This window comes from Pseudomonas thivervalensis, assembly GCF_001269655.1.
GTDB lineage: Bacteria > Pseudomonadota > Gammaproteobacteria > Pseudomonadales > Pseudomonadaceae > Aquipseudomonas > Aquipseudomonas thivervalensis.
This window is the reverse complement of record NZ_LHVE01000001.1, coordinates 403701-519043: the sequence shown is the minus strand read 5'-3', so window position 1 is coordinate 519043 and position 115343 is coordinate 403701. Positions and strand designations below refer to the sequence as shown.

The window sequence follows — 115343 nt, the reverse complement described above, 5'->3', positions numbered from 1 at the left end:
GCCAGGCATTGCGGCGCCGTTTCGCCCAGCTCGATCCGCCCGCCGGGCAGCTCCCATTCATCGCGCTCGTTGAGCATCAGCACAACCAAGCCTTCGGGGGACTGCAGCACACCTTTGATGGAAACCGGGAACATAACGGGTCTCGCTGTTAATGAGTGTTTCCTGTGGCGAGGGAGCTTGCTCCCGCTGGGCCGCGTAGCGGCCCCCAGGTATTTGAGCGGTTGCTGCGCAACCGAGCGGGAGCAAGCTCCCTCGCCACAGGTATTTCACTGGGCAATTGATTCATGACTCCAGCGGCATCACCGTCACCCGCACTTCGGGATCATGGGCACCGCCCCCCAGGATCACCCCGCGCAACGGCGACACATCGGAAAAGTCCCGGCCCCAGGCCAGGGTGATGTGTTCCAGGGCCGGCTGCACGTTGTTGGTCGGGTCGAAGTCCACCCAACCCAACACCGGGCAATACACCGAAACCCAGGCATGGGACGCATCGGCGCCAATCAACCGTGGCTGGCCGGGCGGGGGCTGGGTCAGCAGGTAGCCGCTGACGTAACGCGCCGCCAAACCACGTGAGCGCACGCAAGCCAGCATCAAGTGGGCGAAGTCCTGGCAAACACCTCGCCGCCGTTCCAGCACTTCCACCAGCGGCGTCGCCACTTGGGTCGCCTCGGCATCGAAGGTGAACTCCTCGAAAATCTTCTCCATCAGCGCTCGAACGCCCACCATCAGCGGTCGCCCTGGCGGAAAGCAGCTTTCGGAAAATTCGACGAAGCTGCGCTTGAGATGCACATAGGGTGACTCGAAACGATAGCGGCACGCCTCCAGCAATGGCGCCGCCAGTGGCCGTCCCGTGTAGGTCAGCGCGTTGCAGGTCGACTCCCAGGCCGGGGACAGGTTGAAGTCCAGCTCGGGACGGGCCAGCACCTCGACGCTCAGGCGGGCATTGACCAGCAGCTCGTCGTGGGGCCGTTCAAAGGCCAGGCGGGTCAGCGGGTTGCCGAACACATCCAGCTCGTCACGACGGGTCGTCGGTTCCGGGCTGATCAGCAGTTGCTGTTCGGTGCAACGCTGCCAGTCACAGGCCCGTGGCCACAGGTGAGCAAGCTGCTGGGCCAGGGACACCGGGCTGTCGTAGTGGTAATGGGTATCGTGGAGAATCTGGTAATGCGCGTTCATCAGACGGACACCGTACGTTGGCTGACGTCATCGACATGGGCGAAATGACGCAAGGCCAGGCGATCGGACACCTGGCCGCTGACATCGGCCACTTCCTGCAACAGGTCGGCCAGCCCATCGAGTGCGGCGCGCAGGCTGGCTTCACCGAACAAAGGGTTTTCCAGGCAACGCAGGTCAAAGCGTGACAGGCGTACGACCAGCTCTGGCAAGGCGGTTTCCTTGGGCGCAGCAAAATCATCGTTCAAGCGCTTGAGGGTGCGGGCCACCAGTTTCAACTGGAAGAGCACCGCGTGGGGGTTCTGTTCGTCCAGCAGCAGCAAGTCCAGCACCGGGATCAACTGCGCCACCGCCAAATAACGCGAACGGTAGGTGATGCTGCTGTTGCCCAGTTCCAGCAACCACTCCAGCCCAGCCTGATCGAACACTGCATCACTGCGCAAAAACGCCGCGAGGCTGCTGCTGAGAAACTGCAGGCGCTCCAGGCGCCGGCCGATCATCAGGAAGCGCCAGCCTTCGTCACGCGTCATGTCGTCCAGGGCGAAGCCGGACAACGCTGCCAGGGACATCACCAGCCGATTGAGGAAGTCCAGCAACTCGCCGAAATCCGCCTCCTCGGTTTCCAGCTCCATGGCTTCGCGCTGCAATTCCACCAGCGCCTGCCAGTTCTCCCGGGACAGCTTGCCGCGCACCTGCGAGGCGGCCCACTGCAAGCGCTGCAGGTTGGAACGCAGGCTGAACGACCAGTCGTCCCCCAGCAGCGCCGCCAGCAAACGCTCGGGCAATTCGCCCTCTTCCGGCAGCAGCATCAGACTTTCGCCCAGGGCCACCGCCGATTGCAGGGCCTGCGGATCATCGCCATCGACATAACGCGCCAGCATGATCCGCAGCAACCGCGCACTGCCATCACAACGCTCGCAGTAGCGGCCGAACCAGAACAGGTTTTCCACCACCCGCGAAGGCAGGTACGGATCGCGTCGAACCAGGTCATGGACGCCCACGGTTCGCTGGGCCTTCCATTGTTCACCGCCGGGGGCCTGCTCACTCAGCACCCAGGTGTCCTTGCTCGCGCCACCGCGCTGCATCGACACCACTTCCGCGTCGGCCTCGGCGGCCACGCGGGTCAGGCCACCCGGCAGCACCCGATAATCGTCCTTGCCGGACACCGCATACATGCGCATGCCAATCGCCCGGGGCTGGATTTGCCCATCTTCGGCCTGCCAGACCGGTGCCTGGGACAGCTGCGCCAGTTCCTGGGCGACATAGGCATAGGGCCGTGCCTGCATGCGCGCCGCCAGTTGGCCGCGCTGCGCCTCGCTCAGGTCGCGACCGAACACCGGGCTGAAACTCTGGGAAGGAAACGCCGGCTTGATCAACAACTGCGGCAATTTTTCCAAGGCCTGGGCCAGCACCGGCGGCTCACCGCACCACCAGGTGGCGATGGACGGCAGCAACAGTTCTTCGCCGAACAGGTACTGGTTGATCTTCGGCAGGAACCCCAGGAGGCCCGGCGATTCCAGCACGCCACTGCCCAGGGCATTGGCCACCAGCACCCGGCCCTGGCGCACCGCTTCGAGCAAGCCCGGCACGCCGAGGGCCGAGTCGGTACGCAGCTCCAGAGGGTCGCAGAAATCGTCGTCGAGCCGGCGCATGATGGCGTGGACCCGGCGCAGGCCGCTGAGGGTCTTCAGGTAGACCGTGGCGTCCCGTACAGTCAGGTCGCCGCCTTCCACCAGCGGATAGCCCAGTTGGCGCGCCAGGTAAAGATGTTCGAAATAGCTTTCGTTGAATCGCCCCGGTGTCAGCAGCACCACCAACGGTGACTCGCCATCGCTGGGCGCCTGTCGCGCCAGGGTTTCCTGCAAGGTGCGGAAAAACCCGGACAGGTGCCGCACCTTGAGGTCGCGATACAGGTCGGGGAAGGCGCGGGAAACAATCATGCGATTTTCCAACGCGTACCCAGCCCCTGAAGGCGCCTGGGTCCGGTCCGCCGTGACCCACCACCGACCATCGGGCGCGCGCGCCAGATCCACCGCATACAGGTGCAGGAAACTGCCGTCCGGTGGAGCGATGCCCTGGCAGGGCCAGAGGAAGTTGTTGTGCCCGAATACCAACTCTGCCGGCAACAGCCCTTCGCTGATCAGCCGCTGCGGCCCGTACAGGTCAGCCAGCACTGCATTGAGCAGTCGCGCTCGCTGGGCGATCCCGGCGGACAGATGCTTCCATTCCTGCGGTTCGATCACATGGGGCAGCAGGTCCAGTTCCCACGGCCGATCGGCGCCTTTCGGATCGGCGTAGACGTTGTAGGTCACGCCGTTTTCCTGGATCTGCCGGGCCAGCAAGGACTGGCGCTGGAGCAACTGGGCCGGCGTGCTGCGCTGCAATTGGTCGAACAGCCGCCGCCAGTGCGTACGCACCGCTCCGCTGTCGTCCAGCAATTCGTGATAGGTGCCCGTCGTCAGCGGGTAACGGTCAAGCAGGTCAGGCATGGAAAGCTCGGCAGACGGCAATGAAAGGTGAGACTAGCGCAAGCGCATGATGCCCGGATAGGTGTGTTTGTGTTGGATCCGACCTGGGTTTTAAGGCTGCAATCATTGTGGCGAGGGAGCTTGCTCCCGCTGGGTTGCGCAGCAGCCCCAAAATTTTTATGGTCGCTGCGCAACCGAGCGGGAGCAAGCTCCCTCGCCACAGGGTCCACCTAGCGCGTTAACGTCCTGGGAAACGCCGCAGATCGAGCGTGAGTGGAAACTCGTCATCCGTTACCAAGTCGGGTATCGGCAGTTTCCCCGGCGTGTGTCCAAGACGGAAGAAACGCGCCATGCGCCGGCTCTCGGCCTCGTTGGCATTCACCGGCAGGCTGTCGTAGTTGCGCCCACCCGGATGGGCCACATGATACTGGCAGCCGCCCACGGAACGTTGCATCCAGGTATCGAGCAAATCGAAAACCAACGGCGCATGCACCGGGATGGTCGGTTGCAGGCAGTTGGCCGGTTGCCAGGCGCGGAACCGCACCCCGGCGACGAACTCGCCGACCCGACCGGTCGGTTGCAGCGGCACCGGTACGCCATTGCAAGTCAGCAGATAGCGTTGTGGCGCCAGGCCGCTGAGCTTGACCTGCAGACGCTCCAGGGAAGAATCCACATAACGCACGGTGCCCCCTACCGCGCCCTCCTCCCCCAGCACATGCCAAGGCTCGAGGGCTTGGCGCAATTGCAGCTCGATACCGCTGACGGCGTAGTCGCCCACCTTGGGGAAACGGAACTCCAGGTGCGCGGCGAACCACTCGGCCCGCAACGGGTAGCCGGCGGCGTTCAGCTCGTGGATGACGTCGGCAAAGTCCTGCTCGATAAAGTGCGGCAACAGGAAACGGTCATGCAGCTCTGTGCCCCAACGCGCGAGTTTCGCCGGCGCATACGGCTCGCGCCAGAACCGCGCCACCAGCGCCCGCAGCAGTAATTGCTGGGCCAGGCTCATGCGGGCGTGGGGCGGCATCTCGAACGCACGCAACTCCAGCAGGCCGAGACGCCCGGTGGCGCCGTCCGGTGAATAGAGCTTGTCGACGCAGAATTCGGCACGGTGCGTATTGCCCGTCACGTCGATCAACAGGTTGCGCAACAAGCGGTCGACCAACCACGGTGGGCATTCTTCGCCGGGCTGCGGCATTTGTGCGAAAGCGATTTCCAGCTCGTACAACGCGTCGTTACGGGCCTCGTCCACGCGGGGCGCCTGGGAGGTCGGGCCGATGAACAATCCGGAAAACAGGTAGGACAAGGATGGGTGATTATGCCAATAGCTGATCAGGCTGCGCAGCAGATCGGGACGTCGCAGAAACGGCGAGTCAGCCGGTGTCGCGCCACCCAGTACGAAATGGTTACCGCCACCCGTGCCGGTGTGCCGGCCATCGATCATGAATTTCTCGGTGGTCAGTCGGGTCTGTCGCGCTTCTTCGTACAAAAATTCAGTGCGTTCGACCAACTCATCCCAGGTCGCCGAGGGCTGCACGTTGACCTCGATCACGCCGGGGTCGGGGGTGATGCGGAAATTGCCCAGGCGTGGGTCGCTTGGTGGCTCGTAGCCTTCCAGCAGCACCGGACAGTGCAGTTCCTCAGCCGTGGCCTCGATGGCACTGACCAACTCCAGGTAGTCCTCGACCCGCTCCAGCGGCGGCATGAACAGGTACAGCCGGCCTTCACGGGCCTCGGCACAGAAGGCGGTGCGGGTCAGCCAGTCGGCGGACTGGTCGATCTCCGGAACTCGCTCCTGCTCGGTGGCCGACTCGCCGTGACGCGCCAATTGCTCGGTGCCGGGCAGCTCGGGCAAGTCCTGGTTCGGGTCGGTGGGGTGGATGAACGGGTACTCGGCCGCCGTCACCCAAGGCTGGGACGCCAGCGGCAAGCGATAACCCAGGGGCGAATCCCCCGGCACCAGGCGGCAGTGACTGTCGCGCAGATACCAACGCCCGCTTTGCCATTGATCGCCCTTGGCGGTGCGGGCCAATGGCAGGACCTGGCCAATCACTTTATCCAGTCCCTGGCTGAAGACCTTGCGCAACCGCGTACGCTCCAAGGCATCCTCCAGGCGCGGATCTTCGGCCGTGACATTCGAAGGCAATGCCCCTTCGCGCCAGAGGTAATAGAAATTGTCTTCGTAGGCCGGAAACACGAACCGCGCAGGAATCTTCAAGCGCTCGGCGACACTCGCCAGGAAGCGTCCAGCCAGCTCGCCATCGGCGCCGTAGTCTTCCTGCTCATCAGCGATCAACGCGCTGTTGTGCCAGATCGGCACCCCGTCGCGCCGCCAATAGCAGTTCAGCGACCAGCGCGGCAGTTGTTCGCCGGGGTACCACTTGCCCTGGCCGAAATGCACCAGCCCCTTGGGCGCATAGTGGTTGCGCATGCGTTGGAACAGCTCGGCGGAGAGACGGCGCTTGTCCGGCCCGAGGGCTGCGGTGTTCCACTCGGCGCCGTCCGGGTCATCGATGGAGACAAAGGTCGGTTCGCCGCCCATGGTCAGGCGCACGTCGCCCTCCAGCAGGTCGGCATCGATCTGCCGCCCCAGCGCCTGGATCGCCAGCCATTGCGCGTCGGTGTAAGGCTTGGTCACCCGCGGTGCTTCCCAGACCCGCTCGACGGACATTTCGTGGCTGAACTCGCATTCGCAAGGCTCCACCAAGCCACTGATCGGTGCCGCCGAGGACGGATCGGGACTACAGGCCAACGGGATATGGCCTTCACCGGCGAACAGCCCGGACGTCGCATCCAGGCCGATCCAGCCGGCACCGGGCAGGTAGACCTCGCACCAGGCATGCAGGTCGGTGAAGTCCACGTCGGTGCCGGAAGGGCCATCGAGGCTTTTCACGTCGGCGGTCAATTGGATCAGGTAACCGGAGACAAACCGCGCGGCCAGACCGAGATTTCGCAACAACTGCACCAACAGCCAGGCGGAATCGCGGCAGGAACCGGATGCGTGCTCAAGGGTGTGCTCCGGGGTCTGGACGCCGGGCTCCATGCGGATCAGGTAGTTGATGTCTTCGCTCAGGCGCTGGTTGAGCGCCACCAGGAAATCCACCGCCGGCAACGGCGTGCGGTCGATACCGTCCAGGTACGCCTGGAACTTCGGCGTCAACGGGAGCTTTTCCAGGTAGGGCATCAGCTCATGTTTTTCGTCGGCCGCGTAGGCGAACGGAATTTTCTCGGCGTAAGGCTCGAGGAAAAAATCAAACGGATTGAACACCGCCATCTCGGCGACCAGATCGACTTCGACCCGCAGCTCATCGGTCTTTTCCGGGAACACCAGCCGCGCCAGGTAGTTACCCTGGGGGTCCTGTTGCCAGTTGATGAAATGCTGCTCCGGCGAAACCTTCAGCGCGTAGGAAAGAATGCGCGTGCGGCTGTGGGGCGCCGGGCGCAGGCGAACAATCTGCGGACCGAGCTCGACAGCGCGTTCGTAGCGATAGTGCGTGACATGGTGCAATGCGACATGGATCGACACGACGTGCCTCCTGCGAGCCTGGGCGGTAACGAAAGCGGCGCAAGACTTATGCCATGCAGGCAGGCCGGACACTTTCTTTGTCTACTCAAGGCAGTAGAGCACTAAAAACGCGCGATGCCCGTATTCATCTGCAAAGGAACGCACATAAATGCGGCGCAGACAGCGCCAATCGACTCAGCGGCGCGGACGCGAGGCCTTGGCGGATTGGATGATGAGCTCGCGTTGGCGGCGGATGTCGACGAGTTTGCTGCGCATTTCCCGGTGACGCTTGCTGTTGAGCAACAGCAGCCCCAGCAACGGCAATAGCAACGCGAACAGGTAGACCCCCATGTGCGGCCGGTAGGTAAACATCGGCAGCACCACTGCCAGGCATGCCAGGAAATAACCCGCCACACACCAGACGGCCCAGGCACGCCCACGGGCAATCAGCAGGTTGCCCAAGACCAGGACGAGCACCAGGGCCAAGGTGCCAAGCCCGACATAGTCGACCCTGGCCGACGACTCCAAGGCACGCCAGTATGTGGTGCCCGCCAGGACGAGCAGCGTTGATCCTGAAAAGCACCCCAGCAAGATGGTGCCCATGAACACCGGGAAATAACGGGCGAGGAATGGCTTCAGCGCTCCACCCCCGATCATTCCGTGAACTCCTCATACAGGCCGACGGCCACGGTCTTCACATGGCCGCCGCCGGTATAACTGCCGATGACGCCCAGGGCGCCGCCCAACGAGTCCTTGATTTGCGTCAGGGTCGCGTGGCGGATTTCAGCGGAGGAGTAACGTTTGGGCATGGCCCCCGCGCGTTGCTGCAGCTTGAGCAGCTTCGCGGTCAGGCTCGGGTCCTTCAGCGTCAACAACTCCTTGGTCAGTTTGCTGCGCTCTTGCCGATTCAGGCCCTTGAGCAACTGATACCAACTCTTTCCAGTGCCGGCCGCTTTGTTGGCCTTGAGCAACCGGACAGTCGTCAGGGCCGAGCCACCGACACCGACCAGGGAAACCCCGTCAAGGATCGGCGACACGATGTTGTACCAATCGGCGTCGTTCATCTCATCGTTGCCGGTCGGGTTGGTCAGCTCATTGGCCACCCGCATCCCGCCAATGACACATTGCGCGGTACTGGCCGTCGCGGCAGCGGCGCCCAGGGCAACGACAAAAGCACTTGCCCCTGCCGTAAAGGGCACCGCGACGCTGCCACTGAACACCACCACCCAACCAATCACCGCGGCGACACAGGACAGGCCGGCGTTGGTCGCTTCAAGCCCGAGCTTGGACTCGCGGGGGCTGCTTTTGACCTGATCGATGAACTGCTGCGGCGCGATGTATTTTTTCGCCTCGCGCAGAACGATGCGCTTGGGCGCAATGCTGCAAATCGGCTTGAATTCGCGCAGGGTCACGACGTTGTAGTCGGAGTCGACATACACCACACCGGCGCCGGCGATGCCAGGGTCGGCATCGATGGCCGCGAACAGGCGCGGCAGGTTGACCTGGCTTTCGATGCGTTGGCGGGCCATGAACTGGGAGAAGCTCAGGTCCATGCCAATGCCGGTTGAAGCGCTGCTCATACGAATCGTCCTTGAGAATCGGAAGTGAATCTTTATCCACACACAATACTGTGGCGAGGGAGCTTGCTCCCGCTCGGCGGCGAAGCCGTCGTAAACCGGCCGGCACGGTCTGTCCGGGAACATTGCATGGGATTGTTTGGGGCCGCTTCGCAGCCCAGCGGGAGCAAGCTCCCTCGCCACAAAGGCAACGCATCCGCCGTCGTGCCATAAGGTGGGCGCCACGATAACAAACGGCCAGCACCCTCGCTAGAAAGCAAAACGCCAGCACTTAGGCTGGCGTTTTGCGAGGCGGCTGGGCGATCAGCGCGGCACGACAGGCTTGCGCGCCGGTTTCGGTCCTTTGCCCTTGGCGGCGTCCTTGCGTTCCTTGGCGGCCTGCTGGTTGCGGGCGAATGCCGCGGCCTTGGCCTGCTCGCGCTTGTCCCATGGGTTGCCACCGTCGCTGGCCCGCGGCGGCAGGCCGGTGTGCTGGGTCAGAATCTTGGTGGTTTCCTTGGCCACCTTGTGGCTGCCGGCGGGCGTCGAGTTCTTGCGACGGGCGCTCTGGTAGCTGTCGGTGGCCGGCTGGTGCAATGGAATCAACTGGTTCTTGCCCGGCCCGATCAGGTCGGCGCGGCCCATGCGGGTCAGCGCTTCGCGCAGCATCGGCCAGCCTTTCGGGTCGTGATAGCGCAGGAACGCCTTGTGCAGGCGGCGCTGCTCCTCGCTCTTGACGATGGTCACCCCATCGCTCTTGTAGGTGACCTTGCGCAGCGGGTTCTTGCCCGAGTGGTACATCGCGGTGGCGGTGGCCATCGGCGACGGATAGAACGCCTGCACCTGGTCGGCCCGGAAACCGTTGCCCTTGAGCCACAGCGCCAGGTTCATCATGTCTTCGTCGGTAGTGCCCGGGTGAGCCGCGATGAAGTACGGAATCAGGTACTGCTCTTTCCCCGCTTCCTTGGTGTACTTCTCGAACATCCGCTTGAATTTGTCGTAGCTACCGATGCCCGGCTTCATCATCTGGTTGAGCGGGCCTTCCTCGGTGTGCTCCGGGGCGATCTTCAGGTAACCGCCGACGTGGTGGGTCACCAGCTCCTTGACGTATTCCGGCGATTCGACCGCCAGGTCGTAACGCAGGCCGGAGGCAATCAGGATCTTCTTCACCCCAGGCAAGGCCCGGGCGCTGCGGTACAGCTGGATCAGCGAAGAATGGTCGGTGTTCAGGTTCGGGCAGATACCGGGGAACACGCACGATGGCTTGCGGCACGCGGATTCGATTTCCGGACTCTTGCAGGCAATGCGGTACATGTTCGCGGTCGGGCCGCCGAGGTCGGAAATGACCCCGGTGAAACCCGGGACCTTGTCGCGGATCTCTTCGATCTCGCGAATGATCGACTCTTCGGAACGGTTCTGGATGATCCGGCCTTCGTGCTCGGTGATCGAGCAGAAGGTGCAGCCACCAAAGCAGCCACGCATGATGTTCACCGAGAAACGGATCATTTCGTAGGCCGGAATCTTCTCCTTGCCGTACGCCGGATGGGGAACACGTGCGTAAGGCATGCCAAACACGTAGTCCATTTCTTCAGTAGTCATTGGAATGGGCGGCGGGTTGAACCAGACGTCGACTTCACCGTGCTTCTGCACCAGGGCGCGGGCGTTGCCCGGGTTGGTTTCCAGGTGAAGTACGCGGTTGGCGTGGGCGTAGAGCACAGCATCGCCACGGACCTTTTCCACCGACGGCAGGCGGATCACGGTCTTGTCGCGGGTCATTTTCGGGCTCGCCAGGATCTGCACGACCTTGGCTTCGCTCGGGTCTTCAACCGGACCTTTTTCCTGCTCGATGGCGCAGGCTGCGGTGTCCTGGGTATTCACGTACGGGTTGATGATCTTGTCGATCTTGCCCGGACGGTCGATGCGCGTGGAATCGACCTCGTACCAGCCTTGCGGCGTGTCGCGGCGAATGAACGCGGTGCCGCGCACATCGGTGATGTCTTCGATCTTGTGGCCGTAGGACAGGCGCTGGGCGACTTCGACAATCGCCCGCTCGGCGTTGCCGTAGAGCAGGATGTCGGCGCACGCGTCGATCAGGATCGAGTTGCGCACCCGGTCCTGCCAGTAATCGTAGTGAGCGATACGGCGCAGGGAGGCTTCGATACCACCGAGCACGATCGGCACGTGCTTGTAGGCTTCCTTGCAGCGCTGGCTATAGACCAGGCTCGCACGGTCCGGCCGTTTGCCCGCCATGCCACCCGGGGTGTAGGCGTCATCGGAGCGGATTTTCTTGTCGGCGGTGTAGCGGTTGATCATCGAGTCCATGTTGCCGGCCGCGACACCGAAAAACAGGTTGGGCTCGCCCAGCTTCATGAAGTCGTCTTTGGACTGCCAGTTCGGCTGGGCAATGATCCCGACACGAAAGCCCTGGGCTTCCAGCAAACGGCCGATGATCGCCATGCCGAACGACGGGTGATCGACGTAGGCATCACCGGTGACGATGATGATGTCGCACGAATCCCAGCCGAGCTGATCCATCTCCTCCCTGCTCATGGGCAGGAACGGCGCCGGGCCGAAACATTCGGCCCAGTACTTGGGATAGTCAAATAACGGCTTGGCTGCTTGCATGTCGATGACCGGTATAAAGGATGAAAAATCGCGGGCGCGGAATATAGCACAAAAATTAACCAATTGTGGCGAGGGAGCTTGCTCCCGTCCGGCTGCGCAGCAGCCGGATATCCCACGCACCTTGATTACAAGTGCAACCGGGGTCTGCTGCGCAGCCCAGCGGGAGCAAGCTCCCTCGCCACAAAGGCGAATTAAGCGAACAGATTATTCGTCGTCATCAAAATTGTAGCTACCCGGCGCCAGGTTTTCGAAGCGCGTGTATTTGCCGATGAACGCCAGGCGGATGAAGCCGATCGGGCCGTTCCGCTGCTTGCCGATGATGATTTCGGCGATGCCCTTGTGTTCCGTCTCGGGGTGGTACACCTCGTCGCGGTACACGAACATGATGACGTCGGCGTCCTGCTCGATCGCTCCGGATTCCCGCAAGTCGGAGTTCACCGGACGCTTGTTGGGGCGCTGTTCCAGGGAACGGTTCAACTGGGAAAGCGCCACCACCGGGCAGTTGAATTCCTTGGCCAGGGCCTTGAGGGAACGGGATATCTCGGAAATCTCGTTGGTCCGGTTGTCGCCGCTGGAACCAGGGATCTGCATCAACTGCAGGTAGTCGATCATGATCAACCCGATATCGCCATGCTCACGCACCAGACGACGGGTCCGGGCACGCATTTCCGACGGGCTGATACCGGCCGTATCGTCGATGAACAGCTTGCGGTCGTTGAGCAGGTTGACCGCCGAGGTGAGGCGCGGCCAGTCGTCGTCTTCCAGTTGGCCGGAACGGACCTTGGTCTGGTCGATACGCCCCAGGGACGAGAGCATACGCATGATCAGCGATTCGCCTGGCATCTCGAGGGAGTACACCAGGACCGCCTTGTCGCTGCGCAGCACCGCGTTTTCCACCAGGTTCATTGCAAAGGTGGTTTTACCCATGGACGGACGGCCGGCGACGATGATCAGGTCGGACGGTTGCAGGCCGCTGGTCTTCTCGTCGAGGTCGGTGTAGCCGGTGGACAGGCCGGTGATGGCGTTGTCGGTGTTGAACAAGGTGTCGATGCGGTCGATGGCCTTGGTCAGCAGGTCGTTGACGCTCACCGGGCCGCCGGTTTTCGGCCGGGCCTCGGCGATCTGGAAGATCTGCCGCTCGGCTTCGTCAAGGATCTCGGCGGCGGTACGACCTTCCGGGTTGAAGGCGCTGTCGGCGATCTCGGTGCTGATGCCGATCAACTGGCGCAAGGTCGCCCGCTCGCGGACGATCTGTGCATAAGCCTTGATGTTGGCGACCGACGGCGTGTTTTTCGCCAGCTCACCCAGGTAACCCAGGCCGCCGACCTGGGACGTCTGGCCTTCCTTGTCCAATTGCTCGGCCAGGGTGACGACGTCGATCGGCATGTTCTGATCGGCCAGACGGGCGATCGCACGGAAAATCAGGCGGTGGTCATGCCGGTAGAAATCGCCATCGGAGACTTGATCGAGCACACGTTCCCAGGCGTTGTTGTCCAGCATCAGGCCACCCAGCACGGCCTGTTCGGCCTCGATGGAATGCGGAGGCACCTTCAGGGCAGCGGTTTGCAGATCGTATTGCTCGGGGGCGGTGATTTCGTTCATGGCCACGTCTGGTTATGAAAATCAGGAATTGCAGAAAGACAAAGGGCACGACCTGTAAACAGGATCGTGCCCGATGTTACCGGCAAGCACCCGAGGGTGCCAGCCGACAGGTGTTGCTTAGGCTGCTACCACGACAACGCGTACGGTGGCTTCAACTTCGGCGTGCAGGTGCACGGCTACGTCGAATTCGCCTACGTTGCGGATGGTGCCGTTCGGCAGACGAACTTCGCTTTTCGCTACTTCAACGCCGGAGGCGGTCAGTGCGTCAGCGATGTCGTGAGTACCGATCGAACCGAACAGCTTGCCTTCGTCGCCAGCGGTGGCAGTGATGGTCACTTCCAGCTCGGCCAGTTGGGCAGCACGGCTTTCAGCCGATGCTTTACGGTCTGCGGCGGCTTTTTCCAGCTCAGCGCGACGCTCTTCGAACGCAGCCAGGTTGGCAGCGGTCGCAGCGGTGGCTTTGCCGAAAGGCAGCAGGTAGTTACGACCGTAGCCGGCCTTAACGTTTACTTTGTCGCCCAGGTTGCCCAGGTTGGCGATTTTTTCCAGAAGGATCAGTTGCATGTGAAAATCCTCTAACTTTTAACCTTCACCGTTCGCGTTGTCGGCGTCTTTCGGCGCCATACGACCGCGAAAATCAATCAGGCTGTCGACGATGGCCAAGACCACGAGCAACGGACCGAGCAAGTGCATGAAAGGCAGCAACGTCACGTATATCCCCACCAGCCAGAACGTGGCCAGTCGCTTCTGCGCCACCAGCCCGTGAATCAGGGCCAGGCCGGCGAAGACCAGCGCAACACTGCACAACGGCAACAGGATCAGTGCATGCAGCCCGAAAAACGGAGCCACACACATGACGGCCAGCAGTGACAGCGCCACGCTCTTGGGGAATCGGATGGCGCGAAACTCGCGACCGAAACCACCGGGGTTATACAACGACGCCTGCCAATAGCGCCCAAGAATCAGGCACAGCACGCTAAAGATCTGCAGCGAAGACGCTATCGAAATGATCATCAGCGGAGCGCTCAGGGCGGTGAGAAACGCCTTCTGGTCTGCCGAGAAAGTCTCGTAGACCTCACCCATCGCCAGCGGCAGGACGTGTTCGAACGTCTGCGCCAGTGACTCGATGAAGGAACTGAAGACAGTTCCCAGGCTCACCGCACACAACAACCCCACGGCCACGCTGCACAGCAGCACGCGGTTCCAGGTATGGCCGGCGCGCAAAACCAACGCCAGGCCACTCGCCCCGAGCAACACCAGGAGTGTTGTCGGGTCCTTCAGGAAGTACCAGCTCACCAACGCTGACAGCAACCCGATACCCAGGACGCTCAAGGCGTCCGAACCGCGCCGCAGGAGCACAAGGCACCCAGCGGCGGCACTCAACCAGAACAACAGCGGCAATGCCGCGGATCCGGCCACAACCAACGTGGCCTGCACACGTCCCCGCATGATGAAGTCAGCTAAGGCGCGCATGCATTCAATCCCTTACTACTCGTCGACTGCCCGGTCTCAGCGGCCGTGGCTGTCGGTGTAGGCCAGCAGGGCCAGGAAGCGGGCGCGCTTGATAGCGGTGGCCAGCTGACGCTGATAACGAGCTTTGGTACCGGTGATACGGCTTGGAACGATTTTGCCGGTCTCGGATACGTAGGCTTTCAGAGTGTTGAGATCTTTGTAATCGATCTCTTTCACGTCTTCAGCGGTGAAGCGGCAGAATTTACGACGACGGAAGAAACGTGCCATGTGATTGGCTCCTTAAAAGGTCCGTGGATTACTCGTCAGCGTTATCGCTGTTGTCGCTGTCGCTATCGCTGTCATCGCCATCGGCGCTGTCAGAGTGCTCAGGACGGTCGCGACGCTCACGGCGCTCACTGCGGTTTTCTTCAGCCTTGAGCATCTCGGATTGGCCGGTGACGGCTTCTTCGCGACGGATGACCAGGTTACGGATCACTGCATCGTTGTAGCGGAAGTTGTCTTCCAGCTCGGCCAGGGCCTTGCCAGTGCACTCAACGTTCAGCATCACGTAGTGAGCCTTGTGAACATTGTTGATTGCGTAGGCCAGTTGACGACGGCCCCAATCTTCCAGACGGTGGATTTTGCCGCCGTCTTCTTCGATCAGCTTGGTGTAACGCTCAACCATGCCGCCGACTTGCTCGCTTTGATCCGGGTGGACCAAAAAGATGATTTCGTAATGACGCATGAATGCTCCTTACGGGTTGTAGCCTGCCGCTCAAAAACGGTCAGACAAGGAGTGAATGACACTTATGGACTTGAGGACGCTAGACACATAAGTGCCTGCCATCACAGCAAGGGGCGCAATTGTAGAGAAGGGCCGAGGGCGGCGCAAGGCAATTGGCGATTATTTGAACAACCACTGACGATTGCGAGGCTGAAAAATGTAGGAGCTGCCGAAGGCTGCGATCTTTTGATCTTGATCTTTCGCTTGAGACTCAACTGTCAGGGACAAGATCGCAGCCTCGTTGCACTCGTCAGCTCCTACATGGGTATGTCAGGGCTTTTTGGTAGCAGGCTTGACGCTACGCTGGCGCAGCGCCTCGAACAGGCACACGCCGGTGGCTACCGAAACGTTGAGGCTGCTGACGCTGCCGGCCATCGGCAACTTGACCAGGTAGTCGCAATGCTCGCGGGTCAGGCGGCGCATGCCCTTGCCTTCGGCGCCCATGATCAGGATCGTCGGGCCCGTCAGGTCCTGGTCATAGATGCTGACCTCGGCCTCGCCCGCCGTGCCGACGACCCACAGGCCGCGCTGCTGGAGTTTTTCCAGGGTACGCGCCAGGTTGGTCACCGCCACCAACGGAATCACTTCCGCCGCGCCGCAAGCGACCTTGCGTACCGCCGGCGTCAACGTCGCCGATTTGTCCTTGGGCACGATCACCGCCAACGCACCGGCGGCGTCCGCCGAACGCAGGCAGGCGCCGAGGTTGTGCGGATCGGTCACGCCGTCCAGCACCAGCAGCAGGGGCGCGCCTTCGGTGCGATCGAGAAGCTCGTCGAGCATGGCTTCGCCCCAGACCTGGCTCGGACTGACGTCCGCTACCACACCCTGGTGAACGCCTTCGACCCACACGTCCATTTCACGACGCTCGGCCTGGCCGATGGCAACCTTGTTTTGGGTGGCCAGTTCGACCAGCGCTTGCACACGTGGCTCGCTGCGACCTTCCGCCAACCACACTTGCTTGACGCGCTTAGGGTGGTGACGCAGCAGTGCTTCCACAGCGTGCACGCCGTAGATTTTTTCCAGACTCATGACTTGGCCTTAGGTTTACGCGACCCACCGCTTTTCGCGGGAGCCGAACCCGCTTTTGGCGGGCCTTTACGGTGCTTACTTGGTTTGCTCGACGGTTTTTCCGCCCCGTGGGACTTTCCCCCAGACGCCGCTTTACCACCGCTCTTGGCTTCGTTGAGCAACTGCTGCTTCAACTCGCGACTCTTGCGCAGCTCGGCGTTTTTCGCCGCTGCGTCGCTGGGGCGGTAGGCTTCGGGAGCCTTGTCCTTGGTAGACGAACGGCGACCGGCCTTGGCTGGCTCGGGCGCTGCGGTTTTTGCCGGAGCACCTTTGCCCTTGGTCGCAGGCGCCGCGGTCTCGCTGCCGCGCTTTTTACGACCCGTCGGTGCTTCGGCAGGCTTGTCGGACATTCCGAAGTCGATCTTGCGCTCATCGAGGTCGACGCGCATGACCTGCACTTCCACGGTGTCGCCCAGACGGAAGCTGCGACCGGTGCGCTCGCCCGCCAGGCGGTGGTGCACAGGATCGAAGTGGTAGTAATCACCCGGCAAAGCGGTGACGTGCACCAGGCCCTCGACGTAGATGTCGGTCAGCTCGACAAACAAACCAAAGCCGGTCACAGCCGTAATCACGCCTGGGAACGACTCGCCCACGCGGTCTTTCATGAACTCGCACTTGAGCCAGTTCACCACGTCGCGGGTGGCTTCGTCGGCGCGGCGCTCGCTCATGGAGCACTGCTCGCCCAACTGCTCCAGGGCCGCTTCGTCGTACGGATAGATCCGTGCCTTCGGAATGGTCATGGCACCGGCGCGCTTGACGTGCGGAGTGTTCTGCTTGGAATGGATCACGCTGCGGATCGCGCGGTGCGTGAGCAGGTCCGGGTAACGGCGGATCGGCGAGGTGAAGTGGGTGTACGCCTCGTAATTCAGACCGAAGTGGCCCTGGTTGTCGGCGCTGTACACCGCCTGGCTCAGGGAGCGCAGCATTACGGTCTGGATCACATGGTAATCCGGACGGTCCTTGATGCTCGCCAGCAGTGCCTGGTAGTCCTTCGGCGTCGGACCGTCCTTGCCTTTGTGCAGGGACAGGCCGAGCTCGCCGAGGAAGGCGCGCAGCTTTTCCAGGCGCTCCGGCGGCGGGCCGTCGTGCACGCGGTACAACGCAGGAATCTCGTGCTTCTTGAGGAACTCCGCGGTGGCCACGTTGGCCGCCAGCATGCATTCTTCGATCAGTTTGTGCGCATCGTTACGGGTGGTCGGGGTGATTGCGGCGATCTTGCGCTCGGAACCGAAGACAATCCGGGTTTCCTGGGTCTCGAAATCGATCGCGCCACGCACGTGACGGGCACCCAGCAACACCTTGTACAGCGAGTACAGTTGCTTGAGGTGCGGCACCACGCCAGCGTATTCGGTACGCAGGGCCTTGGCTTCACTGGTCTTCGGCGTTTCCAGGATGGTGCTGACCTTGTTGTAGGTCAGGCGCGCCTGGGAGTGGATCACCGCTTCATAGAACTGGTAGTCGGTCATTTCGCCGGTCTTGGAGATGGTCATCTCGCACACCATGGCCAAACGGTCGACTTTCGGGTTCAGCGAGCACAGGCCGTTGGACAGCTGCTCAGGCAGCATCGGAATCACGCGCTCAGGGAAATACACGGAGTTGCCGCGCACCTGGGCTTCGTTATCCAGGGCCGAACCGATCTTCACGTAGCTGGACACGTCGGCAATCGCAACGAACAACTTCCAGCCGCCGGAGAACAGGCGCAGCTTGCCGAGCTTGGCTTCGCAGTAGACCGCATCGTCGAAGTCGCGGGCATCTTCGCCGTCGATGGTGACGAACGGCAGATGGCGCAGGTCGATGCGTTTCTCTTTATCTTTCTCTTCGACTTCCGGCTTGAGCTTGGCGGCTTCCTTGAGCACAGCCTCGGGCCAGACGTGAGGAATGTCGTAGGTGCGCAGCGCAACGTCGATTTCCATGCCCGGCGCCATGTAGTTGCCGACCACTTCAACGATATCGCCCTGTGGCTGGAAGCGCGCAGTGGGCCAGTGGGTGATTTTCACCTCGACGAACTGACCCACCTTGGCGGCGCCATTGCGGCCCGGGGTAATCAGCACTTCCTGCTGGACCTTCGGGTTATCCGGCACGACGAAACCGATGCCGCCTTCTTCGAAATAACGGCCGACGATGGACTCGTGGGCACGGGACACCACTTCGACGATCACACCTTCGCGGCGACCGCGGCGGTCCAGGCCGGACACACGGGCCAGGGCCCGGTCGCCGTCGAACACCAGGCGCATTTGCGCCGGACTCATGAACAGGTCGTCGCTGCCGTCGTCCGGAATCAGGAAACCGAAGCCGTCGCGGTGACCGGCGATGCGGCCCAGGATCAGGTCGAGCTTGTCCACCGGCGCATAGGTGCCGCGTCGGGTGTAGATCAGTTGAGCGTCGCGCTCCATGGCGCGCAGACGGCGGCGCAGGGCTTCGAGTTGGTCCTCGGTGGTCAGACCGAACTCTTCGACCAACTGCTCGCGGCTAGCAGGCGAACCCCGATCGGCGAGATGCGCCAGGATCAGTTCGCGGCTAGGAATAGGGTTTTCATATTTTTCCGCTTCACGAGCGGCCTCGGGATCGAGGGACTGCCAATCGGCCATTAGAGAGTTTTCACCTTGTCTATATGCGGGTTAGTTTGGCATAGGCTTAATGAAACGGGAAATTTCAAGCATCCGATAGCGCTTCCAAGGTCATTTGACCAGCCTTTGAAGCCCGGGAAAGCACCACTCGTGAAATTTAGCGGTTTTTTTCTCCGCAGGGGTTTACAGTTAAAAACACGCTCCGTATAGTGCGCGCCATCGACGACGTACACACGTTGCCGATACTGCCCAGATGGTGAAATTGGTAGACACGCCAGCTTCAGGTGCTGGTGACCGCAAGGTCGTGGAAGTTCGAGTCTTCTTCTGGGCACCAATTTCGAGCAACAGGTCAACGACTTGTCAGCTCAACAAAAACCCGCGAAAGCGGGTTTTTGCATTTCTGCCCCCTGTATTTGCACTGGGCAATTACTAAAACAAAAACAGGGGTTTACAGATCAAAACGCGCTCCGTATAGTGCGCCACATCAACAGCGGCAACGCTGAAGATGCTGCCCAGATGGTGAAATTGGTAGACACGCCAGCTTCAGGTGCTGGTGACCGCAAGGTCGTGGAAGTTCGAGTCTTCTTCTGGGCACCAATTCAAGCTCAAGGTCATGACCTTGAACCTCACAGAAACCCGCGAAAGCGGGTTTTTGCGTTTCTGCCCCCTTTACCTCCTCCCTCCCGCCAAACACGAACCGTAGGAGCTGCCGAGTGCAACGAGGCTGCGATCTTTCCCCAGACAATTGAATCGCGAGCGAAAGATCAAAAGATCGCAGGCTTCGCCAGCTCCTACAGACCTCATCACAGACCTGCTCGCGATTACGCCAGCCCAAACAACGCTAAGCCCTGAACTGCCCTAAACTTGCCTTCAACTGCGCCGCCAAGCCGTCCAGCACCTTACCGCTGGCCGTGGTCTCAACCACAGCCTGAGCCGCCCTCTCAGCCTGGGCATGGATGGTCTCCACCCGTCCACGCACCGCTTGCGCACCCTGAGCCTGATGGGCCGCCGCCTGAGTCGCCAGACCAATAGCCGCGTGCACCTGCTCCACAGAGGCCTGCACCGACTGCTGCAATCGCGCGCTGTCACGCAATACCAGCAAGCCTTCACTGGCCTGACGCCCCGCCTGGCCGATGGCGGCCACCGCCTCGCGAGCGCCCTGCTGCAAGGCCACAATGTGCGCCTGGATATCACCCGTGGAGCTTTGGGTCTTGCTCGCCAACGCCCGCACCTCGTCCGCCACCACGGCAAAGCCGCGACCGGTTTCCCCGGCCCGCGCCGCCTCGATGGCCGCGTTCAAGGCCAGCAAGTTGGTCTGCTCGGCGATGCCATGAATCACCGTCAGCACCACTTCAATCTGTTCGCTCTGCTGCGCCAGCCGCTCGATCACTTTCGCCCCGGTGTCTACCTGACCGGCCAATGCCTCGATCAAGCCGCCGACCTTGGCCGAAGTCCGCGTGTTTTCATCAGTGGCCTGGCGGATTTCCACCACTTGCTGCAGCGCCGCCTGCATGGCCTGACTTTCCGATTGCGCTTCATCAGCCATTTGCGACAGCGCACGCAGGCTCTCGGCCACTTCATCTCGTTGCATCCCAGCCGCCGCGTCGGCTCCGGAATTGCGCAAGGTCATCGCGCCGATTTCCACACCAGTACGCTGGGCCACGTCACCCGCCTCACGCACGATGGGCTGCAACTTATCCACAAAGCGATTGACCGCCGAGGCCATGTCGCCGATTTCGTCCTTGCTGCTGATTTGCACACGCTTGGTCAGGTCACCCTCGCCTGCCGCCAGGTCGTTCATGGCCGCGATCAACAGTTTCAAGCGATTGACCACTCGACGCCCCAGCACCACGGCCAGCAGCGCCAGTACGCCGAAGCCCACCAGCGCAAGGCCCAGGCCGATGCGCCAGCGCAAAGTGCCTGCGGCCTCTTGAACAGTGGAGGCGGTATTGGTTTGCATCTGCGTAGCCGTAGCCTGGGCCGACTCCAGGCGACCGCGCATGGCGGTGGCACTGTCAGCCGCCGCCCCTTTGAGGCTGTCGCCGACCAATTGGTCGCTGCTGGCGATCAAGGCCGAGAAGCGCTGGTCCAGCGCCTTCAGGTCGGTTTCAACGGAAGCCGTGGAAACCCCCATCAAGACTTTGCCGATCTCTACGCCATTGGGGTTGATCGAGGCCTCGAGGTAATACACCGACGGATCGTTCTTCGCCGCGTCCAACACCTTGTCCAACGCCCGCTCACCTTTGCCTTTTTCCAGCAGCGCCTTGTTGATCGGGTTTTCCCGGTTCAGGTAGCGCGTCAGGTGCTCACCCGCGGCGTCGTCATAGATGACAAACAGCACATTGGGATTGCGCTGGGCTCGACGGGCGAATTCAGAGAGGGTGGGCACGTCGTTGTCCCACATGGCGCGCGGTGCGACGGAAGCCAGGAGTTGCGCCATATCATTGGCGGAATCCCTCAAGTCTTTCTCCAATGTCCCACGCAACTGTGCCTGCTCGTCCTTCAGGCGAGCGGACAGACCGGCATTCAGCCGCTGGCGGGTATTGGCGGACAGGCTGTCCAGGCTCGACGTGACTTCGCGCCCGGCCTGCTCCAGCTCGGCGGAAAGCTTCTGGCTGTCCGCCCCCAAGCGCGCACCGAGGTCGGCTTCCAGCGCCGTGACGGTGCTTCGAGTCAGCGCAACGGCCACCAGCACCTGCACCAAAAGGGCGATACCCAGGGTAACGAACACAGGCCGCAATAAACGGCTTTGTAACAGTGAGAGAACGGCCGACACGTGAAATCCCTCTACCAAACGCCATTAATTTGATGGCACTCGTGAAAGCGGTGCCTTAATGGAGTTGCATAGCAAGTGTCGTGCCGCCCGACAGGCAGAAACGACAAAGGGCCCCAACGAGGGCCCTTTGTGTTTTACATCAACGGCTTATCAGGCAAACGGATGACGCAGAACGATGGTTTCGTTGCGGTCCGGCCCCGTCGAAATAATGTCGATCGGCGCACCGACCAACTCTTCGACGCGCTTGATGTAGTTGCGCGCAGCCATCGGCAGCTCTTCCAGGGTCTTGGCGCCCACGGTCGATTCGGTCCAGCCTGGCATCTGCTCGTACACCGGCTCCAGGCCGATGTAGCTGTCGGCGTCGGTCGGTGCGTCGATGACGGCGCCGTCCTGGTTCTTGTAGCCCACGCAGATGTTGATGGTTTCCAGGCCGTCCAGCACGTCCAGCTTGGTCAGGCACAGGCCCGAGATGCTGTTGACGTCGATGGCGCGACGCAGGATGACCGCATCGAACCAGCCGCAACGGCGGGCACGACCGGTGGTGGCACCGAACTCGTGGCCACGCTTGGCCAGGAAGGCACCGACGTCATCGAACAGCTCAGTCGGGAACGGACCCGAACCGACGCGGGTGGTGTAGGCCTTGGTGATGCCCAGGATGTAGTCCAGGTACATCGGGCCGAAACCCGAACCGGTGGCGATGCCGCCGGCGGTGGTGTTGGAGCTGGTGACGTACGGGTAGGTACCGTGGTCGATGTCCAGCAGCGAACCCTGGGCACCTTCGAACATGATGTCCTTGCCGGCGCGACGCAGCTCGTGCAGCTCGGCGGTGACGTCGAGCATCATCGGCTTGAGCAGCTCGGCGTATTCCATGCACTCGTCCAGGGTCTTCTGGAAGTCGATGGCCGGTTCTTTGTAGTAATTGACCAGGACGAAGTTGTGGTAGTCCAGCAACTCGCCCAGCTTGGCGGCGAAACGCTCACGGTGGAACAGGTCACCGATGCGCAGGCCACGACGGGCCACCTTGTCTTCGTAGGCCGGGCCGATGCCGCGACCGGTGGTGCCGATCTTCAGCTCGCCACGAGCCTTTTCACGGGCCTGGTCCAGCGCAACGTGGTAGGACAGGATCAGCGGGCAGGACGGGCTGATACGCAGGCGCTCACGCACCGGTACGCCTTTTTCTTCCAGCTTGATGATTTCCCGCAGCAAGGCGTCGGGCGCAACCACCACACCGTTGCCGATCAGGCACTGGACGCCTTCGCGCAGCACGCCCGAAGGAATCAGGTGCAGGACGGTTTTCTCACCGTCGATCACCAAGGTGTGGCCTGCGTTGTGGCCACCCTGGTAGCGCACTACGGCGGCAGCATGTTCGGTCAGCAGATCAACGATCTTGCCTTTGCCCTCATCACCCCATTGGGTGCCCAGGACTACGACATTCTTACCCATAACACTTGTCCTCATTCGCGCAAACTTGGTGCCGGCTTCAGCCGGCAGGAAAACTCAAGAAGCCAGCGGCAATACTTGCCAAAGCCCGTTCTGCTGAATCAATTGCCGGTCGCAGTCCGCTTCACGGGCGGCGGCCAAAGGCTGCCCAGGCAAGGCCTGGACGACACGCTGACCCTCACTGCGCAACTGGCAGACCGCCTGCCAGAGTGCCGCATCCGTACTGTCAGGCATCCAGATACCGCCAGACGGTAGCTCGACTTCAGCACGCCCCAGGGTCACCAGGGTTTTCAAATCGGTAGAGAAACCGGTCGCCGGACGGGCGCGACCGAAGTCGGCGCCGATGTCATCGTAACGGCCGCCCTGGGCGATGGACTGGCCCACGCCCGGCACGAACACGGCAAACACGACACCGGTGTGATAGTGATAACCGCGCAACTCGCCCAGGTCGAAATACAGCGGCAACTCGGGAAAGCGCACCGACAGACGCTCGGCAATCGCCAGCAAATCGTCCAGCGCCGCCAATACCGGCGCCGGTGCCTGAGCCAGGCGTTCACGGGCAGCGGCCAATACTTCACGCCCGCCGCACAGGTCCACCAGCGCCCGCAGCATGCCCGACAGATCGGCCGGCAGGCCTTCGGTCAGGCTGATGACTTCATCAATGGCCTTGCGCTGCAGGGCATCGAACAGCTGCTGCTCCACTTCGCCGGACAAACCGGCCGCACGGGCCAGGCCGCGATAGATGCCGACATGCCCCAGGTCCATGTGGACATCCGGCACGTCAGCCAGTTGCAGCATGGCCAACATCAGGCTGATGACTTCCACGTCGCTGCTCGGGCTGGCATCGCCATACAACTCGGCGCCCAGCTGGATCGGGCTGCGCGAGGATGACAAGGCCCGCGGCTGGGCATGCAGTACGCTGCCGGCGTAGCACAGCCGGCTCGGACCTTCGCGGCGCAGGGTGTGGGCGTCGATGCGCGCCACTTGCGGCGTGATGTCGGCACGAAAGCCCATCTGCCGGCCCGACTGCGGATCGATAACCTTGAAGGTGCGCAGATCCAGGTCCTGGCCCGCGCCGGTGAGCAGGGATTCCAGGTACTCGATATGCGGGGTGACGACGAACTCGTAACCCCAGCTCTGGAACAGATCCAACACCTGCCGACGCGCTACTTCGATACGCGCAGCTTCCGGTGGCAGTACTTCTTCGATGCCATCTGGCAGCAGCCAGCGGTCTACCGTTGCCATTACGCCATTCCCCTATGGTCCGGGCGGCCAGCTTTCGGGCTGGCCTTGAGTGAAGCAGAAAATGCCTGCGCCAGGCGCGCAACTTAGGCAAAAAACGCGCAAGAGCGACGTGACGAATGGCGTCATGCCGTTCACCTAAAGCGGCTGAATCACTGTGGCGAGGGAGCTTGCTCCCGCTCGGCCGCGAAGCGGTCCCATTCCTGTGAGTGCTTCGCACTCAAGCGGGAGCAAGCTCCCTCGCCACAGACTCCAACGCTTTAAATGAGCAGCACTCCAGCCTCGCCCGGCACTTCCCTCGAAAAACCTGTCGAGTCGTTCAACCCGACGCCTGCACCTATAAACCGCAATCGAACGTGCAGACGCAAAAAAGCCGGGAATTTCCCGGCTGCCGCATCATACACACGTTTTCCCAAAGGATCACCCCGCCCGACGCTTTAGCCGCCGGGCGGAGTGTTTCAGGTCAACGTCGCATCAAGGCTTGGACTTTTCCAGGTAGTGGAAGAAGTCGCTGCTTGGGTCCAGGACCAGGACGTCGGATTTGTTCGCGAAGCTTTCACGGTAGGCACGCAGGCTACGGTAGAACGCGTAGAACTCCTGGTCCTGACCATAGGCCTTGGCGTAGATCGAAGCGGCCTGGGCATCACCATCACCCCGGACCTCTTCCGATTCACGATAGGCTTCGGCCAGCAACACGCGTCGTTGGCGATCGGCGTCGGCACGGATGCCTTCGGCCAGCTCGTTACCCTTGGCGCGGTGCTCGCGAGCTTCACGCTCACGCTCGGTGCTCATGCGCTCGAACACGCTGCGGTTCACTTCCTTCGGCAGGTCGATGGCCTTGACCCGGACATCGACCACTTCGATACCCAGCTCTTTTTCCGCCATCGCATTCAGCGAACGGGTGATGTCGGCCATGAGCGCATCACGCTCACCGGACACGACTTCATGCAACGTGCGCTTACCGAACTGGTCACGCAAGCCCGATTCCAGACGACGGGACAGACGCTCGTCGGCGATCTGCTTGAGACCAGAAGTCGCGGTGTAGAAGCGCTCGGCATCCTTCACGCGCCACTTGGCGTAGGCGTCCACCATCACGGCTTTCTTTTCCAGTGTCAGGAAGCGTTGCGTCGGCGCATCCAACGTCATCAGGCGAGCGTCGAACTTGCGCACCTTGTTGACGTACGGCACCTTCACGTGCAGCCCCGGCTGGACATCAGCCTGGACCACGCGACCGAATTGCAGCAACACCGCGCGCTCGGTCTGAGCCACGATGTAGAAGCAGTTCCAGGCAGCGATCGCCACGACGACACCGACAATAAGGGCGATCAGCGATTTATTGCTCATCAGCGACTCTCCCTGGTACGTGCTTGCTGTTGTTGCAGGTCCGCCGCCGCACGGGTGCTGGCCTCATTGCTGGCCGCCGACGAACTGGCCGGTGGCGTACTGGTGTTGCGACCGCTCTCGACCATCTTGTCCAGCGGCAGGTACAGCAGATTGCTCTGGCCGTTCTTGTTGCCGGTCACGAGGACCTTGCTGGTGTTGCTGAAGACTTCCTGCATGGTGTCCAGGTACAGACGCTGGCGGGTCACTTCAGGGGCCTTGCGATACTCGGCCACCAGCTTGGTGAAGCGATCGGCCTCACCCTTGGCGCGGGAGACCACTTCATCACGGTAACCGTTGGCGTCCTCGATGATGCGCTGGGCCTGGCCACGGGCTTCCGGCACGACGCCGTTGGCATAGGTTTCGGCCTGGTTGCGCGAACGCTGCTCGTCTTCACGGGCACGGATCACGTCGTCGAAGGCTTCCTGGACCTCACGCGGTGCCGCTGCGCTCTGGACGTTGACTTGGGTGACGGTGATACCGGTGCGATAGGTATCGAGGAACCGCTGCAGGCGCTCCTTGATTTCGCTGGCCATCAGTTCACGACCTTCGGTCAGCACCTGGTCCATGGCGGTGGAACCCACCACATGGCGCAAGGCACTTTCGGTCGCGTGCTGCAGGCTGATTTCCGGCTGGTCGACGTTCAGCACGAAGTCCTGCAGGTTGGTGATCTTGTATTGCACGGTCAGCGGCACCTCGACGATGTTCTCGTCTTCGGTCAGCATCTGGCCCTGCTTGGTGTACGCCCGCTCACGCGTGACGTTCTCCATGTACTTCTGGTCGATCGGCGGGAAATAGATGTTCAGGCCCGGACCAACCGTCTCGTAGTACTTGCCGAAACGCAGCACGACGGCCTGCTCCTGCTCGTCCACGACATAGACCGCACTGTACAGCCAGACAGCCGCCAACACGAAGAGACCGATGCCGAGCAGGCCGAACCCGCCGCCCTTGCCCGGGCGACCGCCGCCCTCGTCACCGCGTTTTTTACCACCACCGAACAAACCGTTCAGGCTTTCCTGCAGCTTTCGGAAGGCCTCGTCGAGATCCGGTGGCCCCTTGCGGTCGCCGTTGTTACGACGCTTGCCACCCCAAGGATCCTGATTATTCGAGTTGCCACCCGGCTCATTCCAAGCCATAGCGCTCTCCATCTGATAAAGCAAAGACGCACCCACGGCGCGCCGACCAATGCTACAGAATGCCTGACACCGCTTTCTCAGGCTTTTATTGCAAAGTGTGTTGCTCGATGAATTCCATCGGTTGCAGCCCTTCGCGGCTGACCAGCCGATTGAGCTCCGACCGAGGCAGGCGAACAGCCAGCAGGCAGACACCTTCTTCGTCGTGTTCTTCTTTTTGCACGGCCCCCAACTCGAAAAACTGCGCTCGCAGCCGGGCGAAACGTTGCGGCAACTTCAGTGTGCCGACAAACAGATCGTTGCCCAACAGCTCGGCCACGGCCTGCTTGAGCAGGTCCAGGCCAGTGCCATCGCGGGCCGACAGCCAGACCCGTTGCGGCTTGCCATCGGCATCGCGCTGGATCTGCGGCTCCACGCCTTCGAGCAAATCGAGTTTGTTGTATACCTCGAGGATCGGCAAGTCCTGGGCTCCGATCTCGCCCAGCACCACCATCACCTGCTCGATCTGCAGCATCCGGTCCGGCTCGGCGGCATCGATCACGTGCAGCAGCAGGTCGGAGTTGCTCGACTCTTCGAGCGTAGCCCGGAAAGCCTCGACCAGTTTATGCGGCAAGTGGCGGATGAAACCCACGGTGTCGGCCAGCACGATCGGACCGAGGTCGTCCAGGTCGAGCCGGCGCAGGGTCGGGTCGAGCGTGGCGAACAACTGGTCGGCGGCGTAGACGTCGGATTGGGTGACGTTGTTGAACAGGGTCGATTTGCCGGCGTTGGTATAGCCCACCAGAGAAACCGTCGGGATATCCGCGCGCTTGCGGCCACGTCGCGACTGCTCGCGCTGGCTGCGGACCTTTTCCAACCGCCCCTTGATCTGGCGCAGGCGAACCCGCAACAGGCGCCGGTCGGTTTCCAGCTGGGTTTCACCCGGGCCGCGCAGGCCGATACCGCCTTTCTGCCGCTCAAGGTGAGTCCAGCCGCGAACCAACCGCGTACTCATGTGCTCAAGCTGGGCCAGTTCGACCTGGAGCTTGCCTTCATGGGTGCGGGCGCGCTGGGCGAAGATATCGAGGATCAGCCCCGTGCGATCGATCACGCGGCACTCGAAGACGCGTTCGAGGTTACGTTCCTGACTGGGCGTGAGGATGTGATTGAAAATCACCAGATCAACCTGTTCGGCCTTGACCAGGTCGCGCAACTCCTCGACCTTGCCACTGCCGATCAGGAACTTGGCGGTTGGCCGATGACGCGGCACGTTGAAAAACGCGACGGTCTCGGCGCCGGCCGAAAGTGCCAATTCCTGAAACTCCTGCGGATCTTCGCGCGCCTCAGGGTCCTGTCCATCCAAGTGAACGAGAATGGCCCGTTCACCACCACCGTGGCGCTCAAAGAACAAAGGAGGCTCCTATCAGGCGTTACCCGGTTCAGCGTCGCCGCCTTCGGATTCGGTTGCGCTAGGCAGACGAATTGTACGAACGGGCACCACTGTCGAGATCGCGTGTTTGTAGACCATCTGGCTGACGGTGTTCTTCAGAAGGATGACAAACTGGTCGAAAGACTCGATTTGGCCTTGCAGCTTGATCCCGTTGACCAGATAGATGGACACCCCAACTTTCTCTTTACGTAAAGTGTTCAAGTAAGGGTCTTGTAGCGAATGCCCTTTTGACATGTGCCGCACTCCTTTAAGGATCAATAATAAAATTCGGATCAGATGGCTTGGGCCGTCACACCCCCAAGGATAGACGGCAATTGCAAGGACTCAGCTCAATATGGAGATGGTCCCGAGGTATTTCAAGGCGCGTGGCAGATTGTCGCAATCGAGACTGTCGAGCCAATGCAGATCAGTCCAGCTGCGCAGCCAGGTGAACTGGCGTTTCGCCAATTGGCGCGTGGCAATGATCCCACGCTCCCGCATCTCGGCTGACGTCAGCTTGCCGTCCAGGTAATCCCAGACCTGTCGATAACCTACCGCACGTATAGACGGCAACCCGGCATGCAGGTCACTTCGCTCACGCAGGGCTACGACCTCGTCTATGAACCCCTGTTCCAACATTAATGTGAATCTTTGTTCAATTCGCCGATGCAGCACTTGCCGGTCCGCCGGAGCGATGGCCAGATTCGCGACAGTATAGGGCAATTGTTGCATTCCCGAAGCGGCTGCTTCAGTACTTTGCGCAGATTGTCGCTGGCGCAGGGCGGTCATGCTCTGGCCGCTGACCCGATAAACCTCCAGGGCTCGGCTGAGTCGCTGCGGGTCATTAGGGTGAATACGCGCCGCCGATTCCGGGTCGATGACCGCCAATTGTTCGTGCAGGGCCTGCCAGCCAAGGCGTGCAGCCTCTTCTTCGATTTGCGCGCGCACGTCTGGATCGGCCGCTGGCATGTCCGCCAGCCCGTCGACCAGAGCCTTGTAGTACAGCATCGTGCCGCCCACCAGCAGCGGAATCTTGCCCCGCGCGGTGATCTCGGCCATGGCCTGGAGCGCGTCCCGGCGGAACTCGGCGGCCGAATAAGCCTCGGCCGGGTCGAGGATATCGATCAGGCGATGGGGAAATTCGGCCAACAGTTCTTTTGACGGCTTGGCGGTACCGATGTCCATGCCCCGGTAGACCAAAGCCGAATCGACGCTGATCAACTCGCAGGGCAGGACCTTGGTCAATTCGATCGCCAGGTCGGTCTTGCCGGCGGCGGTCGGGCCCATCAGGAAAATCGCGGGGGGCAACTGGCTCATCAACGACCGCGCAGGAACAGTTTGTCCAGGTCGTCCAGGCCCAGTTGGGTCCAGGTCGGCCGGCCATGGTTGCATTGACCGCTGCGCTCGGTGTTTTCCATGTCCCGCAGCAGGCCGTTCATTTCCGCCAGGGCCAGGCGCCGGTTGGCGCGGATCGCGCCATGGCAGGCCATGGTGCCGAGCAGTTCGTTCAGGTGCGCCTGGATCCGGTCGCTGGTGCCATATTCCATCAAGTCTGCCAGCACATCGCTGACCAGGCGATTGGCCTCGGCCTGCTTCAACAAGGCTGGGATCTGGCGGATCGCCAGGGTTTCCGGGCCCAGGCGTTGCAGCTCGAAGCCCAGCCGCTGGAACCAGGCCACGTGTTCTTCGGCGCAATCGGCTTCGCGCTGGCTGACCGCCAGGGATTCGGGCACCAGCAACGGCTGGCCGCTCAGGCCTTCGCTGGCCATGGCGATTTTCAGCCGCTCGTACATGATCCGCTCATGGGCGGCGTGCATGTCCACCAGGACCAGGCCCTGGGCGTTTTCCGAGAGGATATAAATGCCCTTGAGCTGCGCCAGGGCATAGCCCAGCGGCGGGATATCGCCCTGGCCGTCGGGCATGGCCGCCGCGCCAGCTTCCGGCAGCGGCTTGAAGAATTCGCGATAGGCCGCCTGAGCCTCGGCTGCCGGCACGTTGGATTGTGGGCGCGGGGTGTATTGATACTGATAGCCACTGCCGGCGCCGCTGCCTGCCGTGTTGTAGCTCGGCTGGGGCTGGGGTTGCTCCAGCAGTGCGTTGGCCGCCAGGCGCATTTCGCCCTGGGGGCCGAATTCGCCCGCTTCCAGCCCCGTTGGCCGGACCATGCCGGCCACTGCCGCCGGAGCCGCCAGCTGGTCTTCCGGGCGCACATCGCCCAGGGCGCGGTGCAAGGTGCCGTAGAGGAAATCATGCACCATGCGCCCATCACGGAAACGCACCTCATGCTTGGTCGGGTGCACGTTGACGTCTACCACCGCCGGATCGACTTCAAAAAACAGCACGAAGGTCGGATGCCGGCCATTGAACAGTACATCGCGGTAGGCCTGGCGCACCGCGTGGGCCACCAGCTTGTCGCGCACCGCCCGACCGTTCACGTAGAAATACTGCAAATCCGCCTGGCTGCGAGAGAACGTTGGCAAACCGACCCAGCCCCACAGGTGCAGGCCATTGCGCTCCACCTCGATAGGCAAGGCCTGCTCCAGGAAACCCGCACCGCACACCGCGCCCACGCGTCGGGCGCGGGCGGCATCGTCGTGGGCCTCGTGCAGGCTGAGGATGGTTTTGCCGTTGTGGCGCAAATGGAACGCCACGTCAAAACGCGCCAAGGCCAGGCGCTTGATGACTTCTTGCAGGTGATCGAATTCAGTCTTCTCGGCCTTGAGAAACTTGCGCCGGGCCGGGGTGTTGAAGAACAAATCGCGCACTTCCACCGAGGTGCCCACCGGATGGGCCGCAGGCTGGACGCGAGAGGCCATGTCACGGCCTTCGGTCTCGACCTGCCAGGCCTGCTCGGCGTCGCGGGTGCGAGAGGTGAGGGTCAGGCGCGACACCGAACTGATGGACGCCAGCGCCTCGCCACGGAAGCCCAGGCTCATGACCCGTTCGAGGTCTTCCAGGTCACGGATCTTGCTGGTGGCGTGACGCGCCAGGGCCAGCGGCAAGTCATCGGAAGAAATACCGCCACCGTCGTCGCGCACCCGCAGCAGCTTGACGCCACCCTGCTCGACATCCACATCGATGCGCCGGGCCCCGGAGTCGAGGCTGTTCTCCAGCAGTTCTTTGATGACCGACGCCGGACGCTCGACCACTTCACCGGCGGCGATCTGGTTCGCCAGCCGGGGGCTGAGCAGTTCGATGCGGGCGGTGCTGCCGATCACTTCGTCACTCATTGCTTGGCCGCCACTTCGTTGCCCGGAATGGTCAGGGTCTGGCCGATCTTGAGCTCGTCGCTCTTGAGATTGTTGGCGCTGCGCAAGGTGGCGGGCGACACCTGGTAGCGCACGGCAATCATCGCCAGGGTTTCGCCAGGGTTGACTCGGTGATCCCGCGGCCCCTGGGCGATCTTGCCGGAGTCCCGCAACCAGGCGATGTAGGTGCCCGGTGGTGGGTTCTGCTGGAAGAACTGCCGCACACCGCTGCTGATGGAGCGGGCCAGGGCCTGCTGGTGGCTCGATGTCGACAGCTTCGAGGCTTCGTTGGCATTGGAAATGAACCCGGTTTCCACCAGGATCGACGGGATGTCCGGCGACTTGAGCACCATGAACCCGGCCTGCTCGACGCGTTGCTTGTGCAGCGGCGTGACGCGGCCGATGTTGCTCAAGACTTTCTGGCCGACGTTCAGGCTGGAGGTCAACGAGGCGGTCATCGACAAATCCAGCAACACACCGGCGAGCATCCGGTCCTTGTCGTCGAGGCTGACATTGCCGGCACCGCCGATCAGGTCGGAACGGTTTTCGGTGTCGGCCAGCCAGCGTGCGGTCTCGGACGTCGCACCACGGTCGGACAGGGCAAACACCGAGGCCCCGAACGCCGCTGCCGAAGGGGCGGCGTCGGCGTGGATGGAGACGAACAGGTCGGCGCCTTTCTTGCGGGCGATTTCGGTGCGACCGCGCAAAGGAATGAAGTAGTCGCCGGTGCGGGTCAGTTCGGCGCGGAAGCCTTTCATGCCGTTGACCTGGCGCTGCAATTCACGAGCGATGGACAGCACCACGTCCTTTTCACGTTGCCCGCGCGAGCCCGAGGCTCCCGGGTCTTCGCCGCCATGACCGGCGTCGATCACCACGATGATGTCGCGCTTGCCGGCCGGTGCCGGTGGCAGCTTGAGCGCAGGCTCGGTCGGAGTCACCGGCACCGCGGGCACCGTGGCGACATTGGTCGGCGGCGGGGGCGGTGGCTCGGCATCGGCCGGGTTGTCGAACAGGTCCACCACCAGCCGGTTGCCGTACTGGGCGTTGGGGGCCAGGGTGAAGCTTTTCGGGGTCACCGCCTTCTTCAAGTCGATGACCACCCGCAGGTCGGTCGGCGTACGCTGGGCCGAGCGCATCGCGGTGATCGGCGTGTTGGCGGTGGCGACGTTCAGCGGCGCGCCCAGGGATGCACCGTTGATGTCGATCACCAGGCGATCCGGGGCGGTCAGGGTGAATACGCTGTGCTGCACCGGCCCCGTCAAGTCGAACACCAGCCGTGTGTTGTCCGGCGCCCGCCAGAGGCGAACGCTGTTGACCTTTGTCTCGGCCACAGCATCGACGGCCAGTGCCGTAAGCAACAGTCCTACGACAGCAACCACCGCGCGAAAGCGCATACCAAACCCCATCATCAATTAGTTTTCCAATGCCAATGCGGCACACCACGACTCGCCACGGGAGCCCTGCGGCGTCAGTTTCAGCGAACGCCCGCCGTTCTGCGCGCCAATGGTAATGGTCAGGTCGGGCTTTGGCAAAAAGCCTGCACCCTTCTGGGGCCATTCGATCAGGCACAAGGCGTCATCTTCGAAATAATCGCGGATGCCGAGGAATTCCAGCTCCTCAGGATCCACCAGTCGATACAGGTCGAAATGGAAGGCACGGATGTCGCCGATCTCATACGGCTCGACCAGGGTGAACGTGGGACTCTTGACCGAGCCGACGTGCCCGAGGCCACGGATGATGCCACGGGACAAGGTGGTTTTCCCCGCGCCAAGGTCGCCTTCGAGAAAAATCAGGCCGTGACCGGCGGTGATCTGCGCGACGCGGGCACCAAATTGTGTCATGGCTTGTTCGTCCGCCACGTACAGGGTTACTTCAGACACGGTGAATGCTCCTCCAACAACTGACGAATGGCCGGGATCAGATCGGTCGCCGCCAATCCCCGACCTGAGCGACCCACCTGGGCACCGGCATTGGCATGCAGCCAGACCGCCAGGCACGCGGCCTCGAAGCTTTCCATGCCCTGGGCCAGCAACGCACCGACCACACCGGCCAGCACATCCCCCAGGCCCGCGGTGGCCATGGCCGGGTGGCCCTCGCTGCAAACCGCCAGGCGACCGTCCGGGCTGGCGATCAGGCTGCCGGCGCCCTTGAGGATCACCGTGGCGGTGTATTTCTGGCTCAAGGCATGGGCCGCCGCCGGACGATCGGCCTGCACCTGGACGGTGGATATGTCCAGCAGGCGCGCCGCCTCGCCCGGGTGCGGGGTGATGACGCAATGCTCAGGCAGACGGACATCGCCGGCGCTCAGCAGGTTCAGCGCATCGGCATCCCACACGTGCGGCAGTGGCGCATTGGCCGCCGCCGACAGCAGGCTGCGCCCCCAGGCGGCCTGGCCCAGGCCCGGTCCGACCACCAGCACGCTGGCCTGTTGGAGCAAGCCCATCAATTGGTTCGCCGAGTGGGTGCCCTGCACCATCACCTCCGGCAAACGCATCAGCGCGGCCGACACATGCTCGCTGCGGGTCGCCATCGAAACCATGCCCGCGCCACAACGCAGGGCGCTTTCGGCACTCATCTGGATCGCACCGCCGAAGCCTCGGTCGCCGCCGATCAACAGCACATGACCGAACTTGCCTTTGTGGGAAGTGGGCGCGCGAGGCGTCAGACGCGGCAGATTATGAGGTAGGAGCAATCGGGCATTGGCCGGCGCCGCTTCAACAAGGTCAGGATCGGCGTGCAGGTCGTTGAACAATAACTCCCCCACCCGATCCGCCGCATCGCCGGTGAACAGGCCAAGTTTCAGGCCGATGAAGGTCACCGTCAGGTCAGCCGTCACGGCGGTCCCCAGCACCCGACCGGTGTCGGCACACAACCCTGAAGGGATATCCACCGCGACGACCGGCAGGCCACTGACATTAATGGTATCGATCGCCTGGACATAAGGCTCACGTACTTCGCCACTCATCCCCGTGCCGAGCAGCGCGTCGAGCAACACGCCGCGCAATTCACAATCGTCCGCCCAGGGTTCCACCGGTACACCGACGGCCACGGCCTCGGCATGGGCATTGGCGGCGTCTCCCTGCAATCGCCGGGGCTCGCCCACCGCCAGCACCCGCACCGACCAGCCAGCGCGCCGGGCCAGGGTCGCGACCAGGTAGCCATCGCCGGCGTTGTTGCCATGGCCAGCCAGCACGGTCAATTCAGTGGCTTGCGGCCAGCGTCGGGCGATCGCTCGCCAGGTGGCGCGGGCAGCGCGCTGCATCAATTCGAAGCCGGCAGTACCTGCGGCGATCAGTTGCGCGTCGAGGGCCCGGACCTGCGCGGCGCTGTACAGCGCGTCGGGAAAATCATCTTTAGTGTGCGGCATGCGTCTTCGGGCTCCGATGTCTGGCAGAATTATACGCATCTCAGCTCCGGTTTCTCTCGCCTCATGCCTGCCATTCCCACAGACCTCCCCGCCCTCGCCCAATCCATCAAGGAATGGGGCCGCGAGCTGGGTTTCCAGCAGGTCGGCATCAGCGGCCTGGACCTCGCCGAGCATGAGCAACACCTGCAACGCTGGCTCGAGGCCGGCTACCACGGCGAAATGGACTACATGGGTGCCCATGGCAGCAAACGCTCGCACCCTGAGGAACTGGTGCCGGGCACGCTGCGGGTGGTGTCCCTGCGCATGGACTACCTGCCGGGCGACACCCAGATGGCGCAAATGCTCGGCCAATCGGAGAAAGCCTACGTCTCGCGTTATGCGTTGGGCCGCGATTACCACAAATTGATCCGTAAACGCGTGCAGCAACTGGCGGAAAAAATCCAGGCGGTCATCGGCCCCTTTGGCTACCGCGCCTTCGTCGACAGCGCGCCGGTACTGGAAAAAGCCATCGCCGAACAGGCCGGCCTCGGTTGGATCGGAAAAAACACCCTGGTACTGAACCGCAAGGCCGGCAGCTATTTCTTCCTGAGCGAGCTGTTTGTCGACCTGCCGCTGCCCATCGACCCGCCCCACGGCACCGAACATTGCGGAAAATGTACCGCCTGCCTGGACATTTGCCCGACGAATGCCTTCGTCGGGCCCTACGTGCTCGATGCCCGCCGCTGCATTTCCTACCTGACCATCGAGCTGAAAAGCGCCATTCCCGAAGAGCTGCGACCACTGATCGGCAACCGGGTGTTCGGCTGCGACGATTGCCAGATCGTCTGCCCATGGAACCGCTTCGCCCGACCGTCCGGTGAAAGCGACTTCAAGCCACGGCACAACCTGGACAACGCCGGCCTGGCCGAGCTGTTCATGTGGGACGAGGACAAATTCCTCAGCAGCACCGAAGGTTCACCACTGCGCCGTGCCGGTTATGAGCGCTGGCTGCGCAACCTGGCGGTGGGCCTGGGCAACGCGCCATCAACGATTCCCGTGCTGCAAGCGTTGGAAGCGCGGCGAGATTACCCGTCGGAATTGGTGCGCGAGCATGTGGAATGGGCGTTACGCCAACATGCCGAGCGTCAGACCTCGTCGTTATAGACGAACTTCGGCATTTCCCAGTGAAAGCGAATCGCCAGGAGCCGCAGCAGGAACCCGCCAAACAAGGTGATGAGGATCGCCTGTTCGTTCGGCAGTTGCAGAAAGACACACAGTAGATAACACCACGCCGCGGCAAACGAGACGCTGGCGTAGAGTTCGCGACGGAAGATCAGCGGAATATCGTTGCAGAAGATGTCCCGCAGGATGCCACCGAACACCCCGGTGATCACCCCGCTGACCGACGCCACCAGCATGCCATGGCCCATTTCCAGGGCGGTCATGCAACCGATCAGGGTGAACGCCACCAGGCCGACGGCGTCGAGCACCAGGAACAACGAGCGCAGATGGCGCATCCAGCGTGCCAGGAACACCGTCAGCATCGCCGCCGCGGTGGTCAGCACCAGATATTCAGGGTGTTTGACCCAGGTGAGCGGGTAATGACCGAGCAGCACGTCGCGCACCGAGCCGCCACCCAGCGCGGTGACACAAGCGATCAGCACCACGCCGAACCAGTCCATGCCACGCCGCCCGGCAGACAAGGCGCCGGTCATGGCTTCAGCGGTGATGGCGATCAGATAAAGCATCAGCAACATGATGGCGGTCCATACGGGAAGGCGCGCAGTCTAGCCAGTTTGGGCTGGCACCAAAAGAGGGCGCGTCCCCGCCTTCTGCCTGAACACCATGCCGCCAAGTCCAAACTGCCCTCTGTGGCGAGGGAGCTTGCTCCCGCTGGCCTGCGAAGCAGGCCCCAACAGTCCTTCAGGTAGACCGGATTGTCCGGTTTCGCGACTGCTGCGCAGCCGAGCGGGAGCAAGCTCCCTCGCCACAAAAGCAATCTCGCCAGCCGCTGGAGTGCCGGTTAGAACTTGATGAAGTGCTTGCGGTAGTGCTGCAACTCGGCAATGGATTCACGAATGTCATCCAGGGCCAGGTGGGTGCTGCCCTTCTGGAAGCTGTCGCGCACTTCAGGTGCCCAGCGGGCGGCCAGTTCCTTGAGGGTGGAGACGTCCAGGTTGCGGTAGTGGAAATAGCTTTCCAGGGATTTCATGTGGGTATAAAGGAAGCGACGGTCCTGGCAGATGCTGTTGCCGCAGATCGGCGACTTGCCCTTGGGCACCCACTGCTCCAGGAACGCGAGGGTCTGGGCTTCGGCTTCGGCCATGCTGATCGTGCTCTCGCGCACCCGCTGGGTCAGGCCCGAGCCGCCGTGCTGGCGAGTGTTCCATTCGTCCATCCCGGCCAGGATCTCATCGCTGTGGTGGATCGCGATCACCGGGCCTTCGGCCAGGGTGTTGAGATCGCTGTCGGTGACGATGGTGGCCATTTCGATGATGACGTCGGTATCCGGGTTCAGACCGGTCATTTCCAGGTCGATCCAGATCAGGTTCTGCGGGTTTTGCATAGGGAAGCTCCTCGGCGTAGCCACGCAGTTTAGCTTAGGCAGGCCCTTGGGCGTGCTAAACTCGCCGCCGTTTTACCCTATTCGCTGCATTTCTTCATACGGAACACCCATGGCCAAACGCCAACTCAATCGTCGTCAGAACTGGCGCATCGAAAAGATCCAGGGCGAGCGCGCCGCCCGCGCCGCCAAACGCGAATCCAGTGCTGTCGAAGCCCTGGAGGGTGGCGACCTGGGTCCTGAACAGACTGGCCTGGTGATCGCCCACTTCGGCGTGCAGGTCGAGGTCGAGGCCCAGGAAGGCGAACTGGCCGGCCAGGTGTTCCGCTGCCACTTGCGCGCCAACCTGCCGGCGCTGGTGACGGGCGACCAAGTGGTCTGGCGTGCCGGCAACCAGGGCATCGGCGTGATTGTCGCGCAACTGCCACGCCACACCGAGCTGTGCCGTCCGGACAGCCGAGGCCAGCTCAAGCCCGTGGCCGCCAACGTCGACATGATCGTCATCGTGTTCGCCCCGCTGCCCGAACCCCACGCCAACCTGATCGACCGTTACCTGGTGGCCGCCGAGCACGCCGGCATCCGTCCGTTGCTGCTGCTCAACAAGTTCGACCTGATCGACGAACACAACGCCCCGGCATTGAATGCCCTGCTGTCGGTCTATCGGGACCTGGGTTATCCGGTGCTGGAAGTCTCGGCCCATCACGGCAATGGCATGGAACAATTGCAACGGCAACTGGACGGGCGCATCAGCGTGTTCGTCGGCCAGTCCGGCGTTGGCAAGTCTTCGCTGGTCAACAGCCTGCTGCCGGAAGTCGAGACGCGCGTCGGGCCGTTGTCCGAGCTGTCGGGCCAGGGCACCCACACCACCACCACCGCGCGGCTGTTCCACTTTCCTGGCGGCGGTGAACTGATCGACTCGCCAGGCATCCGCGAATTCGGCCTGGGCCACGTGAGCCGGGCCGATGTCGAAGCCGGGTTCATCGAGTTCAACGAACTGATCGGCACCTGCCGCTTCCGCGATTGCAAGCACGACCGCGAACCCGGTTGCGCCTTGCTCAAGGCCCTGGAAGAAGGTCGCGTGCACCAGCAGCGGATGAACAGCTATCGCTCGATCATCGCCAGCCTGCCGGAAAGCAGTTACTGACCCGGCCGGACACCTTTGTGGCGAGGGAGCTTGCTCCCGCTGGACTGTAGGAGCTGTCGAGCGAAGCGAGGCTGCGATCTTTTCAGACCCCATTGAGTCTTAGGCGAAAGATCAAGATCAAAAGATCGCAGCCTTCGGCAGCTCCTACCGCAGCCGAGCGGGAGCAAGCTCCCTCGCCACAAAAAGCAAGCCAGCCTCAAGCGAACAGTACCCCAATAAAAAGCCGACAATGCTGTCGGCTTTTTATTGGGTCACTGCGCCGGCGGCGCGGGCTGTTTCGGCGCAGCGTCGTCGAACAGGTTCAGACGTTCGCGCAGCTCATGGGCCGGTACGGATTGCTGGTCCGCCGGCAACGCGTTCGGATCGGCCGCCGCGCCAGGCGTGGCGGGCGACGCAGGCGCTTCACCCGGTGCGCCCTCGCCCTGGGCCGGGTCGGGCGGCAGGTCGTTGGTTTGCGAACCTTCAATGGCCTGCTGGGCCTTCTTGGTCAACACCACGATATCGATACGCCGGTTGACCGGGTTGAACGGGTCCTTGCGGTCGAACAGCGCCGAAGACGCATAACCGACCACCCGGGCCACCTGCTCGTCCGGATAACTGCCCGCCACCAAGGCACGACGTGCCGCGTTGGCGCGGTTGGCCGACAACTCCCAGTTACCGAAATCGCCTTTGCCCACGTAAGGCTTGGCATCGGTGTGGCCGCTGATACTGATCTTGTTCGGCACCGCCTTGATGGTGTCGGCCATGGCCAGCAGGATGTCCTCGAAATACGGTTTCAACCGGGCGCTGCCAGAGTCGAACATCGGTCGGTTATCGGCGTCCATGATCTGGATGCGCAGGCCGTTCGGGGTGATCTCGAACAGAATCTGATCCTTGAATTTCTGCAGTTGCGGGTTCTCTTCGACCTTGTTCTGTAATTCCTGCAGGAGCAACTCCAGGCGCTCGCGCTCGATCTGCTCGGCCATGCCCTCGGCCTCATTGGCGTCAACGGTCGACTTGTCGGGCTGGGGCTGGGACTTGACTTCGGGGTTGAGGGTATTTTCCGGCGCCAGGACGGGCGAGCCGCCCAAATCGATGATGTACGGCGTACCGCTTTCGGAAAAGCCGACCGGGTCTTTGAAGTAACCGGCGATGGCGATCTTCTGTTCCGGGGTCGCGGTGGACAGCAGCCACAGCACCAGGAAGAACGCCATCATCGCCGTGGCGAAGTCGGCGAAGGCGATTTTCCAGGCGCCGCCGTGATGCCCCCCGGCAATGCGCTTGACGCGCTTTACAATAATCGGTTGATTATTTTCCATGACTTAGCGACCGCGAACCGCTTGTTCCAGCTCGGCAAAGCTTGGACGGTGCGCCGGGTACAGGACCTTGCGACCGAACTCCACCGCCAGCGACGGCGGCATGCCCGAGGCCGAGGCCACGAGGGAAGCCTTGATGGCCTCATAGACGTTGAGTTCTTCCTTGGCATCATGGGCCAGGGAATGGGCCAGCGGGCCGAAGAAACCGTACGCGGCCAAAATACCGAAGAAAGTACCCACCAGTGCCGCACCCACGTGCAGGCCGATGGATTTCTGGTCGCCATCGCCCAGGGACGCCATGGTCACCACAATCCCCAATACCGCCGCGACGATACCGAAGCCAGGCATGCCGTCGGCAATGCCGTTGACCGCGTGGGATGGGTGCTCCAGGTCTTCCTTGAGGCTGTACAGCTCCATGTCGAACAGGCCTTCGAGCTCATGGGGCGCCATGTTGCCGGACGACATGATGCGCAGGTAATCGCAGATGAACGCCGTCATGCGCTCATCCTTCAGCACCGAGGGATACTTGGCGAAAATCGGGCTGGCGGCGGCGTCTTCGATGTCGCCTTCGATCGCCATCATGCCTTCGCGGCGGCTTTTATTGAGGATTTCGTAGATCAGCCCCAGCACCTCCAGATAGAAGGTGTGACTGAAACGCGAGCCGAACATGCTCAAGGATTTCTTGAGCACGTGCATGGTCATATAGCCAGGGTTGGCCTGCAAGAATGCACCGAGGGCCGCGCCACCGATGATCAACACCTCGAAGGGTTGGATCAGGGCGGCAATCTTGCCATGGGAGAGCACGTATCCGCCGAGCACGCTCGCGAACACGACAATGATGCCGATAATTTTAGCCATAGATAGAAAGTACTTATTTAAGTCGGGTTCAAGGTCATATTCGGAAGCTGAAAAATCTCTTCTTCTACTTATCGGCAAAACTGCGCCAGACTATAGGCTGTTCTGGCGAAAAGCCAATTTGCCCCGTTCCGGGCGTAGAGAATTCATACGATGATCACGTCCAGCCATGACTAACGAAACCAAGGTTCCGACGCCGCGACCGACCACTCTCGACGGCTGGGTAAAGCTGCTCAACGGCGTGCATCTGCCGGTACCTCAGGCCAGTCACGACCTGGTTTGCAAGGCTATCGCCGACAGCCGTCGCTCATTGCGCGACATCGCAGACCTGATGCAGGACAGCCCCGCGCTGGCCCTGAGCGTCATCCGCGAGGCCAACCATCACACCCATGGCAGCCTCGCTGAGCCTGCGGAAAACCTCGAAGTGGCCATCAACCGCCTCGGCCTCAAGCGTACCGAGGAACTGCTCGCCCGCCTGCCGTCGTTGCCGGGGAATGAAATCCCCGTTGCCTTGCGCCAGTTGCAATTGATCAGCCAGCACGCCACGCAACAGGCCAATGGTTTCTTCGCCAGCCGCCTGGCGCGGCTGTGGCAGGACATACACTGGGGCAGCCTGTTGTTCCTTTCGCCGCTCTGGCCGCTGGCCTTGACTCACCCTCGATTGCTCGGGGAATGGGAATTGCGGGTTGTCCATAAAGGCGAACCCGCGCGCAAGGTAGAGCGCGAACTGTTCGGCGTCCGCCTGGCGCAAATCTGCCTGGCGCTGGTGGAGACCTGGCGCTTGCCGATCTGGGTGGCGCAAGGTTATCGCCTGCTGCTCAATGAACGCCGCGAGCTGGTGAAAGTCCTGCGCATCGCCCGGGACAGCGAACACCCGCTACGCCAGCAGAACCGCCTGGACGACGACCCGACCCTGCGGCGCTGGCTCAACCAGCCGGCCAACACCGTGTTGTTGGCTAATGGCTTGGCAATGGCAGCGCAACAGGCCTGGGACAGCCCCCACAACACTCGCTGGCAATACCTCACCAGTTTGTATCTGCAAATGTCGATGGATGAGGTCCAGCAACAGCTGCACCAACAAGCCGCCAACAGCGCCCGCCATCACGCCATGCCGGACCTCTGGCACCCGGCCGTGGCGCTGATCTGGCCCTGGGGTAGCCGTCGCGTCCATCCCGGCTTGCTGCCCGCCGCCCCGCCCAGCGCCCAAGACCTGAGCCAGTGGCGCAAGCAATGTTCCGCCATGCTGGTGGAACCGAGCCCCTTTCGCAATGCCATGCACCTGACCACCTCGGCACGGGACGCCTTGGTAGCCTGCGGCATGCGCCGGGTGATGATCCTGATGGCCGACCGCAGCCAGACCGCCGTGCGCGTCCACCAGACCGCCGGTCTGCCCAAGGAAGCCGCGGCGATGAGCTTTACCATCAGCCAGAGCAAAATCTTGCAGCGGTTGCTGGCCCAGCAGGCCCAGGTTCGCCTGAACCCGGACAACAACGCGCAATTTTCGGCGTTATTGCCACCGGGCCTGCGTAGCCTGTTCCGCGGCGAGCACCTATTGTTGCGCTCACTGACCTGCAATGGCCGGGTAATCATGCTAGTGGCGGTGGACCAGGGCGGCGGGCCGTTCTCGGACATGACTGTGCAAGCCTTCGGCAAAACCGTGCAATGCATCGAAAGGGCCCTGCATACCTTTACCAACCGGGGTCGCTGAACTTGCTACAATCCTTTCCCTTTGCGCCCCTGGAGACCTCACATGCCTGACTTCTCTGGCTTGCCGCTGGTGATCGAGCCGAGCGAACTGCTGCCGCGCCTCGACGCCCGCGAACTGATTCTGGTGGACCTGACCAGCGCCGCCCGCTACAGCACCGGACATATCCCCGGCGCACGCTTCGTCGACCCCAAGCGCACCCAGCTCGGCCAGCCGCCGGCGCCGGGCCTGCTGCCGGCCAAGGCCGATCTGGAAGCACTGTTCGGCGAACTCGGGCACCACCCGGATGCGGTTTACGTGGTCTATGACGACGAAGGCGGCGGCTGGGCCGGGCGCTTCATCTGGCTGCTGGATGTGATCGGCCACTCGAACTACCACTACCTCGACGGCGGCCTGCTGTCGTGGCTCGACGAAGGCTTGCCGGTGTCCGTCGACGTTCCCGCCCCCCTTGCGGACCCGGTCAGCCTGACGCTGCACGACGCCCCCACCGCCACCCGCGAATACCTGCAGAGCCGTCTCGGCGCTGCCGACCTGGCCATCTGGGACGCTCGCGGCCCGCTGGAGTATTCCGGCGAGAAAGTCGTCGCAGCCCGGGGCGGCCACATTCCCGGCGCGGTCAATTTCGAATGGACCGCTGGCATGGACCCGGCGCGCAACCTGCGTATTCGCCAGGACATGGCGCAAATCCTTGAACGGTTGGGCATCACGCCTGATAAAGAAGTCATCACCCACTGCCAGACTCATCACCGCTCTGGCTTCACCTACCTGGTGGCCAAGGCGCTCGGTTATCCACGGGTCAAAGGCTATGCCGGTTCCTGGGGCGAATGGGGCAACCACCCCGACACCCCCATCGAGCTTTGAAGGTTCTTAAGGACAGTTAATGAAAAACCGTTTGTTCATCCTCACCCAATACCTGCTGCCGCACCACCTGCTGTCGCGGCTGGCCGGCTGCATTGCCGAATGCCGCGTGCGCTGGTTCAAGAATGCGTTCACCGCGTGGTTCGCCAAGCGTTACCAAGTGGACATGTCCCAAGCCCTGGTGGAAGACCTGAGCGCCTACGAGCACTTCAACGCCTTCTTCACCCGCGCCCTGAAGGACGGCGCCCGCCCGCTGGACGACACCCCAGGTGCGATCCTCAGCCCTGCCGACGGCGCCGTCAGCCAGCTCGGCCCGATCGAGCACGGCCGGGTCTTCCAGGCCAAGGGCCACAGCTTCAGCGTGCTGGAACTGCTGGGCGGTGACGCGGCCAACGCAGCGCCGTTCATGGGCGGCGATTTCGCCACCATCTACTTGTCCCCCAAGGATTACCACCGCGTGCACATGCCGCTGGCCGGCACCCTGCGGGAGATGGTCTACATACCCGGGCGAATTTTCTCGGTCAACCAGACCACTGCCGAAAACGTTCCGGAACTGTTCGCTCGTAACGAGCGCGTGGCATGCATTTTCGACACCGAACGCGGGCCGATGGCCGTGGTGCTGGTGGGCGCGATGATCGTGGCCTCCATCGAAACCGTCTGGGCCGGGCTGGTGACGCCCCCCAAGCGCGAGCTGAAAACCTTCCGTTACGACGAAGCCGCCCGTGCGCCGATCCATTTGGAAAAAGGCGCCGAACTGGGGCGTTTCAAACTGGGTTCGACCGCCATCGTGCTATTCGGTCCAGACCAGGTGAAATGGGCCGAAGATCTGGTGGCTGGTTCACCGGTGCAGATGGGTCAAAGACTGGCAGCCCCCACGGCTTGACGGTGCAGGTAGCGGCTCAACGGACGTGAGTCGCTACCCTCACAGGCGATGCCATCCTGTGCCTTGGAACTTTGAACCAGGCCTCTCTTCACTGCCCCCGGTATAGGTATGACACGTTCGGTTTTTTCAAAATACACCGTGCTCCTTTTAATGATTGGATTCACTGCGCACCTGACAGGTTTGCTCTTCATCACCGACGGCAGCACATACACCACGATATCCAACACAAGTCTTTTTTTGCCTGCATTGCTTCTATGCGTGTTCGATCCGCGCCTGCGTCAAAGCATTGTCCAAAAGCCTTACCGTCCGGTCCTGCTGGTACTCGCCTTTTCGCTGCTGGTCGCGCTGTTGAATCCAGGGTCCGCAACCTCTGCCTACGTACAATTCAAAACCGTGTTGTACGTCATGTTGTATCTGAGCACGGTTCATGTACTGGCCCGGGAAGAACTGCTTGAAAAAAGCCTGACGTTTACCTTTGTGATGGCGGGTTTATTTGCAATTGCAGGATTGATGATCCACTTCACCCAGCAAGACCAGAACATTTTTTTCTCTGACCAACGTTTATACAATTTGGGCTATGGCAACTATGCCAACTTCAAGAACCCCATCATTGCAGCGCTGTATTACGGGTTCTTCGGCATTTACGGGTTCCACTTGCTAATGACCAAAACCTTCGGGCCGTGGGTGAGAACGTTGTTCATGGCTTGTGTGCTGGGCCTTTCGCTGTACCTGTTCTGCACGCTTTCAAGAGCCGTCTGGCTTGGGTATGGCTTGGCAATCGCGACCAGCATTCTTCTTCATCATAGCTTGAGGTCAAGGAAATGGTTGTACCTGGCCGGCGTGCTATTACTTGCAGCGTCGGCATGGCTCTGGCCCGTCATCGTCAATCAGCAAAGTCGTGGCTTTAGCCTTCGTGACTTGATTTGGGCAGGCTGGCTAGACCGTATTAACGAGTTCTGGCTGTTTGGTGCCGGGGCGGGCAGCAATTTTGATATCTGCATACTCGACGTGCAGTGCTACAACCAAGTCCATAATCTCTTCCTGCAGTTTTTCTACGAATTCGGTGTGATGGGTGCAATCCTGTTATTGCTGGTCGTCGCTCATGTTTTCAAGTCCGCGATTGACAGGAAGACCTGGCATCACCCCATCGGCTCGGTAGGCTTGCCCCTGCTCATCTTCGGCGTTGTAACGGCCCTGTTCGACTACCACACGGTGTTCAACAGGCCCGGCGTCTATTGGATCGTTTTCTGGCTGCCCATTGGACTGATTCTTTCCCAAAGGTGCTTACCAGGCACACCACGCGGCAAAGAGGTCGTCGATGCTTCTTGATATTTTTCGATCAGCCAAACGCTACTGGCATATCGAGATCCTTGGCGGTCTCGACAAACCGTTCAGGTGGAAACGGCTTTACCAAAAGTGTCAGCGCATCAACCGATACCGCTACCTTTTCTGGTTCCGCCTGGCATACGCCATGCACCAGCAGGACAGTAAATTCTGGAGACGGCGCGGCAAGCTGCTCAACGAGCGCATCAGCCGCCAGTTCAATGTAGAAATCATGCTGGGTGCCTCCATCGGGGAAGGCCTGTGGATTGCGCATCCGAATGGAATTGTCATCACATCGCACGCCATCATTGGGAAAAACTTCAAGATCTGGCAAAACTGCACGCTGGGCATCAAGGGGCAAAGCGATACCGCCGTATTGCGCATTGGCGAGGGCGTCCGGATACATGCCCATGCCTGCATCATCTCTGACGATCTGGAACTGGGTGACAATGTGATCATTGGCGCAGGCGCTTTCGTCAACAAGAGCATCCCGGCCAACCACTTGTACATCACCCGGAGCATTGGCGAAATGAGAGAGTACGATCCTGATTCAATGGGCCGCCTGCAGAGCTAGGGTGGTTCGCTGACACCAGGCGTCGCGGCAGCATGATCTTTCGGCTACACCTGCTAGAGTTGGAAGCATCCTTTTCGTTTCCCGCCGGAGCCTGTCCACGGCATGAATGAGACCAGCCCTCTCCAGCCACTGCGCGTCTCGACACCGACCCAGTCGCGCCTGTCTTTTTGCGATGCCACGCCACGCGACCTCAAACGCTGGATCGCCAACCTGCCCAAGGCCAACATCGGCGAAACGGCCCGCCTGTTGTACCAGGCCCTGGGCGAACTCAACCAACTGCTCACGCCCAGCGACAATCGCCTGCAACTGCTCGAACTGCTGCGGCCCGAGGTGTATTACGTCTGCAAGCACCTGGAGCGGCATTTCCTGCAACAGGCCATCGTGCTGGACGATCGCTCGCGCAAGATCGTCAACCTGTGCCAGGCCCTGCAAACCCAGCTGGCGATGGGCTACAAACAGATCGTGGCGCGTATCGCGTCGAAATACACCAAGGACCGGGCCCGCCTGCTGAGCACCGCGCTGCAACGAGCGCTGCATGCGCTCAACGGCCCGCTGCTGCGTGCCAGCCAACTGTATAGCCCCGTGCCTGAGGGGTTGTGGCTCGATTTGCATCAGTTGTACCGGATCGCCTGCCTGCACCGCTTGCAGCACCTGAGCGTAAGTGACGAACTGGCCAGCCAGGTCCATCAATTGAACGCCGAGCAAACCTATGTTGTCGCCCTGCTGCTGGGCGCGTCACGCAGCAATCAACTGCGCCAGAGCCAGATCGGGCGGCTGACCGAAGTGCTCGAATCCTGGAGCCAGTGGGTCAAGCTGGACCCAGCCACTACCGCCGCCAGCCTGTTCGCGGTCGCTCCGGAGCTGGACGTCGGGCCACGCTACCGCTCCAAGTTCCGCGCCGAACAGCAGCCGACCTTGCAGGGCTTCGACCCACAGCCGCTGGTGCGGGCAATCGCCACTCATTTGGAACAACCCGCCGATAACACCTTGCCAGTCCCTGGCGGCATGAGCGTCGACACCCTGCATCACCTGCAAGCCGCCTGGGGCGAAGCGGCCGAACGCAGCTTCCAGCGCACCGAGGGCAACGGCACGCTGACCCTGTGCGTAGGCATGAGTGCGCTGCACTACTACCTCGGCGGCGAGCGGTCATTCAACGAGATCCTGAAAAGCCCCACGACCCGCAAGGCCCGCTTCGAAGCCACTCCGAGCAAGACCAACGACACCTGGAACCAGGCTTTCGATGCCGCCCCCGCCGGGGACAGCGAGCTGTTGCCCTACGAAGAAATCGAATACCCGGTCAATCCGAGCGATGACGACGGCAGCCACTCCGACAACCAGCATCACTTTCCCACCTACGACCTGCCGATCATCAACCACAGCCCTGGTGGCTATTGCCTCGGCTGGCCCAAGGAAGTGCCGGAACAGCTGCAAGCCGGGGAAATGATCGGCATCCGCGACGCCAGCGACCAGGCCTGGAGCGTCGCCGTGGTGCGCTGGATCCGCCAAGTGCGCAACGGCGCCATGCAAATGGGCATCGAACTGGTCGCCCCTCATGCCCAGCCGTGTGGGCTGCAACTGGTCCGGGATGAAAACGAGCATGGTCATTATCTGCGCGGGCTGCTGCTTCCCGAGATCAGTGCCATTGACCTCCCGCCCACCATGATCGCCCCGCGCCTGCCGTTCCAGGAGGGACAGCGAGTGTTGATCAATACTAACGGTCAGGAACGCCGCGCCGGCCTGGACCGCCGGGTGACCAGCACCCACAGTTTCAATCAGTTTTCCTATCACCCGGAAGACTCGGCCGAGGCCGGGGATGGCAGTGATCAAGAGGGGAATTTCGATTCGTTGTGGAAGTCACTGTAGGAGCTGCCGAGCGAAGCGAGGCTGCGATCTTTCCAAGACCAATTGAGTCTCAAGCGAAGATCAAGATCAAAAGATCGCAGCCTTCGGCAGCTCCTACACAGGCCAGCGGGAGCAAGCTCCCTCGCCACAAAAGCGTGACGCCAAGACCGGTGGGTTACTCAGAGCTGCCCGTCGCGATCCCTGAAGCCCAGCAGGTACAACACCCCATCCAGCCCCAAGGTGGAAATCGCTTGCCGGGCCGACTGCTTGACCAGCGGCTTGGCGCGGAACGCCACGCCCAGGCCCGCGATCGCCAGCATCGGCAGGTCGTTGGCGCCATCGCCCACGGCAATGGTCTGCTCCAGGCGCAGGCCCTCTTTTTCAGCCAGTTCACGCAGCAGGTCCGCCTTGCGCTGGGCATCGACGATCGGCTCGACGGCCACGCCGGTCACCTTGCCGTCCACCACTTCCAATTCGTTGGCAAACACGTAGTCGATGCCGAGCTTGGCCTGCAATTGCTTGGCGAAGTAGGTGAAGCCGCCGGATAGGATGGCGGTCTTGTAGCCCAGGCGCTTGAGTTCGGCGAACAGGGTTTCGGCACCTTCGGTCAGGCGCAGGGAAGCGCCGATGGAGTCGAGCACGCTGACGTCCAGGCCTTGCAGCAGGGCCAGGCGCTCCTTGAAGCTGGCGCGAAAATCCAGTTCACCCGCCATGGCTCGCTCGGTAATGGCCGAGACCTTGTCGCCGACGCCGGCCGCCTTGGCCAGTTCGTCGATGACTTCGGCTTCGATCAGCGTCGAGTCCATATCGAACACCGCCAGGCGGCGGTTGCGGCGGAACAGTGAGTCTTCCTGGAAGGCGATGTCGACGTTCAGCTCCTGGGCCACGCTGAGGAACTCGGCACGCAGCGCCTGGGGATCGGCCGGCTCGCCGCGCACCGAAAACTCGATGCAGCCCTTGCCCTTGTCGGCCGGGGTGTCCAGTGGCATGCGCCCTGACAGGCGGTCGATGTGGTCGATGTTCAGGCCATATTGGGCGGTGATCGAACTGACGCGCTGCAACTGCTCGGCGGTGACCTTGCGGGTCAGCAGGGTCACGATGTGGCGCTTCTTGCCCTGGCCGGCCACCCACTGCTGGTAATCGTCCTCGGACACCGGGGTGAAGCGCACCTGCTGGTCGAGCTTGTAGGCGGTGAACAGGATGTCCTTGAGCACGGACTTGCTTTGTTCGGCGTCCGGGATTTCAACCAGGATGCCGAACGACAGCGTGTCATGGATCACCGCCTGACCAATGTCGAGAATGTTCACACCACCTTGGGCCAGAACGCCGGTAATGGCCGCAGTCAGACCCGGACGGTCGCTGCCAGTGATGTTTATCAGGACGATTTCGCGCAAGGCGCACCCCCGCAGGTGGAAAAAAACCGCATTCTACCCACATTCAGTGACCATCGGGCACCGCCAGTGCTTTGCCGGTCATGGGGCTGTCGCTATACTGCGCGTCAATTTCACGGACAAAGAGCCGAGCTCAGTGAACCGGCCCACGCCAGTCAAAACCGACAACTTCTTCCTGCTGATCTTCCGTGCACTGCGCCACCGTCGTGTGCCGATTGCATTGCGCATTGCCAGCCATAACGTAATCCTGGTCGCCCTGGCCCTGGTTATCTATGCCTGCGTGATGGGTTTGCAGTTCAAGCAGGCGATGCACGAGCAGGCCGATGCCCTGGGTGAAAGCCTGACCACCCAGACCGCCACGTCCGCCACCGAGCTGCTGGTGTCCAACGACATCCTCAGCCTCAACGTGCTGCTCAACAACCTGACCAAGAACAAGCTGGTGGCCCACGCCGCCATCTACAGCGTGGACAACCGCATCCTCGCCGAGGCCGGGCAGCGGCCCAAGCCAGGCCTGCTGGGCGAGTCCGGCGGCATGTACCAGAGCAAGATCACTTTCCAGGACGTGACCGCCGGGCAATTGCGCATCAGCCTGGACATGGACCAGTTCCAGCAACCGATGACCATCAGCCTGCAAAGCATGGGCATCCTCAGCGCGATCCTGCTGGCACTGGCATTGGCCTTGAGCCTGCGCCTGGGGCGGCACATCTCCACGCCGCTGTTGCAGTTGCGCGTCTGGCTGCGGGACATCGACGAACACACGCCCGCCACCCAGCGCCAGGACGAAATCGGCGACCTGGCCCGGCAACTGCACGCCAGCTTCGCGCCGGAACCTGAGCCGGTGCCCGAGCCCGAAGACATCGATTACGTAGACGACGATGACGCCGAGCCGGGTTTCGAAGTGCGTAACCTGCGCGATCCGGGCTTTGATGAAAGCCAGCCGATGCCAGCCTCCAGACCGGCGCCACGCCATGTGGTGCGCGCGGTAGAAGATGAGGAAGACGACGACGCCTTCGCCGACCTGCGTGACGAATCCATCGATGGCGCGCCTCAACCGGTTGCCCGGCCCGTCGCCTCGAACCTGCCCCAGCACAGCGCCGTACTGGCCGTGCAACTGGGTGCCCAGGATCAACTGCGCCGCCTGCCCCAGGCGCGCCTGAAGGAGTTGCTCGAGCGCTACCGCGACTGCCTCGACCAGGCCGCATCGCTCTATCAGGGCGAATTGCACACCTTGAACGACGGCAGCACGCTGATGCTGTTCCACACCGAAGACAGCGGCGACGACTACCTGACCAACGCCATTTGCTGCGGTGAGTTGTTGCGCGCCTTGGGTCACCAGTTGCAGATCGAAGTCGCCGACAGCGGCATCACCCTGCAACTGCAGTTGGGCCTGACTCTGGGCGATGGCTTGTTCGGCCTGAGCCAGATCGACCTGCTGCTGACCGAAACCGCCCAGGACGCCTTGGCGCTGTCGCAACACAGCCGCAACCTGCTGCTGGTGGAGCGCAAGATCAACGACGACGCCCTGATTCGCCAACGCGCCCGCATCCGCCCCATCGCCAGCCCCGAAGGCGCATGCTGCGTGGAGCGCTTGATGGAGCCTTATCCATCGATGCTGGAGCGGCAACTGGCGCGGATGCATGAGCGCCAGGCCTGAGTCCCGGTACCGGCGACAATAACGAAGCCCGCAGATGAGTGATTGTCTGCGGGCTTTTTTGTTGCCTTCAATGCCGCCATCGCGAGCAGGCTCGCTCCCACAAGGGATCTGAGGTCATACAGAGAACCTCCTGTGGGAGCGAGCCTGCTCGCGATAGGGCCGATAAGGCGCCGGAAAATCCAACCGGCAGAAACAACAAAGCCCGCATCAACGCGGGCTTTGTCTTATATCCAGTCAGACCATCAGAACCTGAACACTTCCATGTCCGTACGAATCGGCAAGGCCATGGGAATCTTGTCCTTTTCCTTTTCGACCGGTTTGGCCGGGGCAGGCGCGGGCTTGCGGGGCACTTCGGCGACAGGCGGCTGGTTGGCCAGGGGTTTGAGCGACACGGACAGCTGTTCGGCCAGGCGTTGCAGGAGCACGCCCTGGGCCTGGACCTGTGCTGCGGTGGTGCCGACATGGACCTCTTGCAGATGTACGATGCGGTTCTCACGCACCTTGCCACGACGGTCGATCAACCGCCATTGGGCATCGAGCACTGCCGGTTGCTCCTTACCCGAGTCCAGGCGGGTAATCGACAGCAGCACCTGCACATCCGGGGTGAAGCCCTGGGTCGCAGGGGCCAGCACCACGCGTTGGCTGTCCAGGTGCCCGGCGACCTGGCGCAACAGCAACTGATCGATGTCAGAGGACAGGCTGCCGGCCCAACGACCGTCAGTGGCGGCTTGCAGGCTGCCGTCCGGTTGGCGTTGCAACAAGGTTTCACGTTGCAGGTAGTCAGCGATCAGAACCGGGCCGAGCAATACGGCCATGCCTGAGCTTTGTGCAGGCTGGGCCGGGGTTCCGCTGTCCAGTTGGTACAGCGAAACCGGCTGGTTCATGCTGCAGCCCGCCAGGCCAAGCAGGCCGGCGAGCCACAAAATAGGGAGGCGCAGAGCAGTCATCGTTCCGTCCAGGTGGCAGCCACAAGGCTTGCCACAGTGAAAAAATACTCGGTCATTATGAAGAACGCTCGGCCACGCCGGCGCTTGAAAGGGCCTATCATCCGTGAATATGCGCGCCGACTCCAGCGCGAAAGTATCGATCTGCGGCATTTAATCGCAGACCGAGCCCTCTAGTACGCCTAATTGAGGTTTTCGACGAGCAGCGCATCGACTCGCTGAAATCCCCTCGGAAGCTTGTTGCCTCGCCGACCGCGTTCACCCTTGTAATGCTCAAGATCGTCTGCTTTCAACGAAAGCGTGCGCTTTCCTGCCTGCAGGACAAGCGTCGCGCCTTCCGGTAACACTGCAATATCCGTGACATATTCCTCACGGCTGGCGACCCGTTCGCCGGAAATACCAATAATCTTGTTGCCCTTGCCTTTGCCCAACTGTGGCAGGTCGCTGATCTTGAACACCAGCAACCGGCCTTCGGTGGTGACCGACGCCAGCCAGTTGCTCTCCCGATCGGCAACCGGGCGCGGCGCAATCACCTTGGCGTTGTTCGGCAGGCTCAACAACGCCTTGCCCGCCTTGTTCTTGGCTTGCAGGTCCTCACCCTTGACCACGAACCCGTAACCCGCGTCCGATGCGATTACGTAAAGTCCATCATCATCAGGCATCAGCACACATTCAAAAGTTGCACCCGGTGGCGGCGTTAAACGACCGGTCAGCGGTTCGCCCTGGCCGCGCGCCGATGGCAGGGTATGGGCCGGCACCGAATAGCTGCGCCCGGTGGAGTCGACGAACACCGCAAACTGGTTGGAACGCCCGGCCGCCAAGGCCTTGAAGCCGTCTCCAGCCTTGTAGGAAAGCCCCGTCGCGTCAATATCATGACCCTTGGCGGAACGCACCCAGCCTTTTTCCGACAGCACGACCGTCACTTTCTCGTTCGGCAACAGATCATGTTCGCTCAGCGCCTTGGCTTCGGCGCGCTCGACGATCGGCGAACGACGGTCGTCGCCATAGGTTTCGGCGTCCTTGAGCAGTTCGGTGCGCACCAGCTTCTTGAGCTTGGCTTCGCTGCCCAGCAGGGCTTGCAGCTTGGCCTGCTCCTTGAGCAATTCATCCTGCTCGGCGCGCAGCTTCATCTCTTCCAACCGCGCCAACTGCCGCAGACGGGTGTCGAGGATGTAGTCGGCCTGGATTTCGCTCAGGGCAAAACGCTCGATCAGGCTGGCCTTGGGGTGCTCCTCGGTGCGGATGATGTGAATCACTTCATCCAGGTTGAGGTAGGCAATCAGCAAGCCGTCCAACAGGTGCAGGCGGCGCTCGACCTTGTCCAGGCGGAATTGCAGGCGCCGGCGCACGGTCTTGACCCGGAACTCCAGCCATTCCACCAGCAAGGCCCGCAGGTTTTTCAGCTGCGGCTTGCCGTCCAGGCCGATAATGTTGATGTTGACCCGGTAGCTGGACTCCAGGTCAGTGCTGGCGAACAGATGCTGCATCAGCGCGTCGTGGTCGACCCGGCTGTTGACCGGGATGATCACGATGCGGCACGGATTTTCGTGGTCGGATTCGTCACGCAAGTCGGCCACTTGCGGCGCTTTCGACGGTTTTGCCTGCATCATCGCAGCAATCTGTTCCAGGACCTTAGCCCCGGACACCTGATGCGGCAGCGCCGTGACAATGATGTCGCCGTCTTCGATGTGGTACACGGCGCGCATACGCACCGAACCGCGGCCGGTCTCGTAGATTTTCAGCAGGTCGGCGCGGGGAGTGATGATTTCCGCTTCGGTCGGATAGTCCGGGCCTTGGATATGCTCGCAGAGCTGCTCCACCGTGGCTTTCGGCTCGTCCAGCAGACGTACGCACGCCGTGGCCACTTCCCGCAGGTTGTGGGGCGGCACGTCGGTGGCCATGCCCACGGCGATACCGGTGGTGCCATTGAGGAGGATATTCGGCAAACGTGCCGGCAACACCAAGGGTTCGTCGAGGGTACCGTCGAAGTTCGGTCCCCAGTCCGCGGTGCCCTGGCCCAGTTCGCTGAGCAGCACCTCGGAATAGCGCGACAGCCGCGCCTCGGTGTACCGCATGGCCGCGAAGGACTTGGGATCGTCCGGCGCACCCCAGTTACCCTGGCCGTCCACCAACGTGTAGCGATAGCTGAACGGCTGGGCCATCAGCACCATGGCTTCGTAGCAGGCCGAATCGCCGTGGGGGTGGAACTTACCGAGCACGTCGCCGACGGTACGCGCCGATTTCTTGTGCTTGGAATCCGCATCCAGCCCCAGCTCACTCATGGCATAGATGATCCGCCGCTGGACCGGCTTCAAACCGTCGCCGATGTGCGGCAAGGCGCGGTCCATGATCACGTACATGGAGTAATTGAGGTAGGCATTTTCGGTGAAGTCAGCCAGCGATCGGCGTTCTACGCCGTCTAAGCTGTCTGCAAGAATGTCGCTCATGCGGGCCTCATCAGTTCGTTGTCTGGCGCAGCAGCATGGTGCCGTCGCGCTGGGTAAATTCAAGTTTGTTCAGGGCGCTCATGCCCAGCAGCACTTGCGTGCCACCCAGGCCGGGCGCCACCAGGGCACGGACATCGCGCAAGACAATGTCACCCAATTGCAGCCGGTCGATGCGGGTACGGTAGCCCTCGCTCACACCGTTGGCGGTGCTCAAGGTCACGCCGAAACCCTTTTCCAGCTTGAGGCGCTCGGCCAGCTCCAGCGGAATCGCCACGTCGGTGGCACCGGTGTCGAGCATGAAGTCCACCGGCTGGCCGTTGATCTGGCCGCTGGCGACGAAATGCCCCTGTGTATTGCCGACCAACTTCACCTCGATAAAACCTTCGCCTTTTTGCGAGTACACCTGGGTGTTGGGATTTTGCTGGCGCTGCTCCCATTGGGCAAAAAACCGCGTCGCCAGAAACAGCGCCGCGCACCAGGCCAGGATCATCAGCACCCGGCCGGCGCGCTTGCCCGGCGGCTGCGGGCTCACGGCGAGGCGCTCCAGCCACCGTCGGGCGCGGCGAAACGCCAGACGATCGGCCGCTGTTCGCCATCGGCCCGCGTGCCATCGTTGTTGTCCTGGCCGATCCAGGCACCCTCGGCGTCCACCACCAGCGCTTCGGCCAGCCCATAAGGCTGGGGATAACGACGGTTATCCTGCAACGCCTCGGCGGCGAACGACCAGCAACGCTCCATCTGGGCGGTCCGCGGGTCACGCCGACAGATCTGATAGGCGTTGCGCTCCAGGGTAAACAGCTTGCCATCGAACAATGACAGGTCGGCGAAATCCCGCGAAACCGCCTTGGCCTTGGGGAACTGCGCCGGCTGCATTTCCAGCCCCGCTTCGCTCAACAACACGCAATTTCCATCGCAGTCCCACACCGTCTGCTGACGCTTGATCAGCAACAGGCCGCGGCGTTCGCGCTCGGCCGCAAACCATAGCTGGTCACCGGCCGGATTGATCGCCAAACCTTCGAACAATGCATTGAAATGCAGCAACATGCCGCTGGCACGGGCCTGGCGGATCAGGGTGGGGGCGATTTTCAACCAGCTCGCGGGCCCCGACGGCGGCACCTGCAACACCGCAGCATGGGACTCACTGACCATATAACGATTGCCGGCGTTGTCACAGCTGATGCCTTCGAAATCCAGTTCGCCGCCACGCAGGAACGACGCCGCCCAGGTTCGCGACCTCAAGCCCCAGGGCAAACCGCTGTCCGGCACCTTCGGCACCTCGATTTCAACCATCTCAGCCTGCCAGACCGGCGCATCGACGGGTTTGAGCCGGTAGATGCGATCATCGTCGCGATCAGACACCGTCCACATCTCGCCGCCGCACAGCGCCAACCCGGACAGGTTGCCACCGCGCATGCCGTCGACGGCGTGCTCGGACAACAGCTTCAACTCCGGCGCCGGCCCTGCGACTACCATCCCCGCCCATAGCCACAACGCCAGGGCGAAACCGTTGCGCATCAGGCCAGCACCTCGGCCAGGTCCCCTTTGGATTCGAGCCAGGACTTGCGGTCGCCGGCGCGTTTCTTCGCCAGCAGCATGTCCATCATTTCCGAGGTCGCTTCGAAATCATCCAGGGTCAACTGCACCAGACGGCGGGTGTTCGGGTCCATGGTGGTTTCACGCAACTGCGGCGGGTTCATCTCGCCCAGACCCTTGAATCGGGTGACTTGCGGCTTGCCGCGTTTCTTCTCGGCGACCAGGCGATCGAGGATGCCATCGCGCTCGGCTTCGTCCAGGGCGTAGTAGATTTCCTTGCCCAGGTCGATGCGGTACAGGGGCGGCATCGCTACATAGACGTGGCCGGCGTCCACCAGCGGGCGGAAATGCTGGACGAACAAGGCACAGAGCAGCGTGGCAATGTGCAGGCCGTCGGAGTCGGCGTCGGCGAGGATGCAGATTTTGCCGTAGCGTAGCTGGGTCATGTCCTCGGCGCCCGGATCGACGCCGATGGCCACCGCGATGTTATGCACTTCCTGGCTGGCCAGCACTTCGCTGCCGTCCACTTCCCAGGTATTGAGGATCTTGCCCCGCAACGGCAGGATCGCCTGGAACTCCTTGTCCCGCGCCTGCTTGGCCGAACCGCCGGCGGAGTCACCTTCCACCAGGAACAACTCGGAACGCATCGGGTCCTGCCCGGCGCAATCAGCGAGTTTGCCCGGCAAGGCCGGCCCCTGGGTGATGCGCTTGCGCTCGACCTTCTTGCTGGCCTTCAGACGGCGACCGGCGTTGTTGATCGCCAGCTCTGCCAGGGCCAGGCCGGTTTCCGGGTTGGCGTTGAGCCACAGGCTGAACGCGTCCTTGACCACCCCGGAAACAAACGCCGCCGCCTCACGGGACGACAGGCGCTCCTTGGTCTGGCCGGAGAATTGCGGTTCCTGCATCTTCATCGACAGGACGAAGGCAATGCGTTCCCAGACGTCTTCCGGCGCCAGCTTCACGCCACGGGGCAGCAGGTTGCGGAACTCGCAGAACTCACGCATGGCGTCGAGCAAGCCCTGGCGCAAGCCGTTGACATGGGTGCCGCCCTGGGCCGTGGGGATCAGGTTGACGTAGCTTTCCTGGACGCTTTCGCCGCCTTCGGGCAGCCACAACAGCGCCCAGTCCACCGCTTCCTTGTTACCGGCCAGGCTGCCGCAGAACGGCTCGTCAGGCAGGCGTTCGAAACCGCTGACCGCGTCCACCAGGTAAGAGCGCAGGCCGTCTTCGTAATGCCATTCGACTTTCTCGCCGGTGGCCTTGTCCTCGAAACTGACCAGTAGCCCCGGGCACAACACAGCCTTGGCCTTGAGCACGTGCTTGAGGCGGCTGACGGAAAACTTCGGAGAATCGAAATACTTCGGGTCCGGGGCGAAATACACGCTGGTCCCGGTGTTGCGCTTGCCGACGGTGCCCACCACTTCCAGCTCGGTGGCCTTGTAGCCGTCGGCGAACGTCATCTGGTATTCATTGCCGTCACGCTTGACCCGCACCCGCACCTGGGTCGACAAGGCGTTGACCACGGAAATACCTACCCCGTGCAGACCGCCGGAGAATTGGTAGTTCTTGTTGGAAAACTTGCCGCCGGCGTGGAGCTTGGTGAGGATCAGCTCGACGCCCGACACGCCCTCCTCAGGGTGAATGTCCACCGGCATGCCGCGACCGTCATCGCTGACTTCCAGCGAGTGATCGGCGTGCAGGATGACCTGCACCGACTTCGCATGCCCGGCCAAGGCTTCGTCGACACTGTTGTCGATGACTTCCTGGGCGAGGTGGTTCGGCCGACTGGTGTCGGTGTACATGCCGGGGCGCTTGCGCACCGGGTCGAGGCCCGAGAGGACTTCGATGGCGTCTGCGTTATAAGAGCTAGCGCTGGGAGTGGCCATGGGGTCTCGTCGTCAGTGTTCAATGAAAAAGGGGCGATGGGCTCACAGCGACGTGAAGTCGATCGCCTGGTACAAATCGGCGCCAATGCCGGCAAAACTCAACAGTGCCGGCAACTGCTGGGCAAACCCTTGGAAACTGTGGTCGCCGCCGGCCTGGATGCGCAAGGCACAGGCGCGGTAATACTGCTGGGCGTGGCGATAATCCAGCGTTTCGTCACCGGTTTGCAACCATACCTGATACCGCTGCGGATCCCGGGGCGCCGGCACTTCCAGCTCGGCCAGGGCCGTGACGTGGTCGTGGGTCAATTCCCAGGTTTCGTCGGTGTATAAATTCTTCTGCGTACCCAGGTACCCGTCGAACATCCGGTGCGGGCTCACGGCAGGATTGACCAACAGGGCCTTGAGGCCGTGGCGCTCGGCCAAGTGAGTCGCATAGTAGCCGCCGAGCGAGCTGCCGACCAGCAGCGGTCGACCCAGTTCTGCAATTGCTCGCTCCAGTTGACCGATGGCCTGGCGGGGGTGGTGATGCAAGGCGGGCACCTGTAGCTGGTCGCTCAGGCCTAGGCGCGTCATTACTTGCGTCAACTGGCTGGCCTTGGTCGACGCCGGGGCGCTGTTGAGGCCATGGATATAAAGGATCGAACCCGACATTGCCGACTCCCTGGGTGCTGGGCAAAGGCCGGAGTTTACAGGGAGATTGCGGTGGTTGGGGGGGATTTGACCGTGTTGTTGCCTCCTGTGAATCGTCGATCACAACACCTGTGGGAGCAAAGCTTGCTCGCGATGGCGGTCTGATTGAGTACATATCCATTGCTGCGGTAACGGCCACTTAGGGTTCCGCCCTGACGGCGGCTCACTTTTGAAAAGCGCAAAAGTAAGCAAAACGCTCCTGCCCCACCACTCGGTGCCTCGCTAGGGCTCGGCATGCCCTCACTCCGGCATTGCTCCGTGGGCCGCCGCGAAGGGCCATCCATGGCCCAGCGCGGCTAACCCGGCATCCATGCCGGGTTGCCCACTGCGCAATGCCTGCGTTCGGCCATCGTGGTTAACGGGGCGCCGAGATCAACGTCCAGCACGAGGCGGCCTGAGAGCCGACCTGGTTCTTGATGGGGACCGCGTTTCTCCTGTGGGAGCGGGCTTGCTCGCGAATGCGTCGGGTCAGCCAACATCAATCTTGATGGCACACCATTTTCGCGAGCAGGCTCGCTCCCACAGAGGATTTATGGTGAATGCGATACCTGAGAACAACTCGGAAAAAAATGTGGGAGCGAGCCTGCTCGCGATGGCGGCCTGACAGGCGGCCAGGATTTTTTGACCGCATACATATCCATTGCTGCGGTAACGGCTGCTTAGGGTTCCGCCCTGACGGCGGGTCACTTTCGAAAAGCGCGAAAGTAACCAAAGCGCTCCTGCCCCACCACTCGGCACCTCGCTTAGGCTCGGTGTGCCCTCACTCCGGCATTGCTCCGTGGGCCCGCCGCGAAGGGCCATCCATGGCCCAGCGCGGCTAACCCGGCATCCATGCCGGGTTGCCCACTGCGCAATGCCTGCGTTCGGCCAGCGTGGTTAACGGGGCGCCGAGATCAACGTCCACGCCGAGGCGGCCTAGTAGCCGACCTGGCTCTTTCGGTCGTACACCCATCAGATCTGTTTGAGCAGGACCTGTGGGAGCAAAGCTTGCTCGCGAGGCGGCCTGACAGCTGGCCTGGTCTCCGGTCGTACTCCGATCCCATTGCGGGAGCGATCTTGCTCGCCTCTGCTCGCGGTGTGGTCAGGGTTGTGTATTGACGTTGTCCAGCATCCGATTCGCCAATAAAGCGCCCAGCTCGATCAGTTGCTGAATGCCAAGGGCAACATGGCGTCGCGAGCCTTTCAGGTCGAAGGCAAGGTCGCTGACCATGGCATCGGCTGAGGCCAGGGTTTCACTGAGGTTGGCCAGCAGGCTTTCGGTGTCGACGCCGTCCACAACGGTGAACAGTCCTGAGGGCTTTTTCTTTTTGGATTGAGGTTTGGGGTCAAGATAATGGTCGATGGCGCGCTTGGCGGCTTCATCGAGGATCGGGGGAATCTGGCTGGCTTCGGAAGAAATGGAATCGTTTTTTGTTGGCCCAGAGTTATCTTCAGACATGTTGGCGCTCCACTAGGATTGAAATAACGCCCTTCTACTTTCGGGTTTCCAGGCCCGGCCGCTGAACTTTCAGCGACGGGAAAAGGTTAGCGACAGCCCTTCCCACCCAGCAACCGCCAGAGCTCGTCGGAAAAATCTGCTTGAACCAGGAAGGTTGTCCGACCATTCCCACAATTCAGGTCGGCTGTCAGGCAGTCATCGCGAGCAAGCTCGCTCCCACACAGGTTTTGGGTCGTTTATAAGATCAGTGTCCACCGCCGATCCCTGTGGGAGCCGAGCTTGCTCGCGATGGCGGTGGGTCTGCTTGCATCAATGCTGAATGTGTCGCCGTCTTCGCGAGCAGGCTCGCTCCCACAATTGGATGGGTGTACGACCGGGAGAGCCAGGTCGGCTGTCAGGCCGCCTCGCGAGCAAGCTTTGCTCCCACAGGTCCTGCTCAAACAGATCTGACCGATGTACGACCGGGAGAGCCAGGTCGGCTACTAGGCCGCCTCGCGATGGACGTTGATCTCGGGCGCCCCGTTAACCACGCTGGCCGAACGCAGGCATTGTGGAGTGGGCATCCCGGCATGGATGCCGGGATAGCCGCGCTGGGCCATGGATGGCCCTTCGCGGCGGGCCCACGGAGCAATGCCTTCGTTCGGGCATGCCGAGCCTAGGCGAGGCACCGAGTGGTGGGGCTGAAGCGTTTTGGTTACTTTTGCGCTTTTCAAAAGTGACCCGCCGTCAGGGCGGAACCCTAAGTGGCCGTTACCGCAGAAATGGATATGTACTCGATCAACAAGGCCAACTGTAAGGCCGCCTCGCGAGCAAGCTTTGCTCCCACAGACCTGATAGGTGTACAGCAGGGAGAAACAGGTCGGCTGTAACGCCGCCTCGTTCTCAGTAACCGTTGGAACCATAGTCGGGCGTGAACGCAAACCCAACCACCCGTTCAACCCCCGTCTCCAACCGCCCATCCGGCAACAACCGCAACCACCGATACCCCGGCGCCTGCGAGCCCACCGCAAAATCCTCACTCCCCGGCTCAAACTGAATACACGTCGAAGGCGAAGCCAACAAACGAACCCCCTCGCGCATCCGGTCAACCTCCTGATGCACATGCCCCCACAACACCGCCCGCACCTGGGGAAACCGGTCCAACACCGCAAACAGCGCCTCAGGATTACGCAACCCGATCGGCTCCATCCACGCACACCCAATCGACACAGGATGATGATGCAGGCACACCAAGTGATGCCGCTCCGGCGCCTCGCTCAAGGCATTAGCCAACAGAATCAACTGCTCCTCGGCCAAAAAACCCGGCACCGAACCCGGCACGGCGGAATCGAGCATCGTCACCCGCCAATTGCCAATGTCCACCACCGGATCGAGCAACGTACTCTTGACCGCCGCCTCAAGCATCACCTGCGGTTCATCATGGTTACCGGGAATCCACCGCGCCGGCGCATCGATTCGCGCAGTCAACTGCCGAAACGCCGCGTAGGATTGCAACGTGCCGTCCTGGGACAGATCGCCAGTGGCGAGCATCAGGTCGATATTCGGCTGTTGCTTGAGCACCAGATCAATGACCGCCCGCAAGCTGTCACGGGTGTTCATGCCCAGCAACGAAGCATCGGCCTCGGCGAACAAATGGCTGTCAGACAGTTGGACCAACAGTGCCGCATCGGCCGTGGTCAAGCTGGATACGCTCGGCAAATCGCTTTCTCCCAGGCGCAATCACGCCGTTGCATGAAGCCGCAATTATGCTGGGGGACGATCGAAAGGGGAAACCCGCGAACCGGAACCGGTTCACAACTACCGTACGACTTCGAACTCGTGGCCCAGCGCCAGGCAATGACTCAGCCACTCGCCCAGGAACAGGTTCAACTGGGCTTTTTCATCCGGCTGGTGCATCGAGGCATTAGGGTAAGGATAGATGCCACGAAAGCGTCGTGCATGTTCGGCGCTGACAACTTCGGCCATGCGCGCGTCGTGATAGACCTGCACTTCCAGTTGCGGCACCGGCAGCCAGGGCAGGCTGTGCTCCTGGCGCACCTGCAAGGTGGTGGTGTAGGGGCAGGTCTGCAGCACTTCCAGGGCCAGCACACCGAGCATCTGGTCGCCGTGGGTCACGGCGATGCGGCGCGGCAACGGGTCGTTGCGCATGTCCGGCAACAAGCGCATCAGGCGGGCATAGTTGGCCTCGCAGGCGGCCTGCAACCCCACCAGATCGACGCGATAGCGGTCGCGCAGCTTGTTCAGGACCATAGCCCCCTCACTTCATCGCGATTCAAGGCCAGCCATTGCAAGGCAATGATGCTGGCCGCGTTGCAGATACGTCCGTCGCGCACGGCTTGCAAGGCATCTTCGTAGGCCCAGACCTTCACCCGAATGTCCTCGGCCTCCTCCAGAAGGCCATGCAGGCCGCCTGCCCCCGTGCTGTCGCAACGCCCCAAGAACAAATGTACGAATTCATTGCTGCCGCCCGGCGATGGAAAATACTGGGTCATCGGCCAGAGCGCAGCGAAGACAAGCCCAGCTTCCTCCTGCGCTTCGCGATGAGCAACTTCTTCCGGTTGCTCGTCCTTGTCGATCAGGCCAGCCACCAGCTCCACCAGCCAGGGATTAGCGGTCTTGCCAATGGCCCCCACGCGAAACTGCTCGATCAACACCACTTCATCGCGCTGCGGGTCGTAGGGCAGCACACACACCGCATCATGACGCACAAACAGTTCACGGCTGATTTCACGGCTCATGCCACCGGCAAACAACTCGTGGCGCAAGACGAGGCGGTCGAGCTCATAGAAACCCTTGAAGCAGGTTTCACGCTTGACGATGTCCACGGTGTTCGGTGTGGCGTTGGCGAAATCGGTCATGACAATCCTCGTGTGCAGTCGATCGATACGAGGTTCCAACCTCGGCTTCGCGCCATCCTAACGCGCTCGAACCCTTTGGGGCAGCCCCCTTCCAGTGATCGGGATGGACGGCTGCGCTTAAAATCACTCTAATGAGCTTAGTGGCGAACTGATTGCCTTGCCGACAGTCGAAGCGGGTAACTTTTTGCCTTTCCGTGTTTCATGAAGGACGCCCATGTCGCTTTTCAAAACCGCCTCCGTGGCCGCCATTGCCCTGACCTTGGGCGCTTGCCAAAGCCTCTTCCAACCCAACTATCGCGCACCGCTGGAGACCACTCGCGATGCTTCGGAACAACTGCAACCAGGTTGCGCCAGCGCCGACTGCCCGTTGGTGAACATCGACACCCTGCGCTTTCCTGCCGAACCAGCCCTGGACGGCATCATCGAAAAGCGCCTGCTGCAAATGACCCGCGCCACCCCGGACGCCCCGGTGGCGCCGACGCTGGCGGCCTACCGCGAACAGTTTTTGCGCAGCGCCGCACCGCGCAACAGCAGCTATTTGCAGGCCAAAGTACGCGAGCAACATGACGGCCTGGTGATCATCGAACTGTCCAGCTACCTGGACACTGGCGGCGCCCACGGCACGCCGGGGCGCGGCTTCATCAACTATTCGCGCCAGCAACACAAGGTGCTGACGCTGTCGGACATGCTGCTGCCGGGCCAGGAAGAAGCCTTCTGGAAAGCCGCGCAAGTGGCCCACAACAGCTGGCTGATCAGCACCAAGCTGGATCAGGAGCCCGACTTCCTGAAACAGTGGTCCTTCCAGAAAACCCCACACATCGCGCTGACCTACGGCGGGGTGATCCTCAAGTACGAAGTGAGCACCATCGCGCCGTACGCCCTGGGCCACATCGAACTGAAGATCGCCTACCCACGTCTCAACGGCATCCTCAAGCCCGAGCTGTTCCCTGGCCGTAGCTGAAGGCCCGGCCCAGCAACAGCTGCAGCAACCCTGCCAGGATCAGCGACGGCAGGGTTGCGCCGATGTCCGGATAGAAGTTGGCCAGCAGATGATAGGTGCTCACCCCACCCAACCAGGCCAACAGGGCCGGCCAACGCAACGAGGCTGACACCACTTGGCTGCTGCGTTTGCGCAGGATGAAGTGGTCCACCAGCACCACGCCGAACAGCGGCGCGAACACCGAGCCGATCAGCAACAGAAAGTTCTGGTATTGCGCCAACGGTGCAAAGCAGGCGATCAAGGTGCAGATGACGCCAATCGCCAAGGCCAGGTGCTCGACCTTCAAGTCCGACAGCATGCCGCTGGACACCGCCGCCGAGTGGATGTCGGCGAAGGCGTTTTCCGATTCGTCCAGCAAAATCAGCAGCAGCGGAATACCCAATCCAGCACCTGCCAGGGCCAGCAGCAACGCGTTGACTTCACCGCTCGGTGCGAATGCCAGGGTGTAGGCCACGCCCAGGCTCATCAGCCAGAAGTTACCGATGAAGAAGCCCACGGCAGTACCGCCAAAAACATTCTTGGCCCGTTGACCGAAACGCGAGTAGTCGGCAATCAACGGCAACCACGACAGCGGCATCGCAATGGCGATGTCGAACCCCACCGCCAACGGCATCGAACCATCGCCCGCCTGGGCCCACAGCGCCGCCAGGTCAGCCTTGGCGAACAGGTTCCAGGTCAACCAGATGCAGGCCGCCAGCAGCAACCAGATGCCCCACTTGCGCAGGACCTTGCGCACGAACGTCAACGGCCCGCTCACGGCGAGCAGGGTCGCCAGGGCGCCGAAGAACAGCGTCCACAGCAGCGGGTTCGAACCCAGGCTGCCTTCGCTGAAGGCCCGGGCACCGAGCAGGCTGGCGGCATCGCGCATGACGATGATTTCGAACGAGCCCCAGCCGATCAACTGCAGCAGGTTCAACACCGCCGGCACGCTCGCACCCTTGCCACCGAGACTGAGCTTCAGCGCGGCCATGGCCGACAGGCCGGTGTCGCTGCCAATCACCCCGACCGCCGCCAGCAGCAGGACGCCCACCAGCGTGCCGAGGAAAATCGCCAGCAACGAACCGCTCAGGCCCAGGCCCGGCGCGAGTAGGGCACCGACCTGCAAGACCATCAGGCCGATGCCGAGGGAGAACCACAGGGAAAACAGATCGCGGGCGCCGAAGACGCGTTTGTCCAGGGGGACAGCGGTGTCGGGGGAGTAGGTGCTGGGTTGGATGTTCACAGAGATATCTCAGGGCAGATTATTGTTTTGGGGCGCGGATCATCCTTGTGGCGAGGGAGCTTGCTCCCGCTCGGCTGCGAAGCAGCCGCCAAACCGGTCACCACAATTCTGATTGCCAGAACGCGGTGACTGGTTTTGGGCCCGCTTCGCAGGCCAGCGGGAGCAAGCTCCCTCGCCACAGGTGAGTGCCGCCCAGGTCAGACTTTCTTGTAAAGCTGACTACCTTCCTTCTTGAACCGCTCGGCCTGCTCCGCCAAGCCTTGGGCGACATCCACATCCACCGCTTCAATGCGCTGGTTGGCGGCGTACTCGCGCACTTCCTGGGTAATTTTCATCGAGCAGAATTTCGGCCCGCACATCGAGCAGAAATGCGCCACCTTGGCCGAGTCCTTCGGCAGGGTTTCGTCGTGGTACGAGCGGGCGGTGTCCGGGTCCAGGCCGAGGTTGAACTGGTCCTCCCAGCGGAACTCGAAACGCGCCTTGCTCAGGGCGTTGTCGCGGATCTGCGCGCCCGGGTGCCCTTTGGCCAGATCGGCAGCATGCGCGGCGATCTTGTAGGTGATGATCCCGGTCTTCACGTCATCCTTGTTCGGCAAGCCGAGGTGTTCCTTCGGCGTGACGTAGCAGAGCATCGCGCAACCGAACCAGCCGATCATCGCCGCACCGATACCGGACGTGATGTGGTCGTAGCCCGGCGCAATGTCGGTGGTCAATGGGCCGAGGGTGTAGAACGGCGCCTCGTCGCAGCACTCGAGCTGCTTGTCCATGTTCTCTTTGATCAACTGCATCGGCACGTGGCCGGGGCCTTCGATCATGCATTGCACGTCGTGCTTCCAGGCGATCTTGGTCAGCTCGCCGAGGGTTTCCAGCTCGCCGAACTGCGCTTCGTCGTTGGCGTCGGCAATCGAGCCCGGACGCAGGCCATCGCCCAGCGAGAAGCTGACGTCGTAGGCCTTCATGATTTCGCAGATGTCTTCGAAGTGGGTGTAGAGGAAGTTTTCCTTGTGGTGCGCCAGGCACCACTTGGCCATGATCGAACCGCCACGGCTGACGATACCGGTGACGCGCTTGGCGGTCATCGGCACATAACGCAGCAACACGCCGGCGTGGATGGTGAAGTAGTCGACGCCCTGCTCGGCCTGCTCGATCAGCGTGTCGCGGAACAGCTCCCAGGTCAGGTCTTCGGCCACGCCGCCGACCTTTTCCAGGGCCTGGTAGATTGGCACGGTGCCGATCGGCACCGGCGAGTTGCGGATGATCCACTCGCGGGTTTCATGGATGTGCTTGCCGGTGGACAGGTCCATGACCGTGTCCGAACCCCAGCGAATGCCCCAGGTCAGCTTCGCCACCTCTTCTTCGATGGACGAACCCAGCGCACTGTTGCCGATGTTGCCGTTGATCTTCACCAGGAAGTTACGGCCGATGATCATCGGTTCCAGTTCGGTGTGGTTGATGTTGGCCGGGATGATCGCGCGGCCACGGGCGATTTCGTCACGCACGAATTCCGGGGTGATGACCTTCGGTACACTGGCGCCGAAGCTGTGGCCAGCGTGTTGCTGGTCCAGCAGGCCGGCGGCGCGGGCCACTTCCAGCTTCATGTTTTCGCGGATGGCGACGTATTCCATCTCGGCGGTGATGATGCCCTTGCGCGCGTAATGCATCTGGCTGACGTTGGCACCCGGCTTGGCGCGACGCGGGTTGTTCACGTGGGCAAAGCGCAGCTTGGTCAGTTCGGCGTCGGCCAGGCGCTCCTGGCCGAAGTTGGAACTCAGGCCCGCCAGGCGCTCGGTGTCGCCACGGGCTTCGATCCACGGCGAGCGCACATCGGCCAGGCCTTTGCGCACGTCGATGATCACGTTCGGGTCGGTGTACGGGCCCGAGGTGTCATACACCACCACCGGCGCGTTGATTTCGCCGCCGAAGTCGGTCGGGGTCACGTCGAGGCTGATTTCGCGCATGGGCACGCGGATATCAGGGCGGCTGCCCTGGACGTAGATTTTTTGCGAGCGGGTAAAGGGCTGAACCGATTGCTGATCGACCTGGGCCGATTCACTGAGGTTGATCGCGTTTTTTGATTTTGTCGTCATCACGGGCTCTCCAGACACACATCCAGGCAGTGGATTTTTGTCGGAGCGAACCTGTAACGAATGGACGCATCCCTGCACGAAAGTGCGGACGCTGTGCTTGCTGCTCGAGTGCGTTCAATGGTCGAACGACATCCCGGACGAAGCACAAGAGGACTCGCCGGGTGACGAGAAATCTTGTTCCCTACGCAGGCGCTAACCTGATCAGGTTCAACGGGATCCGAAATTATTCGATCTCAGCCTCATAGCAAGGCACCCCGACAAGAACCCGGCCAGTCTAGACACAACCACGAGAGAACGCCATCGCCAGGGCAAAAGGCGTGATGAATGGCGCATATACAGGATTGTTGCCGTGCCTTTGCACAACTACACTCGCTACGCCGCGCGCCACTTATGCGCACTCTCATTTGTGAACTAGGGATAGCCTCATGCTGCGCAAACTTTCACTGGCCCTGGCCGTGTCTTGTGCGTCCAACGCAATGGCCTGGGCCGCCGAAGCGCCCTTGACCACCAAAACCGATCTGGTGAGCGTGTATCAGGAAGCGGTGGACAACAACGCCGATCTGGCCGCTGCCCGCGCTCAATACGGCGCCCAGAAGGAAGTGGTGCCCCAGGCACGCGCCGGATTGTTGCCGAACCTTTCGGCCGGTGCCGACCTGAACAACACCCGTACCGAACTGGACCAGCCGGCGATGACCGCCACCCGCAGTTCCACGGTTTACCAGGCAACGCTGTCCCAACCGATTTTCCGCGCCGACCGCTGGTTCCAGCTCCAGGCGGCAAAGTCCGTCGACGAACAAGCGTCGCTACAACTGTCGGCCACTGAACAGAACATGATCCTGCAAAGCGCCGAAAGCTACTTCAACGTGCTGCGCAGCCAGGACAACCTGGCCTCGACCAAGGCAGAGGAAGCCGCGTTCAAGCGCCAGCTCGACCAGTCCAACGAACGCTTCGACGTCGGCCTGTCAGACAAGACCGACGTGCTGCAATCCCAGGCCAGCTACGACACCGCACGGGCCAACCGGATCCTCGCCCAGCGCCAGGTCGAAGACGCTTTTGAAGCCCTGATCACCCTGACCAACCGCCAGTACAACTCGCTCCAGGGCATCGTCCACACCCTGCCGATCCTGCCGCCGACACCGAACGACGCCAAGGCCTGGGTCGACACGGCGGCCAAGCAGAACCTGAACCTGCTGGCCAGCAACTACGCCGTCGATGCCGCCGAGGACACCCTGCGCCAACGCAAGGCCGGCCATGCACCGACCCTCGATGCGATCGCCCAATACAGAAAAGGCGACAACGACGGCCTCGGCTTTACCAACCCGAGCCCCACCGGCCAGCGTTATGGCGGCGATGCCGAGCAACGCACCATCGGCCTGCAACTGAGCATCCCGATCTACAGCGGCGGGCTGACCAGCTCCCAGGTGCGCGAGTCCTACTCGCAACTCACCCAGACCGAGCAGCAACGCGAAGGCCTGCGCCGCCAGGTCGTGGAGAACACCCGTAACCTGCACCGTGCGGTGAATACCGACGTGGAGCAGGTCCAGGCCCGGCGCCAGTCGATCATCTCCAACCAGAGCGCGGTGGAAGCCACGGAGATCGGTTACCAGGTGGGTACGCGCAACATCGTCGATGTGCTCGATGCGCAGCGTCAGCTGTACACCTCGGTGCGCAACTACAACAACGCCCGCTACGACTACATCCTCGACAACCTGCGCCTCAAACAGGCGGCCGGGACCTTGAGCCCGGCGGACCTGCAGGACCTGTCGCGCTACCTCAAGCCCGACTACAACCCCGACCGCGACTTCCTGCCGCCGGACCTGGCCCAGGCCGCGGCGGAGCAGCTGCGCTCGCGACCGGCGCAGTAGCACACCGATCCCGCGGGCAACGAGTCATTTTTGTGTTGGGCGACTTACCTGTGGCGAGGGAGCTTGCTCCCGCTGGCCTGCGAAGCAGGCCCAAAACCAGTCACTGCGTTCTGCCAGCCAGAACTGCAGTGCCGACTTTACGGCTGCTTCGCAGCCGAGCGGGAGCAAGCTCCCTCGCCACAAAAGCTCAGTCGAGCAACCGCCCCAACCCGTCCAGCAACCGCTGCAACGCGCCCTGGTTGCTGCGCATCACCGCAAGCCCCGCCTCGGCCATACGTTGGGCATCCCGGGGCAGTTCAAACAGGCGCTGGACCGCCAGGGCCAGGCTTTCGGCATCTTCCACTTCCGCCAGCGCCCCGGCGGTGCGCAGTTGCGCGGCGATTTCGAGGAAGTTGAACAGGTGCGGCCCACTGAGCACCGGCTTCGCCAGGGCCGCCGGCTCGAGCAAATTGTGCCCACCGTTGGGCACCAGGCTGCCACCGACAAACGCACTGTCGGCCAACGCGTAGAGAAACAGCAGCTCGCCCATGGTGTCGCCGAGCAACACCGAAGCCTGGGCGGCAACCGGTTGCCCACTGGAGCGCCGCACCGTGACCAGACCTTCGTTGACACACAGTTGATGCACGGAGTCGAAGCGCTCGGGATGGCGCGGCACCAGGATCAGCAACGCATCGGGATAACTGTCGAGCAGCCGACGATGGGCGGCCAGCACCACTTCGTCCTCACCCTCGTGGGTGCTGGCGGCGATCCACACCGGGCGATCCACCGCGTGCCACTCACGGCGCAAGGCGCTGGCGCTTTCGAGCAGTTGCGGGTCGATGGTCAGGTCGAACTTGATCGAGCCGGTGACCTCAACGGTTCCCACCCGGGCGCCCAAATGGCGAAAACGCTCGGCTTCGGCTTCGGTCTGTACGGCGAACAGGCTCATCTCGGCGAGCATCGGTCGAGTGAGCTTGGGAAAACGCGCGTAGCCCCGCGCCGAGCGCTCCGACAGCCGCGCGTTGGCCAGGGCCACGGGAATGCCGCGCCTGGCGCATTGGTGAATGTGGTTGGGCCATAGTTCGGTTTCCATGATCACCGCCAGGGACGGTTGAACGCGGTCGAGAAAACGCTTGGCGGCGCAGGGCAAGTCGTAAGGCAGGTAGCAATGCTGGATGCGTGGCTCGCTGGCGAACAACGCCCGGATCCGCTCCGAACCGGTGGGCGTCATGCAGGTGACGGTGATCGGCAGCTGTGGATAACGTTGCAGCAAGGCGCGGATCATTGGCGCGGCGGCAATGCTCTCGCCCACCGACACCGCATGGACCCAGATGCCTCCCGGGACCATGACCGGCAGGCCCCAGGAGAACCGCTCGCCAATGCGCCGGGCATACGCCGGCGCCTTGCGGGCCCGCAGCCACAGCCGAATCGCTACCAGTGGCAGCCCCAGGTAAAACAACGCGCTATAGAGAGTTCTGTTCATGGCGGCGGAGTTTATCGGTTTTTCAGCCGATCGCCTGCAACTGCACGGCAAAACGTTCCGCCAGCCAACGGGCGGCCGGGCCCAGGGGTTCATCGCGGCGCCAGACCAGTTCCACCACCAGGGCCGGCGGGGTCCATTCGCTGTTGAGCTCGACCATATCCCCCAGGTATGCCGGGTATTGCACAACATGCCGTGGCAACCACGCCCAGCCCAGGCCACTCCTCAGCCATTCGGCCAACACGTAGAAACTGTCGGCGCGCCAGACCTGCGGGCTGGCCTGCTCACTGCCGGGGTAAACGCTGGTCTGGGTCGCCATCAACAATTGGCGGTGCCGGGCCATTTCCCGGCAGGACACATAATCATGGTTCGCCAGCGGATGGCCGCGGCCGCACACCGTGACCATCTCGACGCTGCCCAGCACCCGGCGCTCCAGCGCCTCGGGGATCTGGTCGTGGTAGAACAGCAAGCCGAGGTCCGCGCGCCGCTCCACCAGTTTGCGCGCCACATCGCCTTGGGCGGCGCTGGCCAGTTGCACTTCGAGGGTGGGGAATTGCTCGGCCAGGGCCGCCAGGCTGTCGATGACCGGTTGATAAGGCATGGCTTCGTCCTGGGCCAGGCGCAGGGATGCTTCCTGCCCACGCATCAAGGCCAGAGCCCGACCGTTGAGGCGCTCGCACTGGCGCAGCACTTCCCTGGCCTCTTCGAGCAGGGCTTCGCCGGCATCGGTGAGCTTGGGCTGGCGACCGCTGCTGCGCTCGAACAGGCTCACCCCCAAGTCGTCCTCCAACGAGGCAATCGCACTGCTGATGGCCGATTGCGCCTTGCGCTGGTCCCGTGCCACGGCGGAAAACGAACGCTTTTCAGCGACCCCGACAAACAGTCGCAATTGCTCAAGGTTCCACTGCTCGTTCATGGCTCAACCTATCTTCAATACAGATAGGTAATGACTTTACCGCATCTGAGCGATCTCTAGAATGGCCCCATCGAAAGACGCAACCGTCGAAGAGGAACCGCCCATGAACGCCTACTACTACCTGGCCATCGCCATCTGCGCCGAAGTCATCGCCACCGTTTCGATGAAGGCGATCAAGGGCCTGAGCACGCCCCTGCCCTTGTTGTTGGTCATCGTCGGCTACGCCACCGCTTTCTGGATGCTGACGCTGGTGGTGCGCACCGTACCGGTGGGGGTGGCCTATGCGGTCTGGGCCGGACTGGGGATCGTCATGGTCAGCGTGGCGGCGCTGTTCATCTACGGGCAGAAACTGGACGTGCCGGCGATGCTGGGGATGGCGTTGATTGTTCTTGGGGTGGTGGTGATCCAGCTGTTTTCCAAGACTGCTGGGCACTGAAAAACACTGCCATTGAGTTGGAACACACCGATATTGAGCTGGAACGCACTTGTGGCGAGGGAGCTTGCTCCCGCTTGGGTGCGAAGCGCCCACTAGAAACGGGACCGCTTCGCGCTGGAGCGCCAGCCCGGTCCAGCGGGAGCAAGCTCCCTCGCCACAAGAGCTTTGTCGCAAGTTGCCGACGTTGATCGTCAACAAATGCCCTCCGCATCGAGTCTGTATACTGCGCCCTTGTCTTGAACACTGAGGTCGCTCATGCCATCCGTTATTTCCACCGACGTTCTGATTGTCGGCGCAGGCGTCGCCGGCCTTTGGCTGAATGCCCGCCTGCGTCGCCAGGGGTTTTCGACCGTGCTGGTGGAAAGCGCCAGCCTCGGCGGCGGGCAGAGTGTCAAATCCCAGGGCATCATCCATGGCGGCGCCAAGTACGCCTTGCATGGCGCCCTGACCGGGGCCTCGGAAGCCATCGCCGACATGCCGCGCCGCTGGCGCGAAGCCCTGAAGGGGGAAGGCGAACTGGACCTGTCCGGCGTGCGCATGCTGTCCGATGCCCACTACCTCTGGTCCCCCGGCACCCTGGCCGGCAACCTCACCAGTTTCTTTGCCAGCAAGGCCGTGCGTGGACGGGTCGACCAGGTCAAGGGCGACCAACTGCCGCCGGCCCTGCAAGACAAACGTTTCAAGGGCAAGGTCTATCGCCTGGCCGAACTGGTGGTGGACGTGCCCAGCCTGATCGCGCGCCTGGCGGAACTGGCCGGCGACAGCCTGCTGGCCGGCCAACATATCGAACCCCTGCGCGAAGACGGCGCGCTGACGGGACTGAAGGTCGATGGCCGGGAGATTCGCGCCCAACGCATTGTCCTCAGCGCCGGGGGCGGCACCGCCGACCTGCTCAACGCCCTGGGCCTGGACAAACCGGCCATGCAGACTCGGCCATTGCACATGGTCCTGGTCAAGGGACCGAGCCTCAAGCCGCTTTACGCCCACTGCCTGGGCGGCGGACCGAAGCCACGCGTCACTGTGACCACCCATCCGGCCGCCGATGGCCAATGGGTCTGGTACCTGGGGGGCGACCTGGCCGAAGGCGATGCCGTCACTCGCGAGCCCGCCGCACAGATCGCCGCCGCCCAGAAAGAACTCGGCCAGCTATTGCCCTGGGTCGACCTCAGCACCGCGCAATGGGCCACGCTGCGGGTTGACCGCGCCGAGCCGCTGCAATCAGGCCTGACCCGCCCGGATAACGCTTTCCTCGCCGAGCAGGATCGCCTGCTGGTGGGCTGGCCGACCAAACTGGCCCTGGCCCCGGACTTCGCCGATCGGGTGATCGATGCGCTGCAACGCGAGGACATCCAGCCAAGCCACCCGGCCCCGCTGCCGGACTTGCCGAAGCCGCCCATGGGCGTGCCTGCCTGGGAGCAACTGCTGCCATGAGCCAAGCGACCCTGCACGACCTCTATCGGCCCTTGGGCCATGACGGCCCGCGGGTTTCCCCCCTGGGCCTGGGCACCGTCAAGCTGGGCCGCGACCAGGGCGTCAAATACCCCAACGGCTTTCAGATTCCCGATGACGACGAAGCGCGCATGCTGCTCAAACTGGCGCGCGACTTGGGCATCAACCTGATCGACACCGCGCCGGCTTACGGCCGCAGCGAGGAACGCCTCGGCCCGCTGCTGCGCGGCCAACGCCAGGACTGGGTGATTGTCAGCAAGGTCGGCGAAGAGTTCAGCGACGGCCAGTCACGCCACGACTTCAGTGCCGCCCACACACGGTTCTCGGTGGAACGCAGCCTCAAGCGCCTGGAAACCGACTATATCGACCTGGTCCTGGTGCATTCCGACGGCAACGACCTGGCGATCCTCAACGACAGCGAGGTCTACCCGACCCTGGCGGCGCTCAAGCGCGAAGGCAAGATCGGCGGCTTCGGTTTTTCCGGCAAGACCGTCGACGGCGGTTTGAAAGCCCTGGAGCAAGGCGATTGCGCGATGGTCACCTACAATCTGAACGAACGAAACGAAAAGGCGGTCATTGACTACGCCAGCAAACACGGCAAAGCGATTCTGGTGAAAAAAGCCTTGGCCAGCGGCCACGTCTGCCTGGGCCCCGGGGTAGACCCGGTTCGCGCCAGTTTCGAACTGTTGTTTGAGCATCCTGGGGTCGCCAGTGCTATTGTCGGCACCATCAATCCGCTGCACCTCGCCCATAACGTCGCGACCGTCGCCACGGTCCTGCGTAAACACTGACGCCGCCCTACGCGGCCTGAAGGAAGGAGCCGACATGCCGCGTACGCTCATCAGAAAGAACCCAAGCAACTTCAAGACCCTGCCCCTGTTCGTCGAAGCGACCCCCGAAGGCCTGACTTACCAGAGCGTCGGGATGCCGCTGAATTTCGCCCAGACCTTACAGCGCCGCCGCCCTGTCGCGGTGGCCGATGCCGAGCGTTTTTCCCTGGAACTGGCCAATCTGGGCGTCTCGGTACGCCTGACCCTGCATTGGCAGAACCGCGACTATTGGGTACTGGTGCGCCAGCGTCGGCAGGATCGCGGCGACGTCGTGCTCAAGCTGATTTCCGGCTACGTCCCGGCCCACGAGCTGAACCTGCCGCTGCTCACCGCCATCAGCGAAATTGCCGAAGAGTGCCTGCTGGAAACCCCTGAAGGCTGGCTGGGTGGGCGTTTCAACGACACCTGGCTGCCGGCCCCCTACGCCACGGCCCTGCATTACCGCGAAGCCTTGCCGTTTCGCCTGACGCCACTGTCGGGCTCGGCCCGCCCGGTGCGCAGCGCCAATCTGCAGTTGATCGAGCGGCCACGGGCCTACGTGCACCTGCCGACGGCATCGCTGCAATTGATCTATGACTTGCGCCTGGATGTGCCCAAGGAAGCCAAGTCCCTGAGCCTGTTTCACGTCGATGAGCGCCTGGAAGGCGACCAGTTGGTGGCGCGCCTGGACCGCAAGCGCCCGGACCTGTACCTGATGCCGCTGCAGGACGGGCAGCCCTTGCCCGAGCTGTATACCTTGAAGAAAGATCAGTTGCACCCGGCCAGCACCCGTGGGCTGTACCTGGCGGAAAGTTTCGCCCGGCAGGACGGCTGGCTGGTGCGCGACGAGCGGATTCGCTGGAAGGACTGGCTGCGCCAGCAAGGGCTGACGCCACCGGGCAAGGAGTCGGGCCTGACCCGACTCAAGGGCAAGGCGCGGCAGTTGCTCAAGAAGATCGTGCCGCGCAAGGTGGCTCGTTAGAAACTACGCCACCCAGAGCGCTTTTGTGGCGAGGGAGCTTGCTCCCGCTTGGGTGCGCAGCGCCCACTTGAACTGGGACCGCTTCGCGCTCCAGCGGGAGCAAGCTCCCTCGCCACAACAGCCGCCAGGCTCAAACTGCCGCTCAGTTATTGCGGATCTTTTCCACAATCGCCGTCGTCGAGCTGTTTTCCACCAGCCCCAAGACTTTCACGGTACCGCCGTAGGCCGTGACGATGTCCGCGCCCACGACCTGGTCGATCCCGTAGTCACCGCCCTTGACCAGCACGTCCGGCTTGACCTGGCGCAGCAGGTTTTCCGGGGTGCCCTCGCTGAAGCTGATCACCCAGTCCACGGCGCCCAGGCCGGCCAGGACCGCCATGCGCCGGTCGACGCTGTTGATCGGCCGCCCCGGCCCCTTGAGACGGCTAACGGAGGCGTCGTCATTGACCGCGACGATCAGCCGATCACCCTGGGCCCTGGCCTGCTCGAGGTAGGTCACGTGACCGGCGTGCAGGATGTCGAAACAACCGTTGGTGAAGACGATGCTTTCGTTGTGGGCACGGGCGTCGTCAACGGCCAGCAGCAATTGCTCCAGGCCCAATACGCCGCGCTCGGAACCTTCCTCGCGCTGGATGGCACGGCGCAGCTCGGGGGCGCTGATGGCCGCCGTGCCGAGCTTGCCGACGACAATGCCGGCCGCCAGGTTCGCCAGGGCGACCGCGTGGGGCAGTTCCTCCCCGGCAGCGATCGCCGCGGCCAAGGTGGAAATCACCGTGTCGCCAGCCCCCGTCACGTCGAACACTTCACGGGCACGGGCCGGCAGGTGCAACGCCGGGTGATCGGGGCGCAGCAAGGTCATGCCGTGCTCGCCACGGGTCACCAGCAAGGCGCCGAGGTCGAGGTCCTGCATCAGCTGCGCGCCTTTGCTCACCAATTCGTGCTCATCGACGCAACCGCCGACGATGGTTTCGAACTCGCTGAGGTTCGGCGTGATCAGGCTGGCGCCCCGGTAGATGGAAAAATCCTTGCCCTTGGGATCGGCCAGGACCGGAATGCCACGGGCACGGGCGGCCTGGATCAGCGCCTGGTGGTTTTTCAACGCGCCTTTGCCGTAGTCCGACAACACCAGGACCTTGACACCTTCGAGCAGGTTTTCGACCTCGGCACCGAGGGCCAGGGGATCGGTGGCGAACGGTTCTTCGAAATCGATACGCAGCAATTGCTGGTGACGGCTCATGACCCGCAGCTTGACGATGGTCGGCTGGTGCGCAACGCGCTGGAATATCGCGCGTACACCCGCACCCTTGAGGCTGTTGGTCAGGCTGTCGGCGGCCTCGTCGTCACCGGTCACGCCCACCAGGGAGGCCGGTGCGCCGAGGGCAGCGATGTTCAAGGCCACGTTGGCGGCACCACCGGGGCGATCCTCGATGTGCTCGACCTTGACCACCGGTACCGGCGCCTCAGGGGAAATCCGTGAGGTACCGCCATGCCAGTAGCGGTCGAGCATGACATCGCCGACCACCAATACAGGGGCTTGATCGAATCGCGGCATGGACAACTTCATGGAGCATCCCACATACAAAATGAACAGGGGCGCGATATTAGCACAGGGTTGAGGCAGGCTCTTCCATGGCTGTAACCGGACGCGATAGCCGCTTTCAGGGGAAGCGCTGTACCAATGCCCACAATCGCTCGCAGGCCTCGCTCAGCACCAGCTCGCCCGTGTCGATATTGCCCTCGGGGGCCAGGGGAGCTTCGTACGGACTGTCGACGCCAGTGAAATTTTTCAACCGGCCGGCACGCGCTTCCCGATAAAGCCCCTTTGGATCCCGCTGGGCACAGACCTCGAAGGACGTGCTGACATAGACTTCCAGGAAGCGGCCCTCGGGAAACAACTTGCGCGCCGCCTCACGGTCGGATCGAAACGGTGAAATGGCCGCAACGATGACAATCAGCCCTGCGTCGACCATCAGCCGCGCTACCTCGGCAATGCGTCGGATGTTCTCATTGCGTGCTTCAGGCGTCATGCCCAGGTCACTGCACAACCCCCGGCGCAGGTTGTCGCCGTCAAGCAGACAGGTGTGAAGCCCCTGCTCGTGCAGCCGCACTTCCAGCGCATTGGCCAGTGTCGACTTCCCCGCCCCGGAAAGCCCGGTCAGCCAGATGCATAGCGGTTGTTGGAATTTGATCGCGGCCCTGGCCTGGGGGGAAACCGTCGACGTGTGAAGCGAGTTCTGTTGATGCATCGATACCTTTGACATCCTCTCCATGAATCAAGCATCTCCCATGCGCTGCCGGTAGCTCAGAAGTAAAGCACAGGCTGGCGCGGGCACGTCAACGAATCAGGGGCGGCCAGCCTGGCGATCATCCTGCGGCGAGGTGTCCAAGTGCCGAACCCAGAAAAGCTCATGCCGACGAACCGCCTTGCGGAAGAACTCATCCTCTCCGGTACGAGGCCAGCGACGCCCGGCCAGCAGGCGCTGGAGGGTGCGGCGCAAACGTCGCTTGAACGGAGGACGACCCTGCAAGTCATGTTGCATGCCCAGGGCCATGGCCTTGTCCATGCGGGTGGAAGCATCCAGCGACGGGCTCCACAACCCATCGGCCGGCAAGGGTTCGATGGCCGGCGGCAGCGCAATGCCATGGCCTGCCGGCCCCATCGGCCAGCGGTCGTTGTCATGCAGGTGATTGGCATAGAGCAACAATGCCTGCGGCCGCCAGGAACTGAGCTCGATCGCCTCCATCAGCGCTCGGGTGCTGGCGACATGATCGCTGTGCGGGTCCAGTTCGGGATGTGGCGTCAACACCACCTCGGGCCGGCAATGTTCGAGCAAACGTGCCAGGTCGGCCACCAGGTTGCGCCACGTGGGCAAACCATCCCCGTCACCCGGCAGGCTCAAGGCATTGAACCGTCGGACCTTGCGAATATCGCTCTCGCCCGACTCCCGCGAGCCGAAGCCCTGGTCCGGCGCCTTCGCCATGGCATCCAACTGCAGGCAGTAATAACCCAGCTGCACGCATCGCTGTTGCGCCACGCCCCCCCATAACGGCACAGCCAGGCTGTCCCAACTGCGCAGGCGCCCCTTGAGACGAGCGGCTTCAGCGGGGGCCAGGCCCATGTCGCGATAGCGCTCGGCCTCGATTTCCCCCTGGGTCAGCGTAACGATGGACACATCGCTGGCACGGCTGTACAGCCCGAAGGCCGCCAGTTCGGCGTCATCGGCATGGGGGGCGACGATGAGCAGGCGCTGCTGGCCGAAATCCGGATTGCTCAGCACATGCAACGTAGCCTGTGGGGCAATGCCGCAAAAACGCCCGCGCAATGCCAGGGTCCCGTCCGTCAGTGCCGGTCCTTGCCCGGACAGATTGAGAAAACGCTCGCCGCAGACGCCCCGTTCAAGATCCTGACGATCATCACCAATCCAGACGTGGGGGTCGAGGAAGCGTCCCAGCCAATGACTTTTTATCCGCACCTGCAAGATCAGCGTCTGGCGGGCATCGAACTCACCCGTGACTTGCAGTTTCCCGCCAATCAAGCTGGCGGAAAATCGCGGCGTACCTGGCGGGAAGTCATAGCGATAATCGTCGCCCGGGGTATAGAACAGATGGTCGGAGAACCATGCTTCGTGGGCGACCCAGCCCAGCAGGAGAAATGCCGGCAACGACCACCACGAAACCGTAAAACCGAGCACCAGTGCGGCCAGCAGCGCACCCGCGAGTATCAGGCGCTTGCGTTGGCGATGGCGTTTGAGCAGTTGCTGCTTGCGTGCGCTCACGGTTCTGTTCCCTCGTTCATGGGCGGCGTGTCCTCACTCAGACCTGATAGACCGGAACCCGGTTGCACCAGCGATCCTTGTATTCGCGATCGGCGCGGCCGAACGAGTAGCGCAGCGGCTTGCCCGCCGCACGGGCCAGCTCCCATTGCGCCTGGGTGTTGACGAAGCTGAGCACGCTGCCCGGACTGAAGTCGCGGCTCTGCGGATCAACCCCGCCATTGATATATTCCAGGCTGAACCAGTCGGGCGCCTCGACCCGATACAGAATCTGGATCGCCACCGGTTCGTCATTCAGATAAATCAGCGACCCGGTCATGAATTCGCGCATCAGGCTGAACACCTCGGCCAGATGCGTCTTGCCCGGGACTTCGAAATTCCAGCGACGCTGGAACAGGTCGGCATACACCGCGGCCTGTTCGCCAGGGGTCAGTTCGAGCATGGGTCGGATACTGCCGCCCGCGTCTTCCAGCAGCCGCTGTTCGCGGCGCTGGTTGTAGCGGAACTTCTTGCTGTAGTCCTCGGGCTCGCGTGCCAGCGCCAGGCCTTCAGGTTGCTCGACGAGGCCAATGACGTGCGGCGCATTGAGTTCGGACACATACCGCATGCGGTGCCGCAGGCGAACCTGGGTGCCTTGGCTGATGGGCAGGATGACCTCGGCATTGCCCAGGTCGAGCATGCCCCGCTTGCCTTCACGCTTGAGCACATCCTTCGATAGCGCCACATGCCGGCCCCAGGTGGGCATGGCGGCGCACAGTTGGCCGTCAACGAGCCACCCAAGGTAGCGCACCGGAATGCCCACCAGCCCGGCCAGGCGTTCGACCACATCAGGGTGTGTCGCCACGCTGCCGCCGAACTGATGCCAGGCTTGGGCATAAGTCGCAGCGTCTATGGGGGTCCAACCGTTTTCCCGCCAAGCCCGCCAGTAACTCAGAATCAAACGAAGGACTCCTTCGCCGCCTCGTCGGCACCCTCGACGAAATCCTTTTCATGCAAGCGCGCGTAGAAGCCATTCAGCGCCAACAGCTCGGCGTGGGTGCCTCGCTCGACGATACGACCCTTGTCCATCAGCAGGATCAGGTCGGCTTTTTCGATCGTCGACAACCGGTGGGCAATGACGAGCGTGGTGCGTCCTTTCATCACCTGGTCCAGGGCGGCCTGGATATGACGCTCGGACTCCGTGTCCAGGGCCGACGTCGCCTCATCGAGGATCAACAGCGGAGCGTTCTTGAGCAACGCCCTGGCAATCGCCAGGCGCTGGCGCTGACCACCAGAAAGCAGCACGCCGTTCTCGCCGACCAGGGTGTCGTAGCCTTGCGGCATCTGCTCGATGAACTCGGCGGCGTAGGCATCTTCGGCTGCCCTGCGTACATCTTCGAACGGCGCACCGGCGAGATCGCCATAGGCAATGTTGTTGGTCACGCTGTCGTTGAACAACGTGACGTGCTGGTTCACCAAGGCAATGTGACGACGCAGGTTGTTCAGCCGGTACTGCTCGACATCCACGCCGTCGAGCAGGATTTGACCCTTGTCGTGGTGATAGAAACGCGGGATGAGGTTGGCAAGGGTCGACTTGCCGCTGCCCGAGCGTCCTACCAGAGCGATCATCTGGCCCTCTTCGGCGGTAAAGGAGATATCGTCGAGCACGAGTTTTTCCGTGCCCGGGTATTGGAAACTCAGGTTGCGCACTTCCAGGCGACCATTGACCCGGGCCATTTCCTGGGTCCCCGTATCGACTTCAGGCTCTTCGTCGAGTTGCTCGAAAATGCTCTCCGCCGCGGCCAGCCCTTTCTGGATCGTGGCACTGACTTCCGACAACTGGCGGATAGGCTTGGGTAGCAAGCCGGCAGCGGTGATATAGGCAACCAGCTCCCCTGCCGAGGCATCGCCACGCAGGTAAAGCACCAGGTACATCAACACGGCCATGCCGATGTAGATCACCAACTGCAGCATCGGCGTGTAGATCGACTGGGTGCGCGTCATGCCCAGGCTGCGGTTCATGTTATCGGCGCTGGCCTTGTGGAACCGCTCGATCTCATAGCTTTCGCCACCGAAGCTGCGCACCACGCGGTAACCCTGGATGGTTTCCGACGCCACATGGGTCACATCGCCCATCGCCACTTGGATTTTCTTGCTTTGCTTGCGGAATTTCTTGCTCGCGCTGCTCACCAGCAAGGCAATGACCGGCAGGATCGCCAGCAACACCAAGGTCATTTTCCAGTTGCTGTAGAGCAGATAGCCGAACAGGAACACAACGGACAACCCCTCCCGGATGACAACCTTGATGGCATCGGTGGCGGCACCGGTGACCATGGTCACGTTGTAGGTAATGCGGGAAATCAGGTGTCCGGAGTTATGGTTGTCGAAATAACGGTTGGGCAAGGTCAGCAGGTTGTCGAACAACGCGCAACGCAAGTCATGGACCACGCCCCGAGCGACCTTGGCCAAGTAGTAGTTGCCCAGGAATGAACCGATACCCTGGTAGACCGCAATCAGCACGATCAGCAGCGGAACCCCCAGTACCAGCGACACCCCCATGAATCGGGTGTCATTGGGCTTTTGCAGCGCGTCGAGAAAATGCTTGAGCATGTCCGCCAGCATCGGCTGGCTGGATGCGAACAACACGAAGCCAACGATACTGACGGCGAAAGCGCCCCAATACGGGAGTACGTATTTTAGCAATCGCACGTAAATCTTCATGCTCGATTGCTGGTCGGAATTGGCCATTCGGTGCGCCTCGCACGTTTGAAAAGACAGACAAGCTGCGGATTGTAACAGCGAACCAATTGCAACATTGGTCCAGCCAGGACGAAGGAGTGGGAGTACCGTCAGGAGGACTCCTCACGGCACGACCGCAGGGTCAGGAGACAGGAACGCTCCCATTGGAATTCCTGATTTCAGGGTTACCGCGAGCAGCCAATACTATGCTCAACGCAATGGGCAGCCAAGTAATCAGCCAGTCCGCGTTGGGCTTGAGCCATAGGCCAATGCCATCTGTCAGTAATGACACGCCGGAGAAAACCCACAGTATCAGCAGCACCTGGCCCAGCGGTTGCGCACGCGAAACCCAACCACGCCAGCCCGCAGCCAGCCAAAGCACGCCATACAACATCAGGCCAGGAACACCGAGACGTACACCGATATCCAGGAAAAGGTTATGGGGATGCTTGAATGACTGCCCGATTTCGGGAATGGGAATGAGGTAATCATGGAAACCCAGCCCCATCGCCCAGTGTTCCAGCATCAAGCGAGTACCAGCGCTCCATAGCTCTGGACGGTAGGACACACCACGTTGTAGGAAGACTTCAGGGGTCAATACAGCGATGAACGCTATCCCGGCAATCACCAGAGCGATCAAGGCTGCGGTCAGTCGCGACGGTCTCGCCACGCCCGCCATCAACAAACCGGCCAGCAGGCCGATCCACACACCGCGTGTCTGGTTGAAGCCCAAAAATACCGTGTATCCCACGGCAGGAATGATCAGAAGCATCATCACCCAAGGGCTGGAACGTTTGGTCTGCAACATGAATGTGCCGATGATCGCAAGGGCTCCTACCGCGTGCGCGGCGGGAATGGCGGTGTCCCACAAACCAATGGCAAGCAGTCGCGCACTGAAAGGCTGGGCGGCGAACTGGTAAAAATAGACCCAGGAGGCCAAAGCAAAAAAACCGCCCACGATCGATGCATACAGCAACATCGACTCGAACCGCCATTTGCGGTTCTGTGCCGCCAGCAATATGCCGGACAGCGTCAGCGCCACATAGATCGTCACCTTGACCTTGCCAAGGACGTTCTCTCCTCCCTCAACCCAAAGCACCAATAACGTCCAGGCCACGAATAATGCGTAAAGCACGCACTCCGGCTGCTTGAACAACAACCGAAAATCGCGACGGAACAGCGCCAGCAAGGCAGGCAGCCACAGCAGGAAAATCAACATCTGGTGATACAGCTTGTTTTCCGGCAGTACCCAAGCACCACATAGAAAAACCAGAAATCCAATGGATGCCCATGCCACCAGGACATCCTGGTCGATCAGTCTTTTTATACTGTTCAACATTCAGGTTCTGCTCAAAAGCCGATTGGCGACTCGTTGCAATTGAGCCCGATCGGCATTTTTCCAACTGCCCTTGATGCAGTAGCTCTCGGAAAGGTAATGAAGGAAATTGCGCCTCAAGCGCTCATCGAGCGGCCATTGCGGGAATGCATGGGCCAGCGCCATGACCTGGTCGGCATTATCGGCATGCATCACCAGTCCTTCCACATTGAAAAAGGCCTGGCCCAGGGTAAGCACGGGCTTGCCCAGCAGCAGGCTTTCCAGCCCCACGGTCGAATTGATCGTGATCACGAACTGACTGGCCTCGATCAATTGCTGCGTGGCATTGCCGTTGGCGAAGAGCAGGCGTTGGTGGGTGCGCTCATGCAGTTCGGGGTACGTCTCACGGCTGGACGGGTGCTCCTTGAACACCACCGTCATGCCCGTCTCCTCGGCGAGTCGCTCGCCCAAGGCAAACATGTCGCGCATATTCCTGATCCAAGGGGAAAACAAACGGACCTGGCTGTCACGATCATCCTGGAACGGAATGAAGACGAATTGCGTCGGCAGCACGATCGGCGCCGGGCCAGCGCTGCGTGGCGCACGAGGAATCAGCACCGGCGCAGCCTCGCTTTCCGGCACCGGGTGCGGGTAATCGAGGTAGAAACTGGCATCGCGCGGAACCGCGTTCAGATAATTCACGCCGCGCGGGTCCACGGTGGTGGTGTCGGGCAACAGGCCGTTCTCGAAAAAGAACGTCTTGCAACCGCTCGGCGCCAATGCCGCCAGCAACCGGCAGTAGCGGTGGGAGCCGTTCCAGAACGCCAACGCATCGGGGCGCTCCCGGTCAAGCAAGGCCTGGGCGCGCAGCGCCATCCAAAGGAGTTCGAGGCGTAGCAACAGGCGGTACAGCGCGCCGTTGTTTTTATTCTTGACCCGACGCTCTTCGCATTTTTCTTCAATCAGGCCCGGCCAATCGATGCGAGAAACGACCTTGGAGATCCGTAGAAACCTTGGCCAAGGCATCTGTTGAGGAGAAACGACTTTGCCCTGCAGCTCGGTTTCATTAAGCAAGCGGTTGAAATACAGGCCTTGGTGCTTGGCCAAGGATATGAACAGCGTTTTTGTCATGGAATATCCAGAGAGACGGCCCCAGGCAGGCCCGTAAACAGAGCGTGAGCCTTGGAAAAATTGACGCGACTATACCACAGCGGTTTTTGCCGCCCGCACACTGCGCTACCATACTTGGCTGCCCCCATCGGGCCAAGCCTTGGAGCCTTGATGCAAACGCTCGACCATACTGTTTACCTCGACCTGCGCGAAGGTGCCGATGTCCTCGAAGCCGATCGCCAAGGTGATAAAGTGCTGCGCCTGGCCGATGGCTCGATGCTCAAGTTGTTTCGCCGCAAACGCTTGCTGACTTCCGCGCTCTGGTCGCCATATGCCAGGCGTTTTGCCGACAACTGCCAGACGTTGCAGGAGCGCGGCATCGAATGCCCGCGAATTCGCCAGGTCTATCGCATTCCCGCCATCGAGCGTGATGCCGTCCATTACGACCCGCTGCCCGGCCGCACCCTCCGGCAATTGCTGGACGGGGATGCCCCGGATGAACTTCGGGCACGGCTCGGCGAGTTCATCGCCCACCTGCATCAAAACGGCATCTATTTTCGCTCCGCGCACCTGGGCAACGTGGTGCTGACACCTGAAAACACGCTGGGGTTGATCGATGTCGCCGACCTGAGGGCCTATGGCAGGCCACTGCGCAAAGGGCTGCGCCTGCGCAACTTCAAACACATGTTGCGCTATCGCCAGGACCGCGAATGGTTGCTCAAGGACAATCGGTTCCTGGAGCACTACCTCAGCCATCAGCAAACATGCAACGAACGGGAGCTGAGGCTCGCGCTCGATACCTGAATCGCCAGTCAGCCAGCGGCAGACAGCCTGAACACCTCGAAATCCTGCTCAGGGTCTCTGCCGCGCAGCAAGTCATCGACCAGCTCGACGGTTTTCGCCAACCCCCTGGAGCCGTACACCAGGTGATAATCGGCGAAGCTGCGGACCCTGGCCACGCAATCCAGGTAATCGCGCTCAAGCGCTTGCAACTGCTGGGAAAAAGCCTGCTCGTCGCGCACTTGCGGCCCGAAGAACAAGGCGTGGGAAAAGATATCCACATCGCTGCCGGCATTCACGTGTATTACCGGCCGCCCCGCCAGCCCCGCCTCGATGCCGGCATTGGACATGATGTTGACGACCACGCTGGCCTGGGCGAGCGCCTGTGCCAGCGAACAGTCGATAGCCAACAACTCGATGTTGGCGAATCGCGTCGCCGCATCGCTCCAGAATCGCGCCTTGCTGCGCGGATGGCGCTTGAACAGCAGGCGATAATCCGGGTTGCGCCCGGCCCAGTCACGCAGCAGCCGATAGGTGTCCTCGTAACCGGACTCTTTTTCTCGATCAGGCCCTACCCCCAAGACCAACAACGTCTTGATGCCTGGATCGGCGACGGGCAGGTCATAGGTTTCGTCGGCGAGGTAGGAGCCGACCAGTACCACTGTCGACTCACCGAACCGCAGTGGCCGCTCTTGCAAGGCTTCCAGCGAACTGCGCCCGAAGACCCCGTAATAATCGTAGTCGTTCATCCCCAGCCGGCGGGACGACTCCAACGTCGTGGCATGAGCCAGGTGCAGCAACCGGGCTCCACGCGCAGCCAACGCCAGACGCAGGAACGGCGCGTGGAGGCTGCCATTGCGTTCGTTGATCAATAATTTTGGCTGATAGGTCGCCACCAGCCATTGAGCGTGGGCGGCATAGACCAGATAACGCAACGGTACGGACTGTGGCGGCGCCATGAGCATGCGCTGAGCGCACGCATCGGCGGGCGAGCGGAGCGCGGCCTCCGTCAGTTGATGGCCGCGCTTGCGCAAGGCATCGATCAAAATGTTCTTGCGCCGCAGTGCCATGGACTTCGGCGCCGAATGCAACAGCAGCACTTCGCAAGGTGCCGCGTCCGCGGAACGCTGCAAGCATGCCTTGGCGCGCAAGCCAATCGCGACATCCACTAGCACATCGCGAACCAGCCGCAACAGGCTGCCAAGGCGACCGTGACGTTCGCGCAGCACTTTCCAACGATAGCGGTCCAGTTCACGTGCCTTTCGGGCCCAGCTTCCGCCGGCCTGGAACACACCGTCGTCAGACCCCGAGGCGCTCACTTGAATAGCAACCGGATGGCCTTGCGCGTGTAGGACCAGCGCGTGATGGAACGAAAGTCGGTGCGAACGGCCTGGGCATAAAAAGCCTTGGCATTGACATAGTCGCCGGCACTGTAGCAATCGCGGAACAACGACAGGCAGCGCTGGGCCATGAAGGCTTGGCGCAGGTCCTGCAATTGCTGCGGCATGCGTGCAGGGGAGAACACTTCGTCCACCATGCCCACGCCCGCCGCCAGACTCTGCCTGAGGTCATGTCGCATGCTGTCGCCATGCTTGTAGATCAGCGCCAAAGGCTGTTCAAGCACGGTGCACGGAAAGCGCGCCAACACCTGGGCAAACACCGGAATATCCTCGACGTTACGCAGGTGCTCCGGGTAGTTGCCCGGCCCGAACACTTCGCGATGCATTGCACAGGCGCCGTTGGACAGCGTCACCGTCTTGTCCAGCAGATAACCCCGAACACGTTCACGCGGCGTGGCCGGAAGTGGCTTTACGTCATGCTGGACGCGCCGTCCATCAGGAAACACGGACCAATGGCCACCGATGACCAGGCGAGTCTCAGGATGACTGGCTATATGTTGGGTGACCGCGGCCAGGGCACCGGGCGCCATCTCATCATCGGCATCGAGGAAGATCAGGAATTGCCCCCGAGCCTCCTCGATTCCGCGGTTGCGTACCGACGACAAGCCCCCGTTGGGCTTGCGCAGGGCTCGGAAGCACCCGGCATGTTCGGCCTGCAATTGCTCCAGGACCTGCGGCGTCGCATCGGTGGAACCATCGTCGATCACCAACAACTCGGCCTGGGCTTCGCCCAACTGCGCGATGACCGACTTCACCGCACGAGGCAAGGTCTCGGCGTAGTTGTAGGCCGGGATGACAACACTGACCAGCACCTCAGTCATAAGCATCCACGCCGTCTTTGACCACCAGGATGTCTTCCATGATCAGGTACTGCAGGTCCGAACCGAAGAACATGTTCAACGCGTCGGTCGGCGAGCAGATCATCGGTTCGCCACGCCGGTTGAGCGAGGTGTTCAGCGACACGCCGTTGCCGGTCAGGACTTCCAGGGCCTTCATCATGTCGTAGTAGCGCGGGTTGTATTCGCGCTTGAGCACCTGGGCCCGGGAAGTGCCGTCTTCATGGACGACTTCCGGCACGCGGGCTTTCCATTCTTCGGCCACTTCGAAGGTGAAGGTCATGAACGGTGCCGGGTGATCGACCTTGATCATCTGCGGTGCAACGGTGTCGAGCATCGACGGGCAGAAAGGCCTCCAGCGCTCGCGGAACTTGATTTGTTCGTTGATGCGATCGGCCACGCCACTGGCGCTTGGGCAGCCGATGATCGAACGACCGCCCAAGGCGCGCGGACCAAACTCCATGCGGCCCTGGAACCAGGCCACCGGGTTGCCGTCGACCATGATCCTGGCGATGCGCTCGGGGGTGTTGTCGATCTTGCGCCACGCAGGCTTGCTCGGATGACGGGCGCACGCGGCGATCACGTCTTCGTTGCTGTAGGCCGGGCCGAGGTAGACGTGTTCCATCTTCTCCACCGGCACGCCACGGGCGTGGGACACATACGCCGCCGCACCCACCGCCGTACCGGCGTCGCCGGAAGCCGGTTGCACGAACAGCTCCTTGACGTCGTCACGGGCGATGATTTTCTGGTTCAGCTTGACGTTCAACGCGCAGCCACCGGCGAAGGCCAGCTTGCCGGTTTCCTTGAGCACGTCGCCCAGGTAGTGGTCGATCATTTGCAGCGCGAGCTTCTCGAACAGCGCTTGCATGCTCGCCGCGTAGTGAATGTATGGCTCGTCGGCGATATCGCCTTCACGTTTCGGGCCGAGCCATTCGATCAGCTTCGGCGAGAAGTAGAAGCCCTTTCCCTTCTCTTTATAGCGGCGCAGGCCGATCACGTTGGCGTAGTCGGTGTTGATCACCAGCTCGCCGTTTTCGAACGAGGCCAGGCGCGAGAAATCGTACTTGCTGGCATCGCCATAGGGCGCCATGCCCATGACCTTGAATTCGCCGTCGAGCATTTCAAAACCGAGGAACTCGGTGATCGCGCCGTACAGGCCACCCAGGGAGTCCGGGTCGAAGAATTCCTTGATCTTGTGGATCTTGCCGTTTTCGCCATAGCCGAAGAAGGTCGTGGCGTATTCACCTTTGCCGTCGATGCCCAGGATCGCGGTTTTTTCCTGGAAGCCCGAGCAGTGATAGGCACTGGAAGCGTGGGCCAAGTGGTGCTCGACCGGCTCGATCTTGATCTTTTTCGGATCGAAGCCCAGTTGCTCCAGGCACCAGACGATCTTGCGGCGATAACGCTTGTAGCGACGGTTGCCCATCAGGATCGCGTCGAGGGCGCGATCCGGGGCGTACCAGTAACGCTTGGCGTAGTGCCAGCGCGCTTCGCCGAACAGGCTGATCGGGGCGAACGGAATCGCCACCACATCGACGTCGGACGGCTTGATGCCGGCCTGCTCCAGGCAGAACTTCGCCGACTCGTAGGGCATGCGGTTCTTTGCATGTTTATCGCGTACGAAGCGCTCTTCCTCGGCCGCCGCGATCAGCTTGCCGTCAATGTACAGCGCGGCGGAAGGATCATGGCTAAGGGCGCCGGACAGGCCAAGAATCGTCAATGCCACAGGGTCTAGCCTCTTAAGTCTGCATACGGGCGACAAGCGCCGCGAAAAATGGATGTGCCGCGCGCCAGGGGTGCGGGGCAGCTAAAGGGCGGGATTATAGCTTAAAAGCGATCTTAAGCCTCTAGCGGTGAGTCGTAGGGTTTACACGGTCCGTGGCGAGGGAGCTTGCTCCCGCTTGGCGCTGTAGGAGCTGGCGAAGCCTGCGATCTTTTGATCTTTCGCTTGAGACTCAAGTGCCTGGGAAAAGATCGCAGCCTCGCTTCGCTCGACAGCTCCTACAGGCGCAGCCCAGCGGGAGCAAGCTCCCTCGCCACGGTAATCGGTTACAAGACGGATGGCGCGCTGTCGACTTCCTTGGGCAACCGCTGATCAATCACCCGATACAGCGCACTGTCCTGCGGCCAATTACGCATGAACCGCGCTCGATCCCGGGCGTAGGCCGGGGCGAAGCTGGCCTGGGTGCGGTGTTGGCACATGGAATCGAGGTCGATCAGCGCCCAGCGGTTGTGCTGCCAGAACAGGTTGTGACCCTTGAAGTCGCCGTGGCTGATGCGCTCACGGATCAGGTCGGCGAACAGCCGGTCCAGCGCCAGCAGCTCAGTCTCGGGGGCTTCACCGTTTTGCACGTAAGGCCCGAAGCGCTCGATGATGTCCGGCCCTGCCAAGTGTTCGCTGACCAGGTAGGCGCCACGGCGCAGCCACAGGAAGCGTTTTTCCAGGAGCGCCAGCGGCTTGGGGGTGGCGATGCCGAGGAAGGCCAGGCGATGGCCTTCGCGCCAGGAATGCCAGGCGCGGCTCGGGCGCCAGAAGCGCTTGAGCCAGTGAGCGAAATTCTTGATGTTGTAGCGCTTGATCACCAAGGCACGACCGTTCACCTCGACTTTGCCAACGCTGGCCGCGCCGCCGGTCTTGTACAGATGTCCCTGCTCGAGCAACGCATCGGCCTGCTCCAGCACCGGCGTCATGGCCGCTTCTTCGTCACGCCGAATGGCCCGCAGGCTAAACGCCCCGCGCTGCACGCTGAACAGACTGCACTCACGCCCGACTTTCTCGAGGAAATCCTTCAGGCGCCAGGCCTGCACCTTGTCGATCTGTTTTTGCAGCGCTTCCATGGGCAGCGCGTGCTCGGCGTTACCCAGCAGGTAGTACACCAACAGTTCTTCATTGAACGGCTGGAGCGATTTGGGAAGCTGGGCGAAAAACACTCCCAGGTTCTCCAGGACTTTCTGCCGCGACAACGGTTGCCCCGGGGTTTCGGCGCGAATGCCGGCACCGTCGATCAAATAGAGCTTACCGTCGTGGCGCAGCAGGTTGTCCAGGTGCAGGTCTTCCTGCCACAAGCCTTTGCCGTGCAGTTGCGCGATGGCGCCCAAGGCTTCGGCCAGCACCGCGGTTTGTTCGTCGGCCAGCAAGGGCAGGTGTTCGACCTGCTTCCAGGCATCGCCCAGGCTTTCGGCGTCTTCGAGCAATTCGAACAACAACCAGCCGCCTTCAGCCTCGTTCAGGCCATCGGCCAGCAGCAGCGGCGTCGTCAGCCCTTGCTCCGCCAGCAGGCGAACGCCTTGCAGTTCCCGCTGGAAATGCCGGGCGGCCTTGCTGCCGACCAATAATTTGGCCAGCACCGGTCGGCCGCGCCAGACGCCGGCGCCGACATAACGCTGCCCCGGCAACACCCGCAGCAGCGAAAGCAACTGCAGTTGCGCCGGGCCGGCGGCATCGGCCAACTCCAGGCTCAGCGGCAGACTGGGGCTGCGACCGGCATGTTTCAATTCGGACAACTGCATCAACGGGCTCCCTTGTGGCTTCGTCGGGCATTCAGGAGGTTCATCCAACTGTCGACCAGCCCGGCATCGAGCGGCTGGTCCAGATAGGTGGACAACAACTGGCGCACATCGGCATCACTCCAGATGGAGGCGCGACGCAGCAACGGCTCCAGGTCCTTGACCCGATCACGCTGGCCAAACAGCAACGGCCGGGTCTTTTCCAGGTCGATCAATTGCGCCTGGTAACCGTCGGCGGTGGCTTGCAGGAAAATATGTTTGGGATAGAAGCAACCGTGTACCTGGCGCATGCCGTGCAGGCGCCGCACCAATTGCCCGCAGGCGCTGAGGATGGTGGTGCGCTGCACCGCCGTCAGGCTTGGCCAGCGTTGCAACAGTGAGTCCAGGTCGTCCCAGCCATCCAGGGCGCGGGTCAGCAGGATCGCCCGCACTTCACCACCCACCTTCCGCTGGCCGTAGAACACCGCTTGCAAGGCTGGAATGCCCAACTGCCGGTAGCGGCTGATGTTGCGAAATTCCCGGGAAAAACTCGGCTCGCCAAAGGGCCGGGACCAGGTCCGGGTCAGGTAATTGCTTTGACGCTTGAGGTAATACCCCTGCCCTTCCAGCTCCAGCCGGAACACGCTGCTCCAGCCATCGCCCGAGGTATTGGGTTCGTCCACCGCATCCAGTTGCCGCGTCCACAACGCCTCGAAGCTGTCCAGGCCATGGCGTTGCAACAACGCCCGGTCTTCAGCGGCCAGAAAATCAGTCATTCACGCCCCTCGAAAAATCTCACCACGTGACGGATGCGCTTCTTGTCGCACGCATCGAGCCGGTCGCGCTGGCGGTATTGCAGGTAAAAACGCAGGCGCTGCGTGGCTGACAAATGGTATTTGGCCACTTTATCCAGGCACGCCAAGTCCTTGGTGATACGGTACTTGAGCCAAAAACCGCGCCAGAAATCGCCGTTCGGGCAATCGATCAGAAACAGCCGCGAGCAGTCGTCGATCAACAGGTTGCGCCATTTCAGGTCGTTATGGGTAAAGCGGTGCTCGTGCATCGTCCGTGTATAACCGGCCAATTGCCGGCTCACATCATCGACCCAGGCACGGTCCGTCAGCCGCGAATCATGACGCTCGGCGAGAGCCGAAAGATCTTCGGTATGCGGCAGCTCGCGGGTGATCAGTGCGCCACGGGCATAGGTCGCGCCTTTTCGCTCCAACCCCCAACCCACGACTTCAGCGGTGGGGATGCCCCATTTGGCGAAACGCTTGAGGTTCTGCCATTCGGACTTGACCCGCGGCTTGCCCAGGTAGCGCCGCAAGCCTTTGCCGGCCCCGACGTAGCGCTTGACGTAGTAGTTCACGCCGTTTCGCTGCACCCGGATCACCTCTGACAACGGATCGCGGGTCAAACGCTCGCCTTGCAAGGCGAACACCGCCTCGAGGCTGCCAAAATCCTGTGCCAGCTCGGCGTAGGCCGGTTCCAGGTTCCAACCCGACATCAGAGCGCGTCCCCGTACCGCTGCTTGCGGGCATACAGCTTGTTGGCCTTGCCTTCGAGCCAGGCGAGCAACGACGCCTCTTCGGCGAGGATCCGTCGCAGCGGCTGCTGGAAATAGCCCTTGAGGAAACGCAGCTTGTCGCGGCGGGTCAGGCCGATGTCCAGCGCCGAGAAATACAGTGCTGCCAGGTCCTTGTTGCGCCAGCGAGTGGTGATCGCGGGACGGGTCTGGGCGCGGTGCAGGTCGATCACCGAGAGCTTGAAATCTCCTGGCGTCACCGGTTTGTCGGTGTGCAGCAGGAAGTGGCAGATGTAGCAGTCACGATGGTTGACGCCGGCGCGGTGCATCATGCCGGTCATGCGCGCCACTTCGGCGATCAGCGCACGCTTGAGCGCTGGCTGCGGCGGCTGCTTGACCCAGTCGATGCTGAAGTCTTCGAGGCTGACGGTCGGCGCCAGCTCTTCGGTGACGATAAACGAGTGCTGGTCCGCCGGATTGCGGCCCTTTTCGCCGTAGGCGACCGCCGTCATGGTTGGCACGCCGGCTTCCTGCAAGCGCTGGATCGCCTTCCATTCCTGCCCCGCGCCGAGTACCGGCAGCTTGGCGGTGATCAGGTTCTTGAAGATCTCGCCCCAACCGATGCCACGGTGGATCTTCACGAAAAAACCGCGACCGTCCACCTCCGTGCGCAAGGTGCGCCGGGCTTCCAGTTCGCGATAGACCTCGCCCTTGAGCGCTTCGACTTCGGCGAACGCATCGCGCCCGGCCCAAAGGCTCTTGAACGGTTCGGCCAGCATCAATTTCATTAAGCGTGCTCCGCCAATATCACATCGGCCGCGTGCTGCGGCATGCTGTAGAGGTCCGCCGTCTCGGCGAAGGCCAGACCGTTGCGGCTCCAGGCTGCCCGTGCTGCGGCATCTTTCAACATGCGGCCCAGGTAGTCGGTGAGCTGCGCTTGTTCGAACGGCTCGTCCAGCACCAGGCCACTGTCGGCCTCGGCGATGTAATGGGCGTACCCACACACTGCGCTGACCAGCACCGGCAACCCGGCCACCAGCGCTTCGAGCAATACGGTGCCGGTGTTCTCGTTGTACGCCGGATGGATCAACAGGTCGGCGCCCAGCAGGAAACGCGGGATATCGCTACGGCCCTTGAGGAATCGCACGTTGTCGCCCAGACCCAGCGCGGCGCTTTGCAGTTGGAATACTTTGGGGTCGTCCTGGCCAATTACAAACAGCCGGGTGCGTTTTCTCAGCTCGGCCGGCAACGCGGCCAGGGCCTTGAGGCTGCGATCCACGCCCTTGGTCTTGAACCCGGAACCGATCTGCACCAGCAGCAAGTCGTCGTCGGCCAGCTCGAATTCAGCGCGGAACGCGGCACGGATCTCGTCGGCGTCGGCGGGCCGGCGACGGTCCTGGGCGATACCCGGTGGCAGCAAGTGGAAGCGTTCCAGCGGCGTGCCGTAGTGCTTGATGAACAGCGGCTGCTGGACTTCGGAAATCATCAGTACGTCGGTTTTTGCATCCTTGGCGAACACGGCCCGCTCGTACTCGGCGAAATGCCGGTAGCGGCCCCAGCGCCGGTACAGCGAATTGCGCAGGTTCTGCGCCTTGTCTTCAAAACAACCGTCGGCAGCGTAATAGACGTCCAGGCCGGGCATTTTGTTGAAGCCGATCAAACGGTCCACCGGGCGTTTGGCCAGGTCGGCCTCCATCCACGCGCTGAGTTTCTCGTTGCGGCGATGATTGAACAGCGCCTTGACCGGCGCCACCAGCACCTCGAAGCCGGGCGGCACGTCACCTTCCCAGATCAGCGTGTAGACGCGGATCTGATGACCGCGTTGTTGGCATTCCAGGGCGATGCGCATGAAGTCACGCTGCAGGCCTCCGAAGGGGAAGTACTTGTAAAGGACAAAAGCCAATTGCATCAGCGCGGCTCCTCAGCCAATAACGTGCTCAGGTGGCTGGCAACACGCTCGGGGTTCAGACGCGTGAAGCACAGGGGCTGCTCGCGTTTCAGGTCAAACCGCCGGGCATCCTCGGCGGTTGGCGGATAAGTGCATTGTTTCTGCATGCAGGGGGCGCAAGGGAAATCACTGGCGAGGTGAATCTGGCCCTTGCCGTAGGCGCCGGTCAGCACAGGATTGGTCGGGCCGAGCAGCGAAATGGTCGGCACGTCCAGGGCCGCGGCCAAGTGACCGAGACCGGTGTCCACGGCCACGCAGGCCTGGGCGCCGGCAAGCACCTTGCCCATGCCGCCAAGGTTCAGCTTCGGCAGCACCAAGGCGTTGCGCAGCCCGCTGGCGATACGTTCTGCCCGAGCTTTCTCGGCTGGGTTGCCCCACGGCAGCTTGACGACCACACCGAACTGACCCATCCGCTCGGTGAGCTGGCGCCAGTAAAGTTCGGGCCAGTGTTTGGACTCCCAGGTCGTGCCGTGCAGGAACACCACGTAGGGGTAGGGGCGTGGCAATTCCACCAAACGGTCGATGTCGAGGCCGTAGTTGCCCTGGGTTTGCGGCAAGTCATAACCCAGCGCCAGGGCGAACAACTGGCGCACGCGCTCGACCGCATGCTGACCGCGAGCCACCGCCAGACGCCGGGAATAAAAGCGCGCCGCCAGGGGTTCACGGGCCGAGTCTTTATCCAGGCCGGCCACCGGGGCCTTGACGTAGCGGGTCAGCCAGGCGCTTTTCAGCAGGCCCTGGGCGTCAATCACCAGGTCGTACTTTTCGGCGCGCATGCTCTGCTTGAAGCGTCGCCATTCACCGCTCTTGATGGTTTGCCAGAGATTCTTGCGCCAACGACGGATCGCCACCGCAATGACCTTGCCCACGGCCGGGTGCCAGGTGGGGATTTCGGCAAAGCCTTCTTCCACCACCCAATCGAACTTGATGCCCGGAATCGCCCGCGCTGCGTCGGTCAGCGCCGGCAGAGTGTGGACCACATCCCCCAGCGAAGACGTCTTGATCAACAATACCCGCAAGTTACCGGACCTCCACGGGTGTGCCCTGCAAACGCTCCAAGGCCTCGCTCACCGACGGCGGCATGAGCTGGCGCAGGCAGTTGTAATGACCGAAACGGCAGGTGCGGTCGAAACACGGGCTGCACTCGATGCCCAGGCGCACGACTTCGACCTGATCGGCCAGCGGTGGCGTGAAGCCCGGTGAGGTGGAGCCGTAGACCGCCACCAATGGGCGATTCAGGGCCGCGGCCACGTGCATCAGGCCCGAATCGTTGGACACCACCGAATCGGCGCACGACAGCAGGTCGATGGCCTCGGCCAGGGAGGTGTCGCCACTGAGGTTCACCGACTCTTCCCGAAGGCCCGGGATCAGCCGCGAGCGGATGTCCTCGCCCACCGGGTGATCTTTTTTCGAGCCGAACAGCCAGACTTGCCAGCCTTCACGAATCTTCGCCTCGGCCACCTGGGCGTAATGCTCCGCCGGCCAGCGCTTGGATTCGCCGAACTCAGCCCCTGGACACAGGGCCAGCACCGGACGATCCAGGCTCAGGCCGAACTTGGCCAGCGCCGCGTCACGAGTCACCGGGTCGATCGCGAGGCTCGGCCGCGGATAGGGCTTGGGCAACTCGGCCCCCGGCGCGTAGGCCAGGGCCATGAAGCGCTCGATCATCAGCGGGTAGCGGTCTTTGTCCAGCGTGCGTACATCATTGAGCAGGCCGTAGCGAAACTCGCCACGCCAGCCGGTGCGCTTGGGGATGCCAGCGAAAAACGGCACCAGCGCCGATTTCAATGAATTGGGCAGCAGGATCGCCTGGTCGTACTGGCCGGCCAGGGATTTGCCGATGCGTCGACGGGTCGCCAATTCCAGCACGCCATGGCCGAGCGGGAAGCTCAAGGCCTTGCGCACTTCGGGCATGCGCTCAAGGATCGGCCGGCTCCACTCGGGGGCCAGGACGTCGATTTCGCACTGCGGATGACGCTCTTTCAGGCACTGGAACAGTGTCTGCGCCATTACCATGTCACCGACCCAACTGGGCCCAACGATCAAAATATTCATGTGCTTTCCAAAAACGATACGGGGAGGCCTACGCCTCCCCGCCTCGAGAATCACTGTGGCTTAGGTCGTTGCCTGTGGCCCTAATCTACAACACACCATCCCACAAGGGTTCTGCATAGGTTTCAAGAACCGTGCAGCACCAAAAATACACTGTGGGAGCGAGCTTGCTCGCGATGAGGCCGGCACATCCAACATCGATGTCGCCTGACACTCCGCTATCGCGAGCAAGCTCGCTCCCACATTTATTCAATACTCAGCTCAGTCCCAGCTCCCGCCAGATCCGCACTACCTGTCGGCGCTCATCCACGAACTGGTCGCCTGCGATCACCCCGGCATCTTTCTGCAAGGCCTGGCGGTGGGCGGCGGAGCGGTAGGCTTTGTAGGCTTCGCGCAACAGTGTGGCATCTTCGGCCGGCATCAACCCGACCTCCTGCAACCCATCCAGGATGCGGATGTTATCGGTGTAGCGCACCAGCGATGGATGCTCTTGGGACCACGCCAGGGCCGCGTATTGCACCATAAATTCAATATCGACGATACCTCCGGCATCCTGCTTGAGGTCGAAGGGCGCCGTGGCTTCGAAGGCATTCGGCGCGGTCCCGGCGGCGGTGGCCTTGCTGCCGAGGTTGTCGCGCATTTTGGCGCGCATCTCACTGACTTCCTGGCGCAGCGTCGGCAGGTCACGCTTGCGCCCCAACACCTGGATGCGGACTTTTTCGAACGCCTGGCCCACGTCCTGGCTGCCCACCAGCACACGGGCGCGCACCAGCGCCTGATGCTCCCAGGTCCAGGCTTCGTTCTCCTGGTAGCGGGCAAACGCCCCGAGGGAACTGACCAGCAACCCCGACGCCCCGGACGGCCGCAGGCGCATGTCGACTTCATACAACTGCCCGGAGTTGGTCTGGGCGGTCAGCAGGTGAATGATCCGCTGGCCAAGCCGGGTGAAGAACTGCGCGCCGTCGATGGGTTTCGGGCCATCGGTTTCCGCCTGTGGGTCGCCGTCGTGAATGAACACCAGGTCCAGGTCGGAACCATGCCCCAATTCCAGGCCGCCGACTTTCCCGTAGCCGACAATAATGAAGCCCGGATCGCACAGGCTGCCGTCGGTGCGCAACGGCACACCGTGCTTGGCGGCCGTCTGGCGCCAGGCCAGCGCCAGCACTTGCTCCAGAATCGCCTCGGCCAGCCAGGTCAGGTAATCGCTGACCTTCATCAACGGCAGGCTGCCGGCAATTTCCGAAGCCGCCACCCGCAGACGGTGCGCCAGCTTGAAATGCCGCAACGCCTCCATTTGCTGCTCCAGGTCATCCTCGGGAATGCGCGTCAGGCGCTCACGCAACTCTGCCGCCAACTCCGGCGCCAGGGGCGGTTTGAACAGCCGGCCCTCGTTGAGCAACTCATCGAGCAGCAGCGGGAAACGGGTGATTTGCTCGGCGATCCACGGGCTCGCCGCGCACAGCGTCAGCAAGCGCCGCAGGGCGCCGGGGTTTTCCGTCAACAGCACCAGGTAGGCCGAACGGCGAGCCACAGCCTCCACCAAGGGCAGCACCCGCTCCAGCACCAGGTCCGGATCGGCATGCTCGACGGCCTGGGCCAGCAGGCGCGGAATGAAGGCATCCAGACGTTCGCGCCCCAAGCGCTGCATGGCGCGCAGTTGCGGGCTGCCACGCAGGACGGCCAGGGCCTTGAGGGCTTTGGGTGCATCGACGAAGCCGCCTTCTTCCAACTGACGGCACGCCGCCTCTTCATTCTGGCTGTCTTCCCACAACGGCAACCATTCGCCGCCCACCGCCATTTCGCTTTCGCCGCCCTCTTCTTCATCCGGGTCGGCGATGACCTGGCCGAAGTGCCAGGCCACGCGTCCACGCCAGTACATCAACTGCTCATGAAAGGCCGACCAGTCGGCAAAGCCCAGCATGAAGGCGATACGCGCCTGGTCCTGTGGGCTGTCCGGGAGCATCTGGGTCTGGCGGTCGGCGATGGCCTGGATCGCATGCTCGGTATACCGCAGGAACTCATAGCCCTGGCGCAGCTCATCGATCACCTTGGCCGGCAAGTACCCCTGGCCCTCCAGGGTGCCCAACACTTTGAGCAGCGGGCGCTGCTGCAAGCTCAAGTCGCGCCCGCCATGGATCAGCTGGAACGCCTGGGCAATGAACTCCACCTCGCGAATGCCACCCGAGCCCAGCTTGATGTTGTCGGCCATGCCCTTGCGCCGCACTTCCTGCTGGATCAACTGCTTCATGGTGCGCAGCGCTTCGATGGCGGAAAAATCCAGGTAACGGCGATAGACGAACGGACGCAGCATGTCGAGCAGTTGTGCACCGGCCACTTGGTCGCCAGCCACCACCCGCGCCTTGATCATGGCGTAGCGTTCCCAGTCGCGGCCCTGGTCCTGGTAATACTGCTCCAGGGCATTGAAGCTCAGCACCAGCGCACCGGCCGAACCATAGGGGCGCAGTCGCATGTCGACGCGGAACACGAAGCCGTCGACGGTCATCGGGTCGAGGGCCTTGATCAGGCGCTGGCCGACGCGGATGAAAAACTCCTGGTTATCCAGCGGTCGCTTGACGCCCACGGTTTCGCCGCCCTCGGGGTAGGCGAAGATCAGGTCGATGTCCGACGACAGGTTCAGTTCCACCGCCCCCAACTTGCCCATGCCCAGGATGACCATCTGCTGCGGTTCGCCGCTGCGCCGTCCGGTGGGCGTGCCGAATTGCTGGCTGAGGCGCTGGTACAACCAGTGGTAAGCCTGGTCGATGCAGGCGTCGGCCATGTCCGAAAGGTCGCGACAGGTCTGGACCAGGTCGGCCTGGCGGGTCAGGTCGCGCCAGATGATCCGCACCTGCTGGCGGGTACGCTGGCGGCGCAGGACGCGACCCAGTTCGTCTTCGGTTTCGGCGGCCTGGACGGCGGCAGCGATCTGCGCGCACATTTCACCAGGCGCCAGGCCGCGGTCCAGTTCGCCGCTGCGCACCAGTTCCAGCAGCATCACCGGGTCACGAACACTCTGCTCGATGACAAAGTCGCTGGCGGCGGCAATGCGGTTGAACGCCTCCCAGCGTTGCGGGGTCCAGGCCGACAGCCCACGATCGTCGTCGAGCAAGGCGACCGCCGCACGGAACGACTGCTCGGCACGACTGACCAATGACTGGAGAATCGCCGGTACTTCAGCAAGCGAGGGCAGGCTCATGGTCTATCCTTGATCGGCGCGGGAGAGGCTGGATGTAGTGTTTTTTCAAAAGACACTACCTGATCGACTGTCGAACAAAGATGATAAATAGCTGAAAATCTGATTTTATTGGCAGCCGGCATCAAGTTTTTACCTGTTCGAGTTGGCTAAAGACCAACAGTAACGATTATTCTCACAACGAAACGAGGGGCCATACGCCGCTCATGTGTAGTTTTACTACTCGTCTATACATTCGAAAGGCTGAAACGGCCGACGATTTGTAGTAAAACTACACGCCGCCGAAACAACCTTCGGCAATCCAAGAATTTATATCGTCTGCCCACAAGGCCAGTCGCAAACTCAGGCAACCGATTCTGGTAGCCTTTCCGCCCTGGAGCAAGCCATGCAAGACCTCGATCCCGTCGAAACCCAGGAATGGCTGGACGCCCTGGAATCGGTTCTCGACAAAGAAGGCGAAGACCGTGCTCATTATCTGATGACCCGTATGGGCGAACTCGCGACCCGCAGCGGTTCGCAACTGCCCTACGCCATCACCACGCCGTACCGCAACACGATCCCCGTTACCCACGAAGCACGCATGCCTGGCGACCTGTTCATGGAACGCCGCATTCGCTCGCTGGTACGCTGGAACGCGTTGGCCATGGTCATGCGTACCAACCTGAAAGATTCTGACCTGGGCGGTCACATCTCCAGCTTCGCCTCCAGCGCGACGCTGTATGACATCGGTTTCAACTACTTCTTCCAGGCCCCGACCGACGAACACGGCGGCGACCTGATCTACTTCCAGGGTCACGCATCGCCAGGCGTCTACGCCCGTGCGTTCATGGAAGGCCGCATCACCGAAGACCAGATGAACAACTTCCGCCAGGAAGTGGACGGCAACGGCCTGTCCTCGTACCCGCACCCTTGGCTGATGCCGGACTTCTGGCAGTTCCCGACCGTTTCCATGGGCCTGGGCCCGATCCAGGCGATCTACCAGGCACGCTTCATGAAGTACCTGGAAGCCCGTGGCTTCATCCAGCCAGGCAAGCAGAAAGTCTGGTGCTTCATGGGCGACGGCGAGTGCGACGAGCCGGAATCCTTGGGCGCGATCTCCCTGGCCGGCCGCGAGAAGCTGGACAACCTGATCTTCGTCATCAACTGCAACCTGCAGCGCCTCGACGGCCCGGTTCGCGGCAACGCCAAGATCATCCAGGAACTCGAAGGCGTGTTCCGTGGTGCCCAGTGGAACGTCAACAAAGTCATCTGGGGCCGTTTCTGGGACCCACTGCTGGCCAAGGACGTCGACGGCATCCTGCAACGCCGCATGGACGAAGTCATCGACGGCGAGTACCAGAACTACAAGGCCAAGGACGGCGCGTTCGTCCGTGAGCACTTCTTCAACTCGCCTGAACTCAAGGCCATGGTCGCCGACCTGTCCGACGACGAGATCTGGAAGCTCAACCGTGGCGGCCACGACCCGTACAAGGTCTACGCGGCGTACCACCAGGCGGTCAACCACAAAGAACAGCCGACCGTCATCCTGGCCAAGACCATCAAGGGTTATGGCACCGGTGCCGGCGAAGCGAAGAACACCGCGCACAACACCAAGAAAGTCGATGTCGACAGCCTGAAGTTGTTCCGCGATCGCTTCGACATTCCGGTCAAGGACAGCGAGCTGGAAAACCTGCCGTTCTTCAAGCCGGAAGAAGGCAGCGCCGAAGCCCGTTACCTGGCCGAGCGCCGTGCCGCCCTGGGCGGTTTCGTGCCTCAGCGTCGCGCCAAGAGCTTCAGCATCCCGACCCCGCCACTGGAAACCCTCAAGGCGATCCTGGACGGCTCGGGCGACCGTGAAATCTCCACCACCATGGCCTTCGTGCGGATCCTCGCGCAACTGGTCAAGGACAAGGAAATCGGCCAGCGCATCGTCCCGATCATCCCGGACGAAGCCCGTACCTTCGGTATGGAAGGCATGTTCCGCCAGCTGGGCATCTACTCGTCCGTCGGCCAGCTCTACGAGCCAGTCGATAAAGACCAGGTGATGTTCTACCGCGAAGACAAGAAGGGCCAGATCCTCGAAGAGGGCATCAACGAAGCGGGCGCCATGAGCTCCTTCATTGCCGCCGGTACTTCGTACTCCAGCCACAACCAGCCAATGCTGCCGTTCTACATCTTCTACTCGATGTTCGGCTTCCAGCGTATCGGCGACCTGGCCTGGGCCGCTGGCGACAGCCGTACCCGTGGCTTCCTGATCGGCGGCACCGCCGGCCGCACCACGCTCAACGGTGAAGGCCTGCAGCACGAAGACGGCCACAGCCACATGCTGGCCGGGACCATCCCGAACTGCCGCACCTATGATCCGACCTACGGCTACGAGCTGGCGGTGATCATCCAGGATGGCATGAAAAAGATGACCGAAGAGCAACAGGACGTCTTCTACTACATCACCGTGATGAACGAGTCCTACCAGCAGCCAGCCATGCCGGCCGGTGTCGAGGCAGGCATCGTCAAGGGCATGTACCTGCTCGAGGAAGACACCCGCGAAGCGGCGCACCACGTCCAGTTGATGGGCTCGGGCACCATCCTGCGCGAAGTGCGTGAAGCGGCGAAGATCCTGCGTGAAGAGTTCAACGTCGGCGCCGACGTCTGGAGCGTCACCAGCTTCAACGAACTGCGTCGCGACGGCCTGGCCGTAGAGCGCAGCAACCGCCTGCACCCTGGCCAGAAGCCAAAGCTGAGCTACGTCGAAGAGTGCCTGAACGGCCGCAAAGGTCCGGTCATCGCCTCTACCGACTACATGAAGCTGTTCGCCGAGCAGATCCGCCAGTGGGTGCCTTCCAAGGAATTCAAAGTGCTGGGTACCGACGGTTTCGGCCGTAGCGACAGCCGCAAGAAGCTGCGTCACTTCTTCGAAGTCGACCGTAAGTTCGTTGTGTTGGCAGCCCTGGAAGCCCTGGCTGACCGTGGCGATATCGAACCTAAAGTGGTGGCCGAAGCCATCGCCAAGTTCGGCATCGATCCGGAAAAACGCAACCCACTGGACTGCTGAGGAGAATTTTCGTGAGCGAACTCATTCGCGTACCTGACATCGGCAGCGGTGAAGGTGAAGTAATTGAACTGTTTGTGAAGGTCGGCGACCGTATCGAAGCCGACCAGAGCATCCTGACGCTTGAATCGGACAAGGCCAGCATGGAAGTGCCTGCGCCGAAGGCCGGTGTCATCAAGAGCCTGAAAGTGAAGCTGGGCGACCGCCTGAAGGAAGGCGACGAACTGCTGGAGCTGGAAGTCGAGGGCGCCGCTGCGGCGCCTGAAGCGCCCGCCCCTGCTGCTGCCCCGGCGGCGGCTGAAAAGCCTGCCGCCTCGCCAACTGCCGAAGCGGCTCCCGCGCCCGCCGCTGCGCCTGCCGCTGCCAGCGTCCAGGACATTCATGTCCCGGACATCGGTTCGTCGGGCAAGGCCAAGATCATCGAAGTACTGGTCAAAGCCGGCGACACCGTCGAAGCCGACCAGTCGCTGATCACCCTGGAATCCGACAAGGCCAGCATGGAAATCCCATCGCCGGCCGCCGGTGTGGTGGAAAGCGTCGAGGTCAAGCTGGACGACGAAGTCGGCACCGGTGACCTGATCCTGAAGCTCAAGGTCGCTGGCGCTGCGGCACCTGCCGCACCCGCCCAGGCCGCTGCGCCTGCAGCCAAGACCGAAGCGGCACCGGCTCCAGCCGCCGCGCCTGCCGCCAAAGCCGAAGCGGCTCCGGCCCCGGTCGCCGCGCCTGCGCCTAGCGGTGCCAAGGTGCACGCTGGCCCTGCGGTGCGTCAGCTGGCCCGTGAATTCGGTGTCGAGCTGTCCGCCGTAGGCCCGAGCGGCCCTCACGGCCGTGTGCTCAAGGAAGACGTGCAAGCCTACGTCAAGGCCATGATGCAGAAGGCCAAGAACGCACCGGCCGAAGGCGCCACCGGCGGCGCGGGCATCCCGCCGATCCCGGCGGTGGACTTCAGCCGCTTCGGCGAAACCGAAGAAGTGGCCATGACTCGCCTGATGCAGATCGGCGCGTCGAGCCTGCACCGCAGCTGGCTGAACATTCCACACGTGACTCAGTTCGACCAGGCTGACATCACCGAGCTGGAAGCTTTCCGCGTCGCGCAGAAAGCCGTGGCGGAAAAGGCCGGCGTGAAGCTGACCGTGCTGCCACTGCTGCTCAAGGCCTGTGCGCACCTGCTCAAGGAGCTGCCGGACTTCAACGCCTCGCTGGCCCCAAGCGGCAAGGCGGTGATCCGCAAGAAATACGTGCACATCGGCTTTGCCGTCGACACCCCGGAAGGCCTGCTGGTACCGGTCATCCGCAACGTCGACCAGAAGAGCCTGCTGCAACTGGCTGCCGAAGCCGCTGCCTTGGCCGAAAAGGCCCGGAGCAAGAAGCTCACCGCCGACGACATGCAGGGCGCCTGCTTCACCATCTCCAGCCTCGGCCACATTGGCGGCACCGGCTTCACGCCGATCGTCAACGCGCCGGAAGTGGCGATCCTGGGTGTTTCCAAGGCCACCATCCAGCCAGTCTGGGACGGTAAAGCCTTCCAGCCGAAGCTGATGCTGCCACTGTCGCTGTCCTACGATCACCGCGTGATCAACGGCGCCGCCGCTGCACGCTTCACCAAGCGCTTGAGCGACTTGCTGGGCGACATCCGCACCATCCTGCTGTAACACCGGACGGCCCTCCCTTGGGAGGGCCATTCGGCGCACCGTTTTCCGAGCGCCACGCTCGTACCTCAACCCCGTCCGTTTGGCGGGGCTTTTTTTTGCCTGGCATTCAAGCCAGGTGCATGGATGCTGGATGTACCGGCCTCATCGCGAGCAGGCTCGCTCCCACAATGGATTTGTGACGCTGCACCGCACCTGAACCTGATGAAGCGCCCTGTGGGAGCGAGCTTGCTCGCGATAGCGGTGTGTCAGGCAACCCGGCAACTTTCCTACCCCGTAAGTCTTAAATGACTACGCCCCCTGTTGCTCATTACCCACAACCCGCGCCCCCTTCCCCATCAATATTTATCGCCCGCCGGGCTTTAGCATCAAGCCGCCAAGACACTGGGTGCTTGCACCCAACCATCAAAACTTCGAATGGATTCGAATATGTTCAAACCTACCGTCGGCCCCATTGTCGGGCACACGACCACCGATCACGCACGGATATTCCTACGGGGCGATCACGGCAACAGCCAGGTATTTGCCGCTATTCGCCATCGGCGCCGAGGCGATACACGCTGGTCGAAAGGGCACTTTGTCCAATTGAAGGCCTACCGCGACATGTCCGATGTCATCGTATTGAACGGCCTTCAACCCGATACCACCTATGAGTACCAGGCTGGCTGGTTCAGCCCCTTGAGCCCGACCCATACCGTGGAAAGCATCCAGGAACTGCCCCTGCAATGGCCGAGGAACACCTACAGCTTGCGCACGCCTGCCGCTGGCACCGATGCGCCACGGGCCTATATCGTGGGCTCATGTCGCTACCTTCGGATCGCCGCCAACACCCCGCTGCTGCCCGCCCTTGGGGACCGCACCTTTGCCGGCATCAATCGCATCGTCGAACAGGCCGACCCGCCGATCAGCGCGGTATTGATGACCGGCGACCAGGTTTATCTCGACGACTTGAATGTCATCGGCCCGGACCGAACCTATAAAAACATTCTCCTCAGGTACCGCACCGTGTTGGCCCAACCGCACATCAGAACGTTGATGTCGGGCACCCCGACTTACATGATGCTCGACGACCATGAGATCGAAGACAACTGGCCTGCCAGGAAAACCGTCAACGACGACGTCCTGTATGCCAATGCCATGAGCGCTTATGAGCTTTACCAGGCGAGCCACGGTCCCGCCCATGAACTGTCGAGCGACGGAACCGTGGACAAGTCGCTGACCCGCTACTGGTACACGTTTGCCCATGGCGATATCCATTGGTTCGTCACCGACAGCCGGACGCAACGCAACCTGTCGGCAAACGACCGGCGCATTCTCGACGAGAAACAGGAACAGGTCCTGCTCGAATGGCTCGTCAACAGCCCCGCCCGAGTCAAACTCGTCGTCACCAGCGTCATGTTCTTCCCTGACCGCAAGCGTGATGACGGCGATGCCTGGCAGGCGTTTCCGGCACAACGGCTGCGCCTGCTGGAAACCATCCGTCGCCATCGGATCAGGAACGTGGTTTTTGTCTCGGGCGACGTCCACGGCTCCATGACCAGCCGCCTGCGTCACAGCGAGGATCCTGATTTCGAGGTCAACACCATCGTGTCCTCGCCGTTCTACAACAGCAAATTGCTGCCATTTGCGAAAGCGAAGGATTTTATTTTCCGCAGTCCCATGGCCCGCACCGACAGCGGTGAGTACCGCTACGAACTGACCAGCCCAGTGGTGAGCCAGGACAACTTCGCCCGCCTGCAGATCACGACGCAGAGCCTTCTGGTCACTTTCCACGACCGTGACGGCAGGCTGTTGCAGACGGTGGATATCCCGCTGTGATGACCGTCCATGCCCTCTGATCGGCTGGCGACTGGAGAAATCCCGTTGTCGGCCGATAAAAGGTTTATAGCACTTGGCCTTCATCTCTCTTGTCAGCCAGTGCCGCAATGATGCAACCTTGCGCCAATCCGTAATAACGAGGGCGTCAGCCCGGCGCGATCAGCATTTTCGAAGCGAGTTTCCCCATGAAAAGCCAACCCGATGCCGCCAGCCGTATGGCGGCCGAGGTAGTGACGCAGTTACCGGTGCCCGCGCGGCTCGGTATGCTGCGTTTCGAACGGCTGAATGAAGCTAGCTGGGCGCTGTTGTTCCTCGACCCCAATTGCGAGCGACACTTCGGCCTGCCGGCGGTAGAACTGTGCTCGCTGGTCAGTTCGCCCTACGCCAGCCTGATGGAACCCGAAGCGCGCTATCAATTGCACGACGCCATCCAGCAGCAACTGGCCCAGGCCGCGCACTACCAGATTCGCTACACGCTCCACACCGCCAAGGGCCCGATGAACGTGCTGGAAACGGGCGAAGCCTATAAGCAGCACAATCGTCACCTGCTGCGCGGCTACCTGCTAGTGGTGGACAATTTGCTGCAAAGCGAACCCTCCATGCCGGCCCTGGACCTGGAAACCCAGAACTCGCGCCTGCAGATCGCCCTGGAACTGAACCAGCGCGCCCAGCAAGAGCAGCTCCAGCATCTGGACCGCGTACGTGCCCAACAGGACCTGATCCTGTTGCTGACCCGTCAACGCTACAGCGCCAACAACTCCCTGCTCGAAGCGGCCGAACTGATTACCCGCAGCGCTTGCGACATCTACCAGATCGACTGCGCGAGTATCTGGAACCTGGACGATGGCAAGCTGGTGCCGATTTCCGCCTATAACCGCGCGTCCCAGGAATATTTCCTGCCGGCGGTGATCGACGCCAACGAATTTCCCGACTACATGGAGGCGCTGCAGACCTGCCGCGCCATCGACGCCCACAATGCGATGCGTGACCCGCGCACCCGGGAAATGGCTGGGAACCTGCGCGCCCGCGACGTCAATGCCATTCTCGACGCCAGCGTGCGTATCGACGGTCAAGTGGTGGGCGTGCTGTGCCTGGAACAAGTGGGCGCCACCCGCGCCTGGCAGTCGGATGAGATCGCCTTTGCCGGCGAGCTGGCGGACCAGTTCGCCCAAGTCATCAACAACCACAACCGACGCACCGCCACCAGCGCCCTGCACCTGTTCCAGCGAGCCGTGGAACAGAGCGCCAACGCCTTCCTGCTGGTCAATTGCGACGGCGTGGTGGAGTACGTCAACCCAAGCTTCACCGCGATCACCCAGTACACCACCGAAGAAGTCCACGGCCAGCGCCTCTCGGAACTGCCGGCCCTGGAAAACCTCAGCGAACTGCTGTTCGATGCACCCTCGGCGCTGGCCCAGAGCAACAGTTGGCAGGGCGAGTTCAAGAGCCGGCGCAAGAACCTGGAGCCCTACTGGGGCCAGTTGTCGATTTCCAAGGTCTACGGCGACAACCGCGAGCTGACCCACTACATCGGCATCTACGAAGACATCACCCAGACCAAACTGGCCCAGCAGCGCATCGAGCGCCTGGCCTACACCGACAACCTGACCAACCTGGGCAACCGTCCGGCATTCATTCGCAACCTCGACGAACGCTTCGCCCGGGACAGCGATTCGCCCATCAGCCTGCTGTTGGTGGACATCGACAACTTCAAGCGCATCAACGACAGCCTCGGCCACCAGACCGGCGACAAACTGCTGATCAGCCTGGCCCGGCGCCTGCGTAACAGCCTGAGCCCCAGCGGCAGCCTGGCGCGCTTCGCCAGTAACGAGTTCGCGGTGCTGCTGGACGACACCGATCTGGAGGCCGGGCAGCAGATCGCCAGCCAGTTGCTGATGACCCTCGACAAACCGATGTTCGTCGACAACCAGTTGATCAGCGTGACCGGCTCCGTCGGCCTGGCCTGCGCGCCGCTGCACGGTCGCGACCCGCAGACCCTGATGCGCAACGCCGGCCTGGCCCTGCACAAGGCCAAGGCCAACGGCAAACACCAGGTCCAGGTGTTCACCGAGGCGCTGAATGCCGAGGCCAGCTACAAGCTGTTCGTGGAAAACAACCTGCGGCGCGCCCTGACCCAGAACGAACTGGACGTGTTCTACCAGCCCAAGCTGTGCCTGCGCAGCGGCCGCCTGCTGGGCATGGAGGCACTGCTGCGCTGGAACCATCCGGAAAAGGGCATGATCCGCCCGGACCAATTCATCAGCGTGGCTGAAGAAACCGGCCTGATCATTCCTATTGGCAAATGGATCGCCCGCCAAGCCTGCCGCATGAGCAAACAGCTGACCGCAGCCGGGCTGGGCAACCTGCAAGTGGCGATCAACCTGTCGCCCAAGCAGTTCTCCGACCCGGACCTGGTCGCCTCCATCGCCAGCATCCTCAAGGAGGAACAACTGCCGGCCCGGCTGCTGGAACTGGAACTGACCGAAGGCCTGCTGCTGGAAGCCACCGAAGACACCCACTTGCAGCTCGACCAGCTCAAGCGCCTGGGGCTGACCCTGGCCATGGACGATTTCGGCACCGGTTATTCATCCCTGAGCTACCTGAAGAAATTCCCGATCGACATCATCAAGATCGATCGCAGCTTCATCCATGAGATCCCGGACAACCAGGACGACATGGAAATCACCTCGGCGGTGATCGCCATGGCCCACAACCTGAAGCTCAAGGTCGTGGCCGAAGGCATCGAGACCGCCCAGCAACTGGCGTTCTTGCGCCGGCACCGTTGCGACGTCGGCCAGGGCTACCTGTTCGACCGGCCAATCCCCGGCGCAGAGCTGATCGAAAAGCTCAAGCGCTACCCGCGCGGGCCGCTCGTCTGACAGCCGCTTATAGCTAGCGGCGGCTTTTCTGAGGCACACTGACGGTCTATTTCGCTCAACTCAATCTGACTGAGAGGACTGATAATGGTCTTGCGCTCGGAAATCCTGGTGAACAAAAACGTGCTTCCTACCCCTGAACAAGCCCTGCCTGGCCGTGAAACCCCAATGAGCGTGCCGGAAAAACACTTCGTCCTCGACGCGCCCCTGCTGGGCCCGTTTGCCATGGATGTGGACTTCGCCATCTTCGGCCTCGGCTGCTTCTGGGGCGCTGAGCGCAAGTTCTGGCAGCGCGAAGGCGTGGTCAGTACTGCGGTGGGTTACGCCGGTGGTTTCACGCCGAACCCGACATATGAAGAAGTCTGCTCGGGGCTTACCGGCCACAGCGAAGTGGTGCTGGTGGTCTACGAGCCGGCAAAAGTCAGCTATGAGCAGTTGTTGAAGATGTTCTGGGAGCTGCACAACCCGACCCAGGGCATGCGCCAGGGGAACGACATCGGCACCCAGTACCGTTCGGTGATCTATGCCACCAACCCGACTCAACTGGCGGCGGCCAAACACAGTGAGCAAGTCTTCCAGGCTGAATTGACCAAGGCCGGCAAAGGCACTATCACCACCGAAATCGAAGAGGCACCGACGTTCTATTTCGCCGAGACCTATCACCAGCAGTACCTGGCGAAGAACCCTGAAGGCTATTGCGGGATCGGCGGGACCGGCGTGACCTGCCCGATCTGACTACACGCTTGCTCGCGATAGCGGTGGGTCTGAGGTGGTGATGCTGAATTTGCCGCCGTCATCGCGAGCAAGCTCGGCTCCCACAGGGTCCGGAGCGGACACAAATATTGGGTACACCTCAGAACCCATGTGGGAGCGAGCCTGCTCGCGATAGCGCCCTTCCAGACACCATCAAACCATCAGCTCTCAGCGATCAACCAATCCATCTGCCACCCGCCCTGGGTCTGGCCGAGCTTTTTCGACAGCCACGGCAGCAACTCACGCAACTCCTCCTCCAACCCCCAAGGCGGGTTGGCAATCGCCAGGCCGGAGCCGTTCAGGCTGTTGGGCGTCGCCAGTGGGTGCACCAGCAGTTCCACCCGCAACAGCTTCGGTGCTCCCGTGCCGGCCAGGTCCTGGTAGAAGCGGCGCAACATGCGCTGGTCCTTCACCGGGTACCAGATCGCCGCCACCGTCTGGCGCATCCGGCCAATCGCCTCCTTGAGCGAGGCGGCGCAGCGCTGCATCTCGTCAAGCTGCTCGAAGGGCGGATCGATCAACATCAGGCCACGCTTCTCTGCCACCGGCAGCAGCGCCCGCGGCACATGCCAGCCCTCGCCCAGATGCACCGCCACGCGACGGTCGCCTTTCATGTTGTCCTTGAGCAACACACCGTCTTCAGGGTGTTTCTCGTTGAGCAGCACACGGTCTTGCGAACGGGTCAGGCGCCGCGCCAGTTCCGGCGAGCCCGGGTAGTAGCGCAATTGGCCGTCAGGGTTCATCTCGTGCAGCACCTTCATGTAATCGGCCGTCAACGGCGGCAGATCATCCTCGCCCCACAACCGCGCGATGCCTTCCAGGTACTCACCGGTACGGTTGGCCTGGTCACCCTGCAAGTCGTACAGCCCGATGCCCGCGTGGGTATCGAGGTAGGCGAAGGGCTGTTCCTTGCGCGACATCAACGCGATGAGGCGGGTCAAGGTCAGGTGTTTGAACACGTCGGCGTGATTGCCGGCGTGGAAGGCGTGGCGATAATTCATGGCGGCTCCTGCGAAGGGCGACGAGTTTACCTTGAAGCGCGTCGAACGTCAGGGGTTCGCAGCCCAGCGGACAGGTCACCGTCCGCTCAACTCTCGCCTCAAATACGCCAGCAATGGCGCCTTTGGCGCTTCAACCCGTCCCGATCGTTCAAGAAAGCGGGCGATCTTGCGCCGCAGGACCCGGCGGTCGACCCGCTCGCACAGGTACGGATGCTCTTCACCCAACCATGTGAGCACGTTATCCACCAGACAGTCCGTCGGGGCCTCGGCCATGGTTTCCAGCAACGCCACAGGCACTTCCCACCAGGGAAAAACCCGAGCCGGCCGCTGAATATTTCCCACAATCTCAAGGGACTGGCCGTTGATCAGGCAACGGCTGATGACCGGTAGCAGTTGCCCGGCATCCACCGCCGCAGATTGCAGGATCGGTTGCATAAAGCGCCCATCCCAAAAACGCAGGAAAACCGGCTTACCACCGGGCAACAGCACCTGTGTCAGCCCACGCAAATGCTCGGCAAGGGTTTCCTGGCTGGCACACGACACTGCCAACCACCCCCAATCGAGCGAGTCGGTGGCCGCTGCCCAGTCAAGAAATTCGCTACCGGCGCTGACAAGCCCCACATAGGGCATGACCGATTCCCACTCGGCGTAAGGCGTCTCGGCCCAGATTGGCGTGGGCGCCAAGATCATCGAGCGCCGCCAGGCCGACAACGCCCCGGCGCTGCTGGTGCTGCCGAAAATCGCGAAAAGTTGCTCGGACGCTTGCAAAGGCTGGCCTTCAAGCCAGGCCAGGGGCGTTTGATGGCTGCTCATGGGCGCCCTCGGACATCGACAGGTGGATAAGCGACCGGGGGCGCCGCACAGATGCCGTTTCTGCAACGCTCGCACTCTTCGCAGAACGGCGCCGCGCCTTGGAAGCTGAGGATCTGTGCCAGGGAAAGCCGAGGGGCGGCCGCAGGGACCTGCGTTCCGGCCCTCTCGGGTGAGCCGGCTGCCGCACTCATCACTGCCATCGGCGCCCCACCCACCTCGATCGGCACACTGCTGAAAATCCCGCCTGCACCGATGTTGATCCAATGGCCGCCGGCCTGGAGGGTGACACTGGCGCCACCTTCCAAGACCATTTGCTGGCCGGCGCTGACATGAAACTGCTGGCTGGCGCTGAGGACATGGCTGCTCACGCGGATATGCCGCTCACCACTCACCAGCAGGTGATCGTCCTGTCGGACTTCAGCCTGGCGCCGACCGTGGGTAATACGCTGTTCGTCGGCCTTGAGCTCATGCCGCGCCGTGCCGGTGACAACGATGCTACGCTCGTGATCGACCTGCACCCGCTGGTCATGCAGCACGTGTTGAGTCCAGTTTCGCTGGGCCCGCAGGTAGATTTCCTCGGCGCCCTTGCGATCCTCGATGCGCAACTCGTTGAAGCCTCCCCCGCCGGGACTGCTCTGGCTACGCCAGATACTGCGGGTCTTGTCCGCCGGCAGGTCCAGCGGCACCGGATTGGCACCATTAGGCAAGCACCCCACCACCCATGGCTTGTCCACGTCACCGTCAATGAACCCCACCAGGACTTCCATGCCGACCCGGGGAATCATCACCGCACCATAGTGATCATGGGCCCAACCGGAGGCCACGCGCAGCCAGCAGCTGGAATGCTCGTCGCGCTGGCCGTCACGATCCCAGGCCAGTTGCACCTTGACCCGTCCGAATTCATCGCAATGAATCTCGCTGCCGTCCGGCCCGGTCACCACCGCTGATTGATAACCCTGGGCACGGGGCTTTTCGTGGTGCAGGGGAGGCCGGAAGAACACGTCCCACGGCGTGGCGAGAAAGGTATTTTTGTAGCCCTGGAATTCATCCGGCCCGGCAGCGGCGGTTTCTTCCAGTACCTGCGGTTGGCGGCCATGATGGTCGATGCGCGTCAACAGCCAGAGATCGTTCCACGGTTCCCGGGGATGGGCCTCGATGCGCATGAAATGTCCGCTGACGAAGGCGCTATCATCGCTGCGGCCCTCCGCAACGCGATGATCGGCGCCATGGCGCTCAAGGGCGCGCCGGGTCAGATGCTTGCCATCGTCACGGTTGCAGAACCCACCCGGATAGCGATAGTCCTCGAGCACCGGCAACTGCCGGTTGTCGAGCTGGGTTTGCAATAACAGACCGGGCTTGCGGAAGTCGTAGTCGCGCAACGTCACGGCAGTGGTACAGGTCTGGAGCCGCACCGCCAGACGGCTGATGACCGGCTCGTCGGCAGCCATGCCGCTGCCTGGCAGATACTGGGTCGACTCGGGCAGGCGAGGGAACACGGTCTGGTCGTCACCGAACACCAGCAGATGACCGTCAGGCCGATGCCGGAAATGGTAGTGGATACCGACTTCGGCGCAAATCCGCTCGATGAATGCCAGGTCGCTTTCGCCGTACTGCACACAGTATTCACGCTCGGGATACTGCCCACCTAGAGTGAACTGGCAGGCACCCGCCAGGATCCCGTGCTCTTTCAACACCCGGGCGACGATGTCGGGCACGCTCAAGTGCTGGAAGATCCGCTGGTTGATGCGATGGCGCAGATAGGCCAGACGTGGCACCAGGCTGATCTGATAGCGGGTCAGGCGCTTGCCCGAATCACCTTGGGCGACGCTATAGACCTGACCGTGTATGCCCCCGTCCCGGCCATCGAAGCCCAGGAATGCCTGGCGATGCAGAAGCTCTTCCAGTGCCAGGTCGGGGCGCTCACTGACCAGTTCCAGGTCAAAGCGATAGGGCTGGCTGATAGCTTCCTGGCCCTTGAACTCAAGCACTTTGAGTTCATGCGGCTCGCTGTCGAGGGTCAGCGTGAAACGCGGTGGGTTAGCCGGCGGGAACATCCGATGTGCCTCAGCAAAATAGAGGCGGGCGATTCTGCATGAGCAACAGGGGACGTGTATTGGCGGCCAGGAAAAACAGATTTCCCCTACATGCAAGAAGCTAAAAGCTGCAAAGCGTGATGCATTTTCCGATGGACATTCGCGACTTCGCGATCAACTGCAACTGTCCTACAAATGAATCAGCAGATTCTTGCAAGGTGGCCGCTCTCTGGGCCGTGATGGGCGTGATAACGTGCCCTGGTCGCAAAAAAGCAAAGGACGCATGGCATGACGACCCGCTACGCAAAAATCGCAATGACCCTGGCGCTCGCCGCATTCGCCTTCCTGACCGTGTTCAACAACCTCACGGACTACCGCTCCAACTTCAATTTCGTCCAACACGTGCTGAGCATGGACACCACCTTCCCCGACAATGCCGCCCGCTATCGCGCCATCGAGAGACCCTGGATGTGGCACGGCGCCTATTGGCTGATCATCCTCGGCGAAGCACTGACGGCGGGGCTGCTGGGCTACGGCGCAGTGAAACTGTGGCAGGCACGCCAGGCCGAGGCCGAGGTGTTCAGCCGCGCCAAACGATGGACCGTGGCCGGTTTGACGGCGGGTTTCTTCGTCTGGTTCTTTGGTTTCATGGTGGTCGGCGGCGAATGGTTCCTGATGTGGCAATCAGAAATCTGGAATGGCCAGGACGCTGCGTTCAGGTTCTACATGGCGATCCTGGGCGTGTTGATTTTTCTCAACCAGCCTGATGCCGAGATGAAGTGATATCCGTGGCGAGGGAGCTTGCTCCCGCTGGACTGCGCCCTGTAGGAGCTGCCGAAGGCTGCGATCTTTTGATCTTTTGATCTTTCGCTTGAGACTCAAGCGTATGGGGAAAGATCGCAGCCTCGTTGCACTCGACAGCTCCTACACAGCTCCTACACAGCGCTTATGGCCAGCGGGAGCAAGCTCCCCTGCCACATTGGATCACCTGCGGGCCCAAGGCCGCGCTGAGGGTCTTACTGGTTCAGGCGGAAATCTTTCTCGGCCGCTTCGAAGCGCTGCACCATACCGGCGGTAGGCGAGCCCATCTTGCTGACGAAGAAGATAGCCAGGCTGGCGAAGATGAAGCCCGGGATGATTTCGTACAGGCCCAGCAGCTCGAAGTGCTTCCAGACGATGACAGTGATCGCACCCACCAGGATGCCGGCCAGCGCACCGTTGCGGGTCATGCCTTTCCAGATCACCGAGATCAGTACAACCGGGCCGAAGGCGGCACCGAAGCCGGCCCAGGCGTAGCTCACCAGACCCAGTACGCGGTTTTCCGGGTTGGCGGCCAGGGCAATGGCGACCAAGGCCACCAGCAGCACCATGGCGCGACCGACCCAGACCAGTTCCAGCTGGGAAGCGCTCTTGCGCAGGAAGGTCTTGTAGAAGTCTTCGGTCAGGGCACTGGAGCACACCAGCAACTGGCAGCTCAGGGTACTCATCACCGCCGCCAGGATGGCCGACAGCAACACGCCGGCAACCCAAGGGTTGAACAGCAGCTTCGCCAGCTCGATGAACACGCGCTCAGGGTTTTCGGTCACTGGACCGGCCACCTCAGGGTGCGCCGAGAAGTAAGCGATACCGAAGAAGCCCACGGCCACGGTGCCGCCCAGGCACAGGATCATCCAGGTCATGGAAATGCGACGTGCCTTGGCGATCGACTTGACCGAATCCGCCGCCATGAAGCGCGCCAGGATGTGCGGTTGGCCGAAGTAGCCCAGGCCCCAGCCCATCAGCGAGATGATGCCGATGAAGGTGGTGTTTTTCAGCATGTCGAAGGACGACGGGTCTTTCGCTTCGATGGCCAGGAACGTGGTGTCCACACCGCCGGTCGCCAGCAGCACGATGATCGGCGTGAGGATCAATGCGAAGATCATCAGGGTGGCTTGTACGGTATCGGTCCAGCTCACGGCCAGGAAACCACCGACGAAGGTGTAGGCGATGGTCGCGGCAGCACCGGCCCACAGCGCGGTCTCGTAGGACATGCCGAAGGTGCTTTCGAACAGACGGGCACCGGCGACGATGCCGGAAGCGCAGTAAATGGTGAAGAACACCAGGATCACTACCGCAGAGATGATCCGCAGCAGGCCGCTCTTGTCTTCAAAACGACTGGAGAAGTAATCCGGCAGCGTCAGGGCGTCACCGTTGTGTTCGGTCTGCACCCGCAGGCGACCGGCCACGAACAGCCAGTTCAGGTAGGCACCGATGACCAGGCCGATGGCGATCCAGCTTTCCGACAGGCCGGACATGTAGATGGCCCCCGGCAACCCCATCAACAACCAGCCGCTCATGTCGGAAGCACCGGCGGACAAT

Annotated in this window: 89 protein-coding genes, 2 tRNA genes, 1 pseudogene and 1 riboswitch (2 of these 93 cut by a window edge); of the genes and pseudogenes, 24 read left to right on the top strand and 68 right to left on the bottom strand. The window is 62.1% G+C overall.

What is annotated here, in order from left to right:
* The 14 genes from AD659_RS02170 to rnr form a co-directional block, all read right to left on the bottom strand.
* Positions 1-134, bottom strand: the beginning of a protein-coding gene (locus AD659_RS02170) for an NUDIX hydrolase (protein WP_053117933.1). 244 nt of this gene lie to the left of the window's left edge; only the first 134 of its 378 coding nucleotides appear in the window; the start codon lies at positions 132-134; the stop codon falls past the left edge of the window.
* A 148-nt stretch (positions 135-282) separates the two neighbouring features.
* Positions 283-1176, bottom strand: coding sequence for a transglutaminase family protein (locus AD659_RS02165; RefSeq protein WP_053117931.1), 894 nt, complete (start codon positions 1174-1176; stop codon positions 283-285).
* Positions 1176-3662, bottom strand: a complete 2487-nt coding sequence (locus AD659_RS02160) for a circularly permuted type 2 ATP-grasp protein (RefSeq protein ID WP_053117929.1) — start codon at positions 3660-3662, stop codon at positions 1176-1178. The genes AD659_RS02165 and AD659_RS02160 overlap by 1 nt, the downstream gene beginning before the upstream one ends.
* A 217-nt stretch (positions 3663-3879) precedes the next feature.
* Positions 3880-7164: a transglutaminase family protein gene (locus tag AD659_RS02155; protein WP_053117927.1), complete on the bottom strand. Its 3285-nt coding sequence runs from the start codon at positions 7162-7164 to the stop codon at positions 3880-3882.
* Between the two features lie 174 nt (positions 7165-7338).
* Complete coding sequence (locus AD659_RS02150; protein ID WP_053117925.1) at positions 7339-7800, bottom strand: hypothetical protein; 462 nt, start codon at positions 7798-7800, stop codon at positions 7339-7341.
* Positions 7797-8723: an Ssp4 family T6SS effector gene (ssp4, locus tag AD659_RS02145; RefSeq protein WP_053117923.1), complete on the bottom strand. Its 927-nt coding sequence runs from the start codon at positions 8721-8723 to the stop codon at positions 7797-7799. The genes AD659_RS02150 and ssp4 overlap by 4 nt, the downstream gene beginning before the upstream one ends.
* 300 nt (positions 8724-9023) lie before the next feature.
* Entirely contained in the window at positions 9024-11324 is a 2301-nt protein-coding gene (locus AD659_RS02140; protein ID WP_053117921.1) for a YgiQ family radical SAM protein, read from the bottom strand.
* A 204-nt stretch (positions 11325-11528) separates the two neighbouring features.
* Positions 11529-12926, bottom strand: coding sequence for a replicative DNA helicase (dnaB, locus tag AD659_RS02135; protein ID WP_053117919.1), 1398 nt, complete (start codon positions 12924-12926; stop codon positions 11529-11531).
* Between the two features lie 117 nt (positions 12927-13043).
* On the bottom strand, positions 13044-13490 hold the full coding sequence (rplI, locus tag AD659_RS02130) for a 50S ribosomal protein L9 (RefSeq protein WP_003186385.1): 447 nt from the start codon (positions 13488-13490) through the stop codon (positions 13044-13046).
* An 18-nt stretch (positions 13491-13508) separates the two neighbouring features.
* On the bottom strand, positions 13509-14399 hold the full coding sequence (locus AD659_RS02125; protein ID WP_053117917.1) for a YybS family protein: 891 nt from the start codon (positions 14397-14399) through the stop codon (positions 13509-13511).
* 36 nt (positions 14400-14435) lie between these two features.
* On the bottom strand, positions 14436-14666 hold the full coding sequence (gene rpsR / locus AD659_RS02120; RefSeq protein WP_002551829.1) for a 30S ribosomal protein S18: 231 nt from the start codon (positions 14664-14666) through the stop codon (positions 14436-14438).
* Between the two features lie 28 nt (positions 14667-14694).
* Positions 14695-15123 (bottom strand): 30S ribosomal protein S6, encoded by a 429-nt coding sequence (gene rpsF, locus AD659_RS02115; RefSeq protein ID WP_003186395.1) that lies wholly within the window; start codon positions 15121-15123, stop codon positions 14695-14697.
* 309 nt (positions 15124-15432) lie between these two features.
* Complete coding sequence (gene rlmB, locus AD659_RS02110) at positions 15433-16191, bottom strand: 23S rRNA (guanosine(2251)-2'-O)-methyltransferase RlmB (protein ID WP_053117915.1); 759 nt, start codon at positions 16189-16191, stop codon at positions 15433-15435.
* Complete coding sequence (gene rnr / locus AD659_RS02105) at positions 16188-18818, bottom strand: ribonuclease R (RefSeq protein WP_053117914.1); 2631 nt, start codon at positions 18816-18818, stop codon at positions 16188-16190. The genes rlmB and rnr overlap by 4 nt, the downstream gene beginning before the upstream one ends.
* Before the next feature lie 226 nt (positions 18819-19044).
* Here rnr and AD659_RS02100 point away from each other — a divergent pair.
* Positions 19045-19131, top strand: a tRNA-Leu gene (locus AD659_RS02100).
* Between the two features lie 176 nt (positions 19132-19307).
* Positions 19308-19394 (top strand) — tRNA-Leu (locus AD659_RS02095).
* A gap of 244 nt (positions 19395-19638) precedes the next feature.
* Here the strand turns inward: AD659_RS02095 and AD659_RS30430 are convergent.
* From AD659_RS30430 to AD659_RS02035, 13 genes and pseudogenes are all read right to left on the bottom strand, one after another.
* Positions 19639-20343 (bottom strand): methyl-accepting chemotaxis protein, encoded by a 705-nt coding sequence (locus AD659_RS30430; protein ID WP_419242252.1) that lies wholly within the window; start codon positions 20341-20343, stop codon positions 19639-19641.
* 201 nt (positions 20344-20544) lie between these two features.
* Positions 20545-20598: pseudogene (locus AD659_RS30425) on the bottom strand (hypothetical protein); the annotation flags it as partial.
* A gap of 1125 nt (positions 20599-21723) precedes the next feature.
* Positions 21724-23016: an adenylosuccinate synthase gene (locus AD659_RS02085; RefSeq protein ID WP_053117910.1), complete on the bottom strand. Its 1293-nt coding sequence runs from the start codon at positions 23014-23016 to the stop codon at positions 21724-21726.
* Positions 23017-23070: 54 nt separating this feature from the next.
* Positions 23071-24258 carry an ATP phosphoribosyltransferase regulatory subunit gene (locus tag AD659_RS02080; RefSeq protein WP_014336307.1) on the bottom strand — a complete coding sequence of 396 codons (1188 nt, stop codon included), beginning with the start codon at positions 24256-24258 and terminating at the stop codon, positions 23071-23073.
* 471 nt (positions 24259-24729) lie between these two features.
* Positions 24730-25599: a protease modulator HflC gene (hflC, locus tag AD659_RS02075; RefSeq protein WP_053117908.1), complete on the bottom strand. Its 870-nt coding sequence runs from the start codon at positions 25597-25599 to the stop codon at positions 24730-24732.
* The gene (gene hflK / locus AD659_RS02070; protein WP_053117906.1) at positions 25599-26771 is read right to left on the bottom strand and encodes an FtsH protease activity modulator HflK; all 1173 of its coding nucleotides are present in this window, start codon (positions 26769-26771) and stop codon (positions 25599-25601) included. The genes hflC and hflK overlap by 1 nt, the downstream gene beginning before the upstream one ends.
* Positions 26772-26856: 85 nt before the next feature.
* Complete coding sequence (hflX, locus tag AD659_RS02065) at positions 26857-28158, bottom strand: ribosome rescue GTPase HflX (protein ID WP_053117904.1); 1302 nt, start codon at positions 28156-28158, stop codon at positions 26857-26859.
* A 12-nt stretch (positions 28159-28170) separates the two neighbouring features.
* Entirely contained in the window at positions 28171-28431 is a 261-nt protein-coding gene (gene hfq, locus AD659_RS02060; protein WP_053117902.1) for an RNA chaperone Hfq, read from the bottom strand.
* 90 nt (positions 28432-28521) lie between these two features.
* Entirely contained in the window at positions 28522-29493 is a 972-nt protein-coding gene (miaA, locus tag AD659_RS02055) for a tRNA (adenosine(37)-N6)-dimethylallyltransferase MiaA (RefSeq protein ID WP_053117900.1), read from the bottom strand.
* A complete protein-coding gene (mutL, locus tag AD659_RS02050) occupies positions 29493-31406 on the bottom strand; it encodes a DNA mismatch repair endonuclease MutL (RefSeq protein WP_053117898.1) in 1914 nt (637 codons plus the stop codon). The genes miaA and mutL overlap by 1 nt, the downstream gene beginning before the upstream one ends.
* Positions 31403-32833 carry an N-acetylmuramoyl-L-alanine amidase gene (locus AD659_RS02045; RefSeq protein WP_053117896.1) on the bottom strand — a complete coding sequence of 477 codons (1431 nt, stop codon included), beginning with the start codon at positions 32831-32833 and terminating at the stop codon, positions 31403-31405. Before AD659_RS02045 ends, mutL begins: the two co-directional genes overlap by 4 nt.
* 3 nt (positions 32834-32836) lie before the next feature.
* Positions 32837-33304 (bottom strand): tRNA (adenosine(37)-N6)-threonylcarbamoyltransferase complex ATPase subunit type 1 TsaE, encoded by a 468-nt coding sequence (gene tsaE, locus AD659_RS02040; protein ID WP_053117894.1) that lies wholly within the window; start codon positions 33302-33304, stop codon positions 32837-32839.
* Positions 33292-34791, bottom strand: a complete 1500-nt coding sequence (locus tag AD659_RS02035; protein ID WP_053117892.1) for a bifunctional ADP-dependent NAD(P)H-hydrate dehydratase/NAD(P)H-hydrate epimerase — start codon at positions 34789-34791, stop codon at positions 33292-33294. The genes tsaE and AD659_RS02035 overlap by 13 nt, the downstream gene beginning before the upstream one ends.
* Before the next feature lie 63 nt (positions 34792-34854).
* On the opposite strand from AD659_RS02035, the gene queG reads away from it, so the two are divergent.
* Complete coding sequence (gene queG, locus AD659_RS02030) at positions 34855-35934, top strand: tRNA epoxyqueuosine(34) reductase QueG (protein ID WP_053117890.1); 1080 nt, start codon at positions 34855-34857, stop codon at positions 35932-35934.
* Here queG and AD659_RS02025 read toward each other — a convergent pair.
* Together AD659_RS02025 and orn are read right to left on the bottom strand one after the other, a co-directional pair.
* Complete coding sequence (locus AD659_RS02025) at positions 35916-36530, bottom strand: trimeric intracellular cation channel family protein (RefSeq protein WP_170866829.1); 615 nt, start codon at positions 36528-36530, stop codon at positions 35916-35918. The two genes, queG and AD659_RS02025, sit on opposite strands and share 19 nt — an antisense overlap.
* A 263-nt stretch (positions 36531-36793) precedes the next feature.
* Positions 36794-37336: an oligoribonuclease gene (orn, locus tag AD659_RS02020; RefSeq protein ID WP_053117888.1), complete on the bottom strand. Its 543-nt coding sequence runs from the start codon at positions 37334-37336 to the stop codon at positions 36794-36796.
* 109 nt (positions 37337-37445) lie between these two features.
* Between orn and rsgA the strand changes: the two genes are divergently transcribed.
* A complete protein-coding gene (rsgA, locus tag AD659_RS02015) occupies positions 37446-38477 on the top strand; it encodes a small ribosomal subunit biogenesis GTPase RsgA (RefSeq protein WP_053117887.1) in 1032 nt (343 codons plus the stop codon).
* Between the two features lie 251 nt (positions 38478-38728).
* On the opposite strand, the gene motB is transcribed toward rsgA, so the two are convergent.
* Entirely contained in the window at positions 38729-39775 is a 1047-nt protein-coding gene (gene motB / locus AD659_RS02010) for a flagellar motor protein MotB (RefSeq protein WP_053117885.1), read from the bottom strand.
* Positions 39776-39778: 3 nt separating this feature from the next.
* On the bottom strand, positions 39779-40630 hold the full coding sequence (motA, locus tag AD659_RS02005; RefSeq protein WP_053117883.1) for a flagellar motor stator protein MotA: 852 nt from the start codon (positions 40628-40630) through the stop codon (positions 39779-39781).
* A gap of 166 nt (positions 40631-40796) precedes the next feature.
* On the opposite strand from motA, the gene AD659_RS02000 reads away from it, so the two are divergent.
* The 6 genes from AD659_RS02000 (at position 40797) to AD659_RS01975 (ending at position 47833) form a co-directional block, all read left to right on the top strand.
* Positions 40797-42335, top strand: a complete 1539-nt coding sequence (locus AD659_RS02000; protein ID WP_053117881.1) for an HDOD domain-containing protein — start codon at positions 40797-40799, stop codon at positions 42333-42335.
* Positions 42336-42377: 42 nt separating this feature from the next.
* Positions 42378-43193, top strand: coding sequence for a thiosulfate sulfurtransferase (gene rhdA, locus AD659_RS01995; protein WP_053117879.1), 816 nt, complete (start codon positions 42378-42380; stop codon positions 43191-43193).
* Positions 43194-43212: 19 nt separating this feature from the next.
* Positions 43213-44073, top strand: a complete 861-nt coding sequence (asd, locus tag AD659_RS01990) for an archaetidylserine decarboxylase (RefSeq protein ID WP_053117878.1) — start codon at positions 43213-43215, stop codon at positions 44071-44073.
* Between the two features lie 108 nt (positions 44074-44181).
* The gene (locus tag AD659_RS01985; RefSeq protein ID WP_053117875.1) at positions 44182-45402 is read left to right on the top strand and encodes an O-antigen ligase family protein; all 1221 of its coding nucleotides are present in this window, start codon (positions 44182-44184) and stop codon (positions 45400-45402) included.
* Entirely contained in the window at positions 45392-45970 is a 579-nt protein-coding gene (locus AD659_RS01980) for a serine acetyltransferase (protein ID WP_053117872.1), read from the top strand. The genes AD659_RS01985 and AD659_RS01980 overlap by 11 nt, the downstream gene beginning before the upstream one ends.
* 102 nt (positions 45971-46072) lie before the next feature.
* Complete coding sequence (locus AD659_RS01975) at positions 46073-47833, top strand: hypothetical protein (protein ID WP_053117870.1); 1761 nt, start codon at positions 46073-46075, stop codon at positions 47831-47833.
* A 158-nt stretch (positions 47834-47991) separates the two neighbouring features.
* Here AD659_RS01975 and serB read toward each other — a convergent pair whose 3' ends face one another.
* Complete coding sequence (gene serB / locus AD659_RS01970; protein WP_053117868.1) at positions 47992-49206, bottom strand: phosphoserine phosphatase SerB; 1215 nt, start codon at positions 49204-49206, stop codon at positions 47992-47994.
* A 133-nt stretch (positions 49207-49339) separates the two neighbouring features.
* Between serB and AD659_RS01965 the strand changes: the two genes are divergently transcribed.
* The gene (locus AD659_RS01965) at positions 49340-50857 is read left to right on the top strand and encodes an AhpA/YtjB family protein (RefSeq protein ID WP_053117866.1); all 1518 of its coding nucleotides are present in this window, start codon (positions 49340-49342) and stop codon (positions 50855-50857) included.
* Between the two features lie 242 nt (positions 50858-51099).
* On the opposite strand, the gene AD659_RS01960 is transcribed toward AD659_RS01965, so the two are convergent.
* From AD659_RS01960 to AD659_RS01910, 10 genes are all read right to left on the bottom strand, one after another.
* On the bottom strand, positions 51100-51804 hold the full coding sequence (locus AD659_RS01960; RefSeq protein WP_053117864.1) for a PqiC family protein: 705 nt from the start codon (positions 51802-51804) through the stop codon (positions 51100-51102).
* 179 nt (positions 51805-51983) lie between these two features.
* Entirely contained in the window at positions 51984-54248 is a 2265-nt protein-coding gene (gene parC, locus AD659_RS01955; protein ID WP_053117862.1) for a DNA topoisomerase IV subunit A, read from the bottom strand.
* A gap of 10 nt (positions 54249-54258) precedes the next feature.
* Positions 54259-54780 (bottom strand): retropepsin-like aspartic protease family protein, encoded by a 522-nt coding sequence (locus tag AD659_RS01950; protein WP_053117861.1) that lies wholly within the window; start codon positions 54778-54780, stop codon positions 54259-54261.
* Positions 54777-55763 carry an esterase-like activity of phytase family protein gene (locus AD659_RS01945; protein WP_053117859.1) on the bottom strand — a complete coding sequence of 329 codons (987 nt, stop codon included), beginning with the start codon at positions 55761-55763 and terminating at the stop codon, positions 54777-54779. The genes AD659_RS01950 and AD659_RS01945 overlap by 4 nt, the downstream gene beginning before the upstream one ends.
* A complete protein-coding gene (gene parE, locus AD659_RS01940; protein WP_053117857.1) occupies positions 55763-57667 on the bottom strand; it encodes a DNA topoisomerase IV subunit B in 1905 nt (634 codons plus the stop codon). Before parE ends, AD659_RS01945 begins: the two co-directional genes overlap by 1 nt.
* A gap of 42 nt (positions 57668-57709) precedes the next feature.
* The gene (locus tag AD659_RS01935; protein WP_053117855.1) at positions 57710-58318 is read right to left on the bottom strand and encodes a YqiA/YcfP family alpha/beta fold hydrolase; all 609 of its coding nucleotides are present in this window, start codon (positions 58316-58318) and stop codon (positions 57710-57712) included.
* A gap of 1120 nt (positions 58319-59438) precedes the next feature.
* A complete protein-coding gene (locus AD659_RS01930) occupies positions 59439-59795 on the bottom strand; it encodes a DUF6124 family protein (RefSeq protein WP_053117853.1) in 357 nt (118 codons plus the stop codon).
* 882 nt (positions 59796-60677) lie between these two features.
* Positions 60678-61493 (bottom strand): 3',5'-cyclic-AMP phosphodiesterase, encoded by an 816-nt coding sequence (cpdA, locus tag AD659_RS01920; RefSeq protein ID WP_053118181.1) that lies wholly within the window; start codon positions 61491-61493, stop codon positions 60678-60680.
* Positions 61494-61592: 99 nt separating this feature from the next.
* On the bottom strand, positions 61593-62045 hold the full coding sequence (locus AD659_RS01915) for a DUF1249 domain-containing protein (protein WP_024618006.1): 453 nt from the start codon (positions 62043-62045) through the stop codon (positions 61593-61595).
* Positions 62036-62653 carry an NUDIX domain-containing protein gene (locus AD659_RS01910; RefSeq protein WP_053117851.1) on the bottom strand — a complete coding sequence of 206 codons (618 nt, stop codon included), beginning with the start codon at positions 62651-62653 and terminating at the stop codon, positions 62036-62038. The genes AD659_RS01915 and AD659_RS01910 overlap by 10 nt, the downstream gene beginning before the upstream one ends.
* A 214-nt stretch (positions 62654-62867) precedes the next feature.
* Between AD659_RS01910 and AD659_RS01905 the strand changes: the two genes are divergently transcribed.
* Positions 62868-63614: a DUF3298 domain-containing protein gene (locus tag AD659_RS01905; RefSeq protein WP_053117849.1), complete on the top strand. Its 747-nt coding sequence runs from the start codon at positions 62868-62870 to the stop codon at positions 63612-63614.
* Here the strand turns inward: AD659_RS01905 and cytX are convergent.
* Positions 63583-64875 carry a putative hydroxymethylpyrimidine transporter CytX gene (gene cytX, locus AD659_RS01900; protein ID WP_053117846.1) on the bottom strand — a complete coding sequence of 431 codons (1293 nt, stop codon included), beginning with the start codon at positions 64873-64875 and terminating at the stop codon, positions 63583-63585. The genes AD659_RS01905 and cytX overlap by 32 nt on opposite strands.
* 197 nt (positions 64876-65072) lie before the next feature.
* Positions 65073-66962 carry a phosphomethylpyrimidine synthase ThiC gene (gene thiC, locus AD659_RS01895; RefSeq protein WP_053117845.1) on the bottom strand — a complete coding sequence of 630 codons (1890 nt, stop codon included), beginning with the start codon at positions 66960-66962 and terminating at the stop codon, positions 65073-65075.
* A 161-nt stretch (positions 66963-67123) separates the two neighbouring features.
* A riboswitch (TPP riboswitch) is annotated at positions 67124-67229 on the bottom strand.
* 158 nt (positions 67230-67387) lie between these two features.
* Between thiC and AD659_RS01890 the strand changes: the two genes are divergently transcribed.
* Positions 67388-68827 carry a TolC family outer membrane protein gene (locus AD659_RS01890; protein WP_053117843.1) on the top strand — a complete coding sequence of 480 codons (1440 nt, stop codon included), beginning with the start codon at positions 67388-67390 and terminating at the stop codon, positions 68825-68827.
* A 187-nt stretch (positions 68828-69014) separates the two neighbouring features.
* On the opposite strand, the gene waaA is transcribed toward AD659_RS01890, so the two are convergent.
* Both waaA and AD659_RS01880 read right to left on the bottom strand, forming a co-directional pair.
* A complete protein-coding gene (waaA, locus tag AD659_RS01885; RefSeq protein WP_053117841.1) occupies positions 69015-70289 on the bottom strand; it encodes a lipid IV(A) 3-deoxy-D-manno-octulosonic acid transferase in 1275 nt (424 codons plus the stop codon).
* A 22-nt stretch (positions 70290-70311) separates the two neighbouring features.
* Positions 70312-71202: a LysR family transcriptional regulator gene (locus tag AD659_RS01880; RefSeq protein WP_053117838.1), complete on the bottom strand. Its 891-nt coding sequence runs from the start codon at positions 71200-71202 to the stop codon at positions 70312-70314.
* Between the two features lie 103 nt (positions 71203-71305).
* Here AD659_RS01880 and AD659_RS01875 point away from each other — a divergent pair, with 103 nt between their 5' ends.
* From AD659_RS01875 to AD659_RS01860, 4 genes are all read left to right on the top strand, one after another.
* Positions 71306-71638, top strand: coding sequence for a DMT family transporter (locus AD659_RS01875; protein WP_046065574.1), 333 nt, complete (start codon positions 71306-71308; stop codon positions 71636-71638).
* Between the two features lie 255 nt (positions 71639-71893).
* Complete coding sequence (locus tag AD659_RS01870) at positions 71894-73069, top strand: NAD(P)/FAD-dependent oxidoreductase (protein WP_053117836.1); 1176 nt, start codon at positions 71894-71896, stop codon at positions 73067-73069.
* Entirely contained in the window at positions 73066-73878 is an 813-nt protein-coding gene (locus AD659_RS01865) for an aldo/keto reductase (RefSeq protein WP_053117834.1), read from the top strand. The genes AD659_RS01870 and AD659_RS01865 overlap by 4 nt, the downstream gene beginning before the upstream one ends.
* A 34-nt stretch (positions 73879-73912) precedes the next feature.
* Positions 73913-74878 carry a hypothetical protein gene (locus AD659_RS01860; RefSeq protein WP_053117832.1) on the top strand — a complete coding sequence of 322 codons (966 nt, stop codon included), beginning with the start codon at positions 73913-73915 and terminating at the stop codon, positions 74876-74878.
* A gap of 142 nt (positions 74879-75020) precedes the next feature.
* On the opposite strand, the gene hldE is transcribed toward AD659_RS01860, so the two are convergent.
* The 7 genes from hldE to AD659_RS01825 all read right to left on the bottom strand — a co-directional run bounded on the left by hldE (position 75021) and on the right by AD659_RS01825 (position 83815).
* Entirely contained in the window at positions 75021-76442 is a 1422-nt protein-coding gene (hldE, locus tag AD659_RS01855) for a bifunctional D-glycero-beta-D-manno-heptose-7-phosphate kinase/D-glycero-beta-D-manno-heptose 1-phosphate adenylyltransferase HldE (RefSeq protein ID WP_053117830.1), read from the bottom strand.
* 94 nt (positions 76443-76536) lie between these two features.
* Positions 76537-77124 carry an adenylyl-sulfate kinase gene (gene cysC / locus AD659_RS01850; protein ID WP_053117828.1) on the bottom strand — a complete coding sequence of 196 codons (588 nt, stop codon included), beginning with the start codon at positions 77122-77124 and terminating at the stop codon, positions 76537-76539.
* Positions 77125-77220: 96 nt separating this feature from the next.
* Complete coding sequence (locus AD659_RS01845) at positions 77221-78654, bottom strand: PIG-L deacetylase family protein (protein WP_053117826.1); 1434 nt, start codon at positions 78652-78654, stop codon at positions 77221-77223.
* Between the two features lie 37 nt (positions 78655-78691).
* Positions 78692-79588: a GNAT family N-acetyltransferase gene (locus tag AD659_RS01840; RefSeq protein ID WP_053118179.1), complete on the bottom strand. Its 897-nt coding sequence runs from the start codon at positions 79586-79588 to the stop codon at positions 78692-78694.
* Complete coding sequence (msbA, locus tag AD659_RS01835) at positions 79588-81378, bottom strand: lipid A export permease/ATP-binding protein MsbA (RefSeq protein ID WP_053117824.1); 1791 nt, start codon at positions 81376-81378, stop codon at positions 79588-79590. The genes AD659_RS01840 and msbA overlap by 1 nt, the downstream gene beginning before the upstream one ends.
* A 133-nt stretch (positions 81379-81511) precedes the next feature.
* Complete coding sequence (locus tag AD659_RS01830) at positions 81512-82708, bottom strand: O-antigen ligase family protein (protein ID WP_053117821.1); 1197 nt, start codon at positions 82706-82708, stop codon at positions 81512-81514.
* Positions 82709-83815 (bottom strand): capsular polysaccharide export protein, LipB/KpsS family, encoded by a 1107-nt coding sequence (locus AD659_RS01825; RefSeq protein ID WP_053117819.1) that lies wholly within the window; start codon positions 83813-83815, stop codon positions 82709-82711. It abuts the gene before it with no gap.
* 150 nt (positions 83816-83965) lie between these two features.
* On the opposite strand from AD659_RS01825, the gene AD659_RS01820 reads away from it, so the two are divergent.
* Positions 83966-84598: a BUD32 family EKC/KEOPS complex subunit gene (locus AD659_RS01820; protein ID WP_053117817.1), complete on the top strand. Its 633-nt coding sequence runs from the start codon at positions 83966-83968 to the stop codon at positions 84596-84598.
* Between the two features lie 8 nt (positions 84599-84606).
* Here the strand turns inward: AD659_RS01820 and AD659_RS01815 are convergent, their stop codons facing one another.
* The 11 genes from AD659_RS01815 to glnE all read right to left on the bottom strand — a co-directional run bounded on the left by AD659_RS01815 (position 84607) and on the right by glnE (position 99017).
* Complete coding sequence (locus AD659_RS01815) at positions 84607-85893, bottom strand: glycosyltransferase family protein (RefSeq protein WP_231987635.1); 1287 nt, start codon at positions 85891-85893, stop codon at positions 84607-84609.
* Entirely contained in the window at positions 85890-86795 is a 906-nt protein-coding gene (locus AD659_RS01810) for a glycosyltransferase family 2 protein (RefSeq protein WP_053117813.1), read from the bottom strand. The genes AD659_RS01815 and AD659_RS01810 overlap by 4 nt, the downstream gene beginning before the upstream one ends.
* Positions 86788-88536 carry a carbamoyltransferase family protein gene (locus AD659_RS01805; RefSeq protein WP_053117811.1) on the bottom strand — a complete coding sequence of 583 codons (1749 nt, stop codon included), beginning with the start codon at positions 88534-88536 and terminating at the stop codon, positions 86788-86790. The genes AD659_RS01810 and AD659_RS01805 overlap by 8 nt, the downstream gene beginning before the upstream one ends.
* A gap of 323 nt (positions 88537-88859) precedes the next feature.
* Positions 88860-90320, bottom strand: coding sequence for a lipopolysaccharide kinase InaA family protein (locus tag AD659_RS01800; RefSeq protein WP_053117809.1), 1461 nt, complete (start codon positions 90318-90320; stop codon positions 88860-88862).
* Positions 90320-91072, bottom strand: a complete 753-nt coding sequence (locus AD659_RS01795) for a lipopolysaccharide kinase InaA family protein (protein ID WP_053117807.1) — start codon at positions 91070-91072, stop codon at positions 90320-90322. The genes AD659_RS01800 and AD659_RS01795 overlap by 1 nt, the downstream gene beginning before the upstream one ends.
* Positions 91069-91803, bottom strand: coding sequence for a lipopolysaccharide kinase InaA family protein (locus AD659_RS01790; protein WP_053117805.1), 735 nt, complete (start codon positions 91801-91803; stop codon positions 91069-91071). The genes AD659_RS01795 and AD659_RS01790 overlap by 4 nt, the downstream gene beginning before the upstream one ends.
* A complete protein-coding gene (gene rfaP / locus AD659_RS01785; RefSeq protein WP_053117803.1) occupies positions 91803-92609 on the bottom strand; it encodes a lipopolysaccharide core heptose(I) kinase RfaP in 807 nt (268 codons plus the stop codon). The genes AD659_RS01790 and rfaP overlap by 1 nt, the downstream gene beginning before the upstream one ends.
* Complete coding sequence (locus AD659_RS01780; protein ID WP_053117801.1) at positions 92609-93730, bottom strand: glycosyltransferase family 4 protein; 1122 nt, start codon at positions 93728-93730, stop codon at positions 92609-92611. The genes rfaP and AD659_RS01780 overlap by 1 nt, the downstream gene beginning before the upstream one ends.
* Positions 93730-94788, bottom strand: coding sequence for a lipopolysaccharide heptosyltransferase I (gene waaC / locus AD659_RS01775; RefSeq protein WP_053117800.1), 1059 nt, complete (start codon positions 94786-94788; stop codon positions 93730-93732). The genes AD659_RS01780 and waaC overlap by 1 nt, the downstream gene beginning before the upstream one ends.
* Position 94789: 1 nt before the next feature.
* Positions 94790-95824 carry a lipopolysaccharide heptosyltransferase II gene (waaF, locus tag AD659_RS01770; RefSeq protein ID WP_053117798.1) on the bottom strand — a complete coding sequence of 345 codons (1035 nt, stop codon included), beginning with the start codon at positions 95822-95824 and terminating at the stop codon, positions 94790-94792.
* 253 nt (positions 95825-96077) lie between these two features.
* The gene (gene glnE / locus AD659_RS01765) at positions 96078-99017 is read right to left on the bottom strand and encodes a bifunctional [glutamate--ammonia ligase]-adenylyl-L-tyrosine phosphorylase/[glutamate--ammonia-ligase] adenylyltransferase (protein WP_053117795.1); all 2940 of its coding nucleotides are present in this window, start codon (positions 99015-99017) and stop codon (positions 96078-96080) included.
* A 382-nt stretch (positions 99018-99399) separates the two neighbouring features.
* On the opposite strand from glnE, the gene aceE reads away from it, so the two are divergent.
* The 5 genes from aceE (at position 99400) to msrA (ending at position 109120) form a co-directional block, all read left to right on the top strand.
* Entirely contained in the window at positions 99400-102045 is a 2646-nt protein-coding gene (gene aceE, locus AD659_RS01760) for a pyruvate dehydrogenase (acetyl-transferring), homodimeric type (protein ID WP_053117793.1), read from the top strand.
* 11 nt (positions 102046-102056) lie between these two features.
* Positions 102057-103694 carry a dihydrolipoyllysine-residue acetyltransferase gene (gene aceF, locus AD659_RS01755; protein ID WP_053117791.1) on the top strand — a complete coding sequence of 546 codons (1638 nt, stop codon included), beginning with the start codon at positions 102057-102059 and terminating at the stop codon, positions 103692-103694.
* Positions 103695-104120: 426 nt separating this feature from the next.
* The gene (locus AD659_RS01750; protein WP_053117789.1) at positions 104121-105509 is read left to right on the top strand and encodes an alkaline phosphatase D family protein; all 1389 of its coding nucleotides are present in this window, start codon (positions 104121-104123) and stop codon (positions 105507-105509) included.
* Positions 105510-105694: 185 nt separating this feature from the next.
* The gene (locus AD659_RS01745; protein ID WP_053117787.1) at positions 105695-108388 is read left to right on the top strand and encodes a putative bifunctional diguanylate cyclase/phosphodiesterase; all 2694 of its coding nucleotides are present in this window, start codon (positions 105695-105697) and stop codon (positions 108386-108388) included.
* Between the two features lie 84 nt (positions 108389-108472).
* Positions 108473-109120, top strand: a complete 648-nt coding sequence (gene msrA / locus AD659_RS01740; RefSeq protein WP_053117785.1) for a peptide-methionine (S)-S-oxide reductase MsrA — start codon at positions 108473-108475, stop codon at positions 109118-109120.
* Positions 109121-109299: 179 nt separating this feature from the next.
* Here msrA and AD659_RS01735 read toward each other — a convergent pair whose 3' ends face one another.
* The 3 genes from AD659_RS01735 to AD659_RS01725 all read right to left on the bottom strand — a co-directional run bounded on the left by AD659_RS01735 (position 109300) and on the right by AD659_RS01725 (position 113006).
* Positions 109300-110139, bottom strand: a complete 840-nt coding sequence (locus AD659_RS01735; protein ID WP_053117783.1) for a 23S rRNA (adenine(2030)-N(6))-methyltransferase RlmJ — start codon at positions 110137-110139, stop codon at positions 109300-109302.
* A 75-nt stretch (positions 110140-110214) separates the two neighbouring features.
* Complete coding sequence (locus AD659_RS01730) at positions 110215-110952, bottom strand: DUF4123 domain-containing protein (RefSeq protein WP_053117782.1); 738 nt, start codon at positions 110950-110952, stop codon at positions 110215-110217.
* Positions 110949-113006, bottom strand: a complete 2058-nt coding sequence (locus tag AD659_RS01725) for a type VI secretion system Vgr family protein (RefSeq protein WP_053117780.1) — start codon at positions 113004-113006, stop codon at positions 110949-110951. Before AD659_RS01725 ends, AD659_RS01730 begins: the two co-directional genes overlap by 4 nt.
* A gap of 267 nt (positions 113007-113273) precedes the next feature.
* Here AD659_RS01725 and AD659_RS01720 point away from each other — a divergent pair, with 267 nt between their 5' ends.
* A complete protein-coding gene (locus AD659_RS01720; RefSeq protein ID WP_053117778.1) occupies positions 113274-113768 on the top strand; it encodes a DUF2165 family protein in 495 nt (164 codons plus the stop codon).
* A 233-nt stretch (positions 113769-114001) separates the two neighbouring features.
* On the opposite strand, the gene putP is transcribed toward AD659_RS01720, so the two are convergent.
* Positions 114002-115343, bottom strand: the 3' portion of a protein-coding gene (gene putP / locus AD659_RS01715) for a sodium/proline symporter PutP (protein ID WP_053117777.1). Its footprint extends 143 nt past the window's final position; the window shows 1342 of its 1485 coding nt (coding positions 144-1485); its start codon lies off the right edge, out of view; it ends in the stop codon at positions 114002-114004.

Coding starts and splice junctions, on each gene's coding strand:
- thiC (WP_053117845.1), bottom strand. CDS start 66,962: ATGACGACAAAATCAAAAAACGCGATCAACCTCAGTGAATCGGCCCAG.
- AD659_RS01825 (WP_053117819.1), bottom strand. CDS start 83,815: ATGACAAAAACGCTGTTCATATCCTTGGCCAAGCACCAAGGCCTGTAT.
- AD659_RS01790 (WP_053117805.1), bottom strand. CDS start 91,803: ATGTCGGGTTGGAACCTGGAACCGGCCTACGCCGAGCTGGCACAGGAT.
- AD659_RS01985 (WP_053117875.1), top strand. CDS start 44,182: ATGACACGTTCGGTTTTTTCAAAATACACCGTGCTCCTTTTAATGATT.
- AD659_RS01865 (WP_053117834.1), top strand. CDS start 73,066: ATGAGCCAAGCGACCCTGCACGACCTCTATCGGCCCTTGGGCCATGAC.
- AD659_RS01830 (WP_053117821.1), bottom strand. CDS start 82,708: ATGTTGAACAGTATAAAAAGACTGATCGACCAGGATGTCCTGGTGGCA.
- AD659_RS01860 (WP_053117832.1), top strand. CDS start 73,913: ATGCCGCGTACGCTCATCAGAAAGAACCCAAGCAACTTCAAGACCCTG.
- aceE (WP_053117793.1), top strand. CDS start 99,400: ATGCAAGACCTCGATCCCGTCGAAACCCAGGAATGGCTGGACGCCCTG.
- AD659_RS01915 (WP_024618006.1), bottom strand. CDS start 62,045: ATGGTCCTGAACAAGCTGCGCGACCGCTATCGCGTCGATCTGGTGGGG.
- AD659_RS02085 (WP_053117910.1), bottom strand. CDS start 23,016: ATGGGTAAGAATGTCGTAGTCCTGGGCACCCAATGGGGTGATGAGGGC.
- rfaP (WP_053117803.1), bottom strand. CDS start 92,609: ATGAAATTGATGCTGGCCGAACCGTTCAAGAGCCTTTGGGCCGGGCGC.
- mutL (WP_053117898.1), bottom strand. CDS start 31,406: ATGAGTGACGAAGTGATCGGCAGCACCGCCCGCATCGAACTGCTCAGC.
- AD659_RS01875 (WP_046065574.1), top strand. CDS start 71,306: ATGAACGCCTACTACTACCTGGCCATCGCCATCTGCGCCGAAGTCATC.
- miaA (WP_053117900.1), bottom strand. CDS start 29,493: ATGAGCCAGTTGCCCCCCGCGATTTTCCTGATGGGCCCGACCGCCGCC.
- rsgA (WP_053117887.1), top strand. CDS start 37,446: ATGGCCAAACGCCAACTCAATCGTCGTCAGAACTGGCGCATCGAAAAG.
- motB (WP_053117885.1), bottom strand. CDS start 39,775: ATGGAAAATAATCAACCGATTATTGTAAAGCGCGTCAAGCGCATTGCC.
- AD659_RS01780 (WP_053117801.1), bottom strand. CDS start 93,730: ATGCAATTGGCTTTTGTCCTTTACAAGTACTTCCCCTTCGGAGGCCTG.
- hfq (WP_053117902.1), bottom strand. CDS start 28,431: ATGTCAAAAGGGCATTCGCTACAAGACCCTTACTTGAACACTTTACGT.
- AD659_RS01870 (WP_053117836.1), top strand. CDS start 71,894: ATGCCATCCGTTATTTCCACCGACGTTCTGATTGTCGGCGCAGGCGTC.
- AD659_RS02000 (WP_053117881.1), top strand. CDS start 40,797: ATGACTAACGAAACCAAGGTTCCGACGCCGCGACCGACCACTCTCGAC.
- AD659_RS02140 (WP_053117921.1), bottom strand. CDS start 11,324: ATGCAAGCAGCCAAGCCGTTATTTGACTATCCCAAGTACTGGGCCGAA.
- AD659_RS02150 (WP_053117925.1), bottom strand. CDS start 7,800: ATGATCGGGGGTGGAGCGCTGAAGCCATTCCTCGCCCGTTATTTCCCG.
- AD659_RS30430 (WP_419242252.1), bottom strand. CDS start 20,343: ATGGCTGATGAAGCGCAATCGGAAAGTCAGGCCATGCAGGCGGCGCTG.
- AD659_RS01810 (WP_053117813.1), bottom strand. CDS start 86,795: ATGACTGAGGTGCTGGTCAGTGTTGTCATCCCGGCCTACAACTACGCC.
- queG (WP_053117890.1), top strand. CDS start 34,855: ATGCCTGCCATTCCCACAGACCTCCCCGCCCTCGCCCAATCCATCAAG.
- hflK (WP_053117906.1), bottom strand. CDS start 26,771: ATGGCTTGGAATGAGCCGGGTGGCAACTCGAATAATCAGGATCCTTGG.
- glnE (WP_053117795.1), bottom strand. CDS start 99,017: ATGAGCCTGCCCTCGCTTGCTGAAGTACCGGCGATTCTCCAGTCATTG.
- AD659_RS01975 (WP_053117870.1), top strand. CDS start 46,073: ATGAATGAGACCAGCCCTCTCCAGCCACTGCGCGTCTCGACACCGACC.
- AD659_RS01880 (WP_053117838.1), bottom strand. CDS start 71,202: ATGAACGAGCAGTGGAACCTTGAGCAATTGCGACTGTTTGTCGGGGTC.
- AD659_RS01930 (WP_053117853.1), bottom strand. CDS start 59,795: ATGTCTGAAGATAACTCTGGGCCAACAAAAAACGATTCCATTTCTTCC.
- msbA (WP_053117824.1), bottom strand. CDS start 81,378: ATGGCCAATTCCGACCAGCAATCGAGCATGAAGATTTACGTGCGATTG.
- waaA (WP_053117841.1), bottom strand. CDS start 70,289: ATGAACAGAACTCTCTATAGCGCGTTGTTTTACCTGGGGCTGCCACTG.
- asd (WP_053117878.1), top strand. CDS start 43,213: ATGAAAAACCGTTTGTTCATCCTCACCCAATACCTGCTGCCGCACCAC.
- AD659_RS01820 (WP_053117817.1), top strand. CDS start 83,966: ATGCAAACGCTCGACCATACTGTTTACCTCGACCTGCGCGAAGGTGCC.
- motA (WP_053117883.1), bottom strand. CDS start 40,630: ATGGCTAAAATTATCGGCATCATTGTCGTGTTCGCGAGCGTGCTCGGC.
- AD659_RS01750 (WP_053117789.1), top strand. CDS start 104,121: ATGTTCAAACCTACCGTCGGCCCCATTGTCGGGCACACGACCACCGAT.
- AD659_RS01945 (WP_053117859.1), bottom strand. CDS start 55,763: ATGCGCAACGGTTTCGCCCTGGCGTTGTGGCTATGGGCGGGGATGGTA.
- ssp4 (WP_053117923.1), bottom strand. CDS start 8,723: ATGAGCAGCGCTTCAACCGGCATTGGCATGGACCTGAGCTTCTCCCAG.
- hflC (WP_053117908.1), bottom strand. CDS start 25,599: ATGAGCAATAAATCGCTGATCGCCCTTATTGTCGGTGTCGTCGTGGCG.
- AD659_RS01735 (WP_053117783.1), bottom strand. CDS start 110,139: ATGAATTATCGCCACGCCTTCCACGCCGGCAATCACGCCGACGTGTTC.
- AD659_RS01905 (WP_053117849.1), top strand. CDS start 62,868: ATGTCGCTTTTCAAAACCGCCTCCGTGGCCGCCATTGCCCTGACCTTG.
- parC (WP_053117862.1), bottom strand. CDS start 54,248: ATGAGCGACATTCTTGCAGACAGCTTAGACGGCGTAGAACGCCGATCG.
- AD659_RS01720 (WP_053117778.1), top strand. CDS start 113,274: ATGACGACCCGCTACGCAAAAATCGCAATGACCCTGGCGCTCGCCGCA.
- AD659_RS02125 (WP_053117917.1), bottom strand. CDS start 14,399: ATGCGCGCCTTAGCTGACTTCATCATGCGGGGACGTGTGCAGGCCACG.
- AD659_RS02045 (WP_053117896.1), bottom strand. CDS start 32,833: ATGATGGGGTTTGGTATGCGCTTTCGCGCGGTGGTTGCTGTCGTAGGA.
- msrA (WP_053117785.1), top strand. CDS start 108,473: ATGGTCTTGCGCTCGGAAATCCTGGTGAACAAAAACGTGCTTCCTACC.
- AD659_RS02035 (WP_053117892.1), bottom strand. CDS start 34,791: ATGCCGCACACTAAAGATGATTTTCCCGACGCGCTGTACAGCGCCGCG.
- parE (WP_053117857.1), bottom strand. CDS start 57,667: ATGGCCACTCCCAGCGCTAGCTCTTATAACGCAGACGCCATCGAAGTC.
- dnaB (WP_053117919.1), bottom strand. CDS start 12,926: ATGAACGAAATCACCGCCCCCGAGCAATACGATCTGCAAACCGCTGCC.
- rplI (WP_003186385.1), bottom strand. CDS start 13,490: ATGCAACTGATCCTTCTGGAAAAAATCGCCAACCTGGGCAACCTGGGC.
- rlmB (WP_053117915.1), bottom strand. CDS start 16,191: ATGAGTCTGGAAAAAATCTACGGCGTGCACGCTGTGGAAGCACTGCTG.
- AD659_RS01890 (WP_053117843.1), top strand. CDS start 67,388: ATGCTGCGCAAACTTTCACTGGCCCTGGCCGTGTCTTGTGCGTCCAAC.
- cysC (WP_053117828.1), bottom strand. CDS start 77,124: ATGCATCAACAGAACTCGCTTCACACGTCGACGGTTTCCCCCCAGGCC.
- rpsF (WP_003186395.1), bottom strand. CDS start 15,123: ATGCGTCATTACGAAATCATCTTTTTGGTCCACCCGGATCAAAGCGAG.
- AD659_RS01725 (WP_053117780.1), bottom strand. CDS start 113,006: ATGTTCCCGCCGGCTAACCCACCGCGTTTCACGCTGACCCTCGACAGC.
- AD659_RS01745 (WP_053117787.1), top strand. CDS start 105,695: ATGAAAAGCCAACCCGATGCCGCCAGCCGTATGGCGGCCGAGGTAGTG.
- rhdA (WP_053117879.1), top strand. CDS start 42,378: ATGCCTGACTTCTCTGGCTTGCCGCTGGTGATCGAGCCGAGCGAACTG.
- AD659_RS01980 (WP_053117872.1), top strand. CDS start 45,392: ATGCTTCTTGATATTTTTCGATCAGCCAAACGCTACTGGCATATCGAG.
- hldE (WP_053117830.1), bottom strand. CDS start 76,442: ATGAAGTTGTCCATGCCGCGATTCGATCAAGCCCCTGTATTGGTGGTC.
- AD659_RS01795 (WP_053117807.1), bottom strand. CDS start 91,072: ATGACTGATTTTCTGGCCGCTGAAGACCGGGCGTTGTTGCAACGCCAT.
- rnr (WP_053117914.1), bottom strand. CDS start 18,818: ATGGCCGATTGGCAGTCCCTCGATCCCGAGGCCGCTCGTGAAGCGGAA.
- waaF (WP_053117798.1), bottom strand. CDS start 95,824: ATGAATATTTTGATCGTTGGGCCCAGTTGGGTCGGTGACATGGTAATG.
- rpsR (WP_002551829.1), bottom strand. CDS start 14,666: ATGGCACGTTTCTTCCGTCGTCGTAAATTCTGCCGCTTCACCGCTGAA.
- AD659_RS01935 (WP_053117855.1), bottom strand. CDS start 58,318: ATGTCGGGTTCGATCCTTTATATCCATGGCCTCAACAGCGCCCCGGCG.
- AD659_RS01910 (WP_053117851.1), bottom strand. CDS start 62,653: ATGACCGATTTCGCCAACGCCACACCGAACACCGTGGACATCGTCAAG.
- AD659_RS02080 (WP_014336307.1), bottom strand. CDS start 24,258: ATGGCAACGGTAGACCGCTGGCTGCTGCCAGATGGCATCGAAGAAGTA.
- AD659_RS01730 (WP_053117782.1), bottom strand. CDS start 110,952: ATGAGCAGCCATCAAACGCCCCTGGCCTGGCTTGAAGGCCAGCCTTTG.
- AD659_RS01960 (WP_053117864.1), bottom strand. CDS start 51,804: ATGACTGCTCTGCGCCTCCCTATTTTGTGGCTCGCCGGCCTGCTTGGC.
- orn (WP_053117888.1), bottom strand. CDS start 37,336: ATGCAAAACCCGCAGAACCTGATCTGGATCGACCTGGAAATGACCGGT.
- AD659_RS01800 (WP_053117809.1), bottom strand. CDS start 90,320: ATGCAGTTGTCCGAATTGAAACATGCCGGTCGCAGCCCCAGTCTGCCG.
- AD659_RS02160 (WP_053117929.1), bottom strand. CDS start 3,662: ATGCCTGACCTGCTTGACCGTTACCCGCTGACGACGGGCACCTATCAC.
- AD659_RS02165 (WP_053117931.1), bottom strand. CDS start 1,176: ATGAACGCGCATTACCAGATTCTCCACGATACCCATTACCACTACGAC.